This window comes from Maribacter sp. R86514 (assembly GCF_044597005.1).
In the GTDB taxonomy this organism is placed as follows: Bacteria; Bacteroidota; Bacteroidia; order Flavobacteriales; family Flavobacteriaceae; genus Maribacter.
This window is the reverse complement of sequence record NZ_CP138999.1, coordinates 3,871,484-3,986,826: the sequence shown is the minus strand read 5'-3', so window position 1 is coordinate 3,986,826 and position 115,343 is coordinate 3,871,484. Positions and strand designations below refer to the sequence as shown.

At 36.2% G+C, this 115,343-nt stretch carries 83 protein-coding genes and 1 tRNA gene (1 of these 84 cut by a window edge); 43 read left to right on the top strand and 41 right to left on the bottom strand.

Annotated elements, in window-relative coordinates:
* The 3 genes from SJY30_RS17355 to SJY30_RS17345 all read right to left on the bottom strand — a co-directional run.
* Window positions 1–2,213, bottom strand: the 5' portion of a protein-coding gene (locus tag SJY30_RS17355; RefSeq protein WP_396633374.1) for a DNA topoisomerase 3. 88 nt of this gene lie to the left of the window's left edge; only the first 2,213 of its 2,301 coding nucleotides appear in the window; its start codon is at window positions 2,211–2,213; its stop codon lies beyond the left edge, outside the window.
* Between the two features lie 199 nt (window positions 2,214–2,412).
* On the bottom strand, window positions 2,413–2,853 hold the full coding sequence (locus tag SJY30_RS17350) for a DsrE family protein (protein ID WP_396633373.1): 441 nt from the start codon (window positions 2,851–2,853) through the stop codon (window positions 2,413–2,415).
* Window positions 2,854–2,931: 78 nt separating this feature from the next.
* Window positions 2,932–3,432, bottom strand: a complete 501-nt coding sequence (locus tag SJY30_RS17345) for a response regulator (protein ID WP_396633372.1) — start codon at window positions 3,430–3,432, stop codon at window positions 2,932–2,934.
* A 140-nt stretch (window positions 3,433–3,572) separates the two neighbouring features.
* On the opposite strand from SJY30_RS17345, the gene SJY30_RS17340 reads away from it, so the two are divergent.
* Window positions 3,573–3,878 carry a hypothetical protein gene (locus SJY30_RS17340; RefSeq protein WP_396633371.1) on the top strand — a complete coding sequence of 102 codons (306 nt, stop codon included), beginning with the start codon at window positions 3,573–3,575 and terminating at the stop codon, window positions 3,876–3,878.
* 41 nt (window positions 3,879–3,919) lie between these two features.
* Here the strand turns inward: SJY30_RS17340 and SJY30_RS17335 are convergent, their stop codons facing one another.
* Window positions 3,920–4,360, bottom strand: a complete 441-nt coding sequence (locus SJY30_RS17335; protein ID WP_396633370.1) for a BLUF domain-containing protein — start codon at window positions 4,358–4,360, stop codon at window positions 3,920–3,922.
* 233 nt (window positions 4,361–4,593) lie between these two features.
* On the opposite strand from SJY30_RS17335, the gene SJY30_RS17330 reads away from it, so the two are divergent.
* Entirely contained in the window at window positions 4,594–4,974 is a 381-nt protein-coding gene (locus SJY30_RS17330; protein ID WP_396633369.1) for a hypothetical protein, read from the top strand.
* A 108-nt stretch (window positions 4,975–5,082) separates the two neighbouring features.
* The gene (locus SJY30_RS17325; RefSeq protein WP_396633368.1) at window positions 5,083–5,592 is read left to right on the top strand and encodes a peroxiredoxin-like family protein; all 510 of its coding nucleotides are present in this window, start codon (window positions 5,083–5,085) and stop codon (window positions 5,590–5,592) included.
* Window positions 5,593–5,675: 83 nt separating this feature from the next.
* Here SJY30_RS17325 and SJY30_RS17320 read toward each other — a convergent pair whose 3' ends face one another.
* Both SJY30_RS17320 and SJY30_RS17315 read right to left on the bottom strand, forming a co-directional pair.
* The gene (locus SJY30_RS17320) at window positions 5,676–6,392 is read right to left on the bottom strand and encodes a ribonuclease activity regulator RraA (RefSeq protein ID WP_396633367.1); all 717 of its coding nucleotides are present in this window, start codon (window positions 6,390–6,392) and stop codon (window positions 5,676–5,678) included.
* 23 nt (window positions 6,393–6,415) lie between these two features.
* A complete protein-coding gene (locus tag SJY30_RS17315) occupies window positions 6,416–7,384 on the bottom strand; it encodes a sugar phosphate isomerase/epimerase family protein (protein WP_396633366.1) in 969 nt (322 codons plus the stop codon).
* Window positions 7,385–7,562: 178 nt separating this feature from the next.
* On the opposite strand from SJY30_RS17315, the gene SJY30_RS17310 reads away from it, so the two are divergent.
* The 6 genes from SJY30_RS17310 to SJY30_RS17285 all read left to right on the top strand — a co-directional run bounded on the left by SJY30_RS17310 (window position 7,563) and on the right by SJY30_RS17285 (window position 17,510).
* Window positions 7,563–9,884 (top strand): chondroitinase-B domain-containing protein, encoded by a 2,322-nt coding sequence (locus SJY30_RS17310; RefSeq protein ID WP_396633365.1) that lies wholly within the window; start codon window positions 7,563–7,565, stop codon window positions 9,882–9,884.
* 23 nt (window positions 9,885–9,907) lie between these two features.
* A complete protein-coding gene (locus SJY30_RS17305; RefSeq protein WP_396633364.1) occupies window positions 9,908–10,960 on the top strand; it encodes a polysaccharide lyase family 7 protein in 1,053 nt (350 codons plus the stop codon).
* 244 nt (window positions 10,961–11,204) lie between these two features.
* The gene (locus tag SJY30_RS17300) at window positions 11,205–13,541 is read left to right on the top strand and encodes a chondroitinase-B domain-containing protein (RefSeq protein WP_396633363.1); all 2,337 of its coding nucleotides are present in this window, start codon (window positions 11,205–11,207) and stop codon (window positions 13,539–13,541) included.
* 5 nt (window positions 13,542–13,546) lie between these two features.
* Complete coding sequence (locus SJY30_RS17295) at window positions 13,547–15,775, top strand: alginate lyase family protein (protein ID WP_396633362.1); 2,229 nt, start codon at window positions 13,547–13,549, stop codon at window positions 15,773–15,775.
* A gap of 19 nt (window positions 15,776–15,794) precedes the next feature.
* Window positions 15,795–16,169, top strand: a complete 375-nt coding sequence (locus SJY30_RS17290; RefSeq protein ID WP_396633361.1) for a cupin domain-containing protein — start codon at window positions 15,795–15,797, stop codon at window positions 16,167–16,169.
* A 90-nt stretch (window positions 16,170–16,259) separates the two neighbouring features.
* Window positions 16,260–17,510, top strand: a complete 1,251-nt coding sequence (locus SJY30_RS17285; RefSeq protein ID WP_396633360.1) for an Nramp family divalent metal transporter — start codon at window positions 16,260–16,262, stop codon at window positions 17,508–17,510.
* Window positions 17,511–17,615: 105 nt separating this feature from the next.
* Here SJY30_RS17285 and SJY30_RS17280 read toward each other — a convergent pair whose 3' ends face one another.
* Window positions 17,616–18,710, bottom strand: coding sequence for a type I phosphomannose isomerase catalytic subunit (locus tag SJY30_RS17280; RefSeq protein WP_396633359.1), 1,095 nt, complete (start codon window positions 18,708–18,710; stop codon window positions 17,616–17,618).
* Between the two features lie 626 nt (window positions 18,711–19,336).
* Between SJY30_RS17280 and SJY30_RS17275 the strand changes: the two genes are divergently transcribed.
* From SJY30_RS17275 to SJY30_RS17255, 5 genes are all read left to right on the top strand, one after another.
* Complete coding sequence (locus SJY30_RS17275) at window positions 19,337–22,519, top strand: SusC/RagA family TonB-linked outer membrane protein (RefSeq protein ID WP_396633358.1); 3,183 nt, start codon at window positions 19,337–19,339, stop codon at window positions 22,517–22,519.
* Between the two features lie 10 nt (window positions 22,520–22,529).
* A complete protein-coding gene (locus tag SJY30_RS17270; RefSeq protein WP_396633357.1) occupies window positions 22,530–23,861 on the top strand; it encodes a RagB/SusD family nutrient uptake outer membrane protein in 1,332 nt (443 codons plus the stop codon).
* Window positions 23,862–24,058: 197 nt separating this feature from the next.
* The gene (locus SJY30_RS17265; protein WP_396633356.1) at window positions 24,059–24,760 is read left to right on the top strand and encodes a FadR/GntR family transcriptional regulator; all 702 of its coding nucleotides are present in this window, start codon (window positions 24,059–24,061) and stop codon (window positions 24,758–24,760) included.
* Between the two features lie 113 nt (window positions 24,761–24,873).
* The gene (locus SJY30_RS17260) at window positions 24,874–26,175 is read left to right on the top strand and encodes an MFS transporter (protein WP_396633355.1); all 1,302 of its coding nucleotides are present in this window, start codon (window positions 24,874–24,876) and stop codon (window positions 26,173–26,175) included.
* Window positions 26,176–26,208: 33 nt separating this feature from the next.
* Window positions 26,209–26,970, top strand: a complete 762-nt coding sequence (locus SJY30_RS17255; protein ID WP_396633354.1) for an SDR family NAD(P)-dependent oxidoreductase — start codon at window positions 26,209–26,211, stop codon at window positions 26,968–26,970.
* Between the two features lie 55 nt (window positions 26,971–27,025).
* Here SJY30_RS17255 and SJY30_RS17250 read toward each other — a convergent pair whose 3' ends face one another.
* Entirely contained in the window at window positions 27,026–28,042 is a 1,017-nt protein-coding gene (locus SJY30_RS17250) for a LacI family DNA-binding transcriptional regulator (protein WP_396633353.1), read from the bottom strand.
* Between the two features lie 148 nt (window positions 28,043–28,190).
* Here SJY30_RS17250 and SJY30_RS17245 point away from each other — a divergent pair, with 148 nt between their 5' ends.
* From SJY30_RS17245 to SJY30_RS17235, 3 genes are read left to right on the top strand one after another with little or no spacing between them, the layout of a single operon-like run.
* A complete protein-coding gene (locus SJY30_RS17245; protein ID WP_396633352.1) occupies window positions 28,191–29,237 on the top strand; it encodes a PfkB family carbohydrate kinase in 1,047 nt (348 codons plus the stop codon).
* Window positions 29,238–29,273: 36 nt separating this feature from the next.
* Window positions 29,274–30,494 (top strand): 6-phosphofructokinase, encoded by a 1,221-nt coding sequence (locus tag SJY30_RS17240; protein ID WP_396633351.1) that lies wholly within the window; start codon window positions 29,274–29,276, stop codon window positions 30,492–30,494.
* Window positions 30,495–30,503: 9 nt separating this feature from the next.
* Complete coding sequence (locus SJY30_RS17235) at window positions 30,504–31,172, top strand: bifunctional 4-hydroxy-2-oxoglutarate aldolase/2-dehydro-3-deoxy-phosphogluconate aldolase (protein WP_396633350.1); 669 nt, start codon at window positions 30,504–30,506, stop codon at window positions 31,170–31,172.
* Between the two features lie 140 nt (window positions 31,173–31,312).
* On the opposite strand, the gene SJY30_RS17230 is transcribed toward SJY30_RS17235, so the two are convergent.
* The 9 genes from SJY30_RS17230 to SJY30_RS17190 form a co-directional block, all read right to left on the bottom strand.
* Complete coding sequence (locus SJY30_RS17230; protein WP_396633349.1) at window positions 31,313–32,995, bottom strand: FAD-dependent oxidoreductase; 1,683 nt, start codon at window positions 32,993–32,995, stop codon at window positions 31,313–31,315.
* A gap of 4 nt (window positions 32,996–32,999) precedes the next feature.
* Window positions 33,000–34,478 (bottom strand): glycerol kinase GlpK, encoded by a 1,479-nt coding sequence (gene glpK / locus SJY30_RS17225; RefSeq protein WP_396633348.1) that lies wholly within the window; start codon window positions 34,476–34,478, stop codon window positions 33,000–33,002.
* Window positions 34,479–34,491: 13 nt separating this feature from the next.
* The gene (locus SJY30_RS17220) at window positions 34,492–36,141 is read right to left on the bottom strand and encodes a solute:sodium symporter family transporter (protein ID WP_396633347.1); all 1,650 of its coding nucleotides are present in this window, start codon (window positions 36,139–36,141) and stop codon (window positions 34,492–34,494) included.
* 45 nt (window positions 36,142–36,186) lie between these two features.
* Window positions 36,187–36,750, bottom strand: a complete 564-nt coding sequence (locus SJY30_RS17215) for a sugar O-acetyltransferase (protein ID WP_396633346.1) — start codon at window positions 36,748–36,750, stop codon at window positions 36,187–36,189.
* Window positions 36,751–36,759: 9 nt separating this feature from the next.
* Window positions 36,760–38,529, bottom strand: a complete 1,770-nt coding sequence (locus tag SJY30_RS17210) for a glycoside hydrolase family 36 protein (protein WP_396633345.1) — start codon at window positions 38,527–38,529, stop codon at window positions 36,760–36,762.
* 14 nt (window positions 38,530–38,543) lie between these two features.
* Window positions 38,544–41,876, bottom strand: coding sequence for a VCBS repeat-containing protein (locus SJY30_RS17205; RefSeq protein ID WP_396633344.1), 3,333 nt, complete (start codon window positions 41,874–41,876; stop codon window positions 38,544–38,546).
* Between the two features lie 78 nt (window positions 41,877–41,954).
* The gene (locus SJY30_RS17200) at window positions 41,955–43,511 is read right to left on the bottom strand and encodes a RagB/SusD family nutrient uptake outer membrane protein (RefSeq protein WP_396633343.1); all 1,557 of its coding nucleotides are present in this window, start codon (window positions 43,509–43,511) and stop codon (window positions 41,955–41,957) included.
* A 17-nt stretch (window positions 43,512–43,528) separates the two neighbouring features.
* Window positions 43,529–46,540: a SusC/RagA family TonB-linked outer membrane protein gene (locus tag SJY30_RS17195; protein ID WP_396633342.1), complete on the bottom strand. Its 3,012-nt coding sequence runs from the start codon at window positions 46,538–46,540 to the stop codon at window positions 43,529–43,531.
* 206 nt (window positions 46,541–46,746) lie between these two features.
* The gene (locus tag SJY30_RS17190; protein WP_396633341.1) at window positions 46,747–47,760 is read right to left on the bottom strand and encodes a GntR family transcriptional regulator; all 1,014 of its coding nucleotides are present in this window, start codon (window positions 47,758–47,760) and stop codon (window positions 46,747–46,749) included.
* Between the two features lie 249 nt (window positions 47,761–48,009).
* Between SJY30_RS17190 and SJY30_RS17185 the strand changes: the two genes are divergently transcribed.
* Together SJY30_RS17185 and SJY30_RS17180 are read left to right on the top strand one after the other, a co-directional pair.
* Window positions 48,010–49,674, top strand: a complete 1,665-nt coding sequence (locus tag SJY30_RS17185; protein ID WP_396633340.1) for a tetratricopeptide repeat protein — start codon at window positions 48,010–48,012, stop codon at window positions 49,672–49,674.
* Between the two features lie 33 nt (window positions 49,675–49,707).
* Complete coding sequence (locus SJY30_RS17180; RefSeq protein WP_396633339.1) at window positions 49,708–50,343, top strand: response regulator; 636 nt, start codon at window positions 49,708–49,710, stop codon at window positions 50,341–50,343.
* Window positions 50,344–50,534: 191 nt separating this feature from the next.
* Here the strand turns inward: SJY30_RS17180 and SJY30_RS17175 are convergent, their stop codons facing one another.
* From SJY30_RS17175 to SJY30_RS17165, 3 genes are read right to left on the bottom strand one after another with little or no spacing between them, the layout of a single operon-like run.
* Entirely contained in the window at window positions 50,535–51,425 is an 891-nt protein-coding gene (locus tag SJY30_RS17175; protein ID WP_396633338.1) for a transglutaminase N-terminal domain-containing protein, read from the bottom strand.
* A gap of 2 nt (window positions 51,426–51,427) precedes the next feature.
* A complete protein-coding gene (locus SJY30_RS17170; protein WP_396633337.1) occupies window positions 51,428–53,989 on the bottom strand; it encodes a circularly permuted type 2 ATP-grasp protein in 2,562 nt (853 codons plus the stop codon).
* A gap of 11 nt (window positions 53,990–54,000) precedes the next feature.
* Window positions 54,001–57,324 carry a DUF2126 domain-containing protein gene (locus tag SJY30_RS17165; protein ID WP_396633336.1) on the bottom strand — a complete coding sequence of 1,108 codons (3,324 nt, stop codon included), beginning with the start codon at window positions 57,322–57,324 and terminating at the stop codon, window positions 54,001–54,003.
* Between the two features lie 250 nt (window positions 57,325–57,574).
* On the opposite strand from SJY30_RS17165, the gene SJY30_RS17160 reads away from it, so the two are divergent.
* Entirely contained in the window at window positions 57,575–58,117 is a 543-nt protein-coding gene (locus SJY30_RS17160) for a DUF4287 domain-containing protein (protein ID WP_396633335.1), read from the top strand.
* 27 nt (window positions 58,118–58,144) lie between these two features.
* Window positions 58,145–60,583, top strand: coding sequence for a carboxypeptidase-like regulatory domain-containing protein (locus tag SJY30_RS17155; RefSeq protein WP_396633334.1), 2,439 nt, complete (start codon window positions 58,145–58,147; stop codon window positions 60,581–60,583).
* Here SJY30_RS17155 and SJY30_RS17150 read toward each other — a convergent pair.
* The 5 genes from SJY30_RS17150 to SJY30_RS17130 form a co-directional block, all read right to left on the bottom strand.
* On the bottom strand, window positions 60,580–61,476 hold the full coding sequence (locus SJY30_RS17150; protein ID WP_396633333.1) for a flavin reductase family protein: 897 nt from the start codon (window positions 61,474–61,476) through the stop codon (window positions 60,580–60,582). The genes SJY30_RS17155 and SJY30_RS17150 overlap by 4 nt on opposite strands.
* 31 nt (window positions 61,477–61,507) lie before the next feature.
* A complete protein-coding gene (gene fahA / locus SJY30_RS17145) occupies window positions 61,508–62,743 on the bottom strand; it encodes a fumarylacetoacetase (protein WP_396633332.1) in 1,236 nt (411 codons plus the stop codon).
* A gap of 12 nt (window positions 62,744–62,755) precedes the next feature.
* Complete coding sequence (locus SJY30_RS17140) at window positions 62,756–63,916, bottom strand: homogentisate 1,2-dioxygenase (protein ID WP_396633331.1); 1,161 nt, start codon at window positions 63,914–63,916, stop codon at window positions 62,756–62,758.
* A 75-nt stretch (window positions 63,917–63,991) separates the two neighbouring features.
* Window positions 63,992–65,122 (bottom strand): 4-hydroxyphenylpyruvate dioxygenase, encoded by a 1,131-nt coding sequence (hppD, locus tag SJY30_RS17135; RefSeq protein WP_396633330.1) that lies wholly within the window; start codon window positions 65,120–65,122, stop codon window positions 63,992–63,994.
* A gap of 64 nt (window positions 65,123–65,186) precedes the next feature.
* Window positions 65,187–66,293 carry a pyridoxal phosphate-dependent aminotransferase gene (locus tag SJY30_RS17130; RefSeq protein WP_396633329.1) on the bottom strand — a complete coding sequence of 369 codons (1,107 nt, stop codon included), beginning with the start codon at window positions 66,291–66,293 and terminating at the stop codon, window positions 65,187–65,189.
* A gap of 120 nt (window positions 66,294–66,413) precedes the next feature.
* Here SJY30_RS17130 and SJY30_RS17125 point away from each other — a divergent pair, with 120 nt between their 5' ends.
* The 4 genes from SJY30_RS17125 (at window position 66,414) to SJY30_RS17110 (ending at window position 68,249) form a co-directional block, all read left to right on the top strand.
* Window positions 66,414–66,860 (top strand): MarR family winged helix-turn-helix transcriptional regulator, encoded by a 447-nt coding sequence (locus SJY30_RS17125; RefSeq protein ID WP_396633328.1) that lies wholly within the window; start codon window positions 66,414–66,416, stop codon window positions 66,858–66,860.
* A 104-nt stretch (window positions 66,861–66,964) separates the two neighbouring features.
* Window positions 66,965–67,038, top strand: a tRNA-Arg gene (locus SJY30_RS17120).
* A gap of 135 nt (window positions 67,039–67,173) precedes the next feature.
* Window positions 67,174–67,605 (top strand): BLUF domain-containing protein, encoded by a 432-nt coding sequence (locus tag SJY30_RS17115; protein WP_396633327.1) that lies wholly within the window; start codon window positions 67,174–67,176, stop codon window positions 67,603–67,605.
* A gap of 200 nt (window positions 67,606–67,805) precedes the next feature.
* Entirely contained in the window at window positions 67,806–68,249 is a 444-nt protein-coding gene (locus tag SJY30_RS17110) for a response regulator (protein ID WP_396633326.1), read from the top strand.
* Window positions 68,250–68,435: 186 nt separating this feature from the next.
* On the opposite strand, the gene SJY30_RS17105 is transcribed toward SJY30_RS17110, so the two are convergent.
* The 6 genes from SJY30_RS17105 to SJY30_RS17080 all read right to left on the bottom strand — a co-directional run bounded on the left by SJY30_RS17105 (window position 68,436) and on the right by SJY30_RS17080 (window position 76,604).
* Window positions 68,436–69,431 carry a helix-turn-helix transcriptional regulator gene (locus SJY30_RS17105; RefSeq protein ID WP_396633325.1) on the bottom strand — a complete coding sequence of 332 codons (996 nt, stop codon included), beginning with the start codon at window positions 69,429–69,431 and terminating at the stop codon, window positions 68,436–68,438.
* A gap of 275 nt (window positions 69,432–69,706) precedes the next feature.
* The gene (locus tag SJY30_RS17100) at window positions 69,707–71,638 is read right to left on the bottom strand and encodes an ATP-binding protein (RefSeq protein ID WP_396633324.1); all 1,932 of its coding nucleotides are present in this window, start codon (window positions 71,636–71,638) and stop codon (window positions 69,707–69,709) included.
* Window positions 71,639–71,775: 137 nt separating this feature from the next.
* Window positions 71,776–72,216, bottom strand: a complete 441-nt coding sequence (locus tag SJY30_RS17095; protein ID WP_396633323.1) for a response regulator — start codon at window positions 72,214–72,216, stop codon at window positions 71,776–71,778.
* 38 nt (window positions 72,217–72,254) lie between these two features.
* A complete protein-coding gene (locus SJY30_RS17090) occupies window positions 72,255–72,788 on the bottom strand; it encodes a helix-turn-helix domain-containing protein (RefSeq protein WP_396633322.1) in 534 nt (177 codons plus the stop codon).
* 179 nt (window positions 72,789–72,967) lie between these two features.
* Window positions 72,968–74,764: an alpha-amylase family glycosyl hydrolase gene (locus SJY30_RS17085; protein ID WP_396633321.1), complete on the bottom strand. Its 1,797-nt coding sequence runs from the start codon at window positions 74,762–74,764 to the stop codon at window positions 72,968–72,970.
* Between the two features lie 187 nt (window positions 74,765–74,951).
* Entirely contained in the window at window positions 74,952–76,604 is a 1,653-nt protein-coding gene (locus tag SJY30_RS17080; protein WP_396633320.1) for an ATP-binding protein, read from the bottom strand.
* A gap of 277 nt (window positions 76,605–76,881) precedes the next feature.
* Between SJY30_RS17080 and SJY30_RS17075 the strand changes: the two genes are divergently transcribed.
* The 3 genes from SJY30_RS17075 to SJY30_RS17065 are packed head-to-tail and all read left to right on the top strand — an operon-like array spanning window position 76,882 to window position 81,492.
* Window positions 76,882–78,528 carry a hypothetical protein gene (locus tag SJY30_RS17075; RefSeq protein ID WP_396633319.1) on the top strand — a complete coding sequence of 549 codons (1,647 nt, stop codon included), beginning with the start codon at window positions 76,882–76,884 and terminating at the stop codon, window positions 78,526–78,528.
* Window positions 78,529–78,552: 24 nt separating this feature from the next.
* Window positions 78,553–80,040, top strand: coding sequence for an APC family permease (locus tag SJY30_RS17070; protein ID WP_396633318.1), 1,488 nt, complete (start codon window positions 78,553–78,555; stop codon window positions 80,038–80,040).
* A 3-nt stretch (window positions 80,041–80,043) separates the two neighbouring features.
* Window positions 80,044–81,492: an aldo/keto reductase gene (locus SJY30_RS17065; protein WP_396633317.1), complete on the top strand. Its 1,449-nt coding sequence runs from the start codon at window positions 80,044–80,046 to the stop codon at window positions 81,490–81,492.
* Between the two features lie 18 nt (window positions 81,493–81,510).
* On the opposite strand, the gene SJY30_RS17060 is transcribed toward SJY30_RS17065, so the two are convergent.
* Complete coding sequence (locus tag SJY30_RS17060; protein ID WP_396633316.1) at window positions 81,511–84,510, bottom strand: WD40/YVTN/BNR-like repeat-containing protein; 3,000 nt, start codon at window positions 84,508–84,510, stop codon at window positions 81,511–81,513.
* Between the two features lie 364 nt (window positions 84,511–84,874).
* Between SJY30_RS17060 and SJY30_RS17055 the strand changes: the two genes are divergently transcribed.
* From SJY30_RS17055 to SJY30_RS17010, 10 genes are all read left to right on the top strand, one after another.
* Window positions 84,875–85,735 (top strand): RNA polymerase sigma factor RpoD/SigA, encoded by an 861-nt coding sequence (locus SJY30_RS17055; RefSeq protein WP_396633315.1) that lies wholly within the window; start codon window positions 84,875–84,877, stop codon window positions 85,733–85,735.
* A 373-nt stretch (window positions 85,736–86,108) separates the two neighbouring features.
* On the top strand, window positions 86,109–86,924 hold the full coding sequence (gene proC / locus SJY30_RS17050) for a pyrroline-5-carboxylate reductase (RefSeq protein WP_396633314.1): 816 nt from the start codon (window positions 86,109–86,111) through the stop codon (window positions 86,922–86,924).
* A 263-nt stretch (window positions 86,925–87,187) separates the two neighbouring features.
* Window positions 87,188–87,886, top strand: a complete 699-nt coding sequence (locus tag SJY30_RS17045; protein WP_396633313.1) for an NrtR DNA-binding winged helix domain-containing protein — start codon at window positions 87,188–87,190, stop codon at window positions 87,884–87,886.
* Window positions 87,887–87,961: 75 nt separating this feature from the next.
* Window positions 87,962–88,786, top strand: a complete 825-nt coding sequence (locus tag SJY30_RS17040) for a sugar phosphate isomerase/epimerase family protein (protein WP_396635341.1) — start codon at window positions 87,962–87,964, stop codon at window positions 88,784–88,786.
* Window positions 88,787–88,951: 165 nt separating this feature from the next.
* A complete protein-coding gene (locus SJY30_RS17035) occupies window positions 88,952–89,464 on the top strand; it encodes a hypothetical protein (protein ID WP_396633312.1) in 513 nt (170 codons plus the stop codon).
* An 866-nt stretch (window positions 89,465–90,330) separates the two neighbouring features.
* Complete coding sequence (locus SJY30_RS17030) at window positions 90,331–91,605, top strand: amidohydrolase family protein (RefSeq protein ID WP_396633311.1); 1,275 nt, start codon at window positions 90,331–90,333, stop codon at window positions 91,603–91,605.
* Window positions 91,606–91,746: 141 nt separating this feature from the next.
* Complete coding sequence (locus SJY30_RS17025; protein ID WP_396633310.1) at window positions 91,747–93,507, top strand: serine hydrolase; 1,761 nt, start codon at window positions 91,747–91,749, stop codon at window positions 93,505–93,507.
* 164 nt (window positions 93,508–93,671) lie between these two features.
* A complete protein-coding gene (locus tag SJY30_RS17020) occupies window positions 93,672–94,055 on the top strand; it encodes an endonuclease domain-containing protein (RefSeq protein WP_396633309.1) in 384 nt (127 codons plus the stop codon).
* A gap of 404 nt (window positions 94,056–94,459) precedes the next feature.
* Complete coding sequence (locus SJY30_RS17015; protein WP_396633308.1) at window positions 94,460–95,275, top strand: phospholipase D-like domain-containing protein; 816 nt, start codon at window positions 94,460–94,462, stop codon at window positions 95,273–95,275.
* A 146-nt stretch (window positions 95,276–95,421) separates the two neighbouring features.
* Entirely contained in the window at window positions 95,422–96,171 is a 750-nt protein-coding gene (locus SJY30_RS17010) for a hypothetical protein (RefSeq protein WP_396633307.1), read from the top strand.
* Between the two features lie 294 nt (window positions 96,172–96,465).
* Here the strand turns inward: SJY30_RS17010 and SJY30_RS17005 are convergent, their stop codons facing one another.
* A complete protein-coding gene (locus SJY30_RS17005; RefSeq protein WP_396633306.1) occupies window positions 96,466–97,521 on the bottom strand; it encodes an IS110 family transposase in 1,056 nt (351 codons plus the stop codon).
* Window positions 97,522–97,652: 131 nt separating this feature from the next.
* Between SJY30_RS17005 and SJY30_RS17000 the strand changes: the two genes are divergently transcribed.
* The gene (locus tag SJY30_RS17000) at window positions 97,653–99,206 is read left to right on the top strand and encodes a P-loop ATPase, Sll1717 family (protein ID WP_396633305.1); all 1,554 of its coding nucleotides are present in this window, start codon (window positions 97,653–97,655) and stop codon (window positions 99,204–99,206) included.
* 97 nt (window positions 99,207–99,303) lie between these two features.
* On the opposite strand, the gene SJY30_RS16995 is transcribed toward SJY30_RS17000, so the two are convergent.
* The gene (locus tag SJY30_RS16995) at window positions 99,304–100,875 is read right to left on the bottom strand and encodes an IS1182 family transposase (protein ID WP_396633304.1); all 1,572 of its coding nucleotides are present in this window, start codon (window positions 100,873–100,875) and stop codon (window positions 99,304–99,306) included.
* Between the two features lie 782 nt (window positions 100,876–101,657).
* On the opposite strand from SJY30_RS16995, the gene SJY30_RS16990 reads away from it, so the two are divergent.
* Both SJY30_RS16990 and SJY30_RS16985 read left to right on the top strand, forming a co-directional pair.
* Window positions 101,658–102,875 (top strand): alginate lyase family protein, encoded by a 1,218-nt coding sequence (locus SJY30_RS16990; protein ID WP_396633303.1) that lies wholly within the window; start codon window positions 101,658–101,660, stop codon window positions 102,873–102,875.
* A 73-nt stretch (window positions 102,876–102,948) separates the two neighbouring features.
* Window positions 102,949–103,482: a DinB family protein gene (locus tag SJY30_RS16985; RefSeq protein WP_396633302.1), complete on the top strand. Its 534-nt coding sequence runs from the start codon at window positions 102,949–102,951 to the stop codon at window positions 103,480–103,482.
* A 14-nt stretch (window positions 103,483–103,496) separates the two neighbouring features.
* Here SJY30_RS16985 and SJY30_RS16980 read toward each other — a convergent pair whose 3' ends face one another.
* Window positions 103,497–103,631 (bottom strand): hypothetical protein, encoded by a 135-nt coding sequence (locus SJY30_RS16980; protein ID WP_262493322.1) that lies wholly within the window; start codon window positions 103,629–103,631, stop codon window positions 103,497–103,499.
* Window positions 103,632–103,806: 175 nt separating this feature from the next.
* On the opposite strand from SJY30_RS16980, the gene SJY30_RS16975 reads away from it, so the two are divergent.
* On the top strand, window positions 103,807–105,045 hold the full coding sequence (locus SJY30_RS16975) for a DUF2130 domain-containing protein (protein ID WP_036156723.1): 1,239 nt from the start codon (window positions 103,807–103,809) through the stop codon (window positions 105,043–105,045).
* A 155-nt stretch (window positions 105,046–105,200) separates the two neighbouring features.
* Here SJY30_RS16975 and SJY30_RS16970 read toward each other — a convergent pair whose 3' ends face one another.
* Window positions 105,201–107,516 carry a glycoside hydrolase family 113 gene (locus SJY30_RS16970; protein WP_396633301.1) on the bottom strand — a complete coding sequence of 772 codons (2,316 nt, stop codon included), beginning with the start codon at window positions 107,514–107,516 and terminating at the stop codon, window positions 105,201–105,203.
* A gap of 254 nt (window positions 107,517–107,770) precedes the next feature.
* Here SJY30_RS16970 and SJY30_RS16965 point away from each other — a divergent pair, with 254 nt between their 5' ends.
* Window positions 107,771–108,451 carry a head GIN domain-containing protein gene (locus SJY30_RS16965; RefSeq protein WP_396633300.1) on the top strand — a complete coding sequence of 227 codons (681 nt, stop codon included), beginning with the start codon at window positions 107,771–107,773 and terminating at the stop codon, window positions 108,449–108,451.
* Here SJY30_RS16965 and SJY30_RS16960 read toward each other — a convergent pair whose 3' ends face one another.
* Genes SJY30_RS16960 through SJY30_RS16940 form a run of 5 tightly spaced genes read right to left on the bottom strand, consistent with a single transcriptional unit; the run spans window position 108,452 to window position 115,100 of the window.
* On the bottom strand, window positions 108,452–108,634 hold the full coding sequence (locus SJY30_RS16960; RefSeq protein ID WP_036156737.1) for a CPXCG motif-containing cysteine-rich protein: 183 nt from the start codon (window positions 108,632–108,634) through the stop codon (window positions 108,452–108,454).
* 9 nt (window positions 108,635–108,643) lie between these two features.
* The gene (locus SJY30_RS16955; protein WP_396633299.1) at window positions 108,644–109,312 is read right to left on the bottom strand and encodes a hypothetical protein; all 669 of its coding nucleotides are present in this window, start codon (window positions 109,310–109,312) and stop codon (window positions 108,644–108,646) included.
* 51 nt (window positions 109,313–109,363) lie between these two features.
* Window positions 109,364–110,683 (bottom strand): TolC family protein, encoded by a 1,320-nt coding sequence (locus SJY30_RS16950; RefSeq protein ID WP_396633298.1) that lies wholly within the window; start codon window positions 110,681–110,683, stop codon window positions 109,364–109,366.
* A complete protein-coding gene (locus tag SJY30_RS16945; RefSeq protein WP_396633297.1) occupies window positions 110,683–113,970 on the bottom strand; it encodes an efflux RND transporter permease subunit in 3,288 nt (1,095 codons plus the stop codon). The genes SJY30_RS16950 and SJY30_RS16945 overlap by 1 nt, the downstream gene beginning before the upstream one ends.
* On the bottom strand, window positions 113,970–115,100 hold the full coding sequence (locus SJY30_RS16940) for an efflux RND transporter periplasmic adaptor subunit (RefSeq protein WP_396633296.1): 1,131 nt from the start codon (window positions 115,098–115,100) through the stop codon (window positions 113,970–113,972). Before SJY30_RS16940 ends, SJY30_RS16945 begins: the two co-directional genes overlap by 1 nt.
* Window positions 115,101–115,343: the final 243 nt, after the last annotated feature.

Here is a 115,343-nt window from a genome sequence, read left to right as displayed (position 1 = left end):
AAATCACAACCTGCTTTGTAATCACTACAGCCATACGCAGTTTTTCCTTTTACTATAGTGCCTTTATTACATTTAGGACACCTATTTTCTTCGCTAGCGGATTTTGCTTGAATCTTTGCTTTCTTCGGCTCTAATTTCAACTTAAAATTTTCATCGAACCTAACCAAGCCTTCTACTGAAGTTCCATCAACTTTAAAGCCTTTTAAATTTACCGTCGATCCTTTTTGGAACAGCCTAATATATTGTTTTTCCGATATGGTTTTACCCTCAAACTTAAAGGGTATTACGAAATCGCACGTCTTCTTAAACTCAGAACAACCATAGGCCGTTTTTCCTTTTCGTATACTTCCCTTTTTGCATTTAGGGCAAACCTCCAAAGTCAATGTGGTCGATTTTTTAACCGCTTTCTTTTTAGAAGTCGCAGCTGCCGGTTTGTTATTTACAGAAGATATATTTGCCTTTCTAGTTTCACTGCGTACCTCGTAAACCAGCTGATCTACCATTTGCTTCATTTGTTTAATGAAACTACCGGCATTGAAAGTACCTTTTTCAATATCTTTTAGCTGCTTTTCCCATTTACCTGTAAGCTCGGCAGATTTCAGCATCTCATTTTGTATGGTATCAATTAACTGAATACCGGTAACAGTAGGTATAACTTGTTTTTTATTCCTTTTTATATATTTTCTACGGAACAGGGTTTCTATGATATTGGCACGCGTAGAAGGTCTACCTATACCATTTTCTTTCATTAACTCACGTAGCTCTTCATCTTCAACTTTTTTCCCTGCTGTTTCCATGGCTCGTAAGAGGGATGCTTCTGTATATTGCTTTGGTGGTTTTGTCTGCTTTTCAAGAAAAGAAGGTTCGTGAGGTCCTTTTTCCCCCTTTTTAAATGTGGGTAATATTCCTGATTCTTTAGCTGTACTATTTGGTGTTTCAAAAACTACACGCCATCCTTTTTCTACTATTTCTTTACCGGTGGTTTTAAACTGTACTTTTTCCGCTTTACCGATTACGGTAGTATTGGAAACTTTACAATCTGGATAGAATACGGCAATAAAACGACGGACGATGATATCATAAACCTGCTGCTGATTGTATTGCAAGTTCATTTGTTGACCTGTTGGTATAATAGCATGATGATCCGTAACCTTACTATCATCAAAAACCTTTTTGGTTTTCTTTAATTTTTTACCATTAAGAGGTTTCGTTAGCGTATCGTAATTCGAAAGATTTTTAAGTATTCCCGGAACTTTTGGATATACATCATTAGGTAAAAATGTGGTATCTACCCTTGGGTACGTAACTACTTTTTGCTCATATAACTTCTGTACGATCTTTAAAGTTTCATCTGCGCTAAAACCAAATTTAGTATTACAATATACTTGCAATCCCGTTAAATCAAAAAGCTTGGGCGCATATTCATTACCGGCTTTCTTAGTAGTAGAAACAATTTCAAAATCGTGCTCTTTTACAATATTTGCCAATTTTTCGCCATCCTCTACTTTTAGAAAACGACCTTCTTCGTAGCTAAATAAAGTATCTCGATATAAAGTTTGTAGCTCCCAGTAAGGCTGTGGCTTAAAATTTTCTATTTCTTTAAACCTATGTACCAACATTGCCAAAGTGGGGGTTTGTACTCGCCCTACAGATAATACTTGCTTGTAACCACCATGTTTTAAGGTATACAAACGCGTGGCATTCATACCTAAGAGCCAATCTCCTATAGCTCTCGAAAAACCCGCATAATATAAATTATCATAATCTGTAGAAGGTTTTAAATTCTTAAAACCTTCTTTAATGGCCTCGGTAGTAAGCGAAGAAATCCAAAGCCGCTCTACCTTACCTTTATAATTTGCCTCGTTCAATACCCAACGTTGTATCAATTCTCCTTCCTGACCAGCATCCCCACAATTGATTACAACTTCTGCCTTGTCAAATAATTGCTTGATAATCTTAAACTGTTTTTTGATACCCGAATCTCCAGAAACTTTTGTTCCAAAATGATCAGGTAGCATTGGTAGATTATTCAAATCCCAACTTTTCCAATGTGGCTTGTAATCGTTTGGCTCCTTTAATGTACAGAGATGTCCAAAAGTATAGGTAACTGCATAACCATTGCCTTCGTAGTACCCGTCATGTTTGGCACTTGCACCAAGAACAGATGCAATTTCACGTGCCACAGATGGTTTTTCGGCAATACAGACTTTCATTTTAGGTGTTAAGATTTAGCTTTGAGTTTTCGACCAGCAAATATAGAAATTGTTTAATGAAAGAACCATTATAAAAAAAGCCGCTTAAACTCCGTTTAGCGGCTAATAATATCTTATTACTATTATATCTTATATGGAGAGCATTAGATGAGCGAAACTAGCTTATCAGAATAAATAAAATAGTTGCCGTCATACTTTTTTAATACGTCAACGTATTATAACCATTGGCTTGTAGTTGCAACATGCGAACCGATGCGGTCGGGGTAACATCAAGACCATCAAAAAGTGTTTCTTTTGCCACACCTAATTTTTTCATAGCAACACTACAAACACTTACTTTTACTTTTCCCTTATACTTTTGAAAGAACTTTTCTAACTCTGAATCTCTGACCAATTGTGTAACCACCTTTCCTTTGACTACGATTTCACATTCCTCAATTTCAACACCATTTTCAATCAAAAGGTCATACATATTTAATACTCCCTTAAAATGCCTTTCTGTAGTAAGTATAAAACCATATTTAGGGGTTTTCTGTAAATCCGCTACAGTTTCTTGGCCTAGTTTTTTCTGAGCATTAACTTGAGCTCCACTAATAATCATTAATGTTACTACTATAAGAGTTCTAAGAATATTTTTCATGGGTTATATTTTGATATGTAAATTAATGAAAAGTATGCTTAAATAATATTTTTGATAAGAGAAGAACAGCGATTTTAATTAAGTTAACACGATAAACTCTTCTTTGGGCAAGACTTCGCTATTATTGATAGGTACTGATTTTAATGATTTTAGCAACAACTCCTTTAATTCTTTAAAAGAGGATGATTTTTTTAAAAACTGATTGGCACCATCTTGTTTAAGTTGGTTTACTTCTCTATCTCTATATATTGATGAATACGCTATGATATAAATATTATTGAATTTTTTGAAATTTCTTATATCCATAAGACATTCAAATCCATCCATAATCGGCATATATAAATCTAAAAAAATAACATGGGGTAAATTGACATCAGAAAACAATTTATCCATTAAATCAACGCCATTATCAAATTGAGATACTTCCGTTTTTAAAGGGATGTTCTTTAAAGCTTCCATAAAAAAATCGCGATCATCAAAATCATCATCTGCAATGTATATTTTCAATTCTGTCATGTTGGTCAATCTTAGCGTATACACTTCAAAGCTAATACCATATGTTACATAATTTTCTTCCAATAAAATTGAATTATGACCCAAAACCATTTTACTGATAATTTTTAGCTTGATAATTTAAATATTTGTAGTAAAATACCTACATTTATAATTAAAATGACAATCTATTGATATTCAATTACTTTTTACTTACACCATAACTTATGGCATTTAAAAACTGCAAAGAACTTTCATTAGAACTACAGCGATATCAGCTTGATTATTATACCAAAGGGAAAGCCTTAAAGGTTTATCATATACTTACAGAAACCCTACACAAAATTGAATTTAAAACCGATAAATGTGCTACGGAATTTTATAAGCGATATGAAGATTTGAAAAGAATTGAAGATTTAAAAGATATAAATGAATATTCTAAAAGGTTTGCCCATAATTTACTAAGGCTAATTTTAATTGTACATAATTCTAAATTCTCTTCTGACAAGAGTTTAGATTACTTAAAACAATAGTGTTTATATAATCTTATAGGTAACACTGCGCAAAACACCTCTTAATTGAAATTATTATGGCCTATCTTGTTTAATACGGTTTTTGCAGCGATCCAGAATTTTTTTGAGGTAGGGTTAGGAACTACAGACATATTAGGTATCTCCTCTTCTGGACTCACCATTAATTTTATGTACTTAAAAGCCTCATTAGGTAATTGATTGGACAAATAAGCCATACTCCAAGTATCAAATTCCCTAGAATAAATATTGCCATGAGATAAAAGAATAACTTCATAATGACGCGTATCTACCCTTATCTTATCAAATAAAGCCAAGACTATTTCAGCATCACCTTCTAAGTATTGCACAAAAAAACCTTCATGATAAATAAGACATCCTGTAATATCGTTTTTGCCATTAAAATCTCTTGATTCTATTAGAATTTCATCAATCTGAGCAGGTGTTAGGCTATTGGCAATTGACTTATAAACAAGATTATACATATAGAAGTACTATTGAATTGCTTAAAACAATCATTAAGGTAGTAACTTTAAATCAATTACATGTGCTAAACAGTATTATTTTTCTTACAAAAAAAATAGTAGTCATTAGATTTTTTCCAGTATTATAATAAATAACGACCCTTATGTTCTAAGAGTCAATTTTAAATGTGATAGCGACTATTGAAATTTATTTAAAGCCATAATTTTCTTGGGAATTTTAAAATATGAAAATCATGAAAAATAGAATCATAGTTACGTTAGCCTTAATAGCCATTTTGACCTCATGCTCAAGCACTAAAAAAAACTTAGTGAATACTTCAGAAAAGTCAACTGTAGAAAATGAATTAACTAACACCACGGAAAATGACGGTATTCAAAATACTTCAAAAATTTTAGATGATACATACGCTACTATGTTCACCAAATTAGAAATGAGCAAAGAACAAATTAGCACTTTTACTTCTGAAATGAATCGTTTTAAAAGCAAACAGGCCAACACTGCCAGTGGAGAAATGTCAGGTAGTATTGAAAGTGAGCAAACACGACAGATGGAAAGTATTTTGTCTAGTGCTCAGTATGCAAAATACGAACAATGGTTAGCTGAAAATAAATAGAAACCAATTCTAATCATGTATTGCACTAATACTAAAAGGTATACAACAAACCAATAAAACATGGCTCACATACCTTTATGAAAATATTAATTATAAAATACTATTACAATGATAAAACCCACATCAGAAGTACCTGATTTAAAAATATCTTTAATTAACGATACTCAATGGAGCTTATATGACCAAGCTAGTATATCTTTTACCATGGTCGTATTCTATAGAGGACTACACTGCCCTGTTTGTAAAAACTACCTAGAAGACCTTGCCACAAGATTAAAAGATTTTAGTGATAGAGGCGTTCACCTAATCGCTATTAGCAGCGATAGTGAAGAACGTGCAAAAAAAGCAGGCAAAGAATGGAATATACCCGAACTACCTGTTGGTTATAATTTACCAATTGAGACCGCTAGAGAATGGGGCTTGTATGTATCTAAAAAAACATCGGACAAAGAACCGGATGAATTTTCAGAACCTGGATTATTTTTAATTCGCCCTGACAATACATTATATGCAAGTGCAATTCAAACAATGCCATTTGCTAGACCACATTGGGACGATATTTTGAACGCAATCGACTATGTTACGAAAAATGATTACCCTGCCAGAGGTGGTGAATAATATTGTTTCGATACATTTTAAAAATAAAAAAGGTGGACAATTCCATATAGAATTGTCCACCTTTCTTTATAATATCAAAATTATTAGTTTCTTTCTGACTTCCACTTTTCAAACTTCGCCTTTATACTTTCATCTACCATAGGGTATAGACCTATTACTGCCCTACCTCCTTGAACCTGCTCTATTACAAACTCCTCATACATTGTCATTTGTATACATTCATCTGCAACCTCATCTGCAAGATGCGCTGGTATAACCATTACACCGTCATCATCCCCAAGTATAATATCACCAGGAAAAACAGCTACATCTCCACAACCTATTGGGTCGTTGATAGCAATCGCTTGGTGTAACGTTAAATTAGTTGGCGCCGTTGGTCTATTATGATAGGATGAAAAATTTAAGTCTGCAATTTCTGCAGAATCTCTAAATCCTCCATCAGTAACAATTCCTTCTGCATTTCTCACCATAAGTCTTGTCACCAAAATTGATCCAGCAGATGCCGCTCTGGCATTTTGCCTGCTATCTATAACCATAACAGCTCCTTCTGGGCACTCTTCTACCGCTACTCTCTGTAAATGCTTTGGATCTCTAAATACAGTGATAGGATTCAGATCTTCACGAGCTGGTATGTAACGTAAGGTGTAAGCCTCACCCACCATAGTAGGTCTTCCTAATTTTAATGGCTTTACATGTTGTATGAACTGGTTTTTCAATCCTTTTTTAAATAAACAGGTTGCAACGGTCGCCGTACTCACCTTTCTTAATTTATCTTTTGTTGCTTTAGCTATTTTGGTCATTCTTTTTAATCTGAAAATTTATATTATTCGGCTTTTTTCCATGCTTCTTGTAAAAAGGTCAAATCCTTTTTCATCTTGGCAAACACTTCTTTTTTATCCATTGTAATTTTCGTTGCACCATGCTCCGCTCCACCAAGATCATATTCTAAATGTAATGAAATGGGCACATTGATCTTATATTTTTTAAGTAAAGAGAAATATCTATTAAAATCTACCATACCTTCCCCCAAAGGAGTATTAATAGGCTGCCACAAACCATCTTTCTTTCCCCATTTAAAATCTTTAATTACAATAGATTTTATATACGATTGAATACGGCGCAAATCTAACTCCCAACTTTTTGCTCCTTCTACAACGGCATGTCTTATATCATATTGACAACCTAAAAATTCGCCATTTGTTTTTGAAAAAATTGTAGGCAAATCCCAAATTGGAGCACCCACATGATTACCTGCATGATTTTGATAGCAACCAATAATCCCTAACTCTTTATTTAAAATTTCTAGATTTTTAGCTTCAGTGGCATATTGTAATAGACTTTCATCTATTGACTTATCTTCAGGATAACTTAACCAACCGGTACGATAGTATTCAATACCTAATGTACTAGCCGTTTTCAATACTTCTTGCTGGCGATCATCTGTAATATCCCAAACGTTAGTGGTCATCATTTTTGGTGATAACCCAACTTTCTGCATAGCTTCTACTGCTGCCGGTAAATTTTCACTTACCTTTTCTGGCAGAATGTGTCCTTTTGGGCGCACTGTTAGATCCAATCCATTAAATCCTATTTCTGCGGCGGCTGCAGACATCTCATTATAATTAAGAAATTGTAAATGCTTAGAAAAAAGATGTACCTCAATAGCATCAGTTGTAGCAATTTTTGGCTTTAAAAAACTACCTTCTAATCGCACTAAAGGCAAGCACGCCAATGCCATAGCCGATTTCTTGGTAAAATTTCTTCTAGAAACACCTTTTTTATCTTCTCTCATTTTTAACATCCCTTTTATATTTTATCAATAGGTTTTGTGTTAATTAGTTGCCATTCTTACAAATATATGTATTTTTGGTCAACCAAACTGGTTAACCAGTTTATCTTGATTTCATAGTAAGTCATACATCTAAACCTACATTTGGTTTCAAACCAGATTAACAACATATACAATTACAATGAAAAAGTGTTTCTTATTATTAGCATTTGTTTTTCTACTGCTTTCCTGTGGTGAACAATCAAGCAGCAGTAGCGCAATTACAGTAAAGGATATCAATGAATTGAACACAGCAATTGCCGAGGCAAAACCTGGTGATGATATTGTTATGGCCAATGGAGATTGGAAAGACGTAAATATCAAATTTGTAGCATACGGTAATGAGAAAAACCCTATTACATTAAGAGCAGAAACCCCTGGTGAAGTTTTAATTACCGGTACTTCTGATCTAAAACTTGCAGGTGAGTATTTGAACGTTAATGGTCTGTATTTCACTAACGGATCGTCTCCTTCTTCTGCGGTTATCGATTTTGGTATTAGTGAAGACTCGGTTGCTAACCATTGTAAAATCACCAACAGTGCTATTATAGATTTTAATAAGGCACAACGAAATCAAACCGATTTATGGGTGTTATTCAAAGGGCGACACAATGAGCTAGACCATTGCTACATTGCCGGAAAATCTAATAGAGGACCTACGGTTAGAATTGATTTGGCAGGTAATAACAGCATAAAGAATTACCACAAAATCACCAATAACTATTTTGGTCCTAGACCTCCAAAGGGCGGACCTAGTGCAGAAACCATACAACTGGGAAATAGCTTTACCTCTATGGCACCTAGTCATACCTTGGTCGCCAATAACTTTTTTGACCATTGTAACGGTGAAGTAGAAGTTATCTCTAGTAAAACCAATTTCAATGAATTTAGAAATAATGTCTTTTATAAGAGTGAAGGCTCTTTGGTTACAAGACATGGTAACTATTGTATTATTGACGGGAATGTTTTTATAGGGGATGAAAATTCTGAACAAATTGGCGGTGTTCGCTTAATTGGTACCGGACACTGGGTTACTAATAATTACTTCTACAATTTAAACGGACAAACATTTAGGAGCCCGCTTGCCGTAATGAACGGTATTCCAAAATCACCATTGAACAGATATTTACAAGTTACCGATGTTGTTGTTGCCAATAATTCTTGGGTAAATTGCGTGTCGCCTTGGCAATTTGGAGTAGGATCGAACACAGATCAAAAAGATATTTTACCTAAGTCAGAGATTAGATCCGCAACACCTATACGAACAACTGTGGCAAATAATCTTATTTATAATGACAAAGGAGATAAGCAGCCAATTGTTACCCATGACTCTATAGATGGCATTAGATTTAAAAGTAATGTCATTAATAATCAAGGAGTGATGTTTAAGGCGGTTGACGGACTTACCCAGAAAGATTTTGGTACTTCTATAGCTGATGGTAATATTATAATGCCCGATAGTTCGTTAGCTGAGTTTGAACTTTATAACGGATTTGAATTTGACCAAATCACGGCAGATTTATTCGGTAATTCTAGAGCTGAAAATAATATGGTTGGCGCTGTTATAGGTAAGCCTGTGAACAAAAAGGATATGATGGATGTATCTCTTTATGGAACTGACTGGTATGCTAACACAGCTTCTAAAAATGAATCTGGCAAAATGCATTCAGCCGGTACAACAGATGAACTTGTAAATGTACTTTCAACTGCAAATAGCGGAGATACCATAACCTTAACCGCCCAACAATACAGTTTAACTTCTGCATTAAAAATTGATAAGTCAATAACTATAATGGCTGCTACACCAGAAGCAAAAGCAATTATTGAATATGAGGGAGCAGCTAAAACTCCTGCATTTGAAATGAATCCTAAAGGGCAACTTACCCTTAAGAATATTCAACTAGTAGGAAACAAAGAACAGTACGCTTTTGCTAGTTTAAAAAACAATATGTCCAGCCTTTATAATTTAAACATCATTGATTGTGAAATATCGAATTTCGATTATGTTTTAAAAGCATACAAACTGTCGTTTTCAGAGTACCTTACCTTTACTTCTACACAAATTAAGAATTGTTCAAATGGCATTGAACTGTCTGAAGAAACCGATGACAAAGGTGAATACAATGCTGAGAACATAACCATTGACAATTGCTTTTTTGATGGGGTTGCCAAGAACGTCATTGATTACTATAGAGGTGGGTACGATGAATCTACCGTTGGCGGTAATTTAATAGTGACCAATAGCACATTTACACATTGTGGATCAAAAGCTGAAGAAGGTCTACTTCTTAATACTTACGGAATCATTAATGTAAATCTTGCCAATAATAAATTCATTGACAACCCTGTAAAACTTGTTGCACGTCTATGGGGTGCAAAGAACAACAAGGCTTCTAACAATGAAATAAAAAATTCAGGAGAGCTGGTTGTACAGGAAAACCTTCCTCTTAAACTTATGTACTAATACCACGCAAAAATATATTACCTATGAAAAAATCAATAATTACCATCATAGCAGTTGTAGCTTTATTTGCCTGTAAAGACAACTCAAAGAAAGCTTCTGACACCACTGAAACATCTAATACCGATAGTGTAATGACCACTACATACCCTAGCGATGTCATCCCTTTTATGGATGAATGGAAAATTCTCTTAGGTGATGGCACCTATGAAGATAATCTTAAGGATTACGCTAAAGATGATTTCTTTTATGTTGCCAACGACGGAAAAACGGATTGGGTAGTTTACAAAACACCTAACAGTGGTATTACCTCAAGAACGTCTAGTAACACCAGAACTGAGTTAGGTCAAAAAGCACATTGGATACCTGAAACAGGCGGAAAATTAACCGGCACTTTAAAAGTACAACACGTATCTACCTCTGGTGATGCCAGAGTTGCAGCCTCCTATGCTGTTGTTGTAGGACAAATACATAGTGATGAAGGTCATGAAAATGAACCTATAAAGATATTCTACAAGAAATTTCCCGGACATACAAAAGGTTCTGTTTTCTGGAATTATGAAATAAACACAGAAGGTGACAATTCAAAAAGATGGGATTACTCATCAGCTGTTTGGGGCAATGACATGTCTGTTGTTGGATCAGATGCAACAACCCCTCCCGCAGAACCAGAAAATGGTATCGAATTAGGTGAAGAATTTAGCTATGAAATAAATGTTTATAAAGGTATTATGTACCTAACCTTCGAAAGCGATGGTCATGAAACAGTAAAATTTACTAAGAACCTATTAGCTTCTGAATTCACTAAAACCTTACCTGAGCAAATTAAAACACTATATGCCTCAATAGGGCGTGATGGTCTGGAACGCGAAAATGCATATGCTGGCGAAATTCAATATTTCAAACAAGGTGCTTATAATCAAACTAATGGTAAATCTCCTGAAGATAATATCGTTTGGAGTACTGGCGCCGATACTTATGATGGCGATATCGCAAAGCAATATGTAAATGGTGATTATGCAGAAGTGTGGTTTAGAGAAGCAACGGTAGGCGCAGGAACTTTACCTGCTGAAGAATAAGGTTAGTTTTCTAATGACGGTTTGGTTTCAAAGAGTATTAAAACTGAAAAAAAAGCAACAGTTTACAAATTAAAAGATCTAATTATTTAAAATTTCAACAGTAATTGAATTTATTGAATTGATGATTTCTAAAGTAGATATTTATCGATTTGCAAATTAAACCTCTGTTATTATGTTAAATATTTGCCAGTCTTACAAATATCCTTATTTTTGGTCAACCAATTTGGTTAACCAATTTTGACTTATGAGACGATACCACCTTCTATTCTTATCTGTTTTTATATGCCTAGCATATTCATTCACCAAACCGCAGCAAACTCATATTGTAAAAAATGTAGCAGAGTTTACAGAAGTGCTTCAGAAAGTACAACCTGGTGACAGCATCGTTCTAGCCAATGGTGTTTGGATGGATTCTGAACTTCTGTTTGAAGCGAATGGTACGGCAGAAAAACCTATCACACTTATAGCCGAAGAAAAGGGAAAAGTGATTTTATCCGGAGCTTCTAATCTTAGAATTGCAGGTGATCACTTAATTGTCAAAGGTCTTGTTTTTAAAAATGGGTACACCCCTACCAACGCTGTTATTTCTTTTAGAAAAAGCAGGGAACAAATGGCTAATAATTCTCGCCTTACCGAATGTGTAATCGATAACTTCAATAATCCTGAACGTCAAGTACAAGATTATTGGATAACCATTTACGGAAAAAACAACCGAATTGACCATAACCATATTGCAGGTAAAAAGAATTTAGGAGTTACCATGATCGTTGGTTTGGATACCGAAGATAGTAGAGCCAACAACCACCAAATAGACCATAACTATTTTGGACCAAGACCTACATACGGAAACAATGGTGGAGAAACTTTAAGAATTGGCACTAGTCATCACGCATTAGAAAAATCGAACACCTTAGTGGAATCTAACTACTTTGACAGAACCAATGGTGAACACGAAATCATCTCAAACAAGTCTTGTAACAACACTTTTAAATACAATACATTTTTTGAATGTACAGGTACATTGACCATGCGCCATGGTAACGAAACATTGGTTGACGGCAATGTATTCATTGGTAATAACAAACCAAGTACTGGCGGTATTCGTGTCATAAATGAAACACAAACGGTAATTAACAACTACCATGTTGGCTTAACGGGATATCGTTTTAGAGGTGCCTTTGTAATGATGAACGGTGTACCTAATTCACCACCAAATAGATATGTACCGGTTATAGATTCTAAAGTAAATAGCAACACTTTTGTAAACTGCGATAATATTCTTTTTGGTGCAGGTAGTGATGCAGAAAGAAGTCAGGCACCAAGAACTTCAGAATTTTCAGAAAACATCATTTACAACGATACCAAAAAAGATGTGTTTACCATTGATGATGATATTAGCGGTATTACTTTCAAGAACAATATTCTTGGCGAAAATTCAGAAACTACTATTAAGGAAGGTTTTAAGAATGCTAAGATTAAATTGGTAAAAAACAAAAACGGATTTCCGATTCCTACTTCTAATAAGATTAAAACCAAAGTTGTTATTAGCCCTAAAATCGCAACTAAAGAGAATACTGGCACATCATGGTATTCTAAAGCAGATAATACGGTTGCGTTAAATTCTGGTAATACTATTAACGTAGCTGCTGGTATCAATACCTTATACGATAAAGTAAAAGAAACAAAACCTGGTGATATCATCATTCTTGAAGATGGCGGAACTTATTTACTGACCAAAGCGGTAAAAATTAACCACCCGCTAACCTTTAAAACTCTTGGTAAAGAAAAAGCGACCATCTTATTTGAAAGAATGATGGCTTTTGAAATTGAAAACGGAGGTAGTCTTTCTTTAGAAAATATCACTTTTGATGGCACCAAATCTCCAGATTACGCAGGTAACTCTGTAATCAGTACTAGCAAAAAATCAATGATCGATAATTATAAATTGTTCATTGACAGATGTGAGTTTAAAGATATGGTCGTTAATCATTCTTTTGATGTGCTGCGCGTTTCTAAAGGTACTTTTGCTGACACCATAAGCATACAAAACTCAAACTTCAAGAATATTTCTGGTAGCATTGCGGCCTTAGACAAAGAAACAGATGATATAGGTGCCTATAATGTAGAGTACTTTATAATGAAGAATAATGCCATAAACGATTTACAAGGTGCGGCCTTAAGATTATATAGAGGTGGTAAGGATGAAAGTACCTTTGGTCCGTTTTTAGAAATGGAGCATAACGTATTTGACCATGTTGGCTACGGTTCTAAAAATAAATATGATGCTAGCGTATCTTTATACGGCGTTCAAGAAACAGCTATTAAAAACAACATTTTTAAAGATAGTAAGGCCATTAACATGCATCTGGTTGTCGGTGAACCAATGGTCAAAGTTCTTAATAATGCTTTGAGCAATTCAGAAAAACTTATGGTTACCGGCGATCAGAAATACCAAGTAGAAAACCAATGGGAACTTGCCCCCGAATTTTCTAAAGACACCAACTACGCATTACCTTCAGATTCTCCATTAAAAGGTAAAGGTACCGATGGCAAAGACTTAGGGCTACTAAAAATCGAATAACAAGCATGATTAAATACTTAACAACAATACCCATTTTTATTTGCGCTATTTTAATAACGTTCAGCGCAGCTGCACAAGAACACCCTAGCCTTATTCTCACTAAAGAGGGAGTTGAAAAAATAAGAGCAGAATTAGGTTCTGTACCTCTGTTTGATGCCTCATTACAACAGTTAGAAGAAGAGATTGATGCTGAAATCGCTTTAGGTATCGACACACCTATACCAAAAGATTATTCTGGCGGCTATACTCATGTTCGTCATAAACGCAACATGATCGTAATGCAACAGGCTGGTGTTTTATATCAAATATTAAACGATGAAAAATATGCAAAGTATGTAAAGGATATGCTTATGCAATATGAAGGCATGTATAAAACATTACCCCTGCACCCCAAAACCAGATCTTATGCACGAGGTAAATTGTTTTGGCAATGTTTAAACGACTCTAACTGGTTGGTTTACGTTAGCCAAGCTTATGATTGCATTTATAATTACCTAAGTGCAGCCGAAAGAAAGAAGCTAGAGAAAAATCTCTTCAAACCATTCGCGGATCACATTTCAGTTGATAGTCCGCAGTTTTACCAAAGAGTACACAACCATAGTACATGGGGTAATGCTGCTGTAGGTATGATTGGTTTAGTAATGAACGATAAAGAACTGATTGATCGTGCATTATATGGCATTCCAAATTTAGAAATGGACAAAACCGCTAAAGACGATGATGGCGGCTTTATAAATAAAGAAGGCAAAGCCGGATTCTTGGCAAATATTGAAGAACCTTTTTCTCCTGATGGGTATTATAATGAAGGTCCTTACTACCAGCGTTATGCCATGTATCCATTTTTGATTTTTGCAGAAGGATTACACAATGTAAAACCAGAATTGAAAATCTTTGAATATAAAGACGGTGTTCTTTTAAAATCTATCAATGCACTTTTAAATTTATCTGATGCTGATGGAGATTTCTTTCCCCTTAACGACGGGCAAAAAGGAATGTCTTATTATACCGATGCTTTAGTAACAGCGGTAGACATCTCTTATTATTACGGAAACCAAGACCCTGGATTATTAAGTATTGCAGAAAAACAAAACAAAGTCTTATTAGATGATTCAGGCTTAGCTGTTGCGCTAGGGGTTAAAAATGGCAAAGCAGAACCATTCGCGAAACAATCAATTAATTTATCTGATGGACCTAACGGTAAACAAGGCGGTGTGGGTATTTTACGAAGCGATGATTTAGAACTTGTTTTTAAATATGCGGCGCAAGGCTCAAGCCATGGGCACTATGATAAGCTATCCTACTCTTACTACGAAAATGGTGATGAAGTATTGCAAGATTACGGTCTTGCACGTTTTGTAAATATTGAACAAAAAGGTGGCGGTAATTATCTGAAAGAAAATAAAACCTGGGCCAAGCAAACCATTGCCCATAATACTCTTGTGCAAAATGAGAAATCTCACTACCAAGGCAAATATGATATTGGCAGCAAGCACAACCCTACTTTATATATTTTTGATGATTCTAATGCCAATATACAATTAGTAAGTGCCAAAGAATCTAACGCATATCCTGGCACTGAGATGCATAGAACTATGGCTATCATTAAAAATGGTGAATTTGAAAAGCCTATTATGCTTGATATTCTAAGAGTTAAATCTGACAGTACAAACCAATATGATCTACCCTTTTATTTTATGGGTCAAGTATTGAAAACAAATTTTGAATATGAAGTCCCTAAAACACTGGAGCCATTAGGTAGCGACAACGGTTATCAACATTTATGGTCAGAAGGTTGCGGAAGCACAACAGAAGAAAACACAAAATTAAGTTGGCTAGAAAAAGGGAAGTTCTATACCTTAACATCGGCAGCCTCAAAAGATGACGAGTTGAGATTTGTAAGAATAGGTGCCAATGACCCTGAGTTTAATTTAAGAAGAGAAGCTGGTTTTATTATCCGTAGAAAAGATACTGAAAACTCACTTTTTGTCTCAACTATAGAAGCGCATGGAAGCTATAGCCCGGTTTCAGAATCAGCTGTTAATTCCAATAGTTATATCTCAGCACTAAAAATAGTTTTAGACACTGTAGACTACACTGCTATTTCAATTACAACTGTTAAAGGAACTACTAAACTGTTTATAATAGCAAATACCGATGCTTCAAAGGAGGCAAAACATACGTTAAAAATCAACAATGAGAATTATGAGTGGTCTGGTTCTTATTATTTAAAATAAATATTAAAGCATAAAAATTATGAAAAGATTCAGTGAAAAATACGTCATCACAAAAGACATGGAATGGGAAGTGCTTGGAGGAGGAGTTTCAAGAAAGTTCTTAGGCTATGACAACCAAATTATGATGGTTAGAGTAAAATTCGACAAAGGAGCATTAGGTGCCCCTCATCAACATTTTCACACACAAGCTACTTATTGCGTTTCAGGAAAATTCGAATTTGAAATCGATGGTGAGAAGCAAATAGTAGAAGCAGGTGACGGAGTTTATATTGAACCAAATTTATTACATAGCGCTGTTTGCCTAGAAGAAGGAGAACTTATTGATACTTTTAGCCCTGTCAGAGAAGATTTCTTAAGTGGTGTGGGTCCATCTTATTTTGGAGATAAAAAGTAAGATCTAATCTATTTACAGTTGCTTTTAGTGATTTTAAATAGATTTTTTGAAGTACTATTTTGTAATATTTGAAATGCTGAACCAATACTTATGACAACAGAAAATATGTCCTTTTCAGGAAAATTTAAAAAACGTCTTAAAGATTTTGGTCCAGCATTTTTTATTATTGGTTACGTTGTAGGTACCGGTAGTGTCACTTCAATGGTAGTTTCTGGTGCTAAATATGGTCTTAGCCTTTCATGGGCGCTACTACTTTCTTGTTTTTTCACCTACTTCTTATTGGTGTCTATTAGTAAATTGACCATCGTTTCTGGAAATACCCTCATGTACAATTTCAAAAAAACATTCGGTAAACCGCTCACTATTTTTATTATTACTGCATTACTCGTCTCCATAGTTTCTTCTTGTATTGGCGTTATGGGCGTAGTTGCAGAAGTAACAATGGAATGGATTTCAGTAAAAACCTCCATTTCATTTCTTAACAAACCTATAGTTTCCATTTTTTTTATCGCCTTACTTATAGGACTTTTTTGGACCGGTAAACACGAAAATTTCATAAAAGCCATGAGTATCATGGTTGGCTTTATGGCATTAGCTTTTATTATCACCAGTTTTATGGTGGTTAAAGAAGCAGGCACTTCCATTACCGAATTTTTTCCTGAATTACCTAAAGGTGATAACAACGGTTTGGTAATTGCCGGTATAGTAGGTACTACTATGGCAGGTGTTTGTTTAGCATCTCGAAGCATTCTTGTACAAGAGCAAAACTGGGGACTAAAAGATTTAAAAACTGAAAACAAAGATGCGATGTCTTCTATGGTAATGACTTTTTTAATAAGTCTTGCCATAATGATCAGTGCAACAGGTACGCTATACTTTAAAGGAGCACCTGTTGAAGACGCTACTGATATGATGCACGCATTGGGACCATGGGCTGGCGATTTTACCCTAACCCTTTTTACATTAGGAATTATTGGTGCAGGTTTATCTTCAATTTTTCCCAACCTATTGTTATTTCCTTGGCTGATGGCTGATTACACAGGTACGGAGCGCGACATGAAAAAACCGCTGTATAAACTAATTGTAGTTTTGGTAGCACTATCTGGTTTAATTGTTCCAATACTAGGAGGAAAACCAGTTTGGATATTAATTGCGTCACAAGCATTAAGCCCGTTTGTAATGCCATTGATTACACTGTTTCTACTTATTCTTTTAAATAAGGAGCGTATTATGAAAGAACATAAAATTGGCATTGGTATGAATTTAGCATTGGGAGCCACTTTTATTTTTAACTGTTACATGCTGTATGTTGCGTTAAACGGATTTATTGATTTCCTTTAGGATCACATCTAAAGAAATAAATTAGATTGAAATAAAAAAGGGCAAACAAATAACTTAATATTTGTTTGCCCTTTTTTTATCATGTTTGGATTGAAAATTAATCTCTTAACTTGGAGGATAACATAACAAAATCTTGGATGCTACGGTAGATGTAAATTTCACTTCGTCTATTGCTGCAGAAAAGAATATTTCATCACCTTGTGCAAAGCTATACTCTTTACCACCACATACGATAGTACCTTCACCAAAGTAAATAACCGCAACGAAAAAACTTCCTTTTGCCTTAATCGTATATGAACCATTTAAATCTAGTTCACTTAGCCCAAAACAATCCGTATGGGTTTCGTTAAATATGGTATTCAATGTATGAGTATCTGATGAATCTATAGTTTTAGGGGAAACCTTCCATCTTTTAATTGCTTCTTCATGCGAACAGCCATCATAATGAAAACAATCTAGCATATTTTGTTCCCCTACCCCTTGGTGTATTAATTCATCGGAAATCGTTAATCCTGCAGGAGTAACTTTCTCTACACGCATAGTATAATCCGTAGGTTCTTGAACTTCCATTAAAAAGCACCCACTACCAATTGCATGTGGTACACCGCCATATATCATATATGCATCACCAGGGTTCACTTCTATCTTGTGAAGACTATTAAGCATACCCTCAATATCCTGATTTACAAAGAGAGTTTCCCATTGTGCTCTGGTAACCCCTTCTTTAAAGCCCATATAAATGACACTTTTCTCTCCATTTATTTCACGCTTATTTAAAACATACCATGATTCAGTTTTTCCAAAAGCGGAATTCAACATGGTCCTTGCGTAATCTTTATCTGGGTGTACCTGTATTGTAAGTCGTTCTTTAGAGTCAAGCATTTTAATCAACACCCCAGTGGCGCCAAATTTATCTGCCAGTGACTTACCTAGAAATAGTTCTTTGTTAGAATCCACTAATTCTTTTAGAGAATGGGTACCGGATGGAGTCTCTACAAGAGAAAGTCCTTCATTTTCCGGTCTTCCGTTTCCTCTCGCTGTTACAGTAGACATTATCCACTCTTCTGGCATACTGCCATCAACTTCTGGACTATCTTTTTTCCATCTATCTATTAGTGCGCCTCCTTCATAAGTACGCCAAACTCGGTTAGAAAATTGCTTTAATGGAGTATATGCGTATTGTTCAAAATCAGTATTCATATTAGTCTAATAATGTTCGTTAAAATCACAAAAACAATGAAAAATCAAAATATTGATTTCATTTATTTTATCTAAAAACCAAATGAATTCTTAAAAAAATAGAGAGGAAAACCGTTCAAATCTAGCAATTTATAAGTGATTTTTAGAGAAAAAGATAGTTCAAATGGTATAAAAAAGACCTTTCAAGCAAAAACTTCATTTGTTAACGAAATATCATATCCTCAATATTTAAAGGGCTTAAAAGAGGAATTACAAAAAAATGACCCAGCAAAAGTTGTTAAAATGTAGAATTCTCTTTTTTTAACGATTAAATAACATATATTTGGTAAACCAATTTGGATAACCAATTTGGAAAACCAAAATATTTAAACTCAAATTAACATCGAACTTAATTTTAATTCAAATCAATGACTGAAAATTTAGATTAACACATTATCATCTCTTATTTCAAATAAGAATGCAATTAAAAAAAATGAACTATTTACTGTTAGTATTTTCTAAAAAACAAGTAGTAGAAATTAAAGAAACCTAGCAGATATAAAATGAAACTTGATTCAATTTTCATTTTAGAATGCTTTAATCAGACTTTAATTAGTCGAACTTAAATTAACATAACAAGACTACAAATGAATTTAAAAACAAGATTAACGTTAGTGATGATGTTGTTACTCAACATCTCCTTATTCGCACAAGACGGATATACTTTGACGGGTACGGTTACCGACGAGACAAGTATGCCGGTACCAGGTGCCAATGTTGTTATACAAAATACAACAACGGGTACTTCTACCGATTTTGATGGTAATTTCTCTATTACAGTTTCTAACGGAGACGTTTTAGAATTTTCTTCTATTGGTTATGCTACAAAAGCGGTCAATATTACTGGACAACAAACCTTAAACGTTGTACTTGCAGAAGATGCAAGCCAACTTGAAGAGGTTGTTGTAGTAGGTTATGGTACTAGAAAAAAATCGCATTTAACAGGTGCGGTTGCACAAATTGGCGGCGATGACGTTGCTGCCGTGCAAGCCACTCGTGTTGATGATGCTTTAGCAGGAAAGTTGCCTGGTGTCTTTATTCAGAACCAAGACGGTGCGCCAGGTGCGGACCCAAAGATTCAGATTAGGGCAGCATCATCTATTTCAGGTGCATCAAATCCGTTGATTGTTGTTGATGGCTACCCTATTTCTGGAGGTATAGCATCGGTCAACCCAAATGACATTGAGAGTTTAGAGGTATTAAAAGATGCTGCTTCTGCTGCAATTTATGGTTCTAGAGGGGCAAATGGTGTTATTTTGATTACTACTAAAAAAGGAAAATCAGGTAAGGCTAGTTTTAGTTATAATGCTTACACAAGTACTTCAAGTAAGTATAGAGACAATATACTTCAATCTGGTCCAGAATGGGCTGCTCATGCAAGAGCAGAGATTGCTGCTGGTAATTGGGGTAGTACTGTTGCTACGCAGGATCCTGCTTTTCTAGAATATAGATTAAGTGCTTATGAAAATTCTCCTGGAGCTATAAGCCCAGAAGACTGGCTTTTTCAAAATGGTACTACGACCAGTCATGATTTCAATATGAGCGGAGGAACCGACGATGTGAATTATTTTGCATCTATTGGTTATCAAAATGCAGAAGGTGTTGTTATTACACAGGGTTTTGAAAGATTAAATGCTCGTTTAAATATTGATGCGAAGTTAGGTGACAAGTTCAAAACAGGAGTGAATTTTAATGGGTTTACTTCTAAAAGAGATATTTTGGGTCATGATATGAGAGACCTTTTAAGGTCTTACGGTGTTCATCCTATATACCATACTGCTGAATCAATTGCTTTTGTTCAAGATTTAGATCAACAAGCGCAAGCTTTAGGTTTGGCTGCTTTCGATAACGGATATAGAGGTTCAGGTTATGAGGCTAACAGTATTTATGCATTAGAGCCTGGTATGGCGGCTCAAGATTGGCATTATGGTAGAGCGAATAACGGTATTGGAGGTTCTGGTGATGCTGGTCCTGCAGCAAAGCTTGATAATACAGAAAGCTGGGAAAGAACATTTTTCGGTAACGTATCTGGATATCTTCAATATAGTATTCTTGACGGTTTAAATCTTAAAACTGTTTTAGGTGGAGATATGAATGACACTCAAATTTATAATCATAGATTATTAGGATTTGATTCAAGAGCAAGAGATTCTCAAACATTTATGAATCAAACCGATTTAAAAGTAACTTCTGTTTTAAGTGAAACTACTTTGAATTATGCGAAAGTATTCGGTAAGCATGACATTTCTGCGGTAGCAGGTGTAGAATTTCAATCTACTAATTTCAAGGGAACAGCCTTGTCGGGCGCTAATGTGCCAGATACTGCTATTCTTAATTTCAATTTGTTTGATCCAGCAGATATAACGGTAACCGAACGTGATGAAAATAGAGTGAGAGAAAGTGTTTTCGGAAGGGTCAATTATGCATATGATGATCGTTACTTAGCTTCAGTTTCTGTAAGAAGAGATGGTGATTCACGTTTCGGTGCGAACAAAAAGTATGCTACGTTTCCTGCATTATCTTTAGGTTGGAATGTTCATAATGAATCTTTTTTGAAGGATAATGAAACTTTGAGTCAGTTAAAGTTAAGATTTAGTACTGGTTCGTTAGGAACAACTTCCTTTTTAGGATCATACGATGCTTTAAGCCTTTTAGAGCCTCAAGCAACCTTATATGGAACTGGCTATTTAATTCCTGATAACGTAGCAAATGAAAATTTAACTTGGCAGACAAATACTGAAACAAACTATGGTATTGATTTAGGTTTTTTCAATAACCGAGTGAGATTAGGTGTAGATTACTATACTTCTGATATTGAAGATATCTTAATCAACCAAAGTGTTTCTGAAGTTTTAGGTACTTCTTCAATAGTACTTAACTCTGGTGATGTAAGAAGTTCAGGTATGGAATTTGTTTTAAACGTCAATGCAATTAGCAATGAAGATTTCTCATGGAGTTTTAATGGAAATTTATCTACTGTTGAAACTGAAATTACTGATTTAGGTGGTTTAACTGAATTACCTCAGGTAATCTTTGGTCAAAGTGGTAGAGGTGCTGTCTTTAGAAACTACGTAGGTGGTGGAATTGGTGAAATGTGGGGCTTGGAAACTACCGGAGATGTCGAGATGGAATACCTTGCAGATGGATCTAGACATCCTAACAGCCAAACTGGTGAGTCTTATGTTGTTGATCAGAACAATGACGGTGTTATCGATAGAACTAAAACTGTTGAAGACGGTGGTGATTTAGTGAAAATCGGACAAAACACTCCGGATTTTTATTGGGGTATGTCTCATAACTTTAGATATAAAGATTTTGATATGTCATTCCAACTTCAAGGTTCTCACGGAGCTGAAGTATATAACATAGATCCACTTTATTATGGCTCTCAATGGGGCGGTAGATTAGATTACGATAGTTTAGATGCCGACGGTGATGGAATCGCTGATCATAATGGACAGTACTACGAGCGAAATAGAAATCAAACAGATGCCATGATTCAAGATGCTTCTTATGTTGCACTTAGAAATTTAACTTTAGGCTATACGATCAATTCAGATGTGACCGAGAGAATGGGTTTAAATTCTGTGAGAATTTACGGAGCGGCTACAAATTTATTGTACTTATGGGCTGACAACTACACATCGTATAATCCTGAAGGTGTAAAGACTACAGGTGGCGATTACTTAGGTCCAACAACATACGGTGCACAAGTTGGTGCTAGTCCAATTGTAAGAAGCTTTACATTAGGTTTGAATCTTAATTTTTAAATAAGTAAAAATGAAAAAAGTATATATATTATTAATGGGATCATTGTTGTTGACAACGGCATGTGATAGTGATTTAGATCAATTTCCTTCTAATATTGCAAGTTCAGATTCATTGACCGATTTTGAAGGAGTCTTAAATGCAGCATATTATTACCAGCTTGGTACTGTAACTCCGATGGCAATAATGGGTGAATTTAGAGCGGACAATGCACTAATGGATGAAGCGCCGTATACGGCATTCGACGTCTTTGACAATGAATTGACGACTATGGAAGATCAATTTTTTGGACCGTTCTATACTGCGGCATATAAGTCAATTTTGTCTGCCAATAACGTAATTGAAAATTCTACTGACGCAGTAGAAATTGGTGAAGCAAAGTTTTTAAGAGCTTTATCATATTTTAAATTAGTGCAAGTTTTTGGTGATGTCACTGTTAATTTATCTGCCTCTCCAAGTATAGAAGATACCGCTTCTTTGGTTAGACAGCCTGCATCCGATGTTTACAATAATGTTATCATTCCGGATTTGAACGATGCAATAGCAGTTCTAGGAACCGAAATTGTTGATGGTAGAGCTTCTAAATTAGCAGCTCAAAGTTTACTAGGCAAAGCTTATGCAGCTCAAGGTGATTATGCAAGTGCGGCTCCAATATTAGCGGAAGTAGTAAATGCAACAAATATTAGTTTGAAAGAGAATTTCAATGAAATTTTCGGAGCTGAAAACGAAGTAGGTAATTCTGAAATTATATATGCTACCCAAATATCAAGCTCTATAGTAGATGAGTATTCTTTTGGTTCTGACTTCTGGAACTGGTTTGTTGGAGATGATTCAAAATCCGATTTACCGGTAGATGCCGATTTAGTAGCTGCTTTTGATGCTAGCGATGCAAATGGTGGTGGTACTGATTTAAGAAGGGCCATAACCCTTAGTGAAGACGGTACAACTGCTATAAAGTTTCCTAAAGAAGGTGGTCTAGGTGGTGAACACGATTGGATCGAGATTCGATTGGCAGATGTTATTTTGTTATATGCCGAAGCATTGAATGAAAATGGTTCTAGTGCCGATGATGTACTTGCTTTGTTGGATCCAATAAGAACAAGAGCTGGTTTAACAAGTTTAGTAGGTACAGCGACCACACAATCTGAAGTTAGAAAAGTAATTCTTGATGAAAGAAGACTTGAGTTAGCATTTGAAGGACAAAGATGGTTCGATTTAGTAAGAACAGGTGCTGTTGATGCAGAAATGGGAGAAACAGTTAGTTCTAATTACTATTTGTTTCCAATACCAATTTCTGAAATACTCGCTACTGACGGTGTTATTCAGCAAAATGACGGGTACTAAAATTAATATCTACAAAGAAAGTTGTTTGAGTTAGTTTTTTAAGATGGCTGGCTTTTTTGAGAGAGCCAGTCCATCTTTTTATAAAATTTAAATGAAGTTTCTAACATTATTGTCATGAAAAATTTGATTACACAGTTATTTGTTTAAATTTGACAAACCAATCTGGTTAACCAATTTTTTAACTAAGAATTTAATATATGAAGTTAGAGATCTTGACTAAAAATGACCACCAGCAACTTCACAATGATATCATTGCCAAAATAAGAGATTTGATCAATAATAAAAATCTTGAACCTGGTGATAAATTACCTTCAGAACGTATGTTGTCTGAACGTTTTGAAGTAAGTAGAGGCAATGTGCGAGAAACAATTCAGAAACTTGAATTTTACGGCATATTAAAATCAAAACCACAAAGTGGAACCTTTGTCGCAGACATTGGTAGAGTAGCCATGAATGGTATGATAGATGACATTCTTGCTTTAGAAGACCCAGATTTTAAATCATTGGTTGAAACAAGAATTCTACTAGAGCTTAAAACAGTAAGGTTAGCCGCGAAACGTAGAACTAATGACGATTTAGAAAAAATAGAAGCTGCATTAGAGTCATACAAAGAAAAAGTATTGAACAATGAAGATGCCGTTCAAGAAGACTTGCTTTTTCATTTAGCAATTGCTCAGGCATGTAGAAATAGCACCATTAATAGAATGATGCTGATTATTACACCTGAAATTATCAACAACTTTGAAAAGTATCATGTTTGTGACAAGAATCAAGGTCCAAAAAGAATTAAAGAGCATCAAGACATATTTAATGCCATAAAGGAACAGAATACTCAAAAAGCCAAAGAAATGATGAAAGTACATTTTAATGAGCTTTATAAATATTGTTACAATATATAAGAGATACAGGTATATCTCTATTAACCAACCAGTGAAAACAAAAGTTTTTAGATTATTTAAGGAATCAAAGACGCTTTCTTTCATCAACATACTAGACCAAAAAGCAAAGAATTATGAAAATTAAAGGATTAAGATGGTGGGTTATAGCTTTAATCGCAATAGCAACAATTATCAATTACATCGATCGTCAGTCCATCGGAGTTCTTTGGCCAGACATTGCAGAAGATTTATTTCCCGATAAATCAAATGATGAACGTAAAGAAATATTTGCCACTATATCTGTAGTTTTCATGTTTGCCTATGCATTCGGACAAGCTATTTTCGGTAAAATTCTAGACTGGTTAGGCACACGAATTGGTTTCGCCATTTCAATTGGTGTATGGTCTATTGCGACTGCACTTCATGCACTTGCTCAAGGTGTTTTAAGCTTTGGCTTCTTTAGAACAATTTTAGGAATTGCAGAAGCGGGTAACTGGCCGGGTGCTGCAAAAGCAAATGGAGAATGGTTCCCGACTGAAGAAAGAGCATTTGCTCAAGGCTTGTTTAATTCTGGAGCAGCAATCGGAGGTATTGTCGCTATACCTGCAATAGCCACCATGACTATATATTTCAGTTGGCAAATGATATTCATTATAGTTGGTGCCCTAGGATTACTCTGGTTGATACCTTGGTTAATATTAGTAAAAGCACCACCGAAAAAACATCCATGGATTTCAGATGAAGAACGAAACTATATCTTAACAGGTCAACAAAATCAAGATATAGATAACGACGGTACTCCAGACGATGGGTATAACCCAGATACCGGTAAACTATTAAAGCATAAACAAAGTTGGGGAGTAATCATCGCCTCAGCAGCTATTGACCCTATCTGGTGGTTATTTGTAGTATGGATTCCGATTTACCTAAACGAAGTTTATGGAATGGACGTAAAAACAATTGGTATCTATGGTTGGGTTCCCTACGTAGGTGCAATGCTAGGTGCTTGGTTCGGTGGGTTATTTGCCCAAAATCGTTTAAAAGCGGGATGGACGGTCGATAAAACCAGAAAAATAATAATTACTATAGGTTGCCTGATTATGTTACCAAGTTTGTTAGCCATGGCCAACCCTGGTGGACCAACCGGAGCCGTACTGATTATGGCACTAATACTTTTTGGTTTTCAAACCGCAATTGGTAATGTTCAAACGTTACCTAGTGATTTCTTCGGAGGAAAAACAATCGGAACTTTATCAGGTATAGCAGGAATGGCCGCTAAGTTAACAGCTGCAGCATTAATCTATTTAGTGCCTTGGTTAACTTCTGGCGGAAATTATACACCTGCATTTGTAATAGGTGCAACAATGGCAATTATTGCTTTAGCAAGTATCTGGTTATTATGTGGTAAAATTGAACCGTTAAATGGAAATAAATAAATTGAATTAAGAATAGATTAAATAAATTATAACATGAGTACAGAAGGAAAAATAGCAGTAATTACAGGAGCAACTGGAGGAATCGGATTTGCAGTTGCTAAAAGATTAGGACAAGATGGTTACACCGTTATCTTAAATGGTATTGATGACGCAGCTGGTGCCGAAAGAATTAAAGAACTTACTGCAGAAGGTATTACTGCTGAGTACTTAGGTTTTGATGTTACCAATGAAGAAGCAGTGGCTAAAAACATTAAAGCTATCGGTGAGAAATATGGTAAAATAGATACACTTATAAATAATGCAGGTGGTCTAGGCGGTAGAGCTCGTTTCGAAGAAATGACTACTGAATTCTATAGAGGTGTAATGGCTTTGAACTTAGATTCAGCTTTCTTTGCTTCTAGAGCTGCAATACCTTACCTTAAAAAAGGTGATCACCCTTCTATAATTAACTATACATCTAACGCAGGATGGACAGCTGGTGGACCAGGTGCTGGTATCTACGGTACTTCTAAAGCAGGAGTTCATGCGTTAACTAGAGCTTTGGCAAAAGATTTAGCTGAATATGGTATTAGAGCAAATGCAGTATCTCCTGGTACTATCGACACTCCTTTTCATGCTCAAATTAAAGCTACAAAACCAGAAGTTTTCGCTTCTTGGGCAAATAACATTATGTTAGGTAGATTAGGTCAGCCAGAAGATGTTGCTGGTGTTGTTTCTTTCTTAGCTAGCAAAGATGCTGCTTTCATTACTGCCGAAACTGTACAAATTGGTGGTGGTCAAGCTTTAGGTATCTAATAATTGTTCATACTTTATAAAAAAGCGTTATTGTGAATTCACAATAACGCTTTTTCTATTTAGAGGAATCTCGTACAATTAATTCAGAATCTAGAATTATCTTATTCAAAGATTGCCGTATCACCTCTTTGTCGACATAACCCAAAAAAGTTTCTGCTGCCAATTTTCCTATTTGCTTACTGTGCTGACTAATACTTGTAATTGTAGGTGTTACCAAAGACGTAAAGGGTTCATTACCAAAACCTACTAGTTTTATTTCCTCCGGTACTTTAATATTTCTCTCTTTTAAAACCTGCAATGCTCCCAATGCGGCATAATCACTTGCTACATACACGGCATCGGGTCTATTTTTTAACGCCAATAATTCTTCCATTTGATGTCTCCCATCTTCTAATGTCAGGCTACTTTCAATAAGCAATTCATCATCATGTGGTAGGTTGTGCTTTTTAATTGCATCTATATAACCTCGTATTCTGTTATTGAATATTCGTGTTCTGCGGTAACCTCCTATATGGGCTATTCGTTTACAACCTTGCGCTATCAAATGCTCTATAATCATATGACTACTATCATAATCATTGATCCCTATATAATCAACATTTAAATCGTTCTCCCCCCTATCAAAAAGAATTAAAGGAATTCCGTTAGACTTTATTTTCTCATAGAAAGATAAATCAACTGTTTCATTTGCCATTGATGCGATAATACCATCAACCTGTAAATACAATAACGTATCTATATTATCACATTCCTTTTCAAAAGACTCGTTAGACTGGGTTATTATAATATTGTATCCGGCTTTATTAAGAACCTCTTCCATATTCTCTACTACAGAAGAAAAGAAATTACTATTAGTTCTAGGCACAATTAGACCTACTAACTTACTTTTCCCTTTCCTTAAGGCACTAGCCAAATGATTAGGTTGATAATTTAATTCTTTTGCTACCTGTTTTACGGCATTCTTAGTTTTTACACTTATACGCGCATCATCATTTAAAGCTTTTGAAACAGCCGCAGTCGAAATACTCAAAGCATTTGCAATGTCTTTTAAAGTTGTTCTTTTTTTATTCAATTACTTTATATATATTTGTTTAATCGATTAACCAAAAGTAAGACTTTAATTAGCTTTAACAAAAAATGTCTGTTTTGGTTATTTTTTACCTCAACTGGTTAATCGATTAAACAAATTGTAAATCAGTATATAAAACTTATAAAACAACATGAAAAAAGTAGTAACATTCGGTGAAATCATGCTTCGTTTAGCACCACAAGGATTTTTAAGATTTTCTCAGGCTAATAATTTTGATGTAATATATGGTGGAGGAGAATCTAACGTAGCTGTATCTTTAGCTAACTATGGTGTTCCTGTAGATTTCGTAACACGTTTACCAAAAAATGATATTGGAGAATGTGCAATGATGGAAATGCGTAAAAGAGGCGTTGGCGTAGATAAAATCGTTTACGGTGGTGATCGTTTAGGTATCTATTTCTTAGAAACCGGAGCGGTATCTAGAGGTAGTAAAGTAGTTTACGATAGAGCACACTCCGCTATTTCAGAAATTGAATCTGGAATGATCGATTGGGATGCTGTTTTTGAAGATGTTGAATGGTTTCATTGGACAGGTATTACACCAGCTATTTCTCAAGGAGCTGCAGATGTTTGTTTAGAAGCTGTTAAAGCTGCTAGTGCAAAAGGAATTACAATCTCTACAGATTTAAATTATAGAGCTAAACTTTGGACATACTGTGACGATGCTCACAGAGAAAAAGTAATGGCAGGATTAACCGAATATTGTGACATCATTTTAGGGAACGAAGAAGATGCTGAAAAGCATTTTGGAATTCACCCAGAAGGACTTGATGTTCATAAAGATGGTGCCGATGTTAAAGCGGAAGCTTTCTTATCTGTTTGTAAGCAGATGATGAAGAAATTCCCTAAAGCTAAAAAGGTAATTACAACATTAAGAGGTTCTATTTCCGCATCGCACAACACATGGGCAGGTGTATTATGGGACGGTACTAAAATGTACGAAACTCGTCAATACCAAATTACCGATATCGTTGACCGTGTTGGTGGTGGTGATTCTTTTATGGGTGGTTTGATCTACGGATTATTGAAATACCCAGAAGATGATCAGAATGCTCTTGACTTTGCAGTTGCTGCATCTTGTTTAAAGCATACCATTAAAGGTGATGCCAACCTTGTAACGGTTTCTGAAGTTGAGAAACTTATGGGTGGTGATGCTTCTGGTAGAGTTGCTAGATAATTAGAAAACCTCTTTAGATCTTCTAAAAATAAAAAAATGTCGAAAAAATCTGTTTTAATTCTTTGCGGTGGCGGACCTGCACCTGGTATAAATACCGTAATCAGTACCGTGGCAAAGGCTTTCTTAAAAGATAATTATCGCGTTTTAGGTTTGCATGAAGGTTTTAAAGGAATTTTCGATGAAAATCCGCAGATCAAGGAATTCGATTTCTTCCATGCCGACCGGATTTTTAGTAGGGGTGGCTCAACATTGATCATGAGCCGTTTTAAACCTAAAAACGAAAAACTAAACACTAGCCTTTTTATTGATAATAATGTAAAACTGTTGGTAAGTATAGGTGGTGACGACACTGCTTCTACTGCCAACAGAATTACGGGTTTCTTAAAGAAAGAGGGTATCTCCATTGCTAACATTCACGTACCTAAAACTATTGATAACGATTTACCGTTACCGGATAGGAACCCAACTTTTGGTTTTCATTCTGCAAAAGATGAAGGTGTACGTATTGGTAATACCACATATGAAGATGCGCGTACCAGCCAAAACTGGTTCGTAATGTCTACCATGGGTAGATCTGCAGGTCATTTAGCATTTGGTATTGCAGCAAGCTGCCACTACCCTATGATGATCATTCCAGAAATGTTTGATCGTACCGCTATCACTTTTGATAAAGTGGTTCGTATGGTCATTTCTTCAATGATCAAACGTAAGATTGAAGATATTCATTACGGTGTAGCTCTAATTAGCGAAGGTGTTTTTCATAATATGCCAGAGTCTGAGCTAGACAAATGTGAAATTAAATTCACTTATGACGATCATGGACACCCAGAGCTAGGGAATGTTAGTAAAGCGCATATTTTTAATATGCTCGTTCAAAAGAAATTAAAGGAGCTAGGTATAGATATTAAAAGTAGACCGGTAGAATTGGGCTACGAATTACGCTGCTGTAGACCAATAGGGTTTGACCTTACCTTATGTACGGTTCTAGGTCTTGGCGTAAAAAAATTATTTGATGAAGGCAAGAGTGGCTGTATGGTCACCGCAAATTCTAGAGGTGAAATTACTCCGTTGTTCTTATCGGAAATTCAAGATGAGAACGGTAAAATCGCTCCTCGCTTGGTCAATATCAATTCAGAATTGGCAGAATTATGTTTTCAAAATTTATTCTATGTAGGTGAAGATGATTATGAGGATGCAAAAAAATATGTGGACAATCCTTCAGACTACGATTTCAACAAAATTTTAACTGAGAAATAAAAAATTCAAATGGCACAATATTCAAGAATAGAAGTAGCGAATGTAATGAAGGAATCTGGTATGGTACCTTTATTCTATCACCCAGACATTGAGCTTGGTAAAAAAATTTTACAGGCTTGTTATGACGGTGGTGCGCGTTTAATGGAATTTACAGCTCGTGGCGATTTCGCTTTCGAAGTGTTTTCTGAATTGAACAAATACGCAATAAAAAACCTACCTGGTATGATCATGGGCGTAGGATCAATTACTGATGCCGGTGCAGCTTCTTATTACATGTCTCTTGGTGCAAATTTCATTGTAACTCCTTCTTTAAGAGAAGATATTGCAATAGTTTGTAACCGTAGAAAAGTATTATGGTCTCCTGGTTGTGGTTCATTGACCGAAATCAACAAAGCCGAAGAAATGGGCTGTGAGATTGTAAAATTATTCCCTGGTTCTCTTTACGGACCTGGATTTGTAAAAGGAATTAAAGGACCTCAACCATGGACTAGCATTATGCCAACAGGTGGGGTGAGTACAGATGAAGACAACCTTAAAGGTTGGTTTGATGCCGGAGTTACTTGTGTTGGTATGGGATCAAAATTGATCAGTAAAGATATTTTAGCAAATAAAGATTATGCAGGTTTAGAAGCTTTGGTTAAAGATACTTTAGCCAAAATCAAAAAACTGAGATCATAAAATATATAGATTTCACCGTATGGGCAAACCCATACAGTGTCATCTACTAAAAGTGCATATTTAAGTTGTTAGTTGGAAAAGGGCATTTAAACTTTGACATTACGTTGAAGTTTGGTGCTCTTTTTGTTTGCTGTACATTACTATATAAACTCTTTTGAATAATAAGTAGTTGCATCTTCAATAAGCATTTCTAATTTTTCTTTTTCATCTTTAGCATGCAAATCATTCCAGTTCAAGTACATTTTACAATCTTCTAGAATTAAACTAGCGTACTTTTTAACGCTAGGGATATCAAAATACAACCTACCTGTTCTACGAACAAAGAAGTCGGTAAGGGTATTGGTCATTTCATGATGAATGCAAAACCATAATTCTGCCCTAATTATTCTCTCTAAAGCGTCTTCATTATCGAAAGATTTTGATTTAGTTAAAATAGTTTCGGCCTGTTTGCCATAAGTTGTGCATAAATACCAAGCATGATAGGTATCAACAACTCCCATTTCTTTTAACTTATCCTCAAGTGCTTTTTGGTATTCAACAACATCTTTTGAATCACCTAAAGATGGTGACACCAATGCTATTTTAGCCGTGTCAGACTTCTTTAAATCAGCAGTGTGTTTTTTCTTCATGGTTTTCAGCACAGCTTCAATTACACGGTCTGCCATTCTACGGTAACCGGTCAATTTACCTCCTGCTATAGATATTAATCCGCTGTCTGAAACAAATAATTCATCTTTTCTAGATAATTCGGACGGATCTTTATCTTCCTCATGAATTAAAGGTCGTAAACCTGCCCAATTAGATTCTATATCATTTATGGTAAGATCAACAGCCGGAAAAGTACTATTGATAGCATTTAAAATATAATTAGCGTCATCTTCCGTAGCCACTACCCTATCTAAACTACCAGAATAATTGGTATCTGTAGTACCAACATACGTAGCCCTACCCCTTGGTATCGCAAAAATCATTCTACCATCTGGCACATCAAAATATAAAGGTTGCTTTACTGGCAGTTTATCGTAAGGAAAAACAATATGCACCCCTTTGGTCAAATGTAAATGCTTATTATTCATAGATTCATCTTTGACCCTCAAAGTATCTACCCACGGACCTGCGGCAGAAACATAATTTCTTGCATTTATTTTTAATGTCGCTCCTGTATTGACGTCTTTACAATTCAGGTTTTTAATCTTATGGTTTTCATCATAATCAAATGATTCCATCTCACAGTAATTAATAATCGTTGCACCATAAGATGCTGCTTTTTTTAATATCTCAATGGTTAAGCGTGCATCATCAGTTCTATATTCGGCATAAAGACCACCACCTAAAACAACTTTTTCGTTAAGTAGCGGTTCTTTTTCCAATGTTTTTCCCTTGTCAAGCATTTTACGCCTATCATCACCTTTTACATCAGCTAAAAAATCATACACCTGTAAACCGATAGAGGTCATCATTTTACCGTAGGTACCCCCTTCAACTAAAGGTAAAAGCATTTTTTCGGGTATTACTAAATGCGGTGCCAATTTATGAACTATAGCCCGCTCAGATCCTGATTCCCTTACCAAACCAATTTCAAATTGTTTTAGGTAACGCAAACCTCCGTGTATAAGTTTGGTAGATTTATTACTTGTACCCGATGCAAAATCGCTCTTCTCTACCAAGCATACCTTCAAGCCTCGTGAAGCAGCATCCAATGCAATACCTGCACCGGTAACACCACCACCTATAATAGCCAGATCAAATTTATCTTCCTGTAGTTTTTTGATTTGCTCGGCTCTGTTCAATACCGAAAATGCCAACATTTTATCCTCCTTCATTGCCTTACTTTGTTTTTGTTCTTTTAACCGCTTTTTTCCAGCCTTTATAATTTAATTTCCTTTCCTTTTTATCCATTTTAGGACTAAAAATTGTGTCTATCTGCCTGATCTTGGCTATATCGCTCTTCGTCCAAACCCCTGCTTTAATACCAGCAAGTAAAGCTGCACCAAATGCCGTAACTTCTATCATTTTTGGACGATCAACCTCAACATTCAAAATATCTGATTGAAACTGCATCAAATAATTATTTGCACTAGCACCACCATCAACCTTTAACGTAACGCTTTTACTCTTACAATCTTTTTCCATTGCACCGATGACATCTTTGGTTTGATATGCCAAAGAATTTACCGTGGCCTTGATCAATTCATCCCTACCGGTATCCAAGGTCATACCATAAATACTGCCCTTTGCATCAGAATCCCAATGCGGGGCACCTAAACCGGCAAATGCAGGTACTACATATACATTCTTTAATGGACCTATACTTTTACAAATAGCTTCTGTTTCACTTGCGCTATCTATAACTTTCATTCTATCCCTTAACCATTGAATAGATGCGCCACCGGCAAAAATACTGCCCTCCAAAGCATAGTGTACAGGTTCATTTTCTAAACTACACGTTAAGGTAGTTAGTAAGCCTCTTTTTGAATTCACTAATTTCTCGCCGGTATTTAACAGTATAAAACAACCAGTACCGAACGTACTTTTTGCAATACCTTCTTCAAAACCACCCTGACCGAACAATGCAGCTTGTTGATCTCCTGCAACGCCATAGATAGGAATAAGATGATCTTTATACTGTATTGCTCCAAAATCTGAAGATGAATTTAGAACCTTTGGTAACAGTGATTTCGGAATATTTAATTCTTCAAGTAATTTATCGTCCCATTCTAACTTTTTAATGTTATAAATTAAAGTTCTAGAGGCATTGGTATGATCGGTTACGTGCTTTTTACCTTCTGTAAACTTATAGATCAACCAACTATCAATAGTACCGAACATTAATTTACCCGCTTCAGCTTTTTCTTGAGCACCTTCTACGTTATCAAGAATCCATTTTAATTTTGTACCTGAAAAATAGGAATCTATTACAAGGCCCGTATTTTGCCTTATATAATTGGTTAGACCTTTTTCTTCAAGATCATTACAGATGTTCGTCGTTCTTTTATCCAACCAAACAATAGCTTTATGAATTGGCTCTCCGGTTTCCCTATCCCAAACCACTGTTGTTTCCCTTTGGTTGGTAATACCTATAGAAGCAATCTCTTTTGGATCTATGCCAGATTTTTCTATGGCTTCATTAAACGTTTCTAGTTGGTCGTTATAAATTTCTAAAGCATCATGCTCTACCCAACCAGGTTGTGGATAATATTGCTTTAATTCTTTTTGTGCAATTGATATAATACTACCTTGTTTATCGAAAACAATGGTTCTTGTACTTGTGGTACCTTGATCCAAGGCTATAACATACTTCTTCATATCTTTTTATTCTTTAAAAAATCAAATACGTACTTAATACCAATACGGTAATAATTAGACCTACCAGCTTTGCATGTTTCCAAGGGGTTACGTCTATTTGATCTGTAATTTTAGGGTTATAGATATTCTTATTAGGATACATTTTACCCATTAGCAATAAAAACCCAACATTGATTACAAATAGAATTCCCATTACGTGTAAAAAATGAGGATACGCCTGTGCCTTGATAATACCAAGCTCTTTGGCATTCGTAATACCGTTCGCTGCGGCTTCTGCCATTGCAATATCAATGAAATGGGGACTTAGCACGAATTGACTAACCAAATACATAGCAACGCCGCCTGTTAATACTATTTTTGCGGCTATTGCAGGTACCTTCTTGGTCAACATACCAATGGTTACAACTGCTAGGATCGGTACACTTAAACTACCTAAAGATTCTTGTATATAAGCAAACAAGCCGTCTGGAGCGTTTGCAATGAACGGTGCCAATGTCATGGAAACAAAAGCTAAAAACAAACCAAAAAATTTACCTGCCCTTACCATTTGTGTATCCGACGCATTTTTATTGAAATATTGCCTGTATAGATCAATACCAAAAAGTGTTGAACTACTGTTCAACAAGCTATTGAACGAACTTAAAATAGCACCGAACAATACCGCCGCAAAAAAACCTAAAAAGGCACCTGGCAATACTTTTTTAACCAAAGCCGGGTATGCTTGATCAGGATTATCTAGTTCTGCACCGAAAATATGCCAAGCGATAATACCCGGTAAAACCACAATTATGGGAATCAAAAATTTTACGAAGCCAGCGAGCATCATACCCTTTTGACCTTCTGCCAAACTCTTTGCACCAAAGACTCTTTGTAGTATAGATTGGTTGGTACCCCAATAGTACATCTGCGCAATCATTAAACCGGTAAATAATGTACTAAATGGTAAGAATGAATCTATTTCGCCTTTTGCATTGAACTTATCCGGGTGTGCATTCCATAGCTCACTAAACCCATCGGTAAGGCTGCCGTCTCCAATAAGCATCAGTCCGAAAACGGGTATCAGCAATCCGCCGATCAACAAACCTATAGCATTGACCAAATCTGATATTGCAACAGCTTTTAATCCACCGAAAATCGCATAAACAGAACCTACTAAACCTATAGACCAAACACAGATCCATATTACGGTTGTTTGAGAGACACCTAAAACCTCTGGCAAATCGAACATTGTACTGAAGGCTATTGAACCTGAATAAAGAATGGTCGGCAACAATACGATACCAAACGCCACCAAAAAAAGCAGTGCCAGTATGGATTTGGTTTGTGAATCGAAACGCTCTTCAATAAACTCTGGTATTGTGGTTATACCTGACCGCATATACTTTGGCAAAAGATATATTGCAGTAATAACCAAGGCAATGGCCGCCAAGGTTTCCCATGCCATTACCAAAACACCTTGAGCAAAAGATTGCCCGTTTAACCCGACTATTTGTTCTGCCGAAAGATTGGTCAATAATATAGAACCCCCAATAGTAATTGCGCCCAAACTTCTACCTGCAAGAAAATAACCATCTGCAGATTTCTCATCTGTTTTACGGGTATAGAACCAAGCTATTACCGCAACTAAAATTGTGAATCCTAAAAAAGAAATAATCGAGAGCATGCTTATTATGTTTTAAATGATAGTTAATACTTGATTATGTGATCATTATTCTAAATTATCAATATTTTTCAGCACTTTACAAGGGTTACCTACGGCAACCACATTTTCTGGTATATCTTTGACCACAACACTACCTGAGCCGATTACAGAATTATTACCGATTTTTACCCCAGGGTTGACGATAACACCTGCACCTAGCCATACATTATCGCCTATGTGGATAGACTCTGCAAATTCAATACCCGAGTTACGGGCTTTGAAATCTAAAGGATGTGAAGCCGTCATTAGCTTAACACCTGGCGCCATCATAACGTTTTTTCCTATATAAACCGGTGCCGCATCTAAAATAATGCAACCAAAATTTGCGTAGGCATTTTCGCCCCAATGAATGTTATAACCATAATCGCATATAAACGGATTTTCAATATAAAATTCATTACCGGTATCTGCGAAAAGTTCCCTGAACAAAAGTTTGCGTTTTGGCTCATCATCTTCTGATATCGCCGTAATTTTTCGCATTACCCGACGGGCATTTAATCTACCCTGCACCAACTCTGGATCGTTAGGATAGTAAAGTAGACCTTGGGTCATTTTTTCTCTTTCGCTCATGATATAGTTTTAAACTTTCTTCGCAATCAATATTCCACAAGGCGGTATGGCTATTTCCATTATACCTTTAGTAAACGACCTAGTTTCTTCAGTTACGAGCTGCCCTTTACAGTCATATACGTAACATTGATATTCTGCAAAATCTATGGCATTTTTTACTATAACAGAATTTGCTATTTGTCCGTTTAAAATATGGAATTCAGTACCGATATTTTCCAATGCTATGATATAGGTATCATAAACCCCGAAAATAGTCTTATCGACCGTAGTAACTTTCTGTAGCGGATAATTAGCTAAAGGTTTGTAAGGAGTAAAATCTCCATTCATTAATACATCTGCATTTTTATTCCAGTAATCCGTATAAAAACCTATCATTTTCTTATGCTCAAAAGAAGCTTTGGATATAAACATGGATAATTGAGGTACGCCAAAAAGGGTATTGATCAATTGTAAGGCCGCAATTTCTACCGGTTCATCGTCATGCCAAGTAACCATATCTGAATGTACTGCGGTATTGCCACATAACATTCTAATATCGGCAATACGTATTCTATTCATAGTAGCGTCGCCAGGGCAGTCGAATGCACGAAGCATATTACCGAATTTGCGCATAGCCGGACCAACGTATTTTTGCCTGAACTCTATGAAAATATCTGGCTTGATCGCTTGTAAACTTTCAATAACATCGGTCATTAACCTGTCTACGGCTTCGTTTATAGAGGCATAATCACGTCCATTTTCCATACCTAAAGGCGTACTTTCGTACAACCTAAAATCATCGATAAAATCAAGTTTCAGTCCGTCTAAATTCCATTCTTTTATGGCATTGGTGTATATACCGATAAGATATTCCCTTACTTCTGGATATCTGGGATCGAAAACTGGTGCCCACCTATGGTCTTCGGTCAAAAATTTGCCCTTAAATTTTTTGAATGCTTCTGATTTGGGTCCGCAGAACGGCACAGAATACCAAATAGCGGCTTTAAGACCGGTTTCTTGGATCTGTTTTACATATGCAGCCATATTAGGTATACGTTCAGGTTTCCAATCGCCCGTATAGTCGTATCCTCTGTTATTATCAAAAGTCTGCCAACCATCATCGATAATGACCGCTTTATACCCTAAATCGCTAGCCAACCTACATTCTTCCAATAATAATTCCAAGTCCAAATTTTGGTGAAACTGATACCAAGTAGAATACAATGGCGTTTTTGCAATTGCTGGTACCGTGGTCGGCTTTAAATCATCAAAAGTCTCCCACCATGTAGACACATCTTTTAGTGCTGTGGAAAAACGTATGTTTCTTAAATCTACACGAATTTGTGCATCAAAATTTTCTATTGGTTGCTCTTCTTCAGAGAAGAAGGTGATATGACAATAGAAATAATTATCTTCTTCTCTTATACGAGCGTTCATTTGCAATTTATTTATTGCATTTGAACACGCGAAGGTGATGATATTTTCATCATTATGACCGAATAGGCTTATTACAGGAGCATCAATAGAGATCCTAGATTCCATATGGTCCAATTCCCAATCTGCCTGTATTCTTTTTGAGAAATCTGTTGTAGGTTTCCAAACTCCTTTTACATTTACCGCTGGCACTTTCCATCTTAATGTAATAGGTTTTGGAAATTGCTTTTCATTACACGAGACGTTAAACCGATAAGTTTGCAAACCATTATCGTCACTTATTTTTTGGACGGAAGAGGATACATTTGCATCATCTTCTATAATCTCCATAGCTTCTATAGTAGCAGTAATACTATCAACATTCATAAAAAACACTTTAATTAATTCTTAAAAAATACCTTTGCTTCGTTATTATATTGGGTTGCCATATAAAAAGGCTTGCCATTTTTATCTTTTGCTTTTATTAAGTGATTTGATTGCCCCGGCACGTAAAGACCAGAATCCTTACTATCATAAACCAAAAATTCATCAGCCTCTCTCTCTAACCATAAGCCTGTAAGCGCATCTTGATTACCGTAATGTGTTTCTGCAGTTAAATCATTACCTACCAAAAGCACGTCTACCTTACCATCGTCATCAAGGTCATCTATTAAAATATCTTGAATAGGTGCTACTTGACATTTACTTGGCAGCGGTACCAATCTAAATTTTCCGTTTCCTAAATTTTCTGCATAACTACTTTCAAAAATTGTAGCCTGTAACGTTTCTGAAGATAAGTCTTTAATTTTCAACAACTCTTCAAAATTTACATTTGCGAAATCTTGGTAAGAGGTGTGGTCGTTTTTTAAAACAGTAAGCTGTTTCATAACATCATCCCTAGAATGGACCGGCAATAATTGACTGCCGTTTTCCGTATTGTAGTGCATTGCCAAAATAGGATCAAAACTACCGTTTTTATCATAATCCCTAGTATATACATAAACGGGCTTGGTCTGTGAAGGCTTCATAAAACCATTTGTACCTTGGTTTCCTAAAATGAAATCTAAATCACCATCTTTATCAACATCTGCCGCTACGACCTTATTCCACCAGCCAGATGTGTTTATCTCCTCATCTTGAAAATTTAACCATGTTATAGGCATACGATTTAAATTGCCATTATCATTCTTAAAAACAACGATTTCCATAAACTCGCCAACCACTATCAAATCTTTCCAAGAATCATTATCAACATCTTCCCAAATTGCACTAGTTACCATGCCTAGGTTAGCAAATAATGCTTGAAATTTTTTATGAAAACCTTTATTTTCATTTTCTAAAAAAATACTTTCAGGTACTAACGGATATTCTTTTGAAGTTAATCTTGATCCAAGAAAAATATCAACATCCCCATCTTTATCATAATCTTCTGCTGCAATGGCACTTGTACTTTTGCGACCTACTGGTAACAATCCATTACTTTTAACAAATGACCCCTCCTCATCGTTAAGATAAACTCTGTCTTGATATTTTGAAGATCCCTCTTCAAATCTATTGCCTCCGCTTGCAACATATAAATCTTGATCACCGTCTTGATCTATATCTAAAAAAACCGCTGCCGAATCATCATACTCGGTATCTAATAATTGAACGGGCATATACACCCCTTCTGCATTCTGGGACCAAATACTGCCCGGTCTTCCTTTACTACCGCCAATAAACAATTCATCTCCTGCAACACCATCAATATTTGCGGCTACTACGCAAGTACTTTTTGCTGTATACTGCTTTACCAATAAATGCTGATATGTATACTCGTTTAATGGGTTGTCATTTTGTGTATAATCTATTAAAGTAGAATCCAATTGAAATAACCGTCTTTTCTCTGTTTCAGTCTTTACCAATGGTTCTGCCCCGTTTTGCCTTAAGGTCAAAACTTGATTCACCGCAACGTTATATTTCATCGTAGTTTTACCATTTGGCCATTGCACCTTCAATGAGTCGACAATAGTGTCTTTTAACCCAAAATGTACTATCGGCTCCATTGAGGACAAATACCCCCTAATTACAGATTGATATTGATCTTGCACACCACCACCATGGTAAAGGGAAATTCTGGTCCCGATTGCCTTTGCGTTCTTTAAGCTACCGTTAAGGCGAACTCGCAGATAATTGTTCTGCTTGTTTTTTGATGTAGTATTCTCTAAAACAAAAGCTTTTGAATTGATGTTATTGACCACCATATCCAAATCACCATCGTTATCTAGATCAGCGTAAGCCGCGCCATTTGAAAACGATTCTTTTTCTTGTATCCATTTTGTTGAGACATCATCAAAGTTTTCTTCTAAAACTTGCTCATATATAAAATTAGGCAAATGAATACCCGGTAATTTCGAGACCGATTCTTTTAAACGCTTGCTTTTTGCCTCTGGAGTACCGAATATTCCATTTTCATTGGAATAATTAATGAAGTCCAAATCTGTAATATCTTTTACATAACCATTGGTAATATAAATGTCTTTATCGCCGTCATTATCAAAATCCACCATTAATGGAGCCCAGCTCCAATCTGTACTTGAGATCCCTTTTTGAAAACCTACTTCACTTGATTTAATTGGCTCGTCATCTATAAAACCATTACCCATTTGTAATGTGTTGTGCATGTATTGCTGTGTATAACCATTACTTTGAGATAATAGAAACTTATCGTAATTCATGCTACCCAGCATTAACTTTTGTCTTTTGTATTGATCAGGCAACATATCTACCACCAAAATATCTGGTATAGCGTCATTATTGACATCTGTAATATCAACACCCATGGCATTATAAGTTTCATGGGACAGGTACTCTTTACTAGATTCTACAAAAACAGGATTTTTATTAGCAGCCGATGCCTTGTTGATATACAGCAAATCATCTGTTATAAAATCATTGGACACATAAATATCCGGTAAATTATCTCCATTAAAATCATGTATACCTACCCCTAGACCAAAGCCTCTACCGGTAATTTGTAAACTATCTGAAACATTTTTATACACCGGATGATCAATACCTGGCACTGTTTCGTTCTTTAAAAGATAATCTGATAAATGACCTGGCAAATACCTTTTTGGCATTGGTGTATTTTTGTCGTGCGTAGTATTGCCGTTATGAACAACATACACATCTAGATCACCATCTAGGTCATAATCAAAAAATACGGCTTGCTGTGCATAATTGGCATCATCAAGACCATATGCTTTCGCTTCTTCATTGAAAAAGGGAACTCCTTCGTCATTAAGTCCCTGATTTACAAATAAAAGGTTAGGGCAATTATTGTTACAATTTGCACCACCTACATTTAAGTAAATATCATCCCAACCATCTGAATTAATGTCTACGATAGCAACACCTGTAACCCAAGAATCGGTAAAAAACTTAGCCTTCTCCGATATATCGGTAAAGGCTAAATTTCCATTATTTAAATATATTCTTGATGATACCTGGTTCCCCGTAAAAACAATATCCTGAAGATTGTCATTATTAAAATCACCTATGCCAACACCACCACCATTATAACAATACTGAAAATCTATAATATTGATTTCGTCGTTTTCGGTAATCGTATTTGAGAAATTTATATGTGTTGTTCGCTCAGAAAGGCTATTGAACACAAAACTTTCTTTATTAGAATTACAGCTAATTACCAATAGCAGAAGAAAACTTAATAAGAAAGTATTTTTTATCATAAAAAAGTAATAAAGAAGTTTAAAGCCAAGCATCTCAACATACTTGGCTTATTAAACTCAACAACAACTAACAAAACTTTAATATCCTGGGTTTTGTACTAAATTAGGATTAGCATCTAACTCTGAACTAGGAATCCATATCAATTCATGCTTACCTGTTTCGAACACACCACCACTTAAAGACTTAGGGTGTGCACCATGTAATGAACTTGCACCTAAATAATCATCTGCAAGGCCCCATCGTACTAGATCAAAGAAACGATGACCTTCACCCGCCAACTCCATAGCACGTTCATCGATAATTGCTTGACGCATATCTGCCTGACTTAAATTTAAATCGGAAATAGTAGATATACCAGCTCTTAATCTAACTTCATCTACGAAAGGTGCTGCAAGAGCAGGTTGATTGTTTTCATTTAAAGCTTCTGCAAGCATCAATAAAACATCTGCATATCTAATAATTCTCCAATTGTTACCCACATTTGTACCTAAGAAATCTACTTGATCTCTTGTGCCTAAGTCCAAACCTGCATATTTTTTTGAAAATATAGGTTCTACATCCGCATCATTCGCTACAGTAATATCACCTTCAAAATCGGTCAAATAATCTGTGCCACCATAACCCATAGCACCAGGATAATCGTACACCAATGTTTCATTTCTACGAACTACATCGCCGTTAGATTCAAATAAATCTTTTAACCAAGGATTTACTACATGACTTTGATCAGGAGATTTTGTCGGTGGCGCATAATCAATATGATAATTACCCATAGTACCTGTACCAGGTATATCAGTACCCCAAATAAAGGTAGTCTGACCTAAAAACTGAAGCTCGAAAATAGACTCTTGATTATTCTCGTTCGTAGTAGTAAAGTTATCGGCATATTGCGCTGAAGGCAACAAACTGTATCTACCCACCAAGCTCTGTAATGCCTCTATTGCCAATGGATACTCTTTCATATATAAATAACTTTTTCCTTTTAACGCCGTTGCAGCACCAGAAGTAGGTCTACCCAAGTTATCTCCGCCCCAAGATTCTGGAAGCATTTGCTCTGCCATCTCCAAATCGGCAATAATCTGTGCCCAAATAGTTTCAGGAGCTGCTTGATCCACTAATAGATTATCTAAATCAGGTAGTTCTGTTATTAATGGCACACTACCATATAAATTCAATAAATACCAGTAATCGAACGCTCTTAAAAAATAGGCTTGACCCACAAGATTATTTCTAATCTCAGTATCTGTTATACCTTCTTCGTTTACGTTAGTGATGATATTATTACAACGCGCAATAGATTTATACAATTGCTGAAAAGGTTCTGTTGCCCATCTATCACCTGGGTTACCTTGTAGCGTTGACATTGCCGTATTGCTACCAAACGGAAATACGTTAAACTCATCTGAACGCAACAAAGCACCTGTATGTACAATTCTACCCCAGAAAAAAGTATCTGTAATTGGGTGAAATGCCCCGTTTACCGCAGACTCTACCTGTGCAATTGAAGTACCAAAATTGGCAGTAGAAGTCGCGTTGTTATTTTCTTGATCTAAAAGTTCATCTGAACACGAACCTAATAAAACAATACTCGATAGCGCTAGGGCTAAGTTTTTTGATTTAAAAATATTTTTCATTGTTTTAAATTTTATGATTAGAAAGTAGCTTGTACACCAAACATGATCGTTCTTGCATTTGGATACGCTCTTGCATCCAAACCTCTACCTAATAATGGATTTACTCTATCTCTTAACCCTGGTACACCAGAATTTCTATTTGCTCTACCCCCATTTGTTGAAGAAACATCTGGATCGTAACCGCTGTAACCGGTAATTACGAATACGTTTTGCACATTCAATGATAAACGAACATCTTTTACCCAGTCTAAACCAGCAAAGCCATCTCTAAAATTATATCCGATATCTAAATTTTTCAATCTAAAATACGAACCGTCTTCTACGAAGAATGAAGAAGGTGCCTTGTTACCTGCAGCATCAGAAATCGAAGCTCTTGGTATATTGGTATCTGTATTAGAAGGTGTCCATGAATTCAATACATCGGTAAGCTTACCACCATCTTGCCATAAAATGCTATAATACCTACTTAAATTATAAATTTCATTGCCTTGTACACCATTGAAACTAAGTGCGAAATCGAAATTTTTATAATCGGCATTTACATTTAAACCATACGTAAAATCTGGAGTAGGATCACCAATATTGGTAATATCGTCTGCGGTAATAGCACCATCGCCATTTACATCTACCCTTACGAAATCTCCTGTCGCGGGATCAACTTTATCCTCAACTACGTAACCGTAGAAAGCACCAATAGGCTCACCTGCCGTTGTTCTGTTTACTACACGCAAATCTTCATCAATTGCAGGACCTAATATTGGATTCGGCACATCGCCTGCTTCACTTTTAAGGTTGAACGAGAAGTTTGTACCAACGGTATAAGTGAAATCCCCTTCGTTTTTACGGTAGGTCAAATCCCATTCCAAACCGTTATTAACAAGCGTACCGGCATTTCTGGTAACAGGTAAACTAACACCACTTGTAGATGGCACGTTTATAGCTACCAATACATCTTCTATGTTCTTTGAATAATAATCCATTGTAAAATTCATCTTATTATTCATGAAAGCTATATCGAAACCGATATCAAATGTTTTTGATGTCTCCCACACCAAGTTTGGATCTGCCAAAGTTGTTTGTGCCAAACCTGTTGCCAAACCGCCACCAAAGGAAGTATTGGATTGATTTGCCTGGAAAGTTGCTTGCGTTGGATAAAAAGTATCAGGATATGAACCAAGTACACCATAAGAAGCCCTTAATTTAAAATAGTTGATGGTTTCTGATTTCCAGAAGTCTTCATCACTAATATTCCACCCTGCAGAGAACGAAGGAAAATAACCTACTCTATTATCTGGCGCAAAACGCGAAGAAGCATCTCTTCTTAATGTTGCCGAAAATAAATACTTACTATCATAACCATAGTTTACACGACCAAAATAAGACTGTAACGCTGCGGTATTGTTATTACCCAATAATACCAATTGCTCAGTAGATGGTAACGCACCAACATTACGTATAACATTAGATGGTGTACCTTGACCAAACACACCATTACCTTTTTGTGTTTCTTTAAAATAAGTAAAACCTGCAACCGCACCTAGCTTATGCACACCAAATTCTTTGTCGTAAGCCAAAGTTGGCTCTACAAGAACATTTACATCTTCTTGTCTATAATCAGTTAAATCATTTTCTGCGTTTACGTTCAGTACCGCATCAATATTACTCATAAAGTATGTTGGCGTAAATTGAAAGCTGTTTCTGTTGGTATAATCAACACCGAAATTCAAAGAAGCTTTTAAACCATCTACAATCTCATAATCTAACTTTGCATTACCGAAAATAGTTCTTGTCGTCTCTAAATTATTCTCCAAACTTGCCAAACCATACTGGTTTATACCACCAGGACCATGAATCGGTAATGACGGTGCTTCAAAACCACCATCGTTAGCCGCATTTCTAAATGCCAATGTCGGTACCGATGCACCATCCCAACCATACCAGTTGTTTTCTTGTAATTTACCTTCGGCAATACCTAATGATTGAGCTAAGGTAAATCTACCGAACTCAGACCTACTATTGAACCTCATGTTAATTCTCTTGAAGCCAGAACCTACCAAAATACCATCTTGATTAAAATAGTTTCCAGAAGCATAGTAAGATGTGTTTTCTCCTCCACCTGAAATTGAAAACCCAAGATCCTCAACAATACCAGAGCTTAAAGATTCGCTCTGCCAATCTGTATTTACACCGTTATAGGCAACAGTAGTAGACTCACCGTCATTGGCAAATCTTTGATTTAAATAATCTGTGTATTGCTGACCATTGATGTAATCTAATTTTTTACTTGGAGAATCAAATCCTATTCTGGTATTCAATTTTACCTCTACCGCTCTATTTTTACGACCGTGGCTCGTTTTTATCAAAACTACACCATTGGCAGCCCTAGAACCATATATTGAAGCTGCCGCAGCATCTTTTAATATAGATATATCTTCAATATCTTGCGGATTTACATAATCCATATTGTCCACGAACAAACCATCTACGATATATAAAGGATCTGCATTACTTAAAGAGTTTACCCCTCTAATAAATACATTGGCAGAACCCCCTGGTTGACCACCAAAACTCTCTACCTGAATACCAGATAACTTACCTTGAAGCGCAGTTGTAGGGTTACTTGCTACAACATTTACAATTGCACCCTTCTTAATGGTCGCTACGGAACCTGTAAGCTCTCTTTTATTTGAAGTACCATAACCAATCAATACCACTTCTGATAATGCTTGAGCATCTGACTCCATAGTAACATTTATCGTAGACTGCCCTTGAACGGCAATTTCTTGCTTCGCATAGCCTATATAGCTATAAACCAATACACTTTCATCTACTACATCAGAAATTGTATAGTTTCCGTCAAAATCGGTTGTTACCCCATTTGTAGTTCCTTTTACTACAATGTTAACACCAGGTAATGGTCCGTCTACATCCGAGACCGTACCTGAGACCTGCGTAGTTTGAGCAAATGCAAAACTACCCAGTAGCGCAAATGCCAAACCAAAAATTTGTTTGAGTGTTTTTCCCATCATAAAATCAATGTTAATTAATAATCTTTTGTTTGTTAGTTAATTTAACGCAATGACATAAAATTGTACTATGCCAGTCTATGCTATTATGCAAATATAGATATTTTTGCATAATATCAAAATATTAAGTTAAAATTTAATATATGACAAGATATATGCTTCAATAATACACATATGATAATACGGGACAAAAACGAATTGTTTAAAGACTAAAGAGAATTCCTTTTAATTAGATTGGAAGGCATGATAATCTTTGTTTCTTCTTGATTCTTAATATGGGCGGCCGCCTTCTTTCCCATTTCTTTGAAGTCTGTTGAAATGGTGGTAATACCTCCGAAAACTATTTCTTTTACTACATGATCATTATGCGATAAGATTCCGATTTCCTTACCTACAATATATTCACTATTTCTAACATCTTTTAGAACATCCCAAATGTAAGTGTCACTCACAAAAAAGTACAAGTTCCCTTTCTTAATAGATTGCGATTTATACTTGCTTACTACAGATGATTCTATTTCATAATCTTTACAAAACCTATTAAAGGCATTTAATATACCAATGGGATAATCTGCATCTTCCTTAAAAAACAGTATGAACTTTTTGTACTTAGTAATCTCTGGCAGTAATTCTATTAATTTGGAATATGTTGACTCTTCAAATTCTTGTGAGATATAAGAGTACGAATTATCAAGTTCAATATACCTATCGATTATCAATAAATTGGAAGGTGGTATAGATGCTAATACCTGACGTAAACCAGGGTCTTGTATAGGGGCAATAACATACATGCCATATTTACCCTGAATATTTTGAAATATGCTATTAAATATTTCTAAGTTATTATGATGAAAGAATACATCTATTTGATATTTTTTACCCAATCCTTTTCGAAACGAATCATAAAAGTCTTGTTGAAATCGCTGAAAAGAGAACATTATCAATGCCACCTTTAATACCACCTTGGTCTCATTGCTGACTACAAAGTACCCTTTCAATTTCTTTGACTCTACTAAACCACGATCCTTAAGCTCTTCATAAGCCTTAACAATAGTTTGTCTTGCAAAACCCAATTGCGAAACCATTTGGTTTATGGATGGCAACTTGTCGCCCCGCTTTACTATAGCTTCATCGATAGCCTGTATAATACCGTTAACCAGTTGTTCGTGCTTAGAAAAAGTATTGATATTTCTTAAACTAATAATTTTATCGAATAAGGTCATTTTGGCTATCGGTATTTTAAAAAGAAGATAATATATAAAAAAGTTCTTTATGAGCTTAAAGTAAGTTTTAATTTTAATAATTATACCTTATTAATTAATCGACAACCGTATAATGCCATTAACCTCAACACTTGAAACCATTACGACTAGAAAACAATAGCAAAATAGACCAACCTTTCTAATTAAAATTGTAACGACTTTTGTCTACATCAAAAAATTAAATACATAAAATGTTTATACATTAGAGGAATGAAATACCACAAATTTTCAGTTTTTCTACATCTATTCACCTGTACTATATTTATCTTTTGCTCCTTATCTAAGTTAAGTGCACAAAGCTTTACCGATAGTTCACGCATATTCAGAAAGGCTATATTACAACCTACCAACCCGCAAGATTTACCTTCTGGCATATATTATTATACCAAGAAAAAAGAAATAGACCTAGAGTTAAACGATACCCTAAATGCTATTTATGATTTAAGATTGCTATCGATTGCTGAATTTAAAATAGGAAATAACTTTAGTAGTGAAAACCATGTCGTAGAAGCTTTAAACTTAATTGAATCTATGTCTACCAAAGACACCTTGATTAATTCTAGAGTTGGGTTATACAATCAATTAGGGCGAATTTACAGAACATCGAACAACCCTACTGAAGCCATAAAAACCTTTGACAAAGCTTTAGAAATAGCAGACAAGTTAAAAGACAGTGTTGTCATTCTTAATAACAAAGCCAATATTTATAAGGATTTACACGATTATAAAAGCGCTCTTAATATTCACTCTTTTCTTTTTGCTAAACGTTCAGAACTAAAAGATGAAGAACAAATTTCATTAGTCGCCGACAATTTGGGTCATGTACAATCAAAATTAAATCTACCCGAGGGCTTACAAAATTTAATGTATGCTCTACATCTTCGTAAAAACAATAATGATTTCATTGGGCAACATTCAAGCAACACCCATTTAGCTGAATTTTATTTGGATAGAAAAGATACTGCAAAAGCCGTTGAACATGCCAAAGAAGCGCTTGCATTATCAGACAAAATAAATAGTAGCTCTTTTAAATTAGATGCTATTTCCACCCTTATGACCATGAACAAAAATCCGTTGGTTCATCAATATAAAAAACTGACAGATAGTATTACCAATGCCAAACAAATAGCGGAAAACAAAAATGCATTTCTAAAATACAATGTTGCCGAAGAACAAAAGAAAACCCAGGCCAGTATTCTTCTACAAGAGATAGAATCTCGTAAACGACTGGCTTACCAAGCTCTGGCATTCATCATTTTTCTAATCTTAGTTGGTTCTTACTTTATCTATCGCAACAGATACCGCAAAGCCAAAATTGAAGAAATCTATAAAACAGAAACTAGAATTGCTAAAAAAGTACATGACGAAGTAGCGAACGATATGTATAAAGTGATGACTTCTCTTGAGAATAATTTAGGTGTTGACGGTACTATTTTGGACGAAATGGAAAAAATTTATACCAAAACCAGAGATATTTCTAGAGAAAATAGCGCAATTGACCTTAATGAAGATTTTGGATTACAATTAAATGATTTACTCTTAGGATATAAGAACGATAAGGTAAAAGTAATCACCAGAAACCTTTCCAAAATGCCTTGGGATACCGTTCCCGAACTTAAAAAAACTACTATTTACAGGGTGTTACAAGAACTCATGACCAATATGAGAAAACATAGCCAAGCAACATTCGTGACTTTAATATTTGAAAAAGAAGGTTCTAAAATGCACATTAATTATAAGGATAATGGCGTTGGATGTGATCTTTTTAAAAAAAATGGGCTGCAACATACGGAATCCCGTATCGCTTCTATAAATGGAACTATTAATTTTGAATCTAAGCAAGGTGATGGCTTTAAGGCATCAATAATAATTTAAGGCATGTTCAAAAAAGTTTTAATCGCGGAGGATATGGAAGACATTAACAAAGGTGTGTTTTCTTTACTGACCGAATTGGGAGTTACACAAATAGATCAAGTGCAGTATTGTGATGATGCGTATTTAAAAATTAAAAGTGCCGATCTTGATAATGTACCATTTGACTTGGTCATATCTGATCTTTCATTTAAAGTAGATCACAGATCACAAACCTACCCATCTGGACATTCATTGGTTGAAAAACTAAAATCTGAATTCCCTAATTTAAAGGTAATTGTCTACTCGGTCGAAGATCGACTGCAGGCGGTACGTACACTCTTTAATCAACACGATATAGATGCATATGTCTGCAAGAGTAGAAACGGCCTCAAAAACCTTACGCAGGCAATTAGCGAGGTAGCTAAAGATGAAAAATTCTTATCGCCAGAAGTTTCTAATGCATTCAGTAGTGAAAATGAACTTGAAATAGACGATTATGACATTTCATTATTAGATAATCTTAGCAAAGGTTTATCTCAAGATGAAATCAGTGCTTTATATAGAAAAGAGAACATTTCGCCTGCAAGCCTAAGTTCTATTGAAAAGCGTTTAAATAAATTACGAGTACAATTCAACGCCAACAATGCCATACATCTTGTGGCCATTGTAAAAGATTTAGGACTTATTTAAAGATAATAGCCACCGTTACGGAAAACCGTAATCATATTCTTTTAAATGGTATTAGGTTTGCCATACTTAAAATTAAACACTATTCAATAACTATAATATTAATGCTATGGCCATCCTACTGATGAGGTATTTCGGGGGAACTAACCGATTTGGTGGGTATGGCCTATTTATAAACTAAGCCTTAAGTTTCGTTATACCTCTGCAGCAATATCTACAGAGACATTCAATTTACTCTGACCACTACCATAAACAACACCTTTTAAAGGTGGAACGTCATAGTAATCCCTACCCCAACCCACTACTATATGTTGGTCTTTTGGTATCTGATTATTTGTTGGATCAAAGTCTACCCAACCAAAACCGGGTATATAAATGGCAAACCATGCATGAGAGGCATCTGCACCCACTAATTTCTCCTTACCTGGTGCAGGTAGTGTTTCTATATACCCACTAATATATCTAGCAGGCAAACCAACAGAACGTATACAAGCAATGGCGATTTGGGCAAAATCTTGACACACACCTTTTTTCTCTTTCATTACCTCTTCTATTGGTGTTGAAATCGTTGAGAATTCCGAATCAAAATCAAAATCGGTATAAATACGTTGCATCAATTCATAAGCCGCATCAAAAACAGATCTATTTCCTTTAAAGGATAACTCCGCGTAATCACGTATAGCCTTGTCTGTTCTTTTTATAAAAATGGACTCTAATACATATTGCTTGGCCTCCAATATTTCTGGATGCATGCAGTTCAATGCAGCAAGTGCATCGTTCATGGTAATGCTTTTACAGGCATCGCTATTGAAAGATTCATGAAATTTGGCATATTCCCTATTAATCTTACTCTTAGTAGTAACTTTCAAAGTTTTATGCTCTGTCTGTATAGAAAAACGCGTTATATAATTTCCAAAGAAATCTTTGCGTTCACTTATTTCCGCGGGTTCGGGTGAAATATCAATACTATATACTATCAACTCTTGCCCTTTAGATTCCCTAGGACGAAGCGTTGCAATATTATGACAATAACTCACTGGGGCATTGTAATCGTACTTGGTAATATGTGTAACATTGAATATCATAATCAAATAGGAAAAGACTGTGTAAACAATTGGGTCTGTTTGTCTGTATGATTGAAATAGGTATTTGAGATCGATTGCGATGCTTTGTACAACAAATCTGAAAGTTCTTTTAGTAGTGTATCTAAATCTTCTCGTTTAAAATCGGTTTCTGAGTTGGTCTTTGCCAATTTTGTTGAATCCGCCAATCTTAACTTAGAGAATGCCTCAAAAATATTCTTTTGGTAATTATTTAATTGATGATCGTATTTAGAATGTGGTAACCGCGCTATATCTTTCTGAATACGGTTGATCATAAAAGTCAATGAACGGGCGTAATCAAGATCGAACACCACCAAATCTAACACATGTGCCAACTCTATATGAGAACGGTAACTGTACCTATATATATTTAAACTTTCATGACTGGTCAATAAATACTCAAGCAGATCGTACTCTACTTGCTCATCATACTTTATGGTCAATAAAGCCCTACATTTGGTAATATTCAAGGTACTTTGCTCTAATTGCAGCCCAATAAAGTATAATAGTAAACCTTGTTGCACCATAATACTTTCTTCAATTAACCCCATAAACGCTATTAGGCGTGTAATTAATTGATTTAAAACCTTAAGTATTTTATTAATGGAATGATCTTCACCTTCTACCAGTGAATTCCATATTTTCTGAATATTTTCAAATACGCGCCACATATCCGAAGACCATAGGTTACGTATGGAGTAGTAGGAATTACTGAACATGTTTATGGTATGTGCCAAACTACCTATTCTATTTTTATCTAAAATAACGGATAACATTTCTTCATACGGATTGTCCATTGCCAACTTACCGTCCTTATCCTTGCCTATGAATCCTGGGTACGTACCTGTCAATTGCGTAACAGCTTTAAAAAGTACCGTTAACTTTTCTGAATCTGGTTTTTCCGCTCTTTTTTGATCTATGGCCATTTGGCGCATAACGGTACGTAGAAATCTTGCGTTAACTAGCGTACGACCAACATAACGACCTGCCCAATATAAATTCTCTGCCGTTAGACTAGGTAAATCATCTAGACCAGAAATAGCAATAGATGACTTTTGTTGCCAGTTTCTATTTTTATCCTCTTTAATATCCGCATGATCTAAAATCCAAAAATCCTTACTAGTACCACCTCTTTGGTTAGACACTCTTACGGTTTCGCCATCTGGAGCTACTCTTACCAAGCCACCCGGCATAACTGCATATTGTTCTTTTGAGGCAATGCAAAATGCTCTGGCCACTACATTTCTAGGTTGTAATTCTTTTTCGCTGAAATTAGGCGCGGTAGAAAAATTAATGCGTTCTTGGGCTACAAATCTATACGGGCGTTCTAGAATAACCTTTATAAGATCAGCTAGTTCTTCTTCACTCATTTGCTCGCCAAAATAGATACTCTCCCTGTTGGTACGATCTATTCTTTTGATTACTAATTTTGATATATTCTCAAGTACATAATTTCTTTCTTTCTCTTGCCCACACCACCAAGATGCTATTTGCGGTAATTTCAAATCCTCATCCATGAAATACTTGGCAATTGCCGGCATAAATGGAATTAAACCAGGATTTTCTATTACTCCGCTTCCTATTGGGTTAATAACGGCGACGTTTTTTCTTCTTACAACATCCAACAATCCCGCTACCCCTAAATGTGAATCTTCACGAAGTTCTAATGGATCCGTAAAAGCATCATCTACTCTTCGTAATACAACATCTATCTGCTTTAAGCCTTGTAGTGATTTCATCCAAAGAAAGCCATCACGTACCACCAAATCATTACCCTGCACTAACGGATAACCTAAAAACGAAGCCATATAAGCGTGTTCAAAATAGGTTTCGTTATGTGAACCGGGCGTAAGAATAACAATATTAGGGTTCTCCTTTTTACCAGGTGCAGCATCAATAAGCATTTGATTGAACTCTTGAAAAAAGCCCGACAAGCGCTTCACCTTCATTTCTGCATACATATCGGGTAAAATTCTACTAGTAGTAGATCTGTTCTCCAATGCATAACCCATACCTGAAGGTGCTTCTGTACGGTCATTTACAACCCACAATCGCCCATCTGTACCACGGCATAGATCTGCCGCATATATGGATAAGTACTTCTCTAACTGAAGCTCCATATCTGTACATTGTCTTAGAAAACCACGATGCCCATAAATGACCTCAAAAGGGACTATTCCATTTTTTATGAGTTTACGTTCCCCATAAACATCTTTTAAAACTAAATTAAGTAGTTCTGCTCTTTGCTTTAGTCCTTCTTCAACTTTTGTCCATTCATCTTGGTGCAACATAAACGGAATCACATTTAGATTCCACGGCCTATGCATTCCTTTAGGGTCATTATACACATTATAGGTTACCCCATTTTCTGACAGTAACCAGTCAATATCTTTTTGTCTAGCGGTTATTCCGGTGACTCCTAAAGAATCAAAACCGTTTAATAATTTCGTCCAATATGGTTTCATACCATTGTTCAGCGCATACATTTCATCATTGCCGCGTTGGGTACTATAATTATTGAACCAGTTTGTTTTTGTTGTTGGCATTACCTCTTCATTTACTTCTTACGTAAATCCGTCACATGTGGATATTCAGGATTCACAGGCATCTCTTTGTATGCAAATGTATTTGAACCTTTCTTAGGTTCTACCATTCTACCCGTAAAATTTGTTGAAGCGACCAATTCTGTAGGAGTAACCTCATCTTGTGTCATGCCAATATCCCAAAATCTATTTATTCTTCTTGATTCTGCCTCTAAACTATTTACCGGGTAGGTATCATAAGAGCGACCACCTGGGTGTGCTACAAAATAGGTACAACCGCCAATTGACTTATCGTTCCAATCATCAACAATATCAAAAACTAAAGGAGTATCTACACCAATTGTGGGGTGTAAGGCCGACCATGGTTCCCAAGCTTTAAAACGAACTCCCGCTACATATTCCCCTTTAGTTCCTGTAGAACTTAGCTCGATCTTTACACCGTTACAAGTTAATGTGTAACGTTTGTTATTGAAATTATTGACTTTCACCTGTACACGTTCTAAAGAAGAATCTACATACCTTGATGTACCACCACCTGTCATTTCTTCACCAAGTACATTCCATGGTTCTATAGCCATTCGTAATTCCATTTGAATGGAGTTAACATCTACCATACCGTAAAGTGGAAAGCGGAATTCAAAAAATGGATCAAACCAGTCTAACTTGAACGGATAGCCCGCTTCGTTCAACTGTTCTACAATATCTTTAATATCTTCTTTTACATAATGCTCCAACAAGAATTTATCATGCAACTCTGTACCCCAACGTACCAACTTATGCTTATACGGTTTTTTCCAGAACCAAGATACCAGCGTGCGCACCAATAACATTTGCATTAAGCTCATTTGCGCATGTGGCGGCATATCAAAAGCTCGTAGCTCTAAAATACCCAAACGCCCAGAAGATGAATCTGGCGAATATAATTTATCAATACAGAATTCTGCCCTATGGGTATTTCCTGTGATATCTGTCAACAAATGTCTAAATAATCGATCCGTGATCCAGAATGGCACTTCTTCATCATCGGGTATTTGAGAAAAAGCGATTTCCAGTTCATACAGATTCTCTAATCTTGCCTCATCTACACGTGGTGCCTGACTCGTTGGTCCTATAAAGGCACCTGAAAATAAATAGGACAATCCTGGGTGATGCTGCCAAAAGGTCAACAAGCTTCGTAGTAATTGCGGATTACGTAACAGCGGACTATCTGCCGGAGTTACGCCGCCCAAAGTTACATGGTTACCGCCACCTGTACCGGTGTGCTTGCCATCTAACATAAATTTCTCTGTACCTAAACGTGCTTGTTTCGCTTCGGCATATAAGGTTAACGTATTATCGGTAAGTTCTTGCCAGTTTTTGGCCGGATGCACATTTACCTCGATCACCCCTGGATCAGGAGTAACCTTCAATACTTCTAATCTGTTATCTCTTGGGGGCTCGTACCCTTCTAAAATAACCGGAACGTTCAATTCTTTGGCCGTAGCTTCTATACTTGATACCAAATCTAAAAAGTCTTCGGCACTATCTAATGGCGGTAGATATAAGAACAATTTATTCTCACGAACTTCTGCACAAATAGCAGTACGCACATACGGATGTTTTCTAGGGTGCGATGCCGATTTTAATTTCATTCGTTTCTCCAAAGCACTACCCGGTGTAGGTAAATCCGGCGTTTTCTCAAACAGCTCTGGTTCTGCAGTTGGCTCTGACGGAATCGGGGGATCTTTAGGTAATGCTGCCAATGGTAATCGTAGACCAATGGCAGAATTTCCTGGAGTTAACAACAAGTGCTTATTTCTAAATTTCCACTTGTTGGTCAACCATTTATTGTTCTTTTTGGTCAACGGGTATACATGACCAACGGCTTCTCCTATTCCCTTTTCTAAAATCTCCCCTAATTTTCTTCTTAGATGGCTATCATCTTTATTATATTTTTTAGGATTTACATCTATAGGTAATTTCCCCTCTTCCCATAAAAAGTAAAATGCATCTTCATAAGCCGGTATTACACTATTTGTCTTACAACCTAAATAACCACCTAAGGTCTTTAAAAATCTCTTTGTAATGTTTCTGGGCATTTTATATTCCTGAGAAAAAGATGCCAATAAGCTTGGATCGTTCCAAATTGGTTTTCCATCTTTTCTCCAGTGAATACCAATCAACCAACGAGGTAATGCTTCACCAGGGTACCATTTACCTTGTGCATGATGTAGCAATCCGCCCTTTCCAAAAACCTCTAATAAACGTATAGACAATTTACTTGCCAATTCTCTTTTATGCTGACCATCTGCAGCGGTATTCCACTCTTCAGATTCCATATCATCTATAGAAACAAAAGTTGGCTCACCACCCATGGTCAAGCGAACATCATTAGCCTGTAATTCTTCTTCTACTTTAAAACCAAGATTATATATAGCATTCCACTGCTCTTCTGTGTATGGTTTTGTTACTCGAGGCGATTCAAATATTCTAGTAACCGAATTTTCAAACTCAAATGTGGTTTCCGCAAAATCACTAAATCCGCTTACAGGTGCCGCACTTTCATATGAAGGCGTACATGCTAACGGAATATGTCCCTCGCCAGTAAAAAGTCCGGATGTAGCATCTAAACCTATCCATCCCGCTCCTGGCAAATATACTTCTGTCCAAGCATGTAAATCTGTAAAATCTTCTTCAGGACCTGACGGACCGTCCAATGATTTTTCATCTGATTTCAATTGCACTAAATAACCCGATACAAAACGTGCCGCCAATCCTAAATGACGAAGGGTTTGTACCAACAACCAAGCAAAATCCCTACATGAACCTAATTTGGCTTCTAAGGTTTCTTCACAGGTCTGTACACCAGGTTCCATACGTAATGTATAATCCAAGTAATTGTATAATTTACTATTGAGACCTATTAAAAAATCGATACTTCGTTGCGGAGTCAAGTCTATATCATCGACCCATTTTTTTAATAACGGACCACTTTCTACTTTCTCTAAATATGGTAAAAGTTCTTTTTTAGCTTCTTCAGAATACTTAAAAGGAAATTCTTCACTAGCTTCTTCAACAAAAAAGTCGAACGGGTTAATCGTCTTTAAATCTGCAATGATTTCAACATCGACAGAAAGCTCGGTTGTCTTATCTGGGAAAACAATACGTGCCATATAGTTCCCAAAAGGATCTTGCTGCCAATTAAAAAAATGATTTTCTGGTTTGATCTTTATAGAGTACGCCTCAATTGGTGTTCTACTATGTGGCGCAGGTCTTAACCGGAATATGTGAGGAGATAGATTTATACTTCTATCATAGATATATTTTGTCTTGTGCTTGATTGCAACTTTTAATGCCATAATACAGTGGGATTTCAGTACTAACTAATATAAGCACTAATAACAGCAAAAAGAACACACAATTGCTTAATCGCCAAATTTTTATATATAAAAGAGTTGCAGCCAATTTTATTGAGAGATTCCTAAAGTAAACTTAGAATTGTTGGTTTTTCTTTGGATAGGGCAATGGATTAAGAAAGAAGAATTGGTAGCGACACACGATAAACATTTTATTTTTTGTAAATTTATTATCATACCAAACTCTAAAAATATGGACAAAGCACTACAGACCATGATTGATAATATGCCCGAGAAAACTGGGAAATCTTTAAGCGAATGGAAGTCCATTTTGAAAACAAAATCTTTTGCTAAACATTCTGAAGGAGTTAGTTTTCTAAAGAAAGAGCACGGTGTAACACACGGATTTGCAAATACTATTGTCTCTTTATCAAAAGAAGAAAATAATTCTCCTGCCGATTTAGTAGCCCAGCAATATAAAGGGAAGGAAAATTTAACTCCTATTTACGAAGCGCTTTTAAAAACGGTAAAAACATTTGGTGACGATGTTACCATTACCCCAAAGAAAACTACAGTAAGTATTATTCGAAAAAAACAATTTGCACTTATAAAACCTGCAACCAAAACAAGAATAGACCTAGGACTGAAAATAAAAGATAAACCAACTACAGACCGGCTAGAATCATCTGGACCATTTGGTAGCATGTGCACACATAGAGTTCAACTCACTGATGCCAGCCAGGTTGATGGTGAATTAATTGAATGGTTGAAGGAAGCTTATAAAAAGGCGGAGTAAAATTATTTAGTTCTTGAAAAATATCCAATGAAAAACATAACCATATTAATTTCGATTCTATTTCTAAGTCTAATATCTACAAATATACTTATCGGTCAATATTCTAATTTTAAAGGAATATCGCCAGATGAATTTGAAATCATTTTACTCGGCGAACAATCTCATGGAGATGGTGCCGTCTTTGACAAAAAATTTGAAATGATAAAAGACCTACATGAGAACCATGGGTATAATTTATTAGTTTTTGAGAGTGGTATGTATGATAATTTTAAAGCAAATGAGCTTTACAAAAATCAAAAAGAGGAGATTGACATTTTCAAGCAAAGTGTTGGTTGGCTGTATACCACTACCGAAGTTTTCCAAGAATTATTGAATTATTTGGAAACACACCCTGAATTAAAAATTCTTGGGTTCGATTCACAAGAATCAACTCTTTTTGAAGCGTACTTCTTAAATGACTTTAAATCTCTTTGTTCTAAAAATAACATTGTGATTTCTGATGAAGACTATACAGAAATTGAAAAGACAATGATTGTTAGAGATTTTGAAAATTATGCTTTCAATGAAAAAGACTGTACCAACCTTTACAACAATATTAATGCTGTTATTGAAAAAATTGACCAAATCCCTAAAAATGATATTGAAACAGCAGTGTTAGTTCAAACATTTAAGAGTGTATTTTCTGACTTGGATTTTGGATTAAAAAGTTTGCAGAAAGAAAAAATAGCTATTCAAAACCCAAGAGATAAACAAATGGCAGAGAATTTGATTTTTATAAAAGAAACTTATCCTAGTGAAAAAATAATGGGTTGGGGTGCTAGTTACCATTTTGCCAACAAAATAAATGAGTTTGAATATACTTTAGAGACCGAAGAATATATTAAAAATCGAATTGCATTAACAGATAGTATTCACGGTGAAACCCATACATCTGAATCTGAAGAAATTACTCAAATCAAGGAACTCAAACTTGCACTACCCATGGGGCAAATTCTGAAAGAGAAATATGGCTCTAAAATATTCAGTATAGCGTTCACTTCATACAAAGGAGATTTTTTTAATATTGAAATTGACCAGACAACCCCTATACTGTCACCACCGAGCAGTAGTATTGAGTCCGATTTAAAAGATCAGAATATTAAGTCCACTCTTTCTATTCTTAAGGATTCATCTGATAAATATTACTCATCTGCCCTAGGCTATATTCCATTGTACGCCAATTGGGAGGATATTTTTGACGGTATTTATTATATCGAAAACATGTACCCTCCAAAGTATATTGAATACGATAATGAAAAAATAAAGACAGTTACATATAAAGGCAGCAGCATAAGCGGATCTATAATCGACGATGATACTTCTGAACCTATCAATTATGCCGACATATACTATTCTGATTTAAACTTGAGCACAGTATCGAATTCTAATGGCCAGTTCAACATTGCCCGTGAAAAAAACACAAATGGTTATTTAGTATTTTCTGCTATAGGATATCATAGCGATTCAATATCTATAGCTTCAGCTAAAGAGTATTATAATATCAAACTTAAAAAGGCTAAAGATGATATTACCTTAAATGAAGTGGTTGTATCTGCAAAGCGTGAAGAATTAAGCGCTGAAGAAATCATTAAAAAAGCTCGAAAAAATATTGAAAAGAACTACATACAAACCCCTTACAATCAAGATTTCTTATTTCAAGTCAGTCAACTGAGTGCTAATGACTCTTTACATGTTGGAGAGGAAGCTATTATTAAAACCTATAATAAAAAAGGCATTAATGGCAGTAATAAACCAGAGAATAGCATGTTTGCAGAGATAGAACACTTAAGAGCAAATACTACTATTTATGAAAAAAATAAATGGAGTGGAGTTGGTTCTATGTGGGTAATTCTAAATAGAGATATTATTTTAAGTAAGAGCAATGTGCTTTACCGTACTGGATCTTATGATTTACAAAAACATAGAACAATAAACTATGAGGGACAAAAAGTGTATCAGATAAATTTTACGAATAACTCACCAGGCTCTTACTCTACAGGATTTGGATACCCCGCACCAGAAGCTTCATTTGGTAGTATTTATATTGACGAGGAAAATTATGCTGTTTTAAAATATGAGCATCATATAGAACGCCCTGAATATGAAACGAAAAAGTATAAAAAACTGATTAAACAAACCCATAATATTGTACAGACTTATAAAAACATAAATGGAAAGTATTTTTTTAATTTACTGGAAATCAACACTACTGCTGATATTTTTTCAATGGAGCATGAACTCTTAAATACCAAGTATTTTATGGACAAAATCATTTCAAAAAATATAGAAACTAATACAGTGCGTGTATTAACCAAACCTTTGATAGAGGTCAAAAAAGGTTACAAACCAACATCAAAAGATACATATTGGAATGACAAGCCAATGGATTTTTCTATAGATATCAATGCAATTAACATGAAAAGCTAAACCCCTAAATGCAACAAAGCCAATGCATCTTCAGTTTTACCATCTGCCAACCACTGTTGTGCTAGTTTGTGTAATGCGGTAATACTTTCATCGCCATTAAGAATAGATTTCACCTCAGCGTGTTCTGTGATTTTCGCAATAGCTTCTTTAGTTGGCAACTGTTCTAAATTCCCTAACCTTCCTAAATTATTACCTGTCAATACAGTGCTGTTCTGTACAGCTTCCGGTAGCATATCTACGCCAATACCCTTGGTACGTATTGGTTTAGGTATTTCAAATAGCGCATCGCCATTGGCTCTGCAATACCAATTGCCACCCATGCGTGCCACTAGATCTAACTTTGGAGTATCCAGTTTTCCTTCCGCATCTAAAAATGCTTTTTTTACGTGAATCTGAACTACTTTGGCCAGTACCAAATTACCTGCTCCCGGTCCGTCACCCAAGGCTATTACTTGATCCACTACACATTCAAATGCTACGGGTGCCTCCCCCACTCTTGGCGGCTGAACTTTATCACTAGGCATTTGAGTAAAACCGGCTTTTACAAATTCATTTACTCCGTCACCATATTCGGTGCTTGACAATGACATTTGCTCTACCATATCATAATTCACAATATTGATAACCGTTTCTTTTACCTCCAACACATTCTCTAAAGTATGCTTGGTGGTATTATCTCGACCTCTTCTTGAAGGTGAAAAAACCATCATTGGCGGATTAACACTGAATAGATTAAAATAACTAAACGGACTCAAATTTACATTCCCTTCTTTATCTATTGTACTGGCAAAACAAATGGGTCTTGGCGCTACGGCAGACAATAAATACCCGTGTAATTCTTGTTGAGAAATGCTATTTGGATCTATAGAATTGATTTCTTCGTTATTTGACATGCTATAATCTTCTAGTGTAAATTGTATTGTTTTATTTGTTTGGCAAAATGGTTCCGGTTACTTCACCGAAGCCTACTCTTTTACCCTCTTTTTCTGCGAACCCTCGCATGGTTATGGTATCATTATCTTCTATAAAAGTACGTTTGCTTCCATCTTTTAATTCAAACGGTTTTTTACCGCCCCAAGAAATTTCTAACAAAGATCCATACGAACTTTCATCTTTTCCGGATATGGTACCCGATGCCATTACATCACCTACATTTATATTACAACCGTTTACAGTATGGTGCGCCAACTGCTGCATCATATTCCAATACATATATTTGAAGTTAGATTTGCTGATGGTTGTTTCTTCTGAAGTTGAAGAAGACATCCCCACTTCTAACTGTATATCATAATTTTTTTCTCCCTCGTACTCTAAATACGATAGCACTTCTGGAGTTTGCTCAGGACCTTGAACCTTAAATGGTTCTAAAGCTTCTAAGGTGACAATCCAAGGTGATATAGATGATGCAAAGCTTTTTCCTAAAAACGGACCTAAAGGCACATACTCCCATTTCTGAATGTCTCTTGCCGACCAGTCATTGAACAATACCAAACCAAAAATATGCTCAGCCGCGTCTTTAGTGGAAACTCGCTCGCCCAGTTCGGTACTTTTACCAACTACAAAACCCATTTCTAATTCAAAATCCAAATTACCAGAGGCTTTGAAAACAGGAGTTTCCATTTCGTTAGTTTTCACTTGCCCCATAGGTCTGTGAATAGTTGTACCACTGACTACAATTGATGATGCACGACCATGATACCCTACCGGAATATGTCGCCAATTAGGCAACAAAGCATTCTCTGGATCACGGAACATTTTACCTACATTGGTAGCGTGTTCTATACTGGAATAGAAATCTGTATAATCGCCTACATGTACCGGTAAATGCATTTGGGCATCTTTCTGTAACACAAAAACTTCTGGATGATTCTTCAACGGAGAATTTTCAGAAACCAATAAGTTCTGAATATCTAAACGTACCTTATTGGTAATTTTCTTTCCTAATGAGATAAACTCATTTAAAGTTTTCTGTCTAAAATAAGCAGCACCTACCTCTATTAGACCCAGATCTGAAATTGCTGCCAAGTCAAGTATCTGTTCCCCAATAGCTATTCCTGCTTTTGCTGCTTCATCATTTACAGAGAATATACCGAAAGGAAGATTATAGATAGAAAAATCAGATTTTTCGGGCACAGAGACCCATGTATGTAATGTTGTCAAGTTTGTATTTCTTTATTTATCCAACCAAGATTTGTAATAATCGCCATCATCCAGTTTTATGGCATTTTCAGTAACCATCAATGGCTTAAAAGTGTCTATCATTACCGCTAATTCTTCTGATCCTTTTTGACCTATGCTTCGTTCTGCTGCCCCTGGGTGCGGACCGTGGGGTATACCTGCGGGATGCAACGATATATTACCTGGCTGCACACCATTTCTACTCATAAAATCTCCGTCTACATAATACAGCATTTCATCAGAATCTATATTAGAGTGATTGTAAGGTGCCGGTATGGACAACGGGTGATAATCATACAACCTTGGCACAAAAGAACAAATGACAAAGGCATTTGTTTCAAAAGTCTGATGCACTGGTGGCGGCTGGTGAATTCTACCTGTAATGGGTTCAAAATTGTGAATGGAGAATCCGTACGGAAAGTTGTACCCATCCCAACCAACAACATCAAAAGGATGCCCAATGTAGACCATTTCATGTATAACCCCTTGTTTCTTCACCTTTATCAAGTGCTCATCGGTATCTGTAAACGTTTCTAAATTCTCTGGTAATTTATAATCACGCTCACAAAAAGGAGAATGTTCTAATAACTGCCCAAACCAATTGCGATATCTTTTTGGCGTATATATAGGCGAGTACGATTCCGCAAACAAAATGCGATTGTCTTCACTATCAAAATCTATTTGATAAATCGTTCCCCTTGGAATAATAAGATAATCGCCATACTCAAACTTAATCTGCCCAAAAATAGTTCTTAATACCCCTGTGCCTTTATGTATAAAGAGCATTTCATCTGCATCGGTATTCTTATAGAAATACTCACGCAACGATTTTCTTGGTGCAGCTACCCCAATAATAATATCACTATTGACCAAAAGTGGTTCTCGGGCATCTAAAAAATCATCTTTTGGCGCCGTATTAAAACTCACTAGTTTTAACGAACGTATATTCTTCTCCAAGGCTATTTTTGGTGAAACATCGGTACTTTTCAGTATCTCCTTAACCATTGTTGGTCGGTTATGATGATATAGTAAAGAGGACATACCGTCAAAGCCAATAGTACCGAACAATTGTTCTGAGTACAATTCGCCATCCGGTTTTCTAAATTGCGTATGCCTTTTAGGTGGCAACGCTCCCTGTTTATGATATATAGGCATATACGTTCGTTATTCTAGTTAATACTCTACTTTTAAAAATACGTTATTCTTAAATGCTTAAGAAATTTGTTGAACTTATAAAGTTCCTCTTAATTCTTGCTCACGCTCAATCGCTTCAAACAAAGCTTTGAAATTTCCTTTTCCAAAAGAAGTAGCTCCTTTACGTTGAATGATCTCAAAGAACATGGTTGGTCTTGCCTGTACGGTTTTTGTAAAAATCTGTAACAAGTACCCTTCATCATCACGATCTACCAAAATACCTAGTTTTCTAAGTGACTCAATATCCTCGTCAATTTCACCAACTCTATCCGTCAATACATCATAATAAGTGGTAGGTATCGTCAAAAACTCGACACCTCTACTTTTAAGGTCAGATACCGTTTTTACAATATCATCGGTAGCAACTGCAATATGCTGCACTCCTTCACCTTCATAGAACTCTAAATACTCATCTACTTGAGATTTTTTCATACCTGGTGCCGGCTCATTGATCGGGAACTTAATACGACCATTACCGTTACTCATCACTTTACTCATCAAAGCAGTATAATCCGTAGAAATATCTTTATCGTCAAAAGACATAATCTGCTTGAAGCCCATAACATTGGCATAAAAATCTACCCAAAAATTCATTCTACCTTCTTCAACATTACCTACCATATGATCTACAAATTTTAAACCTGTAGATGTTGGTTGGTACTCACTTTCCCATTTTTTATACCCTGGCAAAAATGTACCGTTGTAGTTTTTACGCTCCACAAAAATGTGAACTACCTCACCGTAAGAATAGATACCAGATGTTACCACTTCGCCGTCATCATCTTTCTCGGTTTTAGGCTCCATATAACTTTTGGCACCTCTTTTCATAGCCTCTTCATACGCATAGCTAGCATCATCTACCCACAGCGCAGTGACTTTTACTCCGTCACCATGTTTATCTATATGCCTACCTACATCAGTACCACTTTTTAAAGGGGAGGTCAATACCAATCTTATTTTATCTTGCTCTACCACATAAGATTCAAAATCTCTACTACCTGTTTCCAAACCTTTATAAGCCAAAGATTTAAATCCGAATGCAGTTTTGTAATAGTGTGCCGCTTGCTTAGAGTTACTTACGTAAAGCTCTAAATAATCCGTACCGTTGATAGGCATAAAATCTTGTGCCTCTTTATGATCGTTTTGTGCTACTGTTGTTGTTGACATAGTTCTGGATTTTATATTTTTATTTCGTTTATTGTTGCTTATGCAACATATATATTAAATTTTTTTATGCTGTTGTGGTTTGAGATTTCATCAATACCTCTAGTGCTGCCAAAAGTGCTTTATTTGCTTCCCTTACTCCAAATGAAATTCTAACTTTTCCCGGAGCTCCAAAATTGCCTACAGGGCGAACCATAATACCTCGCTGTTCTAAGAAGGCCGTGAATTCCATATCATTGATAGGTGGATCTATTAGTACAAAATTACCTTGTGCGGGCCAGTATTTTATATTTAAGGCATCAAGTCCGTTCAAAACAAACCTTCTTTCTTCTTTTACCAATGCTACGGTCTTATTCACAAAATCAACATCTTCCAATGCAGCGATAGCCCCTTCTAAAGCCATGGTAGACAACAAAAAAGGCTTACAAATTCTGCGCATGTAATTACTCAGTTCTAAAGGAGCATAGCAATACCCAACTCGTAAACCGGCTAGACCGTATGTTTTTGAAAAACTGTTTATAGCTATTACATTCTTACCTTCCACTACAAATGGTAAGCCAGATGTATAATCTTCAGCTTCGGCAAAATGTCTATACACCTCATCTAATACCAAAACTACATGCTCAGGTAATTTTTCAATGAAGCTTCTTAAATCTGCCATTGGAATATAGTTTCCTGACGGGTTATTAGGTGATGCAAGAAATACCAGCTTTGTCTTATCAGAAATAGCTTCAAGAATTCCGTCTAAATCATAATCGTAATTCTCGGTCATTGGTACATTGATCGCCTTTGCTCCCATCCAACGGGTAAAGGCTGTATAGGGCAAAAAACATGGTTGACTAACAATTACCTCATCGTCTTCATTCAAAAATGCCTTAGAAATCATATCTATAATTTCTGAGCCACTATTTGCTGCGATAAAATTATCTGCAACTAAAGCGCCATCAAAGTCTTTTACCAAAGCTTCACGTAACCTTATATCCGTATTGTCTGGATAGAAACTTAAATCATCTAAAGTATTTGCTAATGCTTCTTTCACTTTTGGGGAATACCCTAACGGATTTTCATTAGATGAAAGCTTGTGTACCGTTACACCATCAGGCATAACGATTTTCTTTCCGCCACCTTTATAAGTACTATCCTCTAATATATATTTTTTGAAACCTAGTTCCATATTTCCACTTCTTTTGACCAATTTATCCGTAGTAAATATACACTTTTTTTTAATTATTGTTGCACTAACAACAATATTAACGATAAACTCTGTTACTTTTGGAGGAATAATACTTGGATTATGGACAGGACGGAAGGATTTGGAGTATACATTGATCGCACGCTTAAAAAGGTTCAAAGTACTTTTTTACAAGTGTTTGCAGAGAATAATATTGATCTGACCATTGAGCAATGGGTAATTTTACAACGCGTACATTTAGAAGGTAAAGAAGCCTCACAGGCAGATATTGCCAAATCTAACTTTAGAAATAGGGCTACAACTTCTAGAGTTATTAGCGGATTATGCAAAAAAGGCTTCTTACGAAAGTCTAGATTTAGAGATGATCAAAAAAGGTACAAACTTGTTATTACAGAAGAAGGTTCGGCACTCATAAAACAAGTAATGCCCTTTATTACCGATTTAAGAAAAGTTAGTACACTGGGTATCACTGAAGAAGAATTTGAAATTTTCTATAAAGTTCTTGATCAGTTATGGGAAAACTTTGACCAATACGAAGGTCGTTCATAGCTGTATTTTAGCATATAAAAGAAATAATTAAAATTTTATTGATTTTGGTTTTACCAGTCTATAAAAATCACTAAGTTTGCACCCACATTTGAAAAAATGGTGTCGGTCGCATAGCTCAGCTGGATAGAGCATCTGCCTTCTAAGCAGACGGTCGGAGGTTCGAATCCTCCTGCGATCACTCAAAAGCCCCTTTTAGGGGCTTTTTTGTTTTATATACATTTTTCATTTCTACGTCCTTTCAAAAATTTCTAATGTCTTTTTGGTTTTTTGACATTTTTATTAATTTTGCCGATTAAGACCAATTTCATTTTAGATGTATACATTGACCTATGAATCTGTCGCTACAAGTAGATTAACGAGCGCAGAAATGGAAGAATTACTTGAAAAGGCACGCGCAAATAATCAACGTGATGATATTACCGGCTGCCTGATCTATTACAAAGGTGGCTTTGTTCAATTATTGGAAGGAAGTAAAGAAAAAATCGAAACCCTTTACGATAAGATTAAAAAGGACCCTCGCCATAAAAATGTTACGCTATTTTCCGATGATGAAATTAGTAAGAGAACTTTCCCTAATTGGGGCATGGCTTACTACCCAATTGACGAAAACAACACCAATAAGTATGAGTACGAGCAATTTAAGAGAAACCTAATTTTAATGGCTGACCTTATTGAACCTACAAATGTTACGTCAAAACAGTTTTGGATAAAAATCAAAACCATGATTGCCGAGCCACCGATGTAGTTTTACCATTCATTTTTTTCTTTTTATTATACCATGTGTTCAGATTAATGCGTTAACATTTAGGTATTGAGCTATTTTTTAAATTAATAGAATTACAGCATAGCTCCCATAATATTTACCTTGCTTTTAAATTGTTCTTCAATTTTTAATTGAAATAATCTTGAACAAACATATTTAGAGTTATAAATTATTTAATTGCCATGAGCAAAACTGTACTTAAAGTCTTTCTAGCAGATGATGATAGTGATGACAGAACATTCTTTTCTGATGCATTGAGAGAAATCCCAATTCAAACCAAAATATCTGAATTTAACAATGGCGTAGACCTTATGGCAAGTTTGCTAGCAGATGATACCCAAAAACCAGATGTTATCTTTTTGGATTTGAAAATGCCTATGATGGACGGGTTTGAATGTCTAGCGGATATTCGTGATCTTGAGAAATATGCAGACACGCCGGTAATTATCTATTCTACATCGTATCACCCTAAAGAAATTACTCGTTTAAACGAAATGGGGGCTTCTTTATATTTACATAAACCTTCTTCATACAATCAGCTAAAAACACTTTTGCATAAGTGCTTACGCTATGTTGACAATTCTGAATATAGTAAACCAGAAAAAGAGTTCGTTATTTCTATCTAAGCAAGTCTTTTCGTTATTCATTATTCACTTCTTAAACCTTTACCTACTAGTTGTATTTAACTAGTTTTTAGTTTTTTTCTACACTTTCCATAATACAATTCGTCGAAATACTAGTGATTACGTATTTCATGTAACAAAAAAAAGCCAGCTCAAAGAGCCGGCTTAACCATTTTCATAACAATTTTCTTATGCTGAAAGCGATACGTTTCTAATGTTCATTAAGTATGCTTTTGGCGTACATTTAAACTTGTTTCTAAAGATTTTAGAGAAGTAACTTCTACTTGTAAATCCTATAGAGTATACTATTTCCGATATATTCATGTCAGAAGTTTGTATCAATTCTTCGGCAAGTATCAATCTTTCATTTCTAATGAAGTTGGTAACCGTAGTACCTTCCATCACTTTAAATCCTTCTTGTAATTTTGTTGGTGAAAGACCATATTCTTTACTTAAATCTGTAACCGTATAAGGAAATTCTGGCTTTCTCTTTATAGCGTTAACCGCTTCCTCTATTCTTAAAAGCTCTTTTTTGGTCAACATGCTTGAAACCTGACCACTATTCTCAATATCTTGCTTACAGTGTAAAATCTCTAATGCCAAAGTAAAGTTTACAATACCTTCAATAAGCAGTTTTCTAACTAAACCTACCTGTGTTATTGATCTTATCTGTAATAACTGCTCTTTTATTTTAAGATTGAAGGTACCAATATGAGCACTACCATCTTCATTTAAAAACTGAGTAAACAATTTCTCGTACAACTCATTGTTGTTAGAATTCTTAGTTAGCGCTTCGCTATCTTTTGTTACTTTAATAATAGACAAGTTAGACTTAGTCGCCTCTCTTAATTTTATATTGATAGTTTCATTTGAACCACCTACTACTACTGTCTGTAGTGCTTCTACCTTGTTATTTTCTTTTCCTTTTGAAAATCTAAAACTGCCTTCTAAACAATAGATAAAGTATAAACTAGGGTTTTCATCTAATTTTAAATCGAAGTTGAAATCTTCATTTAAATCCAAATCATATTCCGTATAAGAAATTCCTGACCCTAAAGAAACTGTTTGAATTCTACCTGTTCCTTTTTCATTATCATATTGAAGTATACGATCTCCTTGAAAACTTGAGATACTACCTCCTAAAACACTATTGAAATAACTTAACTGATTATGGACTACTTGCATGATATATTGTTTAAATGGTTATTGTTTAATGTATCCTCTTGTGCTACTATAGCATCTAATGAACTCGAAGTAATTGCTTCTACATTTGAAGCTTGACTATGAAAGTTTTTGCTTCTTACAGCACCTACTCTAGCATATTGAAGATTGTTCATAAAGGCTTACATTTCTTGTTGGTACAAAGATGCAGCCTATATCATGTAAATGTGTTACATCATTTTTAGAAGCTGTTACACAATTTTAAGAAGCGGTAGTAAAATACTATAATACAGCTTAATTTATAGTAAGGTAGGAAGGTAAACAGTAAATTCAGCTCCCTTATCCTTTTCACCTTTAGCCATTATGGTTCCATTATGTGATTGAACTATTTTTTTACAGATAGACAATCCCAAGCCGGTTCCAGAAAATTCTGTTTTGCCATGTAAGCGCTGAAAGATTTCAAAAATTTTCTCCTCGTACTTTTTTTCAAACCCAATACCGTTATCGATGAATTGTAATTTTACATAATTTATACTGGGCAATAAGTTCTCTACAGATGATTTTTCGCCACTTATTATACTACCCAGTATTTTAATATTAGGCTGTACTCCCTCCTTAACATATTTAAGTGAGTTGCCTATAAGATTGGCGAACAATTGTTCTAACTGAAATTGAATTCCGTTTACTACCGGTAAGCTTACCGAATCTACCTGAGCATTTAAATCATTAATACGTTCCCCTAAATCTTCAAGAACATTTTTCAATACGTCATTTAAATCTACTCGTTTCGGTTGCTCACCAACTTCATCTATTTTAGAGTAGGAAAGTAGATTATTGATTAGTTTACGCATTCTGTCAGACGAGTATTTTATTTTAGACAGATAGCCCTGGGACCTATTACTAAGTCGCCCCTCTTCTTCTTCATCTAAACGACTTACGAACATTTGAATTTTTCGTAACGGTTCTTGCAGATCATGACTGGCAACACGGTTAAATGCCTCTAAATCTGCATTAGTACGCTTTAACTCGGTATTTTTTATCTGTAATACAGATTCTGCCTCTATTTGTTTGGTAACATCTCTAATTACACCTACCATGTACCAATTATCTTCTTTTTGGTAACATTCGCCAATAGTATTCATATAGCGCAACTCATGAGACTTTGTATACACACGAAAAACCAGATCAATTTTAGATTTAGTTTTTCTGGCTTCTTTAAAACTAGATTTTACCTTTTCTAAATCATTAGGATGCAAAAATGTGAGTAAGCGATCATATTTATTATCAAACTCATTGGGATCATAACCAAATAGCCGATAAACATTGTCCGAATATTTAATTTGATTTTTTGCAAGATTCCATCGAAAACTGCCAATATTAGCTACATGTTCTGCTTCTGAAAGCAACCGGTTTTGAATAAACAATTGTGCTTCATAGCTTTTCTCTTGCGTGACATCTTTTGAAAAAAGGATGAGACCATCGTTAATTTTTATCGCTTTAGTGGTCAACCAGACCGGCTCTTTATCAAAAATGAATTCTTTGGTATATTCTTTGTTTTCACCAGAAGCATAACCATCAGCCAGAATCTCTAAAACTCCATTCTCATCATTTTTAGGGTAATATTCTAAAATAGTTTTACCTTCTATAAACGCCGTTTCTTGATTGGCAATTTCACCCATTCTATTGTTGATATAGACTATGCGAAAATCTTCTATCTTTCCTTTTTTGTCAAACACAGGTTTTAAATATGAAATAACACTATCGTTACTATCTAAAACTCTTATTCCAAAAAGATTGGATATTTCTAGCTCTCGTTTTCTAGACTCTATATTACCTAATGGAACTTTAGACTCCTTATCTGTAATGAACTCTGGCTTAATTAAGGTTAGTGTAAACAATAAACCTTCATTGAATTTATTGATCTTAACATTATAATTAAGCAAACTATCATCTACTTGCACTATAATATTGAAATTCTCTTCATCACCAACTTCCAATACCTTATTGGATAAAATTAAAACCTCATCATAATTAACAATGTCTACTAAAGATTGGTTTTTAGCGCTGTCAAAAGAAAATGAAAAAAAACTTTGCGCCTTCTGGTTGGCATATTTTACTACGAACTCTTTTACATTTAATGATTTTGGCAAAGATGGCTCGGCGTACAGTATAGCAGTATTGGAATCATCGACTATTTTTTTAAAAAAATCTACTGCTTTACTTTCTAACATACTTTCCTTATAAATTAAATGACCTCAAATGCCAATCTACTGCAAAATAAGCGGTTAAAATAAGATTACACTAGTGCTAAAACTAAAAAAGTTGTTCCATAAGGAACAACTTTAAGTTTATGCTTTCTTAAGAACCTCTATATTTTCAATAAAAAGTTCTCTTTCTTAAAATCATTTAAGTGGTACGCCCAGTTCATTTTTACGACTTGCTTCAACGACTTTTTAAGCTCATTAAAACTAGACGGCTTTTTAATATAGATATTGGCTCCTTTTTCAAAGGTTTCTTCTATATCTCTTTCCGCAGAAGATGTAGAGTAGATCGCTACTAACAAATCTTTCAAATGAGGTGTACGTCTTATAGCTTCTAAACACTCAAACCCATTCATAATAGGCATGTTCAAATCTAGAAAAACCAAATCTGGCGTATTGTCCGTGTCGCTAAGTAAAAATTCCATACAACTTTTACCGTTCTCTAACTGACGTAGCTCTGTATTGAGTTCAACCCCTTCCAATGCATCTGCAAAAAACTGTCTGTCGTCTTCGTCATCATCAACGAGAAGTATTTTTAATTTATCCATTTTCACTTTTCATGTATTGGAAAGAAGAACCTTTCTTCTTACTTTTTTCTAAATTTCATGTATTGGGTGATGGTCAACCCAGTTACTTTTTTAAATTGGTTGGATAAATGAGGAACACTACTAAAATTTAAGTTATGGGCAATCTCGCTCAAACTTGTGTTCTCCAACAACACCAATTCTTTCACTTTTTCTATGCGCACTAAAATATAAAAATTCTCTATTGAGGTATACGTTTTACTCGAAAATAAATTAGAAAGATATGGATAACTAAAACCCAATTGATTAGATAGTAATTCTGATATTTTTACATTTCTAATATCACCCTCATAAACCATTTTCTTTATATAAATCTTGATTTCTTCTACGATATCACGATTTTCTTTCGTCTGAACCTTTATACCATACCCTTTCAATTCTGCGATGATGGTTCTAAGCTTTTCATCACTTATATCATCTGGTAACTTAACCGTACTGTCTTGCAAAATTTCAAAATCAACCCCCGCTGCGACCATTATTTTCTGAAATACCACATTAACCATTTTTTCAGGGCTATATATGAAACTATATTCCATTCAATACATCAAAATTAAATCGCCACATTTCAATGGTAAAATTATTATAATAACTATACATTGTATAACAAAATACAATAAAATATTACCACTTTTGAACCTGAATTGAAAAAAAAATACAAATTGTAAGTTTAAACCTACTTAGCAGGTCTCTAGGCTAATAAAACACAGTCAAATTCTTACGACTTGGTAAAAATAAGAGCTCCATATGAAGGTATATTTACCTTACCTGTCCACGGCTTTGCATCTGTATTTTCTTCTACAACCTGTATATCATATACAGGTAACTGAGAAAATGCCGAATCGTAGATTTTACTTCCTGCATTTATGCTAAGATCAAAAGGCTCGTTTTCATTTAAACCAATACCATAATCTTCAAAATCTTGATTACTAAAATTTAAAACAATCAACACCGGCTGTGTAGTATCATCTGCATCAAACCTTTTATAAGCTAGTATTTTAGTTTGGTGATTTAAATGTAAAATTTCAATATGTTGACTTCTTAAACCTTTTCCACCTTCTGTATTCCCTGTTCTTAGCTTAATGATATCACTTACCAGCTTTTCAATACCTCTATGTTTCTTTTCCTTTTCCCAATCTAAAGCCTCGGTATCTTGAAAATATTCATCTTCAATAAATTCCTGTCCCTGAAAAAGCATAGGTATACCAGGTGCGGTCAATGTCAAAACAATACCCAACAATGCTCTCTTTTTAGCGAAATCACTTTCTGCATCTCCGGGCTGTATTTCTTCTGGAACTCGTGCCTTGCCATTGGCTACCTCATCATGAGACTCTGTATATACAATTCGGCTAAATGCATCATTGCTATATTTAAACTCAAGGGCATCTACCACTTTTTGCAAGTCTCTACCATCATCATGTGTGTCTTCTATTACCTCTCTAACCGGGTGTACAAAATTCATATCCCATTGAGATCCATATGCCAGCCCATCATGTTCTATGGCATCGGTAACCCTACTATCGCCTTTTAAATCTTCAGCTATTGTTAATACATGCGGATATTTCTCTCTTATCTCTACATTTATATCGCGCATCAATATATTTCCTTCCTCTATTTCGGTATCATAACCTAAACCGCCACCTTCATAACGTATATACGAGGTAGCATCCATACGTAAACCATCACAATGGTATTTCTCTATCCACATCAATGCATTGTCTCGCAAATATTGACGCACTTCTTCCCTTCCATAATCTGGTCTGGTATCTCCCCATGGAGTATCGCTTCTATGGTCATTATAAAAATAGATTCCTCCTTTATCGTTTTCACTCCAACCATCAAATTGCCATAAATCTACATCTGAAGGTCCGAAGTGATTATATACTACATCCATAATCACGGCAATACCCTTTTTGTGTGCTTCATTGACCAATTTTGCAAAAGCATCTGGACCGCCATAATCTTGTTCAATAGCAAAAGGATGTGCAGGGTTATAGCCCCAAGAAATTCCTCCTGCAAACTCAGCCACAGGTAACAACTCTATACAATTAATACCCAGTTCTTTTAAATAATCTAGTTTGGCAATAACATCTTCAAATGTACCAACGGTATCTGGAGTAGAACGATTAAAAGTACCTACATGTAATTCATAAATAACCAACTCGTTCCAGCTAGGCATTTTAAAGTCTTCATCATCCCACTTAAAATCTAATGTTCTTATGATAGAATTACCATTGCTATTGGTCACTTCAAAAGCATAAGGATCATTTCTCGCTAAAACTTCTCCTTCATATTCAATAAAGAATTTATATTCATCTCCTTCAGATGCCTTCTCGGTAATTACCGACCAATATCCATTATCCTCTATTTCAAGGGAAATTTCATTCTTAGACCAGTTGTTAAAGCTTCCACCAACGAAAACTTTTTCCGCATGCGGAGCCCACACTCTAAAGGTTACGGCACCATCACCTAAGACAGCGCCCATACCTGCCGATTTTGTTATTGTAGTATTCATAAACCAAAAGTAGACTGCAATTGGCGTAAGTAATATCCTCAAAAAGAGATGCTTTAACTCTAAAACATTTTTACGCAAAATTATGACCGTGCCAACATACAGGGTTTCTCCCTAGAAAGTTTTAGAGATAGACTTTTGCTTTAAATTATATTTAGTGAAGTAGAAAAAGGATAAACACCTAAAGGTATTATTGCATTTTCGGCATTACAATCTCAAAAACGGATCCTTCATTTAATTTGCCCTTTGCACTAATGACACCATTATGATTCTGTACAATTTTTTTAACAATTGCCAAGCCTATGCCGGTACCTACATATTCTTGTTTGGAGTGTAAACGTTGAAATACTTCAAAAATCTTTTCGGCAAACTGTTCTTCAAAACCAATACCATTATCGGTAATAGTAATTTTAACGTATTCCTTTTTATTAATTAAACTACTATCTATAGATTTTGCATTCGTTATAATTTCTGTTGCTATAGTTACATTTGGTTCAACATCACTTTTGGTATACTTGACCGAATTGGATAACAGATTATAAATTAACTGTCTAAATTGAAATGGTACTACTTCAATTTCATATGATTGTAGTAAGGTAATTTTACCGTGTTTCTTTTTGAGTTCCTCCGCTAGATCATTTTTGACATCATCAACAAGTTCTTTTAAATCTATGACTTCAAAAACCCTCTTTTCGGTATCTGTTCGTGAATAGGAAAGTAGATCATTTATAAGGGACTGCATTCTATTTGCAGCAGATTGTATTTTTTCAAATTTTACCTTGCCAGATGTTGATAGCTTATCAAACTCATTGTCCATCAACACCTCTGCGAACATTTGAATCTTACGCAACGGCTCTTGCAAATCATGACTAGATATATAGGCGAAAGACTGAAGTTCTTTATTCATTGCCTCTAGCTTATCATTACTATCAGCAAGTTCTTTAGTACGGATATCAACCTCTCTTTTTAGTTCATCGGCAAAGGATTTTTGCTGATCAATATTCATACCCGTACCAATAAAACCGACCATTTTACCTCCTTCAAATTTTGGAGCACCTAAAACTTTAAACCATTCATATTTACCGGTTTTATTTCTTTTTACCCGATATTCCAACGTAAAATCAGATTTATCTTTAACCGCCTTTGCAAAACCTTTAAAAATAAGGTCAAGATCATCTGGGTGCACTACATCTACCCAAACCTGACCCGTAAAATCAGCCTCATTTTCTACACCTACATAATCTAATAAAGCACGATTAGCGTATTGTATATTAATTTCGTTATCCGTAATCCAAATCCATACGGGCGAAAGGTTTGCCACCTCTCTAAACCTGCGCTCGCTTTCCCTTAAACGCCTTTCTGCCAACACAGCCTCTGTTGTATCGGTAACAATGACCAAAACTCCAGACACCTCTCCTATTTCATTTTTTACAGGACTGTAGCTAAATGTCCAGTAAACATCTTCCATTCTACCATTTCTAAAAATAGGAATCATCAGATTCTCTCGCCAAATAGACTCTCCTTTTACCTTTACTATTTTAAGCATAGGGTAAATATCTTCCCAAATCTCGTTCCAGGCCTCTTCACCGTTTAAACCCAATATTGTTGGGTGCTTTCCATCTATACCTAAAATAGGTCTATATGCATCGTTATAAAAACTTTTTAGTGTATCTCCCCAAAACAAAAACATTGGAAAGGGAGAATTCAACATGATGTTCAATGTAGTACGCAAGGTCTGCGGCCAACCATCTGGCGTACCTAATGGAGTAAGAGACCAATCTTTCTCTCTCATGAGCTTGCCCATCTCACCACCATCATCAAGAAAATGAAATTTTTTATTCATAAGGATGCAAAATTGAAGTCTCTAAATTAACGATTTAAACATGGAATACACGCTTTTACTATGTAATACATGTAGAACTATTTTGAATTACACTTTTAAATACTACTTAACAAATTAAACGATTTAGAAGGGGAATATTTAGCTCAATAAAATAGAATTGCGTTCTTATGATGAATTAGTGTTTACAAATAATTATAGTCAATAACATTTTGGTTAAAAACATGGCGCATTGGCACACTATTCTTATTTTGCATATAGATACCAATCACCGACTAAAATGAAAAACTCGACAATTTCAAAAGTACTGTTGTACTGCATCTTTTTATTTTCCATTACCGCACCTTTAAAAATTTTAGCACAAGACAAAGCTTCAAATCAAGAACTAGTTGCATTATTTAAAGAATGGCGCTTGTTCGAAAACCCTCCTTTATTAAATGGAGCACCCGACTATACTGCAGATACATTCCACAAGAGAAAGCCCGCATTTCAATCTTTACAAAAACGACTTCATAGTATTGACACTACGGGATGGACCATACCCAACAAGGTAGATTGGCATATTGTAAATGCCGAGATGAACGGTTACGATTTCAACCAACGAATTTTAAAACCTTGGACAAGAGACCCTGCGTTCTACAAAACCATATGGACAGACCGTAGCGATGTACCGGCACACGAGGGCCCTGCACACCATGCCATAATAGATATTTGGAAATATGACTTTCCGTTAAACAAGATTGACCAGAACAAAATTATCGCAGTCTTAAAGGTCATTCCCGTAATAAACGAACAAGCGAAAAAAAACTTAACAGGTAATGCTAGAGATTTATGGATTGCCGGTATTCGCGATATTGAAACCCAAAGCAAAGACTTGGCCAACATGAAACAACTTGCGGGCATTGAAAAAAACAAAAAAATAGTTGCGGCCATCAATATGGCAATTACCTCAACAAATAGTTTAGCGGAATGGCTTAAAGATAAGGCGGCTACCAAAACAGGTCCATCAGGCATAGGTAAAGAAAATTATACTTGGTATTTACAAAATGTGCATCTAGTACCATTAACCTGGGAAGATGAGGTAATGCTATTAAAACGCGAGCTTACACGAGCATGGTCCGCACTTAAATTAGAAGAACACAGAAATAAAGATTTACCAAAATTAGACGACGCCAGTAGGGTAGATGAATATAATAAAATGGCAAAGGCTTCTGCCAAAAGCCTGTTAGATTTTCTGGATAAAAATGAAATAGTAACGGTTAAAGATTATTTCGAGACTGCGCTCAACGATCACTTAGGGGCATATGTACCAAAAGAGAAGAGAAACTTTTTTTGGATTACCGCTCATTTAGACCAACGCCCATTATACTCTCATTTTTACCATTGGTTTGAACTCGCTAGAATGGACAACGAACCAAACCCACGTGAAATTAGAAAAGAGGCTTTATTATATAACATATTCGATTCAAGAAACGAAGGCACCGCCACTGCAGTTGAAGAGATGTTTATGGATGCAGGTTTGTATGACGACCAAACCCGTTCAAGAGAAATTGTATATATCATGATCGCACAACGTGCAGCAAGAGGCTTAGGTTCATTATACGCACATGCAAATCTTATGACATCTGAAGAAGCCGGTAGCATTCACTCTAACTATACCCCTAGAGGATGGATGAAAACAGAAAAGGACCTATTGCTTTTTGAACAGCACCTTTACCTTAGGCAACCCGGTTACGGCACAAGCTACATTACCGGTAAATACCTTTTAGAAAATACCATGGCCGAATATGCCAGAATGAAAGAATCTAAAAACGAACCTTTTAAAATGAAAACCTTTTTCGACGAATTAAATGCTATTGGGTGCATACCTATAACCTTGGGGAGATGGCAAATGACAGGGGTACGATCTTTTCTTGGTCAAGAATAACCTAAGCAGCTCAAGTTATTTCAAATGTCAAAAACCAACTCAAAAAAACTAACACGGCAAATGGGCATTTTAGCCCTAACCGCTACAGGTGTTTGTTCTATGCTCGGGGCTTCTATAAATGTTGTTCCTTTCATGATACAGCGTAATGTACCCGGTATAGGCCCGTATGTATTACCTGCATTTGCATTTGCCGCCATACCCGCATTATTTGCTGCCTTGGCATATGGCATTTTAGCTTCTGCCATGCCACGGGCGGGCGGTAGTTATATTTACGCAAGTAGAGGATTAAATCCTTATTTAGGCTTTGTGGCAAGTTTTTCACAGTGGTTTGGACTCTCTATTGTAATTGGAGTTATCGCTTATGTGACCGTACCTTTTATTCGTGATGTAACACTAAGTTTAGGCTGGACAAGTATTTCGAACGGGTTGGAAATAGGATGGATACGTGTTACAATTGCCCTTTCCTTAATTTGGTCTTTTGTAGCCATTAATATTAGAGGAATAAAAAGTTATGAGCGCATTTTATTACCCATGATGTTCTTAATGTTCGCCCTTGGCGGAATTGTAATCGTTTCGGCTCTTGTTTACGACTCAACAGATTTCTTAACAGGACTGCAAGAAAAAACCGGACGCACTTTCAACACTACAGAAAATATAGATTTTGACTGGCGCATATTTTTATCGGCAGCTGCACTTTTATTCTCAAGTTTTATTGGTTTTGATTCCATAGCTCAAGCAGGTGGCGAGGCTAAAAATCCTACCAAATCATTACCAAAAGCTATTCTGCTAGCCATATTCGGAGTAGGCTTGTTCTACTTTCTATTTGCTTCAGCGGTATATCACATTGTACCATGGCGTTTTGTTGCAGAAGAAGCAATGACAAAAGATATTTCCGCTCCTGGCTTGCTAAGCTATGTGCTACCTTCTGGTTTAGGTATCGCAATTTTAGCAGGTGCTGCAATTGCTTTGATCAATGACCTGCCAGCCATGCTATTATCGGTTTCACGGTTAATGTTCGCTTGGGCAAAAGATGGCATTTTCCCAAAGTCCATCTCTACGATCCATCCAAAAAATCATACGCCGCATATCGCTTTAATGGTAGCTGGTGTAATGGCAAGTATAGGTGTTCTAGGTTCTCATTTTGCAGGTGATTTCTTTTTAGGTATCGACATTATGGTTACTTCAATGATGGTCAATTTTCTATTAATGTGTATTACGCTGGTGACTATAAACAAGGTAAATACGGCGTTAGCCAAACAAATTTCAGTACTTAAAAATAGAACATTGCAATTATGGATTGCTTGGTCGGGCATTATAACCCTTTCTGCCTTTCTAGGTATTCACACCTATAAAGATTTAACCTCTAACACTACTGCGTGGTATTTTCACTCCACACCAATATGGCTTATAGTTATGGGCTTGGCAAGCTTGTTATTTACCTATTATTGGAAAAAATTGAAAAAACAGCACAACAACACTAACGAACTATTTTTAGAACTCCCTGAAGAATAAAAGATGCAGACAACAATTAAATTAGCCAAAGATTTAGAGATTTCAAGGGTCGTTACAGGCTTATGGCAAATTGCCGATATGGAACGTAAGGGTAATACCTTAGACCCTGTTGCTACCGCAAAATTCATGAAGCCCTATCTTGATGCCAATCTCACTTCTTTTGACATGGCAGACCACTATGGTTCTAGTGAAATTATAGCCGGCACCTTTAAAAATAGCCTTTCCGACAAAGAAAGTGTGCAGCTTTTTACAAAATGGGTTCCCAAACCAGGTAAAATTACTCGAGAAGATGTTAGAGCCGCGATACAGACAGCTCTAGACAGAATGCAACAGACTAGTATTGACCTTTTACAATTTCATGCGTGGTACTACCCCGATGCCAGTTGGTTAGACGGACTTTTATATCTAAAGGAATTAAAGGAAGAAGGTTTAATTAAACATATTGGAGTAACTAATTTCGATGCCGCACATTTACGTATTGCTTTGGCAAGTGGTATACCTATTGTCAGTAATCAAATTTGCCATTCGTTGATCGATCAGCGTGCAAATGGGCAAATGGCAGCGGTGTGTCAAGAATACAACGTAAAAATACTAGCCTTTGGAACATTGGCAGGCGGATTCTTAACCGACAAATGGTTGAATAAAACCGAACCTACATATGAAGAATTGACCACCTGGTCACAAATGAAATACAAACGTTTTATTGATGCCGCCGGCGGATGGAAACTTTACCAGAACCTATTACAAACAGTAAAGAATATTGCCGATAAACATAATGCTTCGATTGCAAATATTGCAAGTAGATTTATATTGGAAGGCGATGCGGTTGCTTCTGTCATTGTTGGCGCCAGATTAGGCGAAAGCGAACATATAGAAGACAACAGAAAAATGCTGGATATTACCCTAGATGCTGATGATATCAACGCCATTAAAAAAGCGCAACACAAACTGAATTTAATACCTGGCGATTGCGGTGATGAGTACAGAAAACCACCATTTCTAACAGCATCGGGTGATCTTAGCGATCACTTAGAAACGATACCTAAAGCTTTTACACCTATAAAAACTGGAGAAAATAGAGAACAGATTTTTAGTGGTACGGAATGGGAAGAATATGCGGGTTACTGTAGAGCGGTAAAGATTGGTAATACCATTCATGTTTCAGGCACCACAGCAACTCATGGAAGTGATATGATCGGTGGCACCGACCCAGCTGCCCAAACGCATTTTATCATTGATAAAATCGAGTGCGTCATGACTTCATTTGGCGGTACTTTAGCCGATGTGGTGAGAACACGAATTTTCGTTAACGAACTAAAAAATTGGGAGCCAGTTGCAAGAGCTCATGGTGAACGTTTTAAAGGTATTAATCCGGCAAATACATTAGTAGAAGCCAAATTGGTAGGTGACGGTTACATGGTAGAAATTGAAGCAGAGGCAATTTTACCTTAATTACCTCTACAACCTTTATTATTCATCCCAAGTATTGTGGCTATTTTTGACATTTGTTTCAAAGGGCGCCCATTCATCTTTTATAAAATCAGTTACCATTTTTGAAAATTCGGTAACCAAATATTTTCCTTGTTCAAGAATTTCTTGATGCTGGGTAGAAGGCCTATTTGTCTGTGCTGCCGCTATACTAAAAGCTTCTCGTATTTTTGAATAGGGCGATGTCTCAAAAGACTGCCATGCTCCTACTTGCCTATCTGGTTTAGGCGTTTTTCCCTTTGCCTTTAAATCTTTTAAAGACTGTTTCATATTTTCAAGCTTGCCTACTAATATTTGATCAGCCTTACTCTCAGATTTGTTGATTTTACCTAAAAAATAATCTACTTTTTTAATTTTCAAATCAATTTTTTCTAAGCGATCTGACAAGATTTTTACTTGAACATCTACTGCTTTTTTATAATCATATAGTGCCTTGTCTATGTTTGGTTTCGGATCAAATCTTGGATCTGCAATTACAGTAACTTTAGTAGTATCTGAATGCACACCTTGCTTTAAAACTATTTGATACTCCCCTGGCAGCACCGGTATATCTCTAGAAAAATCATGGGTCCATGAACCTGGCAACGTAGAAGCAGACTCATCTAATTTCCATATCATATAATTTAAGCCTTTAGTGAGTTCTTTTGTTTCAACTGTATTTACCAATCTATCTTCAGCATCATATATCATTGCGGTCACCACACTTTCCTGTGTAGGCTCCTCAGTTAAATAAAAAGGAATTTTTGTTTTTTGAAAAACTTTATTCTCTCCTTCAAAAGTAGTATGGAAACCTGTCCAAATATTCCCTGGCGGGTTTATAAATAAGCCTTTCACCTGTACGGCATCGTTCATTGGCAATGCGGTTATGCCCCGCTTTAATCTGTCTGCCGCAATTTCTCTCAAGGTCAATAAATCATCTAAAACCCAAATTGCCCTTCCAAAAGTACCGACGATCAATGCCGATTCTCTTTCCTGAATTTTCAAATCCATCGTAGATACTGATGGGAATCCGTTTTTAAATTGAGACCAAGTAGCCCCTTCATCAATACTTACCCATAGACCATTCTCTGTTCCTAAAAACACTAAATTGGGTTCTACGGGGTCTTGCATAATTGTTAAAGCGTATCCGTTAACCTTGGTTTTATCTGCAACTCGCTTCCATGTTTTTCCTAAATCATCGGTTTTAAATACATACGGCTCATAATCCCCTTTTCTATAATTGTTTACCACCATCCATGCCGATTTAGCATCGTAGCGAGAAGCTTGTATTTGTGCAACCCAACTTTCCTTTGGCATTCCTTTTACCTTAGCCGTAAGGTTTTTCCATGTTGTACCGCCGTCTATTGTTAATTGCACCTGCCCATCATCGGTGCCAGCCCAGATAATTTGGTTATTCAACGAACTTGGAGCTATGGTCAATATTGAATTATAACGTTCTGCACCAGATACATCTAAAGTTAATCCGCCGTAATCTGGTTTTTGATGCTCAGGATTATTGGTGGTCAAGTCAGGTGAAATAATTTCCCATGTGGCTCCCTTATCCTTGGTAACATGTACAAATTGCGATCCGTAATAAGCAGCATTATCATTTTTAGGGTTTCTTGCAAAAGCAGCATTCCAATTAAAACGCAATGGGGTTTTTATATCTAAGGAAGGCGGTTTTATGCTTACATAATATCCCGTTAATTTATCATATCTATATAAATCCCCATTTTGAGATGATCCATATCCAAATCTAGAATTATCCAAATCAGGAGAAATATCAAATCCATCGCCCCCAACTAAATACTGCCAATACAACGTTCTAATTCCTCCTCTTTTCCAAGTATATGCAGGACCGGACCAGTTACCATTATCTTGCATACCGCCATATACATTATACGGAGTATCATTATCTACACCTACATGGTAGAATTGTGCAACAGGAATGGTTTCAGGGAAATACCAACTTTTACCATGATCCTGGGTAATACCCAATCCGCCATCACCGCCAATTATAAAATGTTCGGCATCATTAGGGTTCACCCAAAAGGCATGAAAATCGGCATGAATACCTTTTGTTTCATCTGCAGGTATCATAGGTATGGTATCAAAAGTGCTACCGCCATCATAACTGACCGATAAAGGTTGATAAATATTATAGACCCTATCCGGGTCTTCTGAATCTACGGCTAAGTCTTGAAAATAAAAGGGTCTGTTATTCGCAAATTTGGGGTTGTCATTGATCATTTTCCAACTTGTACCGTCATCATCGCTTCGGTAAATCGCATTTTTCTTCGCCTCTATTTTAGCATAGATTCTGTTGGGTTCAGACGGTGCAATAGCAAAACCTATTCTACCTAAATCTCCAGCAGGCAGTCCGTTTTTCTCTCCTAATTTATTCCAATTTTCACCCCCATCCTCAGAAACGTAAAAACCAGATCCTTCGCCACCCGATGTAAAATAATACGGAGTTCGTTTATGATCGTATAGCGCTGCATATAATTTATTAGAATTTGTTGAATGCATTTTTAAATCTGCAATACCAGAGGTGGTATTAGAGTATAATACCTTTTTCCAATGTAGACCGCCATCTATCGTTTTATATAAACCTCTATGCTCGTTAGCCGTAAATGGGTCACCCATAGCGCCCACGTAAACAACATTTGGGTCGTTAGGATCAATACTTATTCTATGTATGGTTTTGGTAGCCTCCAATCCCAAATGTTTCCATGTTTTACCTCCATCTATACTTTTAAAAATACCCATACCCAAGTTCATTGAATTACGAGGATTACCTTCACCTGTTCCTACCCAAATAACATCTGGATTGCTCTGTTGAATGGTAAGTGCACCTATGTTCTGTGTGGGTTGATCATCAAATACCGGTTTCCATGCAGAACCGCCATTTTCAGACTTCCAAACTCCGCCAGAAGCCGCACCAACGAACATTATTTTTGGATTCTCAGTAACCACATCTATTGCCGTAATACGCCCACTCATGTTTGCGGGTCCTACATTACGTATCTTAAGATTCTTTAGACTTGAGAAGTCGATTTGTTGAGCCGATATGAACTGTATACAAGTAAAAAAAACAAGGTAAAGGCTATGACGATATTTCATGGTGTACTGGGTAGTTTACTCAAAAATAAAAATCAACTTATGAAAACCAGCACTACACTACATAAATTTTGATAATTATATTATCAGACAGCAATACTCATAAACTGAATTACTTAAAATCGTCAAAATACAGTCCATTTTAGCCTAAAACATGTCAAAAACGACTTAAAATATCATAAAACGATTCATTTTCTTGCATTTTCATAAAATTATGCTATGTTATAATTTAATCTAAAATTATTCTATGCGACAACTGAAGATCACCAAACAAATTACGAACAGAGATGCCAAATCATTAGAAAAATACTTTCAGGAAATCAGTAAAATAGATTTAATTACTGCCGACGAAGAAGTAGAATTGGCTCGAAAAATTCGCGAGGGTGATCAGCAGGCATTAGATAAATTGGTAAGTGCCAATTTAAGGTTCGTAGTATCTGCAGCTAAGCAATATCAAAATAGAGGCTTACGCCTTACCGACCTAATTAACGAAGGTAATTTAGGTTTGGTAAAAGCTGCCAAACGTTTTGATGAAACTAGAGGATTCAAGTTTATATCATATGCCGTTTGGTGGATACGTCAATCTATTCTTCAGGCATTATCCAACTCTTCAAGAATGATACGCATACCTCAGAACAAAATAGCCGTTAATTCTAAAATATACCAAGTATATTCCACTTTAGAACAAGAGAATGAACGCCCGCCAAGTCCCGCTGAAATTGCCAAAGAATTAGATATGAGTGTTTCTAAAGTAAATAGCTCTATGAAAAACTCTGGTAAATCAATTTCACTAGATGCACCTTTTAAAGAAGGGGAATCTTCTTCTCTTTACAATGTTCTTGAATCAACGACTTTAAATAGCCCGGACAAGGAAGTAATGGCGGAGTCTTTGGAGACAGATATTAATCAGGTTTTGAATAAAATACCAGAAAGGCAAGGTGATGTCTTGCGCCTGTATTTTGGTCTAGGCAAGCAACCCGCTATGAGCTTAGTCGAAATAGGCGAGGTTTTTGATGTCACCAGAGAACGTGTTCGTCAAATTAAAGATAAAGGTTTAAAGTCTCTTCGCCGCACATCAAATACCGAAATTCTGCGTGCTTATTTATAACACAACAGCTAATTACAGCACAAAGTACTTAACGCACCATCTACCTTTAACATTATTTAAAATAGCATAACACAAACTTAACGGCTCTAATTTGGAGTTGGTAGGGCATATGTTATGTTACTATAAGAAATACGACCACATGAAATTTATTTATATCAAAAGAGAAAGTAATACTAAAGAATTGTACAGAACACACAACGGATTAAAAAAATCTAAAGTGACGTCCATAACTAAATATTTTATGGGGATACCTATAAAAACCTTGCACACTTACAGGCAAATCTACTATAGACGTAAAAATAATGCCATAGATAAAATGCTGTTTATTTAATTGAACACACATACACTTTACACTACAATTAAAATATAATTTATGAAAATACTGGTAATAGGAGCCGGCAACATGGGGTTGACGTATGCCGAAGGCATGTCAAAATCAAAATTACTTAAGAAAAGAAACATCATGGTGCTCGACACTTCAGAAGATAAACTTGAAGCCTTACGCGAAAACCCACAGTTCGATGCCTTTGATGATTTAAAGAATTGTGCCCCACAGGCAGATATCATTTTTATAGCGGTAAAGCCTTATCATGCAGAGAGTGTGTTCTTAAAGTTGAATCCGTTGGTAAAGCCAGGTCAAATTGTAATTTCCATTATGGCAGGGGTAACTATCGATACCATTAAAAACCTTACCGGACTCACCAAAATAGTACGTGCAATGCCAAATTTACCGGCACAGATCGGTAAAGGACTAACTTCGTTCGTCGCCTCAGAAGATATTACAAGAATAGAATTACTGACCATTGAAAGCCTATTGGATACTACAGGAAAATCAATTCAAGTTAGTAATGAAAACTTTATAGACGCCTCTACCGGTATTTCAGGTAGCGGACCGGCGTACGTTTTTTACTTTATGCAAAGTATGATGGAGGCAGCGCTAAAAATGGGCTTTACACCAAATGTCTCTAAGGTATTGGTAGCACAGACTTTTACCGGTGCCATTGAACTTTTTAATCAGAATGAGCTTTCGCCGAATTCTTGGATGGACAAGGTTGCCAGTAAAGGTGGTACTACTCGGGCAGCTTTAGATTCTATGGAAAACAATAATGTAGGTGAACTAATAAAAGATGCCGCTTTCGCAGCTTTTGAACGTGCAGTAGAACTTGGAAAAGAAAAAGTAAATGCCTAGACTTTATAGCGTTAAAGTATAATTAATTCAGTCTAGTGGCTTTTTACGTTACGAACTATTAAATGATTGGTAACAAGTAAGAATATATGGTGCATAGCTATATATTCTTACTTTATAAATGTTCCTAAATCTACATAACACAACCTTTAATTTAAAGTATGTAAGATTTTTCTTATTGTCTCACATTATAACAATATTCCTTTGTTTACATTTTTATTTATGCTTTATTTGAAAAATACTATCATATTTTATCAAATTCATTAATGAAAGGTGCAAATAATAAGAAATTCATCCCCAACCTTTCGTACGACTGTGTAATTTTTGGTTTCAATGGTGAAAAACTTAAGATTCTTATTTTAGAATACCACAATACAGGTTTATTTGCACTCCCTGGCGGATATATTAAAAAAGAAGAAAGTTTACAGGAAGCGGTAAATAAAGGCGTGGAAGAACGTACAGGTCTTATAGATGTATTTTTAGATCAATTTCAAACTTTTGGTAAGCTCAATAGAACAGACCCAGATGCCACTCGTAGCATTTTACAAGCAAAAAATAAAGATTTAAATGAAAAGCAATGGATGATGGAGCGCTTTATAACCGTAGGCCATTATGCATTGATCAATTACGAAAATGTAAACCCAAAGCCAGATAATCTATCAGACAGTATTGCTTGGTATGATATTAAAAATGTCCCTCAATTAATGATGGACCATAATGAAATCGTAGATAAAGCCCTTGAAGTGCTGCGTAATAACATCAGCGAAAAATTGATTGGAATGAATCTACTTCCCGCTAAATTTACCATGAAACAGTTGCAACAGGTCTTTGAGGCTATTTTAGACGAAACCGTAAGAAGAACCAGTTTTCAACGTAAAATGTTATCAATGGATATTCTTGAAAGGCATGAAAAACTTTTTGAAGGCAAGGCACATAAAGCTCCTTACCTTTATAGCTTTAAATAATAGTAAATACCTTAAAAAACAATGAACAAGTCAACACTACACAACTTTTTAAAATGCACCGTTCTAGCTGCTTTTATGTTCGGTACTATAAATTCATATGCTCAAAAGAAATTTGGAGGACTGGCATTATACACGCTAAGAGACGATATGGGCACCAATGCAAAAGCTACACTACAAGCTGTATCTGATGTCGGTTATAAAAATATTGAAGCTGCCGGTTATGCTGATGGAAAATATTATGGAATGACCCCTGCAGATTTCAAAGGGCTTTTAAAATCTTTAAAACTTAAACCGATCAGTACACACCAAAGTGCCGTAACTATTGACAATGCAGATAAGATGATGGCAGATGCCAAGGCAGCAGGTTTCAAATACTTTGTTGTGCCAATACCACCCATGGGCATGTTCACTTTTAACCAAGAAGACAAAACAATGGGCATGACAGGTACGGTAGAAGACTTGGCTAAAATCTTAACAACTCTTGGCGAGAAGGCTAAAAAAGCAAAATTAAAATTACTTTATCATAACCATGATTTCGAGTTTAAGAAAAATGAAGACGGTATAGTTCCGATCGACTACTTGTTAGAAAATGTTGATCCAAAATTATTAAACTTTCAGATGGATTTATATTGGGTTACCAAAGCAGGTGCCAACCCTATTGCTTATTTCAACAAATATCCAGGTCGTTTTAAAATATGGCACGTTAAAGATATGGATGAGCAAGGTAGATTTGCACCAGTGGGTACAGGTTCTATAGGCTTTAAAAATATCCTAGCTAACAAAGAGCTTTCTGGAATGAAATATTATATGGTTGAACAGGATATGACTTTCGACGGATTAAAACCCTTAGATGCCATTAAAATAAGTCATGATGGTATTAAAGAAATTGGTTTCAAATAAATAGTATATCAAACAACGAAGATTGCCCCAAAGAGATTCACCTCTTTGGGGTTTTCTTTTTTACTACATATTCATTAAACCTTTCATCTTTAACTTTGTCTTAATCACTTTTAAACTTATGTGCCTATTTTTGCACTCGCAACACCAACTTTAAAAAAGTACAGAATGAAAATGACCACAAGTTTACGCATGAGAATTATACACAGATACCTAGGTTTCTTTTTAGCCGGTATTATGGCCATGTATTCGATTAGCGGTATAATATTGATTTATAGAAATACAGATTTTCTAAAAAGCGAAAAAACTACTGAAAAACAATTAAAACCTAATTTAAATACGGCTGAACTTGATGGTGCTTTAAGAATTAAAGGTGGGGTGAAGCCTCAAAAAACCGAAGGAGACATTGTTTATTTTAAACAAGGCGAGTATAATGCCGCAACGGGTATGGCAACCATAAAAAAGATGGAACTTCCAATTGTTTTAGACAAGATGGTGCATCTGCATAAAGCAACCACCAATAGCCCCGTCTATTTTTTAAACATCTTTTTTGGTCTATCATTATTATTCTTCGTGATATCATCTTTTTGGATGTTTATGCCAAAAACCACAGTATTTAAAAAAGGACTTTATTTCTCACTTGGTGGTATGGTATTGACAATTATTTTGCTGTTCTTATAATAAATAGGTTAAGTTGATATTTAATCTGCTTTAAAGACATTTCTTTAAAGCAGATTTTTTGGTTTTGATAAACACTATAACTATCAAGAACCCACCCCTTAGCACCTCCGAGGAGAGGAACAGTTTCTGACTTGTAATTAACTTTTTTTAGATTAAGACCACATAACTACACCAAATTGCACGCGGACACCCTTTAGTGTCGGGGCGAGCGCTGGAATTGTAAAAACGCAACTCCCCAATGTAACCAACAAACCCGCAACCAACAAACCCGCAACAAAATCGAAAACCTCCCCTCTTGGGAGGGGATTGAGGGGTGGGTAATCGCGAGACGAAGATTTCATTAAACATTCTAACTAAAAAGAACCCACCCCTAGCCCCTCCAAGGAGGGGAATAGTTTCTGACTTGAAACATAATTTGTAGATAAAACAGACGAAGTAACCCCTATAAAAACGCAACTCCCCAACCACAAACAACCTCACAACCAAAATCGAAAACCTCCCCTCTTGGGAGGGGATTGAGGGGTGGGTAATCGGATGATCAAAATTTCATTGAACATTCTAACTAAAAAGAACCCACCCCTAACCCCTCCAAGGAGGGGAACAGTTTCTGACTTGAAACATAATTGTAGATAAAACAGACGAAGTAACCCCTATAAAAACGCAAGGCACAAACAACCAAAAACGCAATCCTCCCCTCTCGGGAGGGGAATAATCAGTGACTTATATTAAACTTTTTTAGTCAAACTTCTGTATCTTGCTGTAATCAATAAAGTCCACTCCCCTAACACTTTATAGTATTATTTTCATCAAAGAACTACGGTTATTGTATTCTTTGAAAAAGACTATATAAATCCAAACATTACCACATGAAACAATTTTTATCACTCCTTCTCCTTTTAACAGCGACATTATCCACAATTGCACAATCTAAACTGATCAAAGCAGACTCTTACTTAGATGTCAGAACCGGAAAACTAATTTCTCCCGCTCATATGCTTATCGAAAACGGAACCATAAAATCTATTAATCCGAAGGCATTACCTGAAGGCGTAGAAACCATAGACCTATCGGGTAAGATACTATTACCGGGACTTATGGATATGCATGTGCATTTAGATGGGGACTTTACCGGCAGCTGGGACTATGTCTATAAAGAAAGTGCTAGCCAAGGTACTGTTAGGGCTGTGGTCAATGCCGAAAAAACATTAATGGCAGGCTTTACTACCATAAGAAGTATAGGGCAGTTACATATTACGCCCGAGCTTATTGATGTTGCGGTTTCCGAAGCTTCTAACAAAGGGATGATCGCAGCACCCAGAATCATTCCATCGGGACATATGATTTCTATAAATGGCGGCCACGGAGATATTTCTTTAGGACTAGCTGAAGGATTAGTTACTGTAGGTCCAAATGACGGAATAATTAATGGTAAATATGATGCGATTGAAGCGGTACGTTATCAAATTAAGCACGGTGCCAAATTCATTAAAATGCATGCTACCGCAGGTGTGCTCTCTATGGAAGATGCGATAGGAGCACAACAATTAAGTAATGAAGAAATGAAGACCATTGTTGACGAAGCTTCTCGACACCATATAAAAGTTGCCGCTCACGCACATGGTACCGAAGGCATTAAAGAAGCTATAAAAGCTGGTGTATATTCAATTGAGCACGGATCTATTATAGATGATGAGGGTATTCAACTAATGAAAGAAAACAATGTTTACTTGGTTCCAACAAGAGGGCTCGCTACCATTATTGAACCTATGATCGACAAAATGAATCCCGTTATGGCCGGCAAAGCAAAGTATGTTATGCCCATTGCCAAACAGAACCTTATTAAAGCCATTAAGGCAGATGTTAAAATTGCCTTTGGCACAGATACACCTATAATCCCTCATGGTAAAAACGCCATTGAATTCGCAGCATTGATCGAATGTGGTATGAGCACTAAAGAAGCTATAAAAACTGCCACGACCAACAGCGCAGAAATGCTAGGCCTTACCGATCGTGGTGAAGTAAAAGAAGGTTTACTTGCCGATTTAATTGCTGTAGACACAAACCCCATAGATGACATAACCACTTTAGAACATGTAAAATTTGTTATGAAAGACGGAATCATTTATAAGAATGAAAAGTAAATAACCTCGTGGCAAGCCCGCGATATATTGAATTGAAAACATAATTAATATTTCGACCCAATCGTCGTGGTATTTGAATCTCGATTATCGAGTAGAAGCCACTTGTTAGTACTATAGTCAATCAATTAAAAAACGAACATCATGAAATCATCGCATAATAAATCAATCAGAAAACTTCTTTTAAGCTTTTTAGCATTATTATTTACGAGCTCCATGGCATTTGGCCAAACTAAAGCCGAGCAGATAGATGAGCTTTTAAAGGAATATCTAGCCTATAGTAAATTCAATGGTTCTGCTCTAGTTGCCAAAGACGGAAAGGTCATTTTTAAAAAGGGATATGGTATGGCGAATATGGAATGGGATATTCCCAACAGCCCCAACACCAAACATCGCCTAGGTTCTGTGACCAAACAATTTACCGCCATGCTTATTCTACAATTAGCAGCAGAAGGCAAACTAGATCTGCAGGCACCTATTACTACCTACTTGCCAGAGTACCCAAAAGAAAACGGAGACAAAATTACCACCCATCATTTATTAACCCATACTTCTGGTATACCGAACTACACGTCATTTCCCGATTTTTTCAAAGACGTAAGTAGAGACCCGTATACCCCAGAAGAGTTTACTACAAAGTTTCAAGATATGGAGCTAGAATTTACTCCCGGCGAAAAGTTCAACTATAGCAATTCCGGTTATTTTCTTTTGGGTGTGCTTATTGAAAAACTATCCGGTAAAACGTATGAAGAAATGCTAGACGAGAAGATATTTTTTCCATTAGGAATGAAGGAATCCGGATTCGATCAACATTCAGACATCCTAAAAAATAGAGCAACAGGTTACGAGAATAATGGAAACGGATTTATCAATTCCCCTTTCCTAGATATGTCTATTCCGTATGCTGCAGGCTCGCTATACGCTACCGTAGAAGATTTATACCTGTGGGACCAAGCATTGTATACCAACAAATTACTACCCCAAAAATATATGGATATGTATTTTAAACCACACATACCCGCTTTCGGCAGTTTTCATTATACCTATGGATGGATGGTTGGTAATGAAGCCCTAGGCAACACAACCGATAGTATCGCAGTAATTACCCATGGTGGCGGTATTAACGGATTCAATACACAAATTTCAAGACAGCTTTCAGACAAGTCATTGATTGTGCTTTTAAATAATACAGGTGGTGCCCCATTAGGTAAAATCACACAATCGATTCTTGGTATTATAAACGATAAAACTTACGACCTCCCTAAAACTCCTTTAGCATCTAAACTTTTAGAGGTCATAGAAACTAAAGGTATAGATGCAGGGGTTGCGTATTTTGAAAAGAATAAGGACAACAAAGATTTTGATGTCAATGAAAATGACATGAACCAAGCTGGTTATCAACTATTAATGACCGACAAAATAAAAGAGGCTATTCAAGTTTTTAAACTGAACGTAGACGCGTATCCAAAATCTGCCAATGTATATGATAGTTATGCCGAAGCGCTAATGATATCTGGCGATAATAAAGGTGCAATAGAGAACTACACAAAAGCGGTAGAAATGAATCCTGGTAACGAAAACGCCATAAATATGCTTACAAAATTACGTGTCGATACCAGTAACTTAACAAAAGAGTTCGAAGTACCAGAGGCACTATTAGAAAGTTACATAGGTGTTTATGAATTAATGCCCACTTTTAAAATTACCATAACCAAAGAAGGCAAGCAATTAAAAGCACAGGCAACAGGGCAGCCAATGTTGGATATTCTCGCCAAATCAAGCGATACTTTTTACTTAAAAGAAGTTGCTGCTCAAATTCAATTCATTAAAGATGAAAACGGAGCAATTGAAAGTTTAACTCTATTTCAAAACGGTCAGGAAATGAATGGTAAGAAGGTGGAGTAAAAGACCCACCCCTAGCCCCTCCCAAGAGGGGAACAGCTAGCGTCTTTAATTAAAATATATTCTAAGAATAATTTTATGAAAACAGAAGTTTCAACTTACTCTAATTTCGCAATCAATAACGTGCTCCTCCCCTCTTGGGAGGGGATTAAGGGGTGGGTCTTACGATGAGAAAGATAATTCCATATAACCCAAATTTAGTTGAACTCGCTAAAACATTAAGAAACAACATGACCCTAGGTGAAATCGCGCTATGGCGAGAGATAAAAGGTAAAAAGCTAGGTCAAAAATTTAGTAGACAAATTCCTATCGATCAATATATAGTTGATTTTTATTGCAAAGATCTTCAGTTCGCCATAGAAGTAGACGGCAGTATTCATTTTGAAGAAGGACACGAAGAAAAAGATAGGAAAAGGCAAGCACGCTTAGAATCTTTAGGTGTACATATGCTCAGGTTTTCAGATACTGATGTGAAGAATAATTTGGGTTTTGTTTTAGAAGAGATTAAAGTAATAATTGAGAAATTAGAACAAGTAAGAACCCACCCCTAGCCCCTCCCAAGAGGGGAACAGTTTCTGACTTGAAAAATACTTTTTAGATAAAACAGACGAAGTAACTCTTATAAAAACCAATCTCCCCAACCACCAAAAAACCCACAACCAAAAACGAAAACCTCACCTCTTGGGAGGGGATTGAGGGGTGGGTGCTACGGTGTACTAACTTAAACTACAATCGCAGCTCGTTATATTCTCTTTGCACCTTTTTTATTTTTCTTACAGTTTTACGGAAACCCGTAAGAAAATGTCCCACAAACTTCTTTATATTGCAATACCAAGTAAAGTACATTCCCCCTACCACTTTAGCTGAAAATATTGCACATATACCATACTATTTACGAATATGTGTAATTGTGCACATACACAATTGTTGGGCATAATTAAAACCAAGCATACTTATGAATTTATCAGATTACGCATTTAAGGAGTTAATAGAAGTAGTTAAAGGAGATGAAATCCCATCTGTTAAACGTTCTGGTCCAGAATTGATTCAACTATTTAATCAACACGGAATGCGAGATATTTACAATTATGATGAAGGAGGATTGCCAAAACTTCGAGGCAGAGAAAATAATACTTCACGTAAAGATTATACTTTTGACAGATTAAGGCAATTAAACGGGTCGAATGGATTAAGTAATTTACTAATTCAAGTAGCTCAAGAAACTGAAGATGAAAACAAAGAAGCTGTTACTAATGCTATAAATATAGTTATTAAAGAAGAAGGCTATAAACTAGATTTGATTGGTGGAGACTTTGTTATGATAGGAGTAGAAGAAGATGAAGAAATTGTTGAAGTTGAATATAGTTTTGAGCAAATAGAAAATCAAATTTTACAGGAATTAGGTAATGCCGAATTTACTGTTTGGGTTGCAATGGCTTGGTTTACAAACCCAAAAATTCATACTAAACTATCTAAACTTAAAGATAGAGGTGTAAATGTGAGGGTTATAACCATTGATGATAATATTAATCAACAACACGGTTGTTCTATAACCGAGTTCGATGGTTTAAGAATTCCGCAGAATGGTTTTTATGGAAATAATAAAATGCATAATAAGTTTTGTATAATTGATATGCAAACTGTTTTAACCGGATCGTATAATTGGTCAAAAGCAGCGGAATACAATGACGAGAATATTTCAATTATAAGAAGTAGAAAAGTTGCAACAGCCTACAGTAAAGAATTTGTAAGATTAAGAATATCAAAATAAACTATGCCCAACACCCTATAAAAATAATTGCGGCTTAGTGCTTAACCAAAGGTCATTGCGTGTTTGTAACGTCTGATTTTCCTTCGGAAAATCCTCGCATAAAAACACGCAACTATTCTTATACATAAACGTTAGCCACAAGGCGAATGAAGAACTTTAAAAAAATATCATTTTTAGCATTAACATTCGGTTGGATTGGTCTAATCATAACACATATCATTTGGTCGAATTTGAGATATAACGATGCTTCGGGTGGAGACGTTGGAGTAATTTTATTCTGGTCTTCTCTTTTCCTCCTAATATTTTATGGTCTATTTATTTTAATTCCACGAAAACTAATTGTAAAACTATCTGAAAAACTGAACGTAATTTTATTTTCAATTATTTCAGGTATTTATTCATTATTAGGTTTTGTGATTTTGATTGGGTGGTTATTTTTACAGTCTGATTTTTCAGGTGTTTTTTTGGACGCCTTGGTTTGTGGATTAATTTTCGGATTTAGTTTTCATACCATGTGGACTAAAAAGCGAACGGATTTTAAGCAATTTCATCTAATTCCTATTTTGATTACTCCGTTCGTATTTTTACTTATTTATCTTTTTGCATTTCCTAAATTCTTACCCTCAATTGCTTATAAATTTGTTCCCAAAAATATTCAACATGATATTTTAGTAAATACGATTCCAAAATTTAAAGTTGGCGATGACCTAGCCGATTTGCAAAGTGCTTTACCAGGAGAATTTGAATTTGATGATTGTTACGGGAATCGTGGTGCAATTCTTAATGAATTTCAGTACGTGATAGAAGTGAATTGCTGTAAGATTGTCAGAATTGAATATGGTCCGAGACAAGAAAAGGGCTATTCAATGGGTGGAGAAAAAAAGCCCTGTGGCTAACAATACCTCCTATGAAAAGCCTTAGTCCAGTTTCTTAAAGTTAATTAATATTTTCTTTTTTGCCTTAAACCACCTTTTTTTCTTTTAATATAACTTGCTCGCACTCCTATGTGTGATCGGTTCGAAACTTGAAACGTCACCGGCATCTGTATGATTATAAATTATAATAAAACCGGTCACTTGCTAAAAATGTGATCCTAAATAGTACAGGTCACGGGTTTTGTTTTGTGATACGGTTCTCACTACTATATTAGAGCTTTGTTATGATTTTTATTTTATTAGTTTTTCTGCTTATTATTCAATAACCCCAATGGTATATGGAACTTCTGTTTTAATTACCGCCAAGGTTCTACTTAGTAGCTTTCTAGCTACTTTGACAATGATACTTTTTACGTTCTTGCCTTGATGTTTACGATAATAGGCCTGCATTACGGGGTCTGCACGTATCGCTTGCCAAGATGCCTCTACAAAATAACTTCTCAATAAGCGGTTTGCACGTGGGGTCATTCCCATTGTCCTTTGACTGTTTCCGCTTTGATACATACTTGGTGCCAGACCTACGTAACCTGCCAAATGTTTAATGTTTTTGAAACGTCTTAAATCCCCTAGTTCACATAATATGCCACAGGCCACGATACCTCCGATACCAGGTATACTTCTCAGTAATAGATAATCCTTCTTATAATTCACTTTACAGTACCTTCTTAGCTGTGTGGACACATCGCGAAGCTCTTGGTCCACAAAACGGAAGAAACGCATTCTACTCTCTAATGTGGCCTTCGCCGTTGGGTACTCGAACATTATATCATCCAACCAATTTCTGTATTTATGGCTCCAATGGTCATTGTCGAACTCTTCAGGTTCCCTGATTCCGAAATACAACAATTGCATCTTTATATAGCTCTTGACCCTTCTGAAATCCTTTACAAGGTCATTTCTGCGTCTGAACAGACTACGAAGTTCTTCACGTTTCCTGTCCGGCACTATGATACTCTGCAATCGGTTATCCTTCAACTCTCTCGCTATCAACTGCGCATCTATCTTATAGGTCTTGGTATGTTTCTCTTTGCCCTTTCTATGAATGTCTGCTGGATTGACTACCAGACTTCGCCAACCGTAACTCTCAAAACAACGATGAGCGTGGTAACCGCAACAACCAGCTTCATAAGCTACGGTAACTTCATACTCCTTGAAATGTTTTGAAACATAACTATGTAATTGCTTTGGGTCGGGTGACATACTAAAAGACTTACCAGCGAACAGATCTGTTGCACAATGTACTTTCCAACTTCGTTTGTGAATATCGATACCAATGTATAACTTCGGGCAAGCAGTTTGTTGAGTGTTCATATCTTATTGTTTTAGAGAACTTTAAAGATACTCGACTTGCTGCTTTTTCATCGATGCTATAGCAAATAGGGCATAAAGTGCTATATTTAGTGGCTTGGGTTTGTTTACTAAGTCCGCCAAATCTTTTGGATTTGGCAATTAAAAAAGAAAAAATAATAATGAGCATATTTAATAATTTAGGATTTAAAGAAAATCCATTCGCTTATACTGATGCTGATAAGGAACTATTAATAACTCAATATTTTGTTCCACCACCATATTTTGAGGCCATTCAAGGCGATTATAACAGTCCTTCTTCATCTGTTGTGCTTGCACCAAGAGGAAGTGGTAAAACTGCTCAAAGAAAAATGATAGAAGAATGGTCAAAAGATAAACCTGTTTTGTCTGTTACTGTTGACCGTTTTGAATTTGGAAATAATCAAACTATTGATGATGTTAGCCTTCCATATCATCTAAAAAATATTATTACCAACACTTTACTTAGTTTAATATTTTGGTCAAGTGAATATCCTGATACATTAAATAACTTAGATAAAGATGATAAAAGAAATTTCTCGATTCTAGCTCATAATTATTTGGGAGACTTCAGTGGTGGTCAAGCAAAAGAAATACTATCGAGTTTAAAATCTGTTCCTCAAAAAATAAAAAAATATTGGAATGAAAATATTGGGTTCTTAGATACGGTTGTAAATTTTCTATTAAAAACCTACGACTTACCGGAAATTGATTTACCAAGTCTAAGACAAGAGGAAAAAAAATTAAATGAATCCTATAAATATCAATTAGAGCTTTTATATAATCTATCTAATAAATTTGGTTTTAAATCTATATATGTTCTGCTTGATAAAATTGATGAAACTGAAAAAACTGGAAATGACGAATTAGCTTCTTATAAATTGATTGAGCCTTTAATTAGAGATTTAGATACACATTCTTTAAAAGGTTATGCATTTAAGTACTTTCTATGGGATAAAATTTATCCATTTTATTTAAAAGGCGGTAGACCAGATAGGATAACTCAACATAATTTAATTTGGTCAAAAAAAGCATTAATTTCAATGTTAAGCAAAAGACTATCTGTTTTCTCTGATGGTAAAATAAATAGTTTTCAAGATTTATTCGATTATAAATTTTCACCTAGTGCAGATGATATTATTGTAACTTTAAGTGGTTATTCACCTAGAAATATCATCAGATTATGTGATGAAATAATCTCTGAACAAACATTAATTGATTCAGATGTTTCCAAGTTAGACAAAAGAGTTCTAGATAGAGCATCATTAAAATATTCAGAAAAAATTTGTAACGAAATCTATGGCGAAAAAGCGCTAAAAGACATAAAAAAAATCAACCGCGAGATTTTTACTATTTCTTATCTAGCCTCAAATGTTTATAAATCGCATAATAATTCTGTCCGCCCAAAAGTGTCTTCTTGGGAAAAATTAGGGTTTTGCCATAATATTGGAATTGACAAAGGTGGTGCTTCAAAGAAACCAACACAAGTGTATTTAATTTCCGACCCTAGAGCAAACCGATTAATTAACAGTAAAATTCCTGTTGAAGATTGGATAAAAGCCAATTGGACTTCTTGCATACATTGTGATGCCGATATACTTTTAGATATTAATAAAGTAGGTAATGATTACGAATTACAATGCTGGAGATGTGATAGGGACTTTATATAAAAAACTATTGCCAACAATGGTAACCGTTGCACAAGCCTATAATTAGAGATAATCACTATCGATATAAGCCTCTTTAAGGGGCTTTTTTTATGCCATGTCAGAAGATGAACCTAAATTTTAGATGCACTGGAGAAAGGCTTTTCACGTAATGGACCATGATTTTTACGAATAATGGCAGGGCGAGCTTTCCCTCCCCGCTTTTCGGGCGTTTGTTCTCGAATTTCAGGTACTTTTTGAGGTTGTAGGCGATCGCCGAGAGGTGCATCACCTTGTTCGCCTGTGCGAGCCCGATGGTATTTATCTTCCTCAGCCCCATGAACTGGGTCAATGTTCCAAAAACGGGTTCTACCGTGCTCTGCCGCTTGCCCTTCATATACCGCCCCAGTGGGCTCTCCACCCGGGCAATGTTACGCAAATACTCCGCACGGTAATAGGTAACACTGAACTTCTTCTCCTGTGCGCTTTTGCCCAGGCAGCTACTGCGTATCGGGCACCCGGTGCAGATATGCTTTCTTGCCCGGTATTCCTTCTTTCTTGTTCCCGTGCGATGATCCCTGAACTCCTTGGTGAACGGTATCGTTTTCCCTTGGGGACAGCGGTAGCTGTCCGTCCCCTGGTCATAAACGAAACCATCGGGACCGCCCTTGAACGTTCCGTGGGCGGGTATGAAGCTCTTGAGCCCCCTGCTTTCCAAAAAGGCATAGTTCTCGCCACTGCTATAGCCCGTATCGGCCACGCAGTTCTCAAAGACGAAGCCCTGTTGCCATAATCTTCTCTGTAGGCGCCGTACGATATCCTGTAACTGCTGGTTGTCCTTGCCATCGGCATGGTACGCCCTGATATCGGTAATTACATGATGGGCGGTATCCACGCTCAACTGACTGAGGTAGTTCAGCTTTCTTGCCTTGCCCGGCTTTACGCTTATCCTGGCATCGGGGTCGGTAGGACTGTAATGGGTCTTGTTGCTCATATACTTTGCCCCCTTGTTTCCGGCACCGGGTCTTTGGTCCTGGTCCTTCGCCCATTTTTTGTTCCTGCCCTTTATCGCATCGAGTTCCTTCTTGTTGGCGGTCACACTTCGCTGACCCTTGTCGGACCTGTCGCCCTTGCTCTTGCGGTGTGGCACTTCTTTGTCCATTGTGCTTATAGCACGTACTTTTTTCAAATGCTCTTCCAAATCTTCTTCGGGCACCTTCAGCTCCAATGTGTCCATGCTCGCGTTCGCTTTCACGGGCGCACTGTCGATCGCCTGGGTATGACCGGCGACCATCCCCTTCTCAACACACATACTCAAGACATTGGTGAATACTTCCTCGAATACCGACTCGGGAAAAAGTTGACGGGTACGGCTTATGGTACTGTGCCAGGGAAGTTCCTCGTCAATGTCATAGCCTACGAAAAAAAGAATATCCAGGCGCATCGAACAATGGGCGATAAGCCTTCGGTCGCTGATGATGTTCTCCAGGTAGCCCACCAAACAGAGCTTGAAGAAGACCACGGGGTCAATACTTTTTTGACCGCTTTCACCGTAATATCCTTTGGTCAGCTTATAGAGAAAATCCAAGTCCAGAACCTCTTTTAAACGCCTGTAGAAATTGTTCTTCGGTATGCGCTCGCTCAATTGGAAACGGGCGAACAGTTTTTCCTGGTAATCCTTTTTTCCCTGCATACCTAAAGTTAACGACCCAACGTTAAGATCACGTTGGCCCTATATGGTTTTTTCGTTAACTTGTGCAACAGGCACAATGGCTATAGCAAATAGGGCATAAAGAGCTAAATTTAATGGCTTGTACTTATTTACTAAGTCCGCTAAATCTTTTTGATTTGGCAATTAAAAAGAAAAAATAATTACAAAACAAAAAGCTCTGGCTAGCAGACCAGACGGAAACGAAAAATTTCCTTGCCTGCCCTACTTGCCATAGCCGTGACCGTTACATAAAATCTTTTTAAAAGCATCCCAATCAATTTCAAACCTATCCCGTAAAACCTATTCACCGCAACATACCCACTCAATAATTTCTACATTTTACAGCAATATGATAGCAACTATCACTATTTTCAATAGCAACTTATTGAAAACAGCTATTTCTATGCATTAATAGCTTTTTTGTCACAGCTATAAGCATAAAGTAAGATGATAAATCTTATTAGATTTTTGATTACAATTTTAATCTTGCTATCGAAATTTACTTCATGAAAAAACATAAACTACTAGGCATTATCTCCATCATACTATCTATTACTGGACTAGTCTTAGCAATTTATGGACGAGAAAGCGAGGGTGAATCTGGTGATTTGACTTTTTATGGAATGCTATTACTTGTCGTTGCACTGCTTGTTTCTGCCGTAAGTACTTATCTAAGAAAAAAGAATGTATGAAGAAATGAATGCTTAACTTCATAAGCAACAGAATTTAAGTATTGCTATAAAATCTATTACCACTAAACTATTATGAGACAGTTTGCAATTACTATCATTTTCTTATTTTCATTCGTTTTAATCTTTCCTCAAAACAGCAAAACCAATACCACGCCCTCTTTATTACTTGGTCAAGGAGATCAGCTACCAAGAATAAAAAAAGAGCTTGAAGCTGGTAATAGTGATTTGGTGGCAGCTTTGAAAAAAATCGTTGCAGATGCAGATGCTGCACTTGGGCAACCTATTGTAAATGTAGTAGCGGAAGGTGCTCTGCCACCAAGTGGAGACGCTCACGATTACTATAGCTACAGCCCATATTGGTGGCCAGATGCTGAAAACCCTGATGGTCCTTACATTTGGCGTGACGGAGTTACCAACCCAGACCGCCGCACTTCTGATGTCTCTAGGCTTGAGGCAATGAACAAGGCGGTAACATCTCTTGTTCCTGCTTGGTATTTCACGGGCGAAGAAAAGTATGCCGAACGTGCCGTAGAACAAATTCGTGCTTGGTATTTAGATCCTGAAACTAGAATGAACCCTAATTTCCGCTATGGTCAAAAACGACGTGGTCACGACTATAATAGTAGTGGTGGCATACTAGAATCTAACCGAATGGATTGGGTGGTTGATTGCGCTATTCTGCTAGAGGAATTTTCTGGCTGGACAGCTAAAGACCAAACCGAACTGCGTAAGTGGTTTGGCGAACTAGCTACCTGGATGGTGGAAAGTCCGGAAGGTATTGAAGAAGCTATGCAGCCTAATAAACATGGCGCGTGGTATAATCAGCATCTTATTCTCTTCTCGCTCTACGGTGAAAAACCTGAGATTGCACGTGCTTTTCTTGAACGCATGCCTGCACGTATTTTTGGACAGGTTTTTATAGATGGTCGCCAACCGCAAGAACTTATTCGAACAAATGCATTAAGCTATAGTATTTACGGTGCACGTGCGCTAGTAGGTGTTGCCCGCCTTGGTCGCCATCTTGATTTTGACCTTATTGCCTATCGCAGCACCGAAGGGCGCAGTATAAAGCTTGCCATAGATTACATTACACCTTTTATTCTGGGTGAAGAACAATGGCCTGGCAGTCAAATTAGACCGCTGCGTACCGGAAGAGCCAACGAGTTATATTGGAATGCAGCCCTTGGATTTCAGGAGCGTGAATTTGCCAATATTCTGCATAAGTTACCGGGAGATCAATTACCATCACCCATAGTACAGTTATTAGACCCATTACCTGAAGGCTGGTAAGTCAAGTAGAAGAAATGGATTTCGTAATTTTAATTGGAGTAACTTAGATGTTCCTCAATCAAAATAAATCAATATGAAAAATCTCATTATCATCACATTACTTCTATTAACTTCCTCTCCGCTTCTAGCCCAACAAGACAAATTCATTGAAGACTCCATAGAAAGATTAGAAAACTCACGTAAGTACTTATTACTAGTTGCCGATATGATGCCCGAAGAGAAGTATGGGTACAAAGTAACAGATGAGTCCTTGAGCTTTGCTGAAAATTTAATGCATATTGGTTTTGCGCTAGATTGGCACAGCCAGTCACTCATTGGCGACCGAGAAGCACGCGTATACCAAACGGACACTGTTTTTAAACCTGCCAACAAAACAAAGGCTGAAATGATGGCCCGTATAGACCAAACGTTTACCGAAGCCATTACGCTTTTACAAGATGTGTCTCCTGAACAGTTAGATACCGAATTGGATTATTTTGGACTTACACGCTCCAAACGACAAATTTATATGCTGCTAGCAGACCATATTACACACCACAGAGGGCAAATGTTGGTTTACATGCGCCTAAACGGACTTACGCCGCCACGGTACGTATTATATCAATAGCAGTGTAAGAGAAGTTATTCTTCTTTTTTCTTATCGCCGTTCATTAGCATTAGTACAATGCCAACAAGGGTTAAACACACGGCTGCAAATACAGCGATCATAATCACGCCGTTGCTCCAGTTTACCAAGGGTAGATGTAATGAGGTCATAGTCGGTAATTTTATTAAGACAAAAATAGAATGTAGTTGCAAGATGTTCTATGACAATTGTCAGGAAATCAAAATACTACGCAACAAATAAATTTTCATTTCATTTGAGTGCCGCCAAACGTTGTAGGCTTGGTATGGGTTCTGTATTTTTATAGTTGAAAATGGTTTTTAGAAAATGGTAGATAAAATTAAATGTCCCAATTGTGGACATGAGTTTGATGTTGAAGAGGCGCTTTCCGGCAAAATGCAGGCTCATTTTAAGGCTGAATACGAACGTAAAGTTGCGGAGCAGGCAGAAAAATTCAATAAAGAACGTAGAAAGCTTGAAATTGAAGTAGAAGAATTCGAGAAAAAGAAAGAGAAGGAAAACGAGCTTTTTAAAGAGAAGCTGGCACAACGCCTTGCTAAAGAATCTGAAAAAATACAGCTACAGACCAATGAGTCTTTTGAGCAAAAGTTAAAAGCCCTGCAACAAGAGAACGAGAAAAAGAAAGAAGAGAACAGAGCGCTACGTGCACAAGAGATCGACCTTTTAAAACGTGAGAACGAATTAAAGGAAAAAGCCGAAGAGCTTAAGATGAACGTTCAGAAAGAATTGTTGGAGAAACAATCGGTCATTGAAGAAAAGGCAAAGGCGAAAGAGCGCGAGGCAATGGCTTTGAAAGAGAAAGAATACCAGAAACAGCTAGACGACCAAAAGAAGCTTATTGATGAAATGAAGCGCAAGGCAGAGCAAGGTTCTATGCAAATGCAAGGCGAAATACAAGAACTGGCATTAGAAGAATTATTGCGCAGCACCTACCCTTTTGATAATATAGACGAAGTTGGTAAAGGTATTCGTGGTGCAGATTGTATACAGACCGTCATCAACTCGCTGCAACAGACCTGTGGTTCTATTGTCTATGAAAGCAAGCGTACCAAGAATTTCAGTAATGATTGGATCAATAAGTTAAAGCAAGATCAAATTAATTGCAAGGCAGATATCGCAGTAATTGTTACAGAAACCTTTCCGCCAGATATGGACCGTTTTGGTGAGAAAAACGGTGTTTGGATCTGCGGATTCAATGAAGTAAAAAGTGTATCGCTCGTATTGCGAGAACTGCTGTTAAAAACACAATCCATTAAATCTTCTGACGAGAACAAAGGCGATAAAATGGAGCTGCTGTATTCTTATTTGACCAGTAACGAGTTTGTGCAGAACATTAATAGAATTATAGAAAACTACGATTCTATGATCAAACAATTGAACTACGAAAAGAAAGCGGCCTACAAGAATTTTGCCGTTCGAGAGAAGCAAATTTGGGGTGTACAAGAGAATATAAACGTGCTCTTTGGTTCTATTAAAGGAATTGCGGGTAATTCATTATCTACATCGACCATTCTTGATTTACCGGATGCGGAGATAGATGATTAGTTGCTTATATAGTGGGTTAGTGAAATAGTTTGATAGTGAGTTAGTGGTTTGTGAACTAGTTTGTTAGTGAATTAGTTGTTGGTGATATAGTATATCTAGTTTGATAGTTTCCCCGTATGTTGGAATTTTTAGCCAATTATCTTGATTGCTTATATCTATTTTGAGAACCACTTTCGTACGGTTTCTTCCGCTAATTTATTGTTTGGCGTAAAGGCGTTGTTATTCTCGCCGCGGTATTCTAAGTAACTTGGGAATTTCCACCAAAGTATGCCTTGGCACCAGGGTTCATCTTGTATGCCTTCAAAGATGACTTCGTAAGATCTGCGCTGTGCTTCTTCGTTAATACTGTCGTCTGCCTCTGCATGCGGATTCTTCCATGGGGCATCTACACTTCTAAACCCAATTTCGGTAAATACAATGGGCTTTTTATATTGGTTATGTACTTTCTTGATTTTCGACTTTACCATATCGAACTGAAGTTGTAACTCCTCATCGCTAGGATCATCTTTTTTACTCAATGGATAGTAAGAGTTTAAACCGATAAAATCTAAATCGTCCCAAAATTCTATTTGCTCAAATTCAGCTCCCCAATTAGCGGCGTAGGTCAATTGCCCAGAATATAACGCCCTTGTTTTCCTGATCATTTCACGCCAAGCATCGGGCTGTGACAAGGTTGCTTTTGTAAACTCTACCCCAATACATAAAGCATCCATTTCATGAATTTCCGCTAAGAATGCGTAGTGGCGAATCCACCTATAATAATAATCATGAAATTTGTCCCATTGTGCATCCGTAGGCATATCTATACCGCCTGGCCAGCTACCGCCCACATAAATTTGGGGTTTAAGCAAGGTATACATACCCATATTTCTTGCCATTGCAACGGCATGAACGACGGCATCATCATTTTCACTACCGGCATTATCACTAAAATGTAAAGGTGTGGGTGTATTGATATCGTTAATACCTGTATATGGCACAATTGCCATGGCATTACTGCCCATATTTTTTTGTTTTAACAGAGACTCGGTCGCTTTCTGAGATCCATAGCCGTTATAAATACTATACCCCTCATGTGCAAAATTGAAGCCTTTTAAGTAAGGTAATTTTTTCCTCTCTATTTTTTTCTTAGGATGGGCTTTTGGTAGCTCTTGTAAATAATTACGCCACTTTGGTTCTAGCGTTTTTTCTTCGCGTTCAGTAAGCGTTAGCTTGTTATATCTTCTGAGATAGGAATCTTTTCCCCAGCTTTTGACTAAAAAATCTGTAAAGGCACCTGCCATGCAATCTCTAATAAGTGAAGATTCCATGTCCATGAAAGTATTGTCAAGAAGTTCTGCCACGGTAAATACATTCTCAGATTCTACTAATCTCGCCGCCCAATATCTATAGCCTTTATTTTGCCAAGTATTAGTAAAATAAATAGGTAGGCCCATTGTCAATATATGCTTGTTGCTCTCGCCAACTAAATGATGTAGCAACAAAGCATTGTCCCTACCAATATGATTATTGGCATATATGTCATTGACTATGGTATGTACCGAATTTGTTACACTATCAAAAGTAGAGTGATCGGTAGTACCTGTCATTAAACCTTTTTCTTCTGTACAGGTATAGTAATTATAGGTGATTTTTGGTACGTTTTTATCACCTACAAAACTTACGATTTTCTCTTTAGATGCCCTAACCGCTTCGTGTATTCTAGGTACGTCAATTTCTTTGATCGCTTTTTGGTGGTCTATGAATTTAAACTCGTCAGTATCTAACAATACCCGGGTACCGGTAGCAAAATTAAAATAAGTGGAACCTTCTATACCCCAATGCGCATTAAAATCTCCCATGACCAAGCGTTCTTTGTGCTCGTACACTTCATACTCCAAATTCTGACGATAAAATGCCTGACCACGTTCAGATACTTTTTCCGCAAATAGCCTGAAAACTTCTTTGGCATTGGTACCCGTTAGAAAGCTAAAGGGCATTTTAGAGTTTACGGGGCTAGGATAAAAACCTACACCCAATACAGAATTATTATTAGGAACTTCTTTTGAACCGATTGAAATTTGCGATGCCGATATATTAAATGGAGTATCCGACATGTATTTTCTTATAAGCGGATTTTCATCTACAGCACCCACCAAGAACACAATGCTGTTATTTAGAGTCTCTGCACTTACTTGTTCAACAGCCATATACCGAACTTTCGCGCTTCGCCAAGAACGTGATACTTTTAATAAGGATAGTTCATGCAAGATTTTCTTGTATTGCCGCTGTAATGTAGAGTCTTTGGCACCGTAGACAACGATTATCTCCCTTTTATCAAAGAAGCTTCTGCGTAGATCCCTACGTGTAGCAACAGAATCTAAAACCTCTAAAACACCATCATCTTCAGCAACGGGAAAATAGTTTGCCCCAGTAAAACCAACAATGCCTATAATAATGAACAAGGCGACTAAAAGATATTTTTTCTTCATGAACTTGGCAATGAGCAAATGCTTGTTTAAGATAACAAAACTGCAAAACCTATATATGTTTACAAGCTTATTTAACTTTTAAAAAGGTTTTGTGCAGTAGCGTGTTCCCAAACCTGTTCTTGATACATTTTTGAAATACGTTACACCTCTTTACAAATATTAAATAAAACATCGCAAGTAAAATCCACTTCTACACTTTTGTGATACAAACCATTTTGTACCTTAACTTTGTATGACCAAACAGCCCACACTATATGAAATCATTATTAACATTTTCATTTCTATTCTTATACACTGTTATTTCAGTTGCACAAAACATAGCGACTATACCTTTAGCAGATTATACAGAATTACGGGTTTATGACAGGATCAGTGTTACGCTTGTAAAAGGAGAGGAGAATAAAATTGAAATTGCGTCAGAGAACAAGAAAGACCTAAGCATTACCGAAAATGACGGGCGCCTACGATTAAAAATGTGTTCTGGAGAATCTTTACTGAACTCCATTTTAAATATTAAACTTTTCTATACCGAAGCACTTTCGGTTATCGATGCGAATAAAAATTCTAGAATTATATCTACCGGATTGGTTATAGGTACCGATTTAACTATAGCGGCGCAAGATGCCAGCACCATTACCCTAAATATTGCCTATAACAATGTATCGGCAAAAAGTACAAGCGGTAGCGAAATAAAACTTTCTGGCACTAGCAGCGATCAAGAAGTAATGATCAATACCGGTGGCAAACTTTTAAGTAGAGGTTTAAAGACGAAAAATAGCACCGTAATCGTATTATCTGGAGGCAGTGCCGAAGTCTACGCCAGTGAAGCTGTCATTGCAAAAGTAAAAGCCGGTGGTGCCATTACCGTGTACGGCAAACCTAAGTCTGTAGATAAAGATGATACGTTTGGTGGTAAAATTGCAATACTAGAGTAATTACTGTTCTATACTCTGTACATCAAAGCCTATAAGTTCATTATCTTGAAACTGCGGTGTAACCTCTATAGGATTACAACATACCTCGCAATCTTCTACATAGGTCTGTTGCGAAATAGATGGGTCTAGTAGCATTGACACTTCTTCCCAACAATACGGACATTGAAAATAATGCTCGAACATAACAACGGTTTACGCTTTTAATTCTTTAGCCAATTCTTTTAAAGTTAGGGTCTGTATTAAATTACCGCCATTGGATGTAAAGATAGTTTCATGCCCCAATTTTAAGGAAAGTAAATCTTCATCTGTGTCCAAATGAATATCCGACGTATTCACTTGAATTTCTTCTAATTTAACATCGAAACGCTTTTTTAATAGTACAGCATCATTGAGCTTACTCAATTCGAATCCGTAGAAATCAAACAATCTTTGTAGCCCACTGAAAAAGCTAATTCCTATAAAAATTAAACCTGCCATGGCAAATTTATAAGCTAGGGTAAAGACATCTAATTCATCGCCATTTATAAAAGTATATACCAAATTAATGCAGCCATAAACACCTAACAAGAACACCAATAGACCAACGATCACGGCAAGTACATCGGTTAACAATGCCTTATTTGTTCTAGTCACCACCAAACTGTCTGCAGATTTATTTGCTTGAAAACCGAAATCCTTTAAATACTCAAGATTGTTGATTTGAGCTAGTTTGTTGGCAATAGTTGTTTCTAAACCACTTAAGTCTACCACAACAGCTCGTTTTTCAAGCTCGTCTCGCAAACTTAACTGCGCTTCAAACGTCAGTAATGAATGTTGATCCAGAATCTCTATAAGCTCGCTATTCGTTCTATCGCTATACATGTTATTCCCTAATTAAGTTAATCAACAGTAGAGGTTGAAGCCTCTAAGCCTTTACAATTCTATATTCAATAATTGACCTGTAAGCTGCAATAATTGAAGCTCTGCCAACTTTGCATCATACTTTGCCAAGTTCTTATTCGTTTGCGCATTTAACAAATTGATTTGCGCCTGTCTAAATTCTATCGATGTAATACTACCCAATTGAAATTGCTCTTTAGAACGCTCGAAATTATTTTGGTTGGTTACCACATTTTGTTCTTGCAAGCTAAAAATACGTAACCTATTCAGGTAGTTTTCTTTTGCATTTTGCACATCTGTAATAACTTCTTGCCTAATTTGTTCTTTGATCACTTCTTGATTATCAAGCACTATTTTGGCATTCTTTACCTGTGTTATGCCACTGCCACCATCAAAAAGATTCCACGAAAGATTTAAACCTGCAGATAACCCGGTCGAAACACTTGAAGCCAAGAAGTTAGTTGCCGGAAAATTACCCTCGTTCCAGCCATATGATCCCGTAAGCCCAATAGTTGGTAAAAAAACAGACTTGCTAGACTTATAGGCATAATCATTTATCTTGATATTCGCCTCGGTCTGCAGAACGCTTACATTGTTGGAAATACCTTTGTCCAAAAACTCCTCTAAACTTATGGGGTTTACAAAAGTTATGGTAGTATCCACCTCAAAAGCAGTTGTAATATCCCTATTCATCAATAAATTTAAATCTCTTTTGGTATTTCTAACAGATTGTCTGGTATTCATTAGGTTAATACTATCATTGACCAAATCTACCTGCGCATTTAAAACATCCAATTTATTTGCTTGTCCATACTCAAAACTATACTCCGAACGTTGCAAGCGCTTTTGGGTGTTAGAAAATGTGTTTTCCAACACCTTAATGTTCTCGGTTAACCGTGCCACTTCAAAATACACCGTATACAATTGCAGCATGGTAGTTTCTATGGTTTCTCTAGTTTCAAGTTTACTTAAACCATATTCTTCTTTCAATCTTTTGAAATCATACAAACGACCCAGCCCGTCAAACAAAGTATAATTTAAATTTAAAGAAGCATTGTAACGGGTAGTTTCGGCTCCGTCAATTGCCCTAACGGTACCATCTTGAAAAGTGGCTTCTTGATTATTCTGATCAAATGAACCACCTGCATTACCGGTTAAACTTGGTAAATAACCAGAATTTAAAATAGTCTTATTGTTTTCGGCGATTTTTAGATTGTTCTTGGCGATTACAACCCCAAAATTGTTTTCTAAAGCAAGTGCTATGGCTTCTTCTTTAGATAGTGTTTTCTCTTGCGCCATAACCGCACAAACCGGGAGAAATATTAATAATATGATGAATTTTACTTTACTCATTATAACTTATCTATATTCTTATATGGATGTGAACCACCTTCTATTTGTTCTTGATGACCGCTATCTTCTATAGCTTCATGCGAATGACTTTCTAGATGAGATGCTTCTTTTCTTTCCTTAATCGCCCTTTCTACCTCTTCTTTCGTAATCTTATGACCAGAGGCAAAAGATAAGTTCTGCGCTTTTAAGTTGTTACTGAAAGACAAGAACAATGGTAACATTAATAATGTAAGTACGGTAGCGATACCAATACCATAAGCAATTGAAATTGCCATTGGTTTTAAGAACTGTGCCTGTCTACTTGTTTCTAACATTAAAGGCGCTAAACCTGCAATAGTGGTAATCGAGGTCAAGAAAATCGCTCTAAATCTTGATTTACCCGCTTCAAATATGGCATTATCAAAGGTCATACCCTCCCGTAAATTAGAATTGAATTTACCTATGAGCACCAAACCATCGTTTACCATAATACCTATCAATGCTATGATTCCTAAAATAGAAAGTACGTTGATCGGGAAATCATGGATCCAATGCCCCCATGCAACTGCCGTAAAACTAAAGGGTACCAATAACAATAACATTAATGGCTGGCTAAAACTTCTAAACGTAAATGCGATGGTAATATAAATCAATAATATTACAGTGAAACCTACCAATTTTAAAGAGCCCGTTAATTTTTCCAACTCCCTATTTTGACCTTCATATGATGCACTTACCGTTGGATATTTGGACTGTATCTCTGGCATGTGTACCGTTTGTATTTCAGACATAATATCGGTAGGACTGTCTTTTACATCTTTCATATCGGCAGAGACCTGTATCTCGCGCCTTCCTTCTAAACGGTTTATAGCTACATCGCCACGTTCAATGGTATAATCGGCAATCTCACTTAAAGGAACTCTATCTCCTGAAGGAGTAACGATACGCATATCATCTAAACTAGAAATAGATGAACGCTCTTCCCTATCATAACGCACCCAAACCCTGATCTCATCTTGAGAACGTTGAAAACGTTGCGCCTGTACCCCAAAGAAACCTGCACGAACCTGAGTCATTAATGTTTGAAGATCCAAGCCTAATAAATAGGCATTTTCTTTCAATGTCAACCTGATTTCTTTAATACCTGCCGGGTCATTATCCGAAATATCCTTTAATCTAGAATTCTTGGTCAATATACCTTTCAACTCTGCCTTTGCCGCTTTTAGTTGCTCGATATTGTTACCTAACAAAGAAACCGATACCGGTGATCCACCAAAATTACCACCAGAACCATAAATAAGACTTTCTACCCCTACAACCGGACCAACAAGTTCTTCTAACCTATTGGTAACCATATTTGCGGAAATCTCATCTGGTCTTTCCTCTCCTGGCAATAGGTTTATGGTCAATACCGCAGAAGATGAACCCGGACCTAATCTTCTGATCATATTTTCAAAGACCATTTTATCCGTTCCCTGTAAATATTTATCTGTTAGCTCTTGATTTACGATAACCGCTTTTTCTTCTATTAAAGAAATGATAGAGTCTGTAATTTTCTCATTGGTACCATTTGGCATTTCTAATTCTATACCTACCCTGTCACTGGCAATTCTTGGAAAAAAAGCTGTTCTAATTATACCACCACCAACTGATCCCAATGTCAAAATAAATGCCGATGCAAAAACAGCGAACATAAATATTTTATAATTCATTGTAAAACGCAATACGGGTGTATACAATTTATCACGCATCCAGACCATTAATCTATCTCCAAATTCATTAATGACCCTAAGCTTGGCAAAAGCTTTTGCGAAACCACTTTTTGGTTTATTATCTATTGGCTGCAATGCTTTGGAGTGCGCCAAGTGAGCGGGCAAGATGACCAAAGCCTCTACCAGAGACACCACTAAAGTCAAAATTACAATTACGGAAACCTCACTAAAGAATTCTCCGATTCTACTATCTAAGAACAAGAAAATAGAGAAGGCCAAAATGGTAGTTATAATTGCAGAAATAATTGGGGGTAACACCTCCATTGTACCATCTACCGCTGCTTGTACAGGCGATTTCCCCTTTTCGTAATGTTGATATATATTCTCGGCAATAACGATACCGTCATCTACCAGTATACCAATAACGATGATCATACCGAACAATGAAAGTACATTGATCGTAACATCAAAGAAGCCCGCAAAAACAAACATACCCAAAAATGCTACCGGTAAACCGAAAGCCACCCAAAATGCCAGTCTTGTATTTAAAAAGAGCGATAAAAATATCAATACCAATACCATACCCATAATGGCATTCTCGGTAAGTAACTGCGTTCTTTGATTAAGTGTAGTAGACTGATCTGAAACAACATCTAATTTAATGTTGTTATACTTTTCATTGAACTCATCTACATATTCGTTTACTTGATCTGCCGCCGCTATTAAATCTTCATTATTGGTACTTGTTATGGTCGTGCTTACCGACAAATTACCGTTAAAAAATGTTGCATTAGGACTTTCTGCAAACCTGTCTCTAACTATAGCTATATCTTTTAAGCGAATTACATTACCGGATTGATCAGCCCGAACCACAAGATTGCCTAATTCACTACCATAATAAGAACGGTTATTAGCACGTATTAAATACTCTTCGGCATCGGTCTTGATATTACCACCTGTAACCAAAATATTGGCATTGGATACCGATCTTGCCACTTCTGCAAAAGATAATCCATATGCTAAAAGGTCGTTTTCATTAACGGCAATTTCGATCTCCTCGTTTGGAAAACCGCTTATCTCTATCTGAGATATACCTTCCATTGCCCTTAGGTCATTTTCAATATCCCGACCAACACTCTTTAAAGTTGTTAGCGGAATATCGTTTCCGCTTATCGCAAATGATATGGTTTGACGAACAGACTCTAACTTAGAAACTATTAAAGGCTCCATACCTGTTGGGAACGTAGGTACACGATCTACCGCATTTTTTACCTCTAGCAGCATAAAATCGATATTTTCGCCTTTTTCGATTTCTACATTTATAGTACCGCTATTCTCTCTAGAGGTCGAGGTAACACGGTCAACACCTTCAAGACCTTTTAGGTTATCTTCAATCTTTAGAACGATACCTTCTTCTACCTCTTGTGGCGATGCACCCGGATAGGTAATAGTAATCGCAATGTTCTTGGAATCTGTCAACGGAAAAAACGAAGACTTCAATGCCTTTGCCCCAACAATACCGAATAGGGTAAAAGAGATTACAACTACATTAACGGCAACATGATACCGAATAAAATATTCTATCAGTTTACGCATTATTCTTTCGAGTTTTCTGGTTGTTCAGCGGATATTTTAACAGACATTCCCGTAAAGGCGCCACTTACGGGTTTAGAAACTATGGTAATGCCATCGGGTACATTCTTCAATACCACACGTTTATCAGAAAAATAAACAGGCTCTACGTCTATTTTATCAAGTACCGAATCTTTTACTACGAATATTTGATTACCATCTAACAACAAACCTCTGTCTACCTCGATGGCATTTTCTTCTTTTTTAGCATCTAAATCCGCTTCTAGGTACATTCCTTCCCTTAAGTTCTTATCATCTACCTCAATGTACGCATTTACAGTTTGCGTTAACTGATCTATACTACCGTTAATTCTGGTTACCTTCCCCTTATAAGTGGTGTTATCGTCTAAGTTGGTCAATTCTACAGATTCACCAACTTTCAATAAATCGGTATATCTTTTGCTAATAGCTACTTCGAGCTCATAGACTTCGGTATTAATAAATTCCCCTAATTTTTGACCAGACCTTACCAAAGTACCTTCAGTGACCAACGTTTCGGTAAGTACACCAGAGAAAGGTGCGACTATACGGTATTTGGATAATCTTTGTTCTAAATTCTTAACATTATAATAGCTGGTTAAAATACCTCTACCGGATATAAAAAACTTTTCTTTTTCCGTTGACATCTCTGGAAGTGGCGGAGTACTTTTAGACATATCGAAATTTGAAAGGTACTCTTGCCACTTAGAATAAATATCTGGGTAGTCTAACCTTAAATCGGGCATTACGGCCGTAAGCTGATTGAACAGGTCGCTTTTTGCAGATTGTACACTCGCCGCATACTCGTTTGCATCTATACTTATAATGGTCTCACCTCTGCGAAAAGCCTGACCTTCTTTAAATAGCTTACTTCCTTTTTTAAATACACCTTGAACTTCAGCATATAACTCAACACGTTGCTTAGCAGTTAAGTTACCGTTAGCGGAAACGACAATGGGTACCGTACCATTTTTGACTACCTCTGTGAAAACCGTTTTCACTACTTTCTCAGATTTCGGTTTAAACGTTTTCTTACTATCGATAATATACCCCGCTAAAAAAAAGGACACTGCAATCAGTAAAATACCTAGTACGGTAAAAATAATTTTTCGCATTTTATTATAATTTATGAGCGTATTTCAAAAAACAAAAAGACCAATACCATATTTATGACTGTGCCCTATGTTTATGCCAGATTATTGAAACGACCAAATATAGCTACCATCCGAATTCATTTTTCAGATAAAAAAAGTTGTTTCTAAATAAAGTTTATTCTTTAAAACACCATTATATTCAACTTCTAAAATCACTTACCAACTACCTAAACAATCAAAAATAATGTTAAAGGTGCTTCTGTA

What these genes read in the sequence shown, in the direction of transcription:
- SJY30_RS17350 (WP_396633373.1), bottom strand. Translation starts at nt 2,853, where the DNA reads ATGAAAAATATTCTTAGAACTCTTATAGTAGTAACATTAATGATTATT.
- SJY30_RS17340 (WP_396633371.1), top strand. Translation starts at nt 3,573, where the DNA reads ATGGCATTTAAAAACTGCAAAGAACTTTCATTAGAACTACAGCGATAT.
- SJY30_RS17335 (WP_396633370.1), bottom strand. Translation starts at nt 4,360, where the DNA reads ATGTATAATCTTGTTTATAAGTCAATTGCCAATAGCCTAACACCTGCT.
- SJY30_RS17330 (WP_396633369.1), top strand. Translation starts at nt 4,594, where the DNA reads ATGAAAAATAGAATCATAGTTACGTTAGCCTTAATAGCCATTTTGACC.
- SJY30_RS17325 (WP_396633368.1), top strand. Translation starts at nt 5,083, where the DNA reads ATGATAAAACCCACATCAGAAGTACCTGATTTAAAAATATCTTTAATT.
- SJY30_RS17320 (WP_396633367.1), bottom strand. Translation starts at nt 6,392, where the DNA reads ATGACCAAAATAGCTAAAGCAACAAAAGATAAATTAAGAAAGGTGAGT.
- SJY30_RS17315 (WP_396633366.1), bottom strand. Translation starts at nt 7,384, where the DNA reads ATGAGAGAAGATAAAAAAGGTGTTTCTAGAAGAAATTTTACCAAGAAA.
- SJY30_RS17310 (WP_396633365.1), top strand. Translation starts at nt 7,563, where the DNA reads ATGAAAAAGTGTTTCTTATTATTAGCATTTGTTTTTCTACTGCTTTCC.
- SJY30_RS17305 (WP_396633364.1), top strand. Translation starts at nt 9,908, where the DNA reads ATGAAAAAATCAATAATTACCATCATAGCAGTTGTAGCTTTATTTGCC.
- SJY30_RS17300 (WP_396633363.1), top strand. Translation starts at nt 11,205, where the DNA reads ATGAGACGATACCACCTTCTATTCTTATCTGTTTTTATATGCCTAGCA.
- SJY30_RS17295 (WP_396633362.1), top strand. Translation starts at nt 13,547, where the DNA reads ATGATTAAATACTTAACAACAATACCCATTTTTATTTGCGCTATTTTA.
- SJY30_RS17290 (WP_396633361.1), top strand. Translation starts at nt 15,795, where the DNA reads ATGAAAAGATTCAGTGAAAAATACGTCATCACAAAAGACATGGAATGG.
- SJY30_RS17285 (WP_396633360.1), top strand. Translation starts at nt 16,260, where the DNA reads ATGACAACAGAAAATATGTCCTTTTCAGGAAAATTTAAAAAACGTCTT.
- SJY30_RS17280 (WP_396633359.1), bottom strand. Translation starts at nt 18,710, where the DNA reads ATGAATACTGATTTTGAACAATACGCATATACTCCATTAAAGCAATTT.
- SJY30_RS17275 (WP_396633358.1), top strand. Translation starts at nt 19,337, where the DNA reads ATGAATTTAAAAACAAGATTAACGTTAGTGATGATGTTGTTACTCAAC.
- SJY30_RS17270 (WP_396633357.1), top strand. Translation starts at nt 22,530, where the DNA reads ATGAAAAAAGTATATATATTATTAATGGGATCATTGTTGTTGACAACG.
- SJY30_RS17265 (WP_396633356.1), top strand. Translation starts at nt 24,059, where the DNA reads ATGAAGTTAGAGATCTTGACTAAAAATGACCACCAGCAACTTCACAAT.
- SJY30_RS17260 (WP_396633355.1), top strand. Translation starts at nt 24,874, where the DNA reads ATGAAAATTAAAGGATTAAGATGGTGGGTTATAGCTTTAATCGCAATA.
- SJY30_RS17255 (WP_396633354.1), top strand. Translation starts at nt 26,209, where the DNA reads ATGAGTACAGAAGGAAAAATAGCAGTAATTACAGGAGCAACTGGAGGA.
- SJY30_RS17245 (WP_396633352.1), top strand. Translation starts at nt 28,191, where the DNA reads ATGAAAAAAGTAGTAACATTCGGTGAAATCATGCTTCGTTTAGCACCA.
- SJY30_RS17240 (WP_396633351.1), top strand. Translation starts at nt 29,274, where the DNA reads ATGTCGAAAAAATCTGTTTTAATTCTTTGCGGTGGCGGACCTGCACCT.
- SJY30_RS17235 (WP_396633350.1), top strand. Translation starts at nt 30,504, where the DNA reads ATGGCACAATATTCAAGAATAGAAGTAGCGAATGTAATGAAGGAATCT.
- SJY30_RS17230 (WP_396633349.1), bottom strand. Translation starts at nt 32,995, where the DNA reads ATGAAGGAGGATAAAATGTTGGCATTTTCGGTATTGAACAGAGCCGAG.
- glpK (WP_396633348.1), bottom strand. Translation starts at nt 34,478, where the DNA reads ATGAAGAAGTATGTTATAGCCTTGGATCAAGGTACCACAAGTACAAGA.
- SJY30_RS17220 (WP_396633347.1), bottom strand. Translation starts at nt 36,141, where the DNA reads ATGCTCTCGATTATTTCTTTTTTAGGATTCACAATTTTAGTTGCGGTA.
- SJY30_RS17215 (WP_396633346.1), bottom strand. Translation starts at nt 36,750, where the DNA reads ATGAGCGAAAGAGAAAAAATGACCCAAGGTCTACTTTACTATCCTAAC.
- SJY30_RS17210 (WP_396633345.1), bottom strand. Translation starts at nt 38,529, where the DNA reads ATGAATGTTGATAGTATTACTGCTACTATAGAAGCTATGGAGATTATA.
- SJY30_RS17205 (WP_396633344.1), bottom strand. Translation starts at nt 41,876, where the DNA reads ATGATAAAAAATACTTTCTTATTAAGTTTTCTTCTGCTATTGGTAATT.
- SJY30_RS17200 (WP_396633343.1), bottom strand. Translation starts at nt 43,511, where the DNA reads ATGAAAAATATTTTTAAATCAAAAAACTTAGCCCTAGCGCTATCGAGT.
- SJY30_RS17195 (WP_396633342.1), bottom strand. Translation starts at nt 46,540, where the DNA reads ATGATGGGAAAAACACTCAAACAAATTTTTGGTTTGGCATTTGCGCTA.
- SJY30_RS17190 (WP_396633341.1), bottom strand. Translation starts at nt 47,760, where the DNA reads ATGACCTTATTCGATAAAATTATTAGTTTAAGAAATATCAATACTTTT.
- SJY30_RS17185 (WP_396633340.1), top strand. Translation starts at nt 48,010, where the DNA reads ATGAAATACCACAAATTTTCAGTTTTTCTACATCTATTCACCTGTACT.
- SJY30_RS17180 (WP_396633339.1), top strand. Translation starts at nt 49,708, where the DNA reads ATGGAAGACATTAACAAAGGTGTGTTTTCTTTACTGACCGAATTGGGA.
- SJY30_RS17175 (WP_396633338.1), bottom strand. Translation starts at nt 51,425, where the DNA reads ATGATATTCAATGTTACACATATTACCAAGTACGATTACAATGCCCCA.
- SJY30_RS17170 (WP_396633337.1), bottom strand. Translation starts at nt 53,989, where the DNA reads ATGCCAACAACAAAAACAAACTGGTTCAATAATTATAGTACCCAACGC.
- SJY30_RS17165 (WP_396633336.1), bottom strand. Translation starts at nt 57,324, where the DNA reads ATGGCATTAAAAGTTGCAATCAAGCACAAGACAAAATATATCTATGAT.
- SJY30_RS17160 (WP_396633335.1), top strand. Translation starts at nt 57,575, where the DNA reads ATGGACAAAGCACTACAGACCATGATTGATAATATGCCCGAGAAAACT.
- SJY30_RS17155 (WP_396633334.1), top strand. Translation starts at nt 58,145, where the DNA reads ATGAAAAACATAACCATATTAATTTCGATTCTATTTCTAAGTCTAATA.
- SJY30_RS17150 (WP_396633333.1), bottom strand. Translation starts at nt 61,476, where the DNA reads ATGTCAAATAACGAAGAAATCAATTCTATAGATCCAAATAGCATTTCT.
- SJY30_RS17140 (WP_396633331.1), bottom strand. Translation starts at nt 63,916, where the DNA reads ATGCCTATATATCATAAACAGGGAGCGTTGCCACCTAAAAGGCATACG.
- hppD (WP_396633330.1), bottom strand. Translation starts at nt 65,122, where the DNA reads ATGTCAACAACAACAGTAGCACAAAACGATCATAAAGAGGCACAAGAT.
- SJY30_RS17130 (WP_396633329.1), bottom strand. Translation starts at nt 66,293, where the DNA reads ATGGAACTAGGTTTCAAAAAATATATATTAGAGGATAGTACTTATAAA.
- SJY30_RS17125 (WP_396633328.1), top strand. Translation starts at nt 66,414, where the DNA reads ATGGACAGGACGGAAGGATTTGGAGTATACATTGATCGCACGCTTAAA.
- SJY30_RS17115 (WP_396633327.1), top strand. Translation starts at nt 67,174, where the DNA reads ATGTATACATTGACCTATGAATCTGTCGCTACAAGTAGATTAACGAGC.
- SJY30_RS17110 (WP_396633326.1), top strand. Translation starts at nt 67,806, where the DNA reads ATGAGCAAAACTGTACTTAAAGTCTTTCTAGCAGATGATGATAGTGAT.
- SJY30_RS17105 (WP_396633325.1), bottom strand. Translation starts at nt 69,431, where the DNA reads ATGCAAGTAGTCCATAATCAGTTAAGTTATTTCAATAGTGTTTTAGGA.
- SJY30_RS17100 (WP_396633324.1), bottom strand. Translation starts at nt 71,638, where the DNA reads ATGTTAGAAAGTAAAGCAGTAGATTTTTTTAAAAAAATAGTCGATGAT.
- SJY30_RS17095 (WP_396633323.1), bottom strand. Translation starts at nt 72,216, where the DNA reads ATGGATAAATTAAAAATACTTCTCGTTGATGATGACGAAGACGACAGA.
- SJY30_RS17090 (WP_396633322.1), bottom strand. Translation starts at nt 72,788, where the DNA reads ATGGAATATAGTTTCATATATAGCCCTGAAAAAATGGTTAATGTGGTA.
- SJY30_RS17085 (WP_396633321.1), bottom strand. Translation starts at nt 74,764, where the DNA reads ATGAATACTACAATAACAAAATCGGCAGGTATGGGCGCTGTCTTAGGT.
- SJY30_RS17080 (WP_396633320.1), bottom strand. Translation starts at nt 76,604, where the DNA reads ATGAATAAAAAATTTCATTTTCTTGATGATGGTGGTGAGATGGGCAAG.
- SJY30_RS17075 (WP_396633319.1), top strand. Translation starts at nt 76,882, where the DNA reads ATGAAAAACTCGACAATTTCAAAAGTACTGTTGTACTGCATCTTTTTA.
- SJY30_RS17070 (WP_396633318.1), top strand. Translation starts at nt 78,553, where the DNA reads ATGTCAAAAACCAACTCAAAAAAACTAACACGGCAAATGGGCATTTTA.
- SJY30_RS17065 (WP_396633317.1), top strand. Translation starts at nt 80,044, where the DNA reads ATGCAGACAACAATTAAATTAGCCAAAGATTTAGAGATTTCAAGGGTC.
- SJY30_RS17060 (WP_396633316.1), bottom strand. Translation starts at nt 84,510, where the DNA reads ATGAGTGGGCGTATTACGGCAATAGATGTGGTTACTGAGAATCCAAAA.
- SJY30_RS17055 (WP_396633315.1), top strand. Translation starts at nt 84,875, where the DNA reads ATGCGACAACTGAAGATCACCAAACAAATTACGAACAGAGATGCCAAA.
- proC (WP_396633314.1), top strand. Translation starts at nt 86,109, where the DNA reads ATGAAAATACTGGTAATAGGAGCCGGCAACATGGGGTTGACGTATGCC.
- SJY30_RS17045 (WP_396633313.1), top strand. Translation starts at nt 87,188, where the DNA reads ATGAAAGGTGCAAATAATAAGAAATTCATCCCCAACCTTTCGTACGAC.
- SJY30_RS17040 (WP_396635341.1), top strand. Translation starts at nt 87,962, where the DNA reads ATGTTCGGTACTATAAATTCATATGCTCAAAAGAAATTTGGAGGACTG.
- SJY30_RS17035 (WP_396633312.1), top strand. Translation starts at nt 88,952, where the DNA reads ATGAAAATGACCACAAGTTTACGCATGAGAATTATACACAGATACCTA.
- SJY30_RS17030 (WP_396633311.1), top strand. Translation starts at nt 90,331, where the DNA reads ATGAAACAATTTTTATCACTCCTTCTCCTTTTAACAGCGACATTATCC.
- SJY30_RS17025 (WP_396633310.1), top strand. Translation starts at nt 91,747, where the DNA reads ATGAAATCATCGCATAATAAATCAATCAGAAAACTTCTTTTAAGCTTT.
- SJY30_RS17020 (WP_396633309.1), top strand. Translation starts at nt 93,672, where the DNA reads ATGAGAAAGATAATTCCATATAACCCAAATTTAGTTGAACTCGCTAAA.
- SJY30_RS17015 (WP_396633308.1), top strand. Translation starts at nt 94,460, where the DNA reads ATGAATTTATCAGATTACGCATTTAAGGAGTTAATAGAAGTAGTTAAA.
- SJY30_RS17010 (WP_396633307.1), top strand. Translation starts at nt 95,422, where the DNA reads ATGAAGAACTTTAAAAAAATATCATTTTTAGCATTAACATTCGGTTGG.
- SJY30_RS17005 (WP_396633306.1), bottom strand. Translation starts at nt 97,521, where the DNA reads ATGAACACTCAACAAACTGCTTGCCCGAAGTTATACATTGGTATCGAT.
- SJY30_RS16995 (WP_396633304.1), bottom strand. Translation starts at nt 100,875, where the DNA reads ATGCAGGGAAAAAAGGATTACCAGGAAAAACTGTTCGCCCGTTTCCAA.
- SJY30_RS16990 (WP_396633303.1), top strand. Translation starts at nt 101,658, where the DNA reads ATGAGACAGTTTGCAATTACTATCATTTTCTTATTTTCATTCGTTTTA.
- SJY30_RS16985 (WP_396633302.1), top strand. Translation starts at nt 102,949, where the DNA reads ATGAAAAATCTCATTATCATCACATTACTTCTATTAACTTCCTCTCCG.
- SJY30_RS16980 (WP_262493322.1), bottom strand. Translation starts at nt 103,631, where the DNA reads ATGACCTCATTACATCTACCCTTGGTAAACTGGAGCAACGGCGTGATT.
- SJY30_RS16975 (WP_036156723.1), top strand. Translation starts at nt 103,807, where the DNA reads ATGGTAGATAAAATTAAATGTCCCAATTGTGGACATGAGTTTGATGTT.
- SJY30_RS16970 (WP_396633301.1), bottom strand. Translation starts at nt 107,516, where the DNA reads ATGAAGAAAAAATATCTTTTAGTCGCCTTGTTCATTATTATAGGCATT.
- SJY30_RS16965 (WP_396633300.1), top strand. Translation starts at nt 107,771, where the DNA reads ATGAAATCATTATTAACATTTTCATTTCTATTCTTATACACTGTTATT.
- SJY30_RS16960 (WP_036156737.1), bottom strand. Translation starts at nt 108,634, where the DNA reads ATGTTCGAGCATTATTTTCAATGTCCGTATTGTTGGGAAGAAGTGTCA.
- SJY30_RS16955 (WP_396633299.1), bottom strand. Translation starts at nt 109,312, where the DNA reads ATGTATAGCGATAGAACGAATAGCGAGCTTATAGAGATTCTGGATCAA.
- SJY30_RS16950 (WP_396633298.1), bottom strand. Translation starts at nt 110,683, where the DNA reads ATGAGTAAAGTAAAATTCATCATATTATTAATATTTCTCCCGGTTTGT.
- SJY30_RS16945 (WP_396633297.1), bottom strand. Translation starts at nt 113,970, where the DNA reads ATGCGTAAACTGATAGAATATTTTATTCGGTATCATGTTGCCGTTAAT.
- SJY30_RS16940 (WP_396633296.1), bottom strand. Translation starts at nt 115,100, where the DNA reads ATGCGAAAAATTATTTTTACCGTACTAGGTATTTTACTGATTGCAGTG.